The following is a 113,662-nucleotide window of genomic DNA, read 5'->3' as shown; positions in this document are numbered from 1 at the left end:
TTATTCAAAAGTTAGCCATAAACGGTGCGCGAAAAGGGCGCAAGAGGCTGATTCTATCAGAAAACGATGCTAATGATGGCGCTGAGTGAAATAGAAACACTCGTAACAACTATCCACATTATGATAACGGCATGAATCAGATAATCAGAAAAACGTGATGTTAACAACTCATTGAAAATAATGGTTAATTATTAAGATGAGAAGGCTATCGCGCTGATTTTAAAGTAATGGTAAGAATTTACACACAAAGTTATCCACAGGTTGTTTTGCGAGCGATCCTGAAGATCGACAAAACTTTTCCGCAAATGCGGCGAAAAACTCAAGTTTTCCTCCTGTATGTGGCATCCTTTAACCATAATCTGTTAAATAGGCACGGACATTATGGTTCAGATCCCAGAAAACCCACTTATTCTCGTAGATGGCTCATCCTATCTCTATCGCGCCTATCATGCGTTTCCGCCGTTAACCAACAGCGCGGGAGAACCTACGGGCGCAATGTATGGTGTCCTCAACATGTTGCGCAGCCTGATCATGCAGTATCAGCCGACGCATGCTGCGGTGGTGTTTGACGCCAAAGGAAAAACCTTCCGTGACGAGCTCTTTGAACACTACAAATCGCATCGTCCTCCGATGCCGGATGATCTGCGTGCGCAAATAGAGCCGTTACATGCCATGGTTAAAGCCATGGGGTTACCTCTGCTGGCGGTCTCTGGCGTAGAAGCGGATGACGTTATCGGTACACTGGCGCGAGAAGCGGAGAAGGTGGGGCGTCCGGTATTAATCAGCACCGGCGATAAAGATATGGCACAGTTGGTGACGCCGAATATTACGCTGATCAACACCATGACTAACACCATCCTCGGCCCGGATGAAGTCGTTAATAAGTACGGCGTGCCGCCTGAGCTGATTATCGACTTTCTGGCGCTGATGGGGGACTCCTCGGATAATATTCCAGGCGTACCAGGCGTGGGTGAGAAGACGGCGCAAGCTTTGCTTCAGGGATTGGGCGGCCTGGATACGCTGTACGCCGAGCCGGAAAAAATTGCCGGTCTCACTTTCCGCGGCGCCAAAACGATGGCCGGTAAATTAGCGCAGAATAAAGACGTAGCGTACCTGTCTTATAAACTCGCCACCATTAAAACGGATGTTGAACTGGAGCTGACCTGCGAACAGCTTGAAGTGCAGCAGCCGATTGCGGATGAACTGCTGGGCCTGTTTAAAAAATATGAGTTTAAGCGCTGGACGGCGGACGTTGAGTCAGGCAAGTGGCTACAGGCAAAGGGCGCGAAACCGGCGGCCAAACCGCAGGAAACGGTCGTTATTGATGAATCGCCCAGCGAACCGGCAGCGGCGCTCTCTTATGAAAATTATGTCACGATTCTGGACGACGTTACGCTGGAAAGCTGGATTGAAAAGCTGAAAAAAGCGCCAGTTTTTGCTTTCGACACGGAGACCGACAGTCTGGATAATATCGCCGCCAACCTGGTGGGCCTCTCGTTTGCTATCGAACCTGGCGTTGCCGCGTATGTACCTGTCGCGCATGATTATCTGGACGCTCCGGATCAAATCTCCCGCCAGCGTGCTCTGGAACTGCTGAAGCCGCTGCTGGAAGATGAAAAAGTGCGCAAAGTGGGGCAAAACCTCAAGTACGATCGCGGCGTCTTGCAAAATTACGGTATTGAGCTGCGCGGTATCGCCTTCGATACCATGCTTGAGTCTTACATTCTGAACAGCGTCGCCGGACGCCATGATATGGACAGTTTGTCCGATCGTTGGCTGAAGCACAAAACTATCACCTTTGAAGACATTGCCGGTAAAGGTAAAAACCAGCTCACCTTTAACCAGATCGCACTGGAGGAAGCGGGGCGCTATGCGGCAGAAGATGCGGATGTCACATTACAGTTGCATCTCAAAATGTGGCCAGAGCTCCAGCAGCACAAAGGCCCGCTGAATGTTTTCGAAAACATCGAAATGCCGCTGGTGCCGGTACTGTCACGCGTTGAGCGCAATGGCGTAAAAATCGATCCTGCCGTCCTGCACAAACATTCGGAAGAAATCACACTACGTCTGGCGGAACTGGAAAAGAAAGCGCATGACATTGCGGGCGAGGCGTTCAACCTGTCCTCGACGAAGCAGTTGCAGACCATCCTGTTTGAAAAGCAGGGTATTAAGCCGCTGAAGAAAACGCCTGGCGGCGCGCCGTCAACGTCGGAAGAGGTGCTGGAAGAGCTGGCGCTGGACTATCCGCTGCCGAAAGTGATTCTGGAGTATCGTGGTCTGGCGAAGCTAAAATCCACCTATACCGATAAGCTGCCGCTGATGATTAACCCGAAAACCGGGCGCGTCCATACGTCCTATCATCAGGCGGTAACGGCGACGGGACGTTTATCGTCCACCGATCCGAACCTGCAAAATATTCCGGTGCGCAATGAAGAGGGCCGCCGCATTCGTCAGGCATTTATTGCGCCTGAGGATTATCTCATCGTGTCTGCGGACTATTCACAGATTGAGCTGCGTATTATGGCGCATCTTTCCCGTGATAAAGGGCTGCTCACGGCGTTCGCCGAAGGGAAAGATATTCACCGCGCAACGGCGGCGGAAGTCTTTGGCTTGCCGCTGGATAGCGTGACCGGGGAACAGCGCCGAAGTGCGAAAGCCATTAACTTTGGCCTGATTTACGGGATGAGCGCCTTCGGTCTTTCTCGCCAGCTTAATATTCCGCGTAAAGAGGCGCAGAAGTATATGGATCTCTACTTCGAACGCTACCCTGGCGTGCTGGAATATATGGAGCGCACCCGCGCTCAGGCAAAAGAACAAGGCTATGTGGAAACTCTGGAGGGGCGCCGCCTTTACCTGCCGGATATTAAATCCAGCAACGCGGCGCGGCGCGCGGGGGCGGAACGCGCGGCGATCAATGCTCCCATGCAAGGAACGGCTGCCGATATCATCAAGCGCGCCATGATTGCCGTCGATGCCTGGCTACAGGCCGAGCAGCCGCGCGTGCGGATGATTATGCAGGTACACGATGAATTAGTGTTCGAGGTGCATAAAGACGACTTAGATGCGGTAGCAAAACGTATCCATCAGTTGATGGAAAACTGCACGCGTATTGATGTGCCGTTGCTGGTGGAAGTCGGTAGCGGAGAAAATTGGGATCAAGCGCACTAAGCATTTAAGGAATAACGCGCTTTTTTCGTAATTAAGCAACATAAGCACGGGGGTTTTGTGATGGGTATTAGAATTCCCTATGTAAAGAATGAAAAAAATTACGAAAAGGTCTTTCTGTGTTGCTCAAAAAAGAGTAAAGTTATTCACGTAGGGTACAGAGGTAAGATGTTCTATCTTTCAGACCTTTTACTTCACGTAATCGGATTTGGCTGAATATTTTAGCCGCCCCAGTCAGTTTATGACTGGGGCGTTTTTTATTGTGCGCAAGAAAAGTTTCGCTCACACCGTAGGCCGGATAAGACGCGCAGCGGCGCCATCCGGCATAGCGGGTGATTATTCCCCGTCCTGAATCTCTTCGACCGGTGCCAGTTCACTAAACCAGCTATCCAGTTTCTGACGTAACTTATCCACTCCCTGCTTTTTCAGCGAGGAAAACGCTTCTACCTGCACATCGCCATTAAAAGCCAGCACGGCTTCACGTACCATATTCAACTGCGCCTTGCGCGCGCCGCTGGCCAGTTTGTCCGCTTTGGTCAGCAGAACCAGAACCTGGATATTGCTCTCTACAGCCCACTGGATCATCTGTTGGTCGAGGTCTTTCAACGGATGGCGGATATCCATTAAAACGACTAAGCCCTGTAGGCTTTGACGTTTCTCCAGATATTCCCCTAGCGCGCGTTGCCACTTGCGTTTCATCTCTTCCGGGACTTCCGCGTAGCCATAGCCCGGCAGGTCGACCAACCGTTTGCCATCTACGACTTCAAACAGGTTAATCAATTGGGTACGGCCCGGCGTTTTAGAGGTGCGCGCCAGGCTTTTTTGGTTGGTCAATGTGTTCAGGGCGCTGGATTTGCCTGCATTGGAACGGCCAGCAAAAGCCACTTCAATTCCGCAATCGGAAGGTAAATGGCGAATATCAGGCGCACTCATCACAAAATGCGTCTGTTGATAATTCAGGTTAGTCAAAGCGGTCGTCTCCGTCAGTCAAAGCATTGTGGCGATTATACCTGAACGCCAGCAAAAGACGGATTTTTCGGCGCGTCGGTGCTGTAAGCAAAAGCCATACGCTTTGTGAGACATTGTCCATTGCACTTATGCGATATGACAGAGTCGTTGTCACGCTAAAAGCCAGTTAATATAGTTAAATCATGAATTTATAGAAAGGTAATTGTCTGAAAAAAAGGGATTTGCCGTGTCGGTATCTTGTGAGTTTACCCCAAAAGAGTAAAGTAATGCACATAGCGAGGACGCTAACAGGATCAACGACTCAGGATGAGGGTCAGGAGCGCCAGGAGGCGAAGACACAGGATTGTCAGGAAGACAAACGTCCGGAGACGTTAGTAAAAGGAAATGGAAACAACATGGAATGTTCCAGGCTAAGGGAAAAACAGGGCGTGTTGATAGCCAACAGGGATGGTGGAACCCGTTAAGGGTCGTGAGTCAAGAAAAAAGGCGGCAGATTACTCTGTCGCCTTTTTTCTTTGCTTGCTTTCTGCTAGATTCCGCCTCAATTCTATACTGAATAAAACGGCTTAAAGATCTGACATCATGAAAAAACCAACCTCTGCACCGCGCAGTAAAGCCTTTGGCAAACAGCGTCGTAAAACGCGTGAAGAGTTAAACCAGGAGGCGCGCGACCGTAAACGCCTGAAAAAACATCGCGGTCATGCGCCGGGAAGTCGCGCGGCGGGCGGCAATTCCGCTTCGGGCGGCGGCAATCAGAATCAACAAAAAGATCCACGTATTGGCAGTAAAACACCTGTTCCATTGGGCGTGACTGAAAAAGTGACCCAACAGCATAAACCGAAAAGTGAGAAACCTATGCTTTCACCGCAGGCGGAGTTGGATTTACTGGAAACGGATGAGCGCCTGGATGCGCTGTTAGAACGTCTGGAAGCGGGCGAAACCCTGAGTGCGGAAGATCAAGCCTGGGTAGATGCCAAACTGGATCGTATTGATGAACTGATGCAGAAGCTTGGTCTGTCTTACGATGACGACGAAGAGGACGAGAAGCAGGAAGATATGATGCGCCTGCTAAGAGGCGGCAACTAACGGGTTTACACCGTGGGCTTGCCCGTCCTGCTTATAACCCTTCCGGTTATATGTTATCTGGTGTGGTTATTCGTTAAACTACAGCGATTGTCGCGGCGACAGAAATGGCTGCGCAGCCGGCTTGCCGCCCGTTATGGCGTGAAGCCGGTACGCCGTACCCGCCAGAGACGCCATCGGAAGGAGTGAGCATGTCTGAACAGCAAATAGACTGGGATCTGGCCCTGATCCAGAAATATAACTATTCCGGGCCACGATATACCTCGTACCCAACCGCGCTGGAGTTTTCTGAAGACTTCGAGGACGCCGCATTCTTGCAGGCTGTGGCGCGTTATCCTGAACGTCCGCTCTCGCTGTATGTGCATATCCCGTTTTGTCACAAGTTGTGTTATTTCTGCGGCTGCAACAAGATTGTCACCCGCCAACAGCATAAAGCTGACCAGTATCTTGACGCGCTTGAGCAGGAAATCCGTCATCGCGCGCCGCTGTTTGCAGACCGTCATGTCAGCCAGCTTCACTGGGGCGGCGGTACGCCTACTTACCTGAATAAAGCGCAAATCAGCCGCTTAATGACGCTGTTGCGCGAAAATTTCCACTTTAATACCGACGCGGAAATCTCGATCGAAGTCGATCCCCGTGAAATTGAGCTGGATGTGCTCGATCATTTACGTGCGGAAGGTTTTAACCGCCTGAGTATGGGTGTGCAGGACTTTAATAAAGAGGTGCAGCGCCTGGTTAACCGCGAGCAGGATGAAGAATTCATCTTTGCGTTGCTTAATCACGCCCGCGATATCGGCTTTACCTCGACCAATATCGATTTGATCTACGGTCTACCGAAACAGACGCCGGAAAGCTTCGCTTTCACGCTGAAGCGTGTGACGGAACTGAACCCCGATCGTTTGAGCGTCTTTAACTATGCGCATCTGCCAACGCTTTTTGCCGCCCAGCGTAAAATTAAAGATGCCGATTTACCCAGCGCGCAGCAGAAACTGGATATTTTGCAGGAGACGATCGTATCGCTTACTCAGGCCGGTTATCAGTTTATCGGGATGGACCATTTTGCCCGTCCGGACGACGAACTGGCCGTCGCGCAGTGCGAAGGCGTGCTGCACCGTAATTTTCAGGGCTATACGACCCAGGGCGATACCGATTTGCTGGGGATGGGGGTTTCTGCTATCAGCATGATTGGCGATGGCTACATGCAGAACCAGAAAGAGCTGAAGCGTTATTACCAGCAAGTGGATGAGCGGGGCAATGCGCTATGGCGTGGTATTACGCTGACCCGTGATGATTGCATTCGTCGCGATGTTATCAAGGCGCTGATTTGTAACTTCCGCCTGGATTTTAACGCTGTCGAACAGCAGTGGGGTTTGCATTTCGCTGAATATTTTGCCGAAGATTTGCTATTACTGTCGCCGCTGGCGAAAGATGGGCTGGTGGATATTAGCGAGAAGGGAATTCAGGTGACGGCGAAAGGTCGTTTGCTGATTCGCAATATCTGCATGTGCTTTGACGCGTATCTGCGCCAGAAAGCGCGGATGCAGCAGTTCTCACGCGTCATTTAGCCGGGTTGCCCGGTGGCGCTGCGCTTACCGGGCCTACACGTTGCGACAACCTGTAGGCCGGATAAGCATTAGCGCCATCCGGCACATTGTCAGCTGAACAGTCCCACCAGCGCGGCACACAACACGGCGGCTAGCGCAGTTTGTGGCGTGTGGCTGTCGACCGCTCCACTCGATACCAGATTAATAATAGATTCTAACATAATGAATCCCCCCGTTTGCCGGGCATGATCATACTGAACTCATCGGAACAGTAAAGCGCAAAATAGCAGCGTTTTGCGCTCAATTATTAATCTTTACACTCGCGGGTAATGTTTACTCCATTCCCAGCTCTTTCAACTTCCGCGTTAGGGTGTTTCGCCCCCAACCGAGCAGCCTGGCGGCTTCCTGTTTATGACCCTGCGTATGGCGTAACGCCGTGGTCAGTAGCGTTCTTTCCAGTTCTGGCTGCGCTTCAGAAAGCAGGTTTTGATGACCGGATCTCAAGGCACGGTCCGCCCATTGCGCCAGTAATGTGGCCCAGCTATCCGGCGGCAGGTGGGACGGGCTATCCGGCGTCGAGGCTTCAAACAGTTCGCCCGGTAAATCCTGGGTCAATACCTCCTGTCCGGCGGCCATGACGGTGAGCCAGCGGCAGGTATTTTCTAACTGACGCACGTTACCAGGCCATGCCAGGCGCGTTAACGCCGTTTCGGTTTCCGGATGTAATAATTTGGCTTCCACGCCTAATTCACGGGCGGCGACCTGCAAAAAATGGCGCGCCAGGCGCGGAATATCCTCACGGCGCTCGCGCAACGGCGGGAGATGGATACGAATCACGTTCAGGCGGTGGAACAGGTCTTCACGGAATTTCCCTTCCTGAACGCGTCGTTCGAGGTTCTGGTGGGTGGCGGCAATAATGCGCACATCCACTTTTACCGGCGCGTACCCGCCCACACGGTAGAACTGTCCGTCAGCCAGCACGCGTAACAGACGAGTCTGGACATCCAGCGGCATATCGCCAATTTCGTCCAGAAACAGCGTGCCGCCGTCAGCCTGCTCGAAACGGCCCTGCCGGATGGTATTCGCCCCGGTAAAAGCGCCTTTCTCATGGCCAAACAGTTCGGATTCAATCAAATCTTTCGGGATGGCCGCCATATTGAGCGCGATAAACGGCGCTTTGGCGCGTGGGCTATGGCGGTGAAGCGCATGGGCGACCAGTTCTTTACCGGTCCCTGATTCGCCGTTAATCAGCACGCTAATCGAAGAACGCGACAGCCGACCAATAATGCGAAACACATCCTGCATGGCGGGCGCTTCGCCTATCATGTCTGTTGTCGGGCCGTTAACCTCGATATTACGCGGCTGCTGCTGCTCCTGATAGTGGCTAATCGCGCGCTCGACCAGAGCGACGGCTTCATCAATATCAAACGGTTTAGGTAGATAATCAAACGCCCCCTGCTGATAGGCGCTCACGGCGGCATCTAAATCGGAATGCGCGGTCATAATGATGACCGGAAGCATCGGGTGACGCTGTTTAATCTGCTTTAATAGCGCCAGCCCGTCCATTCCCGGCATTCGGATATCCGACAGCAAGACGTCCGGCGTTTTACTGGCCAGCGCAGCCAGTACTTCATTACCATTCTCAAAGGTGGTACAGGTCAACCCTGCCCCGGCGAGAGCACGCTCAAGCACCCAACGGATGGAACTATCATCATCGACGACCCAGACTATTCCTCGTTGCATAAACACCTCTATTTCCGAATCGGCAGGTAAACCGAAAACTCGGTATGCCCCGGCCAACTGGTAAATTCAATTTTGCCGGCGTGTTGATCGATAAGATTGCGGGCGATAGATAACCCAAGCCCGGTGCCGCCTTCGCGACCGCTGACCATCGGGTAGAACAGCGTATCCTGTAAATGGGGAGGAATGCCCGGCCCATTGTCTTCAACGTCTATACGCGCCGCCAGGCGATAGCGTTCGCCATGCAGCGTTAACTGGAAGGCGGTACGGGTACGCAGCGTAATTTCGCCGCCTTCCGGCCCCAGCGCCTGCAAGGCATTGCGGACAATATTCAGCAGTACTTGCTCAATTTGTTCCGGGTCGTGCGGCAGTTCTGGCAGACTGGGGTCGTAATCGCGGATAAGCCGGACATTATCCGGCAGTTCCATCGACACCAGCGCCACCACGCGCTCCGCGACTTTATGTATGCTCTCGGTAATGTGCATTCCCGGGTGCTGCGGCCCCAGCAAACGATCGACAAGGTTGCGTAGCCTGTCGGCCTGTTCAATGATGACTTTGGTATATTCCGTTAGCGCCGGGTCGGGCAGCGCCTTGCTGAGTAGCTGCGCCGCGCCGCGCAGGCCGCCGAGCGGATTTTTGATTTCGTGCGCCAGACCGCGCACCAGATCGCGGGCGGCGATTTGCTGCGCGTGCTGCAACTGCTCCTGACTCAGACGACGCTGGTTATCCATCGGCGCCATTTCGAGCAGTATAAAATCGTCGGGCAGACGTTGGGCGGTCAAAGAGAGAATATGCGAGCGACTATCAATCACCAGCGTCACTTCGTTATCGGTAAAGCCTTGTCCTGCCGCTAAACTTTCGCGCATCAGGTCAATGTTTAACGAAAAATAGCTCAACAGTTCAGGTAACGGCGTCCCGAACAGTTTGCGTGAGCTTTGCGCGAGCAACTGCTGCGCGGCAGGGTTGGCGTAATGGATTGCCAGCGCGTCGTCGACCACCAGCACGCTGTTGATTAACGAATTGAGGATCTGCCCAGCATCGGGCTGTATGCCGCTTGCCATTCAGCAGTCTCCTGGAAAAGGTTGCACCATTTTAGTGCATTATAGCTTTTTACCACTAAAAAGCGCGTGAGATCAGATTGTTGGTGGAGAAAAAAGCCCATCCTGGGATGGGCTGAAAGTTTCCACGGCAACTCAAAAACTCCTGACGCCTTTCACGCTGCTGCTGCGTTGGCTGCCTTCGCTTACCCCGGTCACATCGCTATCTATGCTCCCGGGGATGTGCTCAGTTGCCGCCTTGCAGCAACGCGAAATTCGTCGGGTTTTTAATATACGATTAAACGCTGTAGTACAGCTCAAACTCTACCGGGTGCGGAGTCATACGCACGCGGTCATCTTCTTCGCGACGCAGCGCAATATACGCATCGATCGCTTCATCCGTGAACACGCCGCCTGCTTTCAGGAACTCGCGATCCAGGTCCAGCGCGTTCAGCGCTTCTTCCAGAGAACCCGCTACCTGTGGGATCTCTTTCGCTTCTTCCGGCGGCAGGTCATACAGGTTTTTGTCCATGGCTTCGCCCGGGTGAATCTTATTCTTAATCCCGTCCAGACCGGCCATCAGCAGGGCGGCAAAGCACAGATACGGGTTAGCCGCCGGGTCCGGGAAGCGAACTTCGATACGGCGCGCTTTCGGAGACGCCACCACCGGAATACGGATGGAGGCGGAACGGTTACGGGCGGAGTAGGCCAGCATCACCGGCGCTTCGTAACCCGGGACCAGACGCTTGTAGGAGTTGGTGGTCGGGTTCGCCAGGGCGTTGATGGCTTTGGCGTGTTTGATGACGCCGCCGATGTAGTACAGCGCCTGCTCAGACAGACCGGCATATTTGTCGCCAGAGAACAGGTTGGTGCCGTTCTTCGCCAGCGACATGTGGCAGTGCATACCGGAACCGTTATCGCCGAACATCGGTTTTGGCATAAAGGTCGCGGTCTTACCGAAGCGGTGAGCCACGTTATGCACGACATATTTGTAAATCTGAATTTCGTCGGCTTTTTTGGTCATGGTATTAAAGCGGGTCGCCACTTCGTTCTGACCTGCGGTCGCTACTTCGTGGTGGTGCGCTTCAACGACCAGGCCCATCTGCTCCATGACCAGACACATTTCAGAACGGATATCCTGCGCGGAGTCGACTGGCGGAACCGGGAAATAACCGCCTTTCACGCCCGGACGATGGCCTTTGTTGCCGCCTTCGTACTTGGTAGAGGAGTTCCAGGCGCCTTCAATATCGTCAATCGCCACATGTGAGCCGGAGATAGATGCGCCGAAGCGGATGTCGTCGAACAGGAAGAATTCAGGTTCCGGCCCAAACAGGACGGTATCGGCGATACCGGTCGCGCGCAGGTAGTCTTCCGCACGTTTTGCGATGGAACGTGGGTCACGGTCATAACCTTGCAGAGTGCCAGGCTCCAGGATGTCGCAACGGATAATCAGGGTAGAGTCCGCGAAGAACGGGTCGATAACCGCAGTGGATGCGTCTGGCATCAGCACCATGTCGGATTCGTTAATGCCTTTCCAGCCGCCGATAGAGGAGCCGTCAAACATTTTGCCTTCTTCAAAGAATTCGGCATTTACCTGATGAGCAGGAATCGTGACGTGCTGTTCTTTGCCTTTGGTATCGGTGAAGCGCAGATCGACAAACTTCACTTCGTGCTCGTTCAGCATCGTCAAAACGTGTTCAGCGGACATACTTGTACTCTCCCGGATTGGTCATGGTCGGTCGTCGTGGTAACGAGATCTTCAATTCTGCTGGCCGTGTCGCCGTAAAAATATAAAGCGAAATCTGTGCCAACTTTCACATTGCCCCCAAAAGGCGTTATCATGCGCACCATCGTGCAAAAGGGCTGCACCACGGTGACTATGTTGCACCAAAATAGTGCTTCAATGTGAACATTAAGCACCACATTGGTGCAATAGAACGCAAGCCACCCTTTTAACGCTCCGTGAAAGCGATCACAAAGAGACTCTGCAATACTTGTTTGCGGAGGATGTTTGTGATCCTGTTTTGTAGTGCGATTAATCCGTGTACAATAACGCGCTATTTCTAATGCCTGAGGCAAAGTTGTGATCGAAAATTTGCGTAACATCGCCATCATCGCGCACGTTGACCATGGTAAAACTACCCTGGTTGATAAGCTGCTCCAGCAATCCGGTACGTTCGACGCGCGTGCCGAAACTCAAGAGCGAGTGATGGACTCCAACGATTTGGAGAAAGAGCGTGGTATTACTATCCTCGCTAAAAACACCGCTATTAAATGGAATGATTATCGTATCAACATCGTTGATACTCCCGGGCACGCTGACTTCGGTGGTGAAGTAGAGCGCGTCATGTCCATGGTTGACTCTGTGCTGCTGGTGGTTGACGCATTTGACGGCCCGATGCCGCAAACGCGCTTCGTGACCAAAAAAGCCTTTGCTCATGGCCTGAAACCCATTGTGGTTATCAACAAGGTTGACCGTCCTGGCGCGCGCCCTGACTGGGTTGTCGACCAGGTATTCGACCTGTTTGTTAACCTCGACGCGACCGACGAACAGCTGGACTTCCCGATCATCTACGCTTCGGCGCTGAACGGTATCGCGGGTCTGGACCACGAAGATATGGCGGAAGACATGACCCCGCTGTATCAGGCGATCGTTGATCATGTTCCGGCGCCGGACGTTGACCTCGATGGTCCGTTGCAGATGCAGATCTCCCAGCTGGACTACAACAACTACGTTGGCGTTATCGGCATTGGCCGTATCAAACGCGGCAAAGTGAAGCCGAACCAGCAGGTCACTATCATCGATAGTGAAGGGAAAACCCGTAACGCGAAAGTAGGTAAGGTGCTGACGCATCTGGGTCTGGAGCGTATCGACAGCGATATCGCCGAAGCGGGCGATATCATTGCGATCACCGGTCTGGGCGAGCTGAACATTTCCGACACCATCTGCGACCCGCAGAACGTTGAAGCGCTGCCGGCGCTGTCCGTTGATGAGCCGACCGTGTCTATGTTCTTCTGCGTTAACACCTCGCCGTTCTGCGGTAAAGAAGGTAAGTTTGTGACTTCTCGTCAGATTCTTGACCGTCTGAACAAAGAGCTGGTGCATAACGTGGCGCTGCGCGTTGAAGAAACCGAAGATGCGGATGCGTTCCGTGTATCCGGTCGTGGCGAACTGCACCTGTCCGTGCTGATTGAAAACATGCGTCGTGAAGGTTTCGAACTGGCGGTTTCCCGTCCGAAAGTTATCTTCCGTGAAATCGACGGTCGTAAACAAGAGCCGTACGAAAACGTGACGCTGGACGTCGAAGAGCAGCACCAGGGGTCTGTCATGCAGGCGCTGGGCGAGCGTAAAGGCGATCTGAAAAACATGAATCCGGACGGTAAAGGCCGCGTACGTCTCGACTACGTGATCCCAAGCCGCGGGCTGATTGGTTTCCGTTCAGAATTCATGACCATGACTTCCGGTACGGGTCTGCTGTACTCCACCTTCAGCCATTACGACGATATTCGTCCGGGTGAAGTGGGCCAGCGTCAGAACGGCGTACTGATCTCCAACGGTCAGGGTAAAGCGGTGGCGTTTGCGCTGTTCGGTTTGCAGGATCGCGGTAAGCTGTTCCTGGGTCACGGCGCGGAAGTTTACGAAGGCCAGATTATTGGTATTCACAGTCGCTCCAACGACCTGACGGTAAACTGCCTGACCGGTAAGAAACTGACCAACATGCGTGCGTCCGGTACGGATGAAGCGGTGATTCTGGTTCCGCCAATTAAAATGAGTCTTGAGCAAGCGCTGGAGTTCATTGATGACGACGAACTGGTAGAAGTCACTCCAACCTCTATCCGTATCCGTAAACGTCACCTGACGGAAAACGATCGCCGCCGTGCGAACCGTGGTCAGAAAGAAGAGTAATTAACGTTCTTACGGATAAAAACCCTGCCGAAATGAAAACTCGGCGGGGTTTTTTTATTCACGTTGAGAAAGGGATAAAGTTGTCAAAAAATCAGCAATCGTTGGCGTATTATGCCGACCAATGACGCTATCCGCATACACCTTTGCCCGAGCGCTGGCATTCCCCATCGCGACACCCAATCCGGCTAAACGTAGCATTTCCGCATCGTTATCATTATCGCCAAACGCCATCACTTCGCGCATTGCGATATGCTGTTGCTGTGCATATCTGGCGAGACTTTGTCCTTTGCTACACCCCTTCTGGAGAATATCCAGTTGATGATGCCAGGACCAGGTACAGCTTAGCTGTAATTCATGCTGTATAAACTCAGCAATATGTTGTAGTTGTTTTATGTGCCGATGAACGACGCTGATTTGCCAAATATTCTCCCTACTGCTTAGCTCATCAGCCTGAAAGATTATTTTATCATCAGCACGAATTGTCGGTTTAAGCGGATATACCCGCGCCAGTATTTTTTCCGTTTGTAAGTGCGTCAGCGGCAGCGGATCAAGGATCTGCTGTTGAGCCGGTTGATAAATATAACTTCAGTTACAACAGATCATCGGTTCGGTGAGCGCCAGCGTTTGATAATACGCATAGGCTTCACGATGAGAGCGACCGGTGACAAGCATTATTCGGCAGCCCATGTCCTGCATCTGACGGATAGCGGTTAGCGACTCTGGCAGAATTTGTTTATTACGGTTTAGCAGCGTTCCATCAAGATCAAAAGCGATTAAACGATATCGCATGAGCGCCCGATCCTAAAACAGCGTGAGGCATCCAGGTGATTCAGCAATGGAATATCGAGACGGTGCTGATAAGCGAGAAAACAGTGGCATTGTTTTGCCTGGCAGGCAGGAGAATTGAGCCGTTGCTGATATAAATTACCCATTTTAATTTTGCTGATATGACAAGCAAAAAGATCGCCTTCTGCGTTCATAAAAATACTTTTTCTTCCTGCGGTACAGATATCCAGCTGCGCTGGCCACTGCTGCGTTTCAACCACATACAGCGGATCGAGTTCGCTGAAGGCGATGGTTTCCTCAACGGTATGCCGGGTATTGGCACACTCGTTGGCGTTAAACCAAAAATAATTCTGGTCAGGCAACCGCTGGCGTAGCCAACGAAACTGGTCGATATCTTTCATACTGGCGACAGCCCCCGCGCACCAGGTTATTCCGGCGGCAGAGAGCGCTAAACACTGCTGGAGAAAGCGTTCAGCGGTAATTTGTGAGGGATGAAAAGAACACCATAACCGAAGCTTTGAGATATCTCCGCCGCCAGCACGAAATGACTCCAGCAATGACATTAACGAAAAAGAGGCGTTAGTTTGTATGCCGACCGCCTGAACATGAGGATAGCGGCTAATGTCTGCCAGCGCCGCCATGTAATAACGCAAGCGTAGCGCCTCGCCATAAGGCGTAATCATCACATTCAACGGCGTACCTAAAAGAGGCAAATGGTCAACCATGCGCCATAGCGCGGCTTCGTCGCGTTTTTTATCGTTGCGGGCGTGTTTATGGAACGGGCAATAGCCGCAATGATAATTACACGACTTAAGATAGCCGCGATAAAACAGCGTATGAATATCGCGCAGGGCGGGGATGCTCATCTCTGCCGATTCTCCCGTAGCATCACCTCAGGCGAAACGAACACAGGAGCAAGGCAATCGGATAATGCCATACCGGTCTCCGTTAGCCGGAGGCGACTGCCATTCTGATAACAGTAGCCCTGCCGTATAAAGCGTTCCAGGTCGGGGAAATCCCTTAGCGCATCGCTGGTAAAATATTGCTGATAATCGCTAAGAGAAAGTCCTTGCCAGAAAAATAGATTTTTAATGATAAAGCGGCGTTTCATTTCATCAGGGGGGAGCAGATAACCGTGATTAATGACGGTTTTGTCCGGGCTGTCGATAAACGCCTGAATGATTTTTCGTGATGTTTGCAGGTTCGACGACCACGGTGAACAGTAATGCAGATTGCCAAGATAACTTCTGCCGCCCGCGCCGAGCGCCAGTGAGTTTTCAAATCCGCAGCTTTCCGCCGCGGCGGATGGCGCTGGATTAAGGACGAAACGGCGCATGGACGTTTGGGTGTAGCCCGCGTTGCGTAAAAGATCGCGGGCTAAAACGTAGTAGCTATGCATATTTTCCTGGCGAGGCATATTATAAAGCGGATAAAGAAACAGCTCTTCCGGTTGATAAACGAGCGCCTGATGTAACGATTCCGTCAGGCTTGCGTGAGTCTGGCCGGGAATGCCGTAAATAATATCAATATTGAGTGATGGAAAATGACCTGCCTTTAGCCATTCCAACGCCTGGTGCGCGCTGGCGGTATTGTGGCGGCGATGCAGCGTATGTAACTCGCTATCATGAAAACTTTGTACGCCAATACTGGCGCGATTAACGGAAAAGGCGTTTAATAGCGCTACTTTTTCTGCCGTGGTATCCGTAGGGGAAGTTTCAATTGTTTTATAAATATTCCAGTCAACATTGAGCACATCAAAGACGGAAAAAAATAACTTTTCTAATTGCGCAATGTTTAATAGCAGAGGTGTGCCGCCGCCTACGGTGAAGCTTGCCCAGTGGACGGGCGCCAGCGCCATTTGTCGGCCCTGGGTAATAATCGCGTCGATATAGCTATCAATGAACGTATTATCTGCGCCAGTGCAGGTAAATAAATTACAGAACCCGCAGCGACTTTGACAAAACGGCATATGAACATACAGATGTGTGTCGTGCTCGTAAATGCGCGGTTTTACTTTGCTAAAGCTGACGTTCTCCAGCTCCCGATAAGCCGTCTTATGCGGATAACTGTACATATACTGACGATAAATATCATTGTTATTCATATTAATGATTACCGCTCAATAAGAAATGCATATAAGGAACGGTATTAACGATCGGATGATTAAAACTATGGAAATATTTCCCGTCTTCGCCATAGCAGGTACCGTGATCGGAACAGACAATAACGAACGTTGCGCCGCCGGTTTGGCGGAAAATGTTCAGTAATCCGTCGATGCGGGCGTCGATATAGCGTAGCGCGGCGGCATGGGTCTCAACGGTATCGCCAGGGGCCGCGCCCTCAACGTAAAAATGGTTAGGGTAATGAATCGTGTCGATATTGATATACATCATGACCGGTTGGCTGCCAGCACGCTCGGCCATGATTTTCTGGATATAATGGATCTGGTTATCCATACTTTCTTTAACCGTACAGGCAAAGCGTGGATGCCAGTAACTCTCTTTAAACATCGACGGGAACACTTTTCCCATGCCGGAGCGGTTATTAAAGAAAGAGACGCCGCCAATACAGATGGTCTGGTAGCCTTTATTTTCCAGACTTTTTATCCATGTTGCGTCATCAAAGGCAAATGCATTTTTCGGCCCTTTACGACCAAGTCCGATATCTTTTGGGAAAAACAGCATGGTCTGATTAACGGTATCATCAATAGGTTTTGGCATAAAACCTGAAAACATGGCGTGATGCGAAGGCCAGGTAAAATTACCAGCCGCTTCGCATTTCGTCCATTGTCCATAATGATTAAGGTTGGGCGTATTTCCGGCGGTTTGTTCCTGAAGCGCAATGTCGTAGCGTAACGAGTCCAGCACAATAAAAAGAATATGAGCGTTATTACTAATTAGCGCATTCATATCGAATTCGCCATCGCCTGTGTCAATCGACGCGTGCAGCGAGACGGGGACTTCATCCATTGAATTATACATTTTGCTTCCTCATGGCCCGGATTTGCGCCTGATAAATTAGATTATTCTGCTGCGCATCCTGATAAATCAAATCACCCTGGCCATTAATTTCAATAATATACGGCGTCAGGCTGGTGGTAAGTAAAACATCAATACCCGCTAAGCGAATGCCAGGGAAAAGTCGCATGGCATTTTGACAGAGCGTATCGATCTCAGTCACTTTTGCGGCAGATAACTCCAGACTTTCGAAGCAGTAAGCCTGGTTTTGCAGATGTAAGTTAGTAATGGGCTGCGAGGAGGTTCTGACCACTCGCCAGATAATTTCGCCATCCAGGCAGACGATACGTAAATCATAGGTTTTATGCTTTACGCTGGCTTTGGGCAGCCACTGTTCGACGAGGTTTTCCTGCTGAAGAACGCCATCAATAATGAGCTGGATATCTTCTTTCTGACGATACTGTTGGATTTTTTTGCTGTTAAATAGCTGTTGTCCTGATATGGCAATCGCGCTGTAAAGCACCTGCTTTATGCCATCAGGCTGGCGGCGCAAAGCGATAACGCCCGCCGCGCCAGAACCCAGCGAGGGCTTAATGAACACGCTGGCGACCCTTTTTTCCTCCATGATGGCGGTGAGCTGTGCAAAACTTTTTACGTCTTCCGCTACCAACGGCGGCGTGGGGATGCCGTGTTCCAGTAAGCGCCGCTTGCAGCGTTTTTTATCCAACAGGTGAATGAGGCCCGCCGGATGGTTAAGCCAGGTGACGCCAGGACGCGCCGCCATGTTCTGCAAAAAATGGATATAGTCCAGACCGATCGCGTTTATTTTGCGGATGTCTGTTTCACTGTGTACTGGCGGGTCGATTTTAACGATGCCAGAGGTCAGCGAAGCGTCCAGCGCTTGCGGATGAGTCAGCGCCGTGACGGGTTCCCCAAGTACGGCGGCAGCCTGCATAAAATAATGCGTGCGCTTGCTCTGATGGGGGCCAATGAGCGTAATCACAATAAATCCCTTTATCGTTGAGTAGGGGAATGTGCACATTCCCCTACTCAATCACTCGGTGTACATCGCATTCATATAAATATCGCCATCGTAATCATCAGGCTCCAGAGCTTCTGAAAGATTCAGGTTTATCGGCAGTGCGGCTTTTAGCTTTTCCTGCATCTCCGGCGTCAAATAGTGGTGGTGGAGATCGAGTGTTTCCAGATGCGCAATTCGGTCTTTATGCTCCAGCAGCGCCTCTGCGCCGTTGTCCGTTAAGGTACCGCATGAGAGTTCCAGCACGTTAAGCTGCGGCAGGATATTACTTTCCAGCACCCGGCGGGCGATATCATCCTGCTCTTCGCTGTTCATCAACCCCAGATGGGTGAGCTGAGGGAAAAGATCTTTCGATGCCAGCGCCATCACGTCATCCAGCGAACCGTCAAAACCGTATCCCTCTACGCCCAGGAAGAGCTTCAGCGTTTTTAATGCAGGGAGCTGCGCATTTTGTAGTTCGGCAAGTACGTTAGAAGGGATGCCGCCGGAAATGATTTCCAGGTGCTCCAGTTTCTCATGATGTATAGCGCCCAGTCGCAGATCCGACGCGCCTTTAATAATCAGTTCTTTCAGATTGGGTAACGCCGCATAGAGCCTGGAATAGTCACCTTGTTTAATCCAGGAGATCTCGCAGTCTTCGCTCTCCATATCACCGATAAACAGTGATTCCAGGTGAGTAAAGCGGGGGGCGTTCTCCACAATCATATCAATAATAGGCTGGCAGGTTTCGTCTTCCCAACAATCACCCCAGTTACCAATGGTCAGTGAGCGAAGCTTTGGCAGATCTTCATCGGTTAAAATTAAATTAATGAGCTGTTCCTGGGTTAATTCATTGTCCCAATCAATATTAAATCGCTTATTCATTTGTTTCCCTTCTCTATAAGCATGAATATGGTAAAACGCTTTGCGAATATTATCATGGCGCTTAGAGGCGGGATATCGGGAGTCTGATTCAGGATGAATGAGCGGGCAGAACAACTACCCGCTGTGATGCAGATTCGGAAAATAGAGGCGATAATATCAGAAGAAATACTTCGCACCGATACGAATCTGGTTTTGCTCTCTATGGTAGGGGCCCACGTTACGATCTAACCAGCGTAATTCAAAATAGGGCAACCAGTGTTCATTGATACGATAACGGAAGGTATTGGTGATTTCCCAATGATGCTTCGTACCATTACTACTATTAAAATCATTAATATTATAAAAATAGTGTGGTTCAAAGGTATAAGAAAATTTATCGGTAATGATGAAATTCCAATAGTTACCGATTTCATAGCTGTCATTATTATCCAGTTCGCCATTCAAATCGGTTGAACTATAATTATTGTGATTATATCGGTTACGTACCGTAAGATTAAACCACGGGGTAAATTTATAGTTAACATCCAGATAGACGGCGCCGCCGGAACCAATGCTTTTGTCGTTTATTAACCCGCCAGGCTGGATGGTTAATTTATCTGTAGGTTTAAATAACGGATACCAGCCCTCAATCTCATTATAACCATGCTTTAATTCATCATCACGCTGTAGCGTATAGGTATTGGTCAACATAATTCCGGCCCCCATATCGGAGTTATAGCCGACGCGCAGCATAAACTCCATTTGGTCAGACGCCAGGTTATAGGCCTCACGGTTTTCTACATAAGCGCCAGCAAAAACAGAGGTGGATATTACTGAAGTTAATATCACTAGAGTATTCAGAGATTTCATAATAAATCCATTTTTCAAATATAGGGAAGCCGCCATCCATCGGGATGGATAAAGCGGCAAGCGTCGTTTAATTATTTACAGTAGAAATACTTTGTTTATTATTAGTCGCGACAATTTGATTACCTGTTTTCTTTCGTTGGGCAATTTCCTCGATAATAAAAGCGAAACGTTGTTCATTGAGCTTATAAAAAAAGCCCATCGTTAGTGCTGCGATAATGGCAAGACCGCAAGGCCATAAAAAAATGAGCTGACGCAAACCAAGCAACGTGGTGTCACTTTGAGCTATGTTGGGGATATAACCGATTTGCGTCAGCATAATACCTGGCAAAAAGCCAGCAAGCGCAGCGGAAATTTTTCGGGAAAAGGTATAACCCGTATACACCGAGCCTTCAGCGCGAATACCCGTTTTCCATTCACCATAGTCAACCGTATCCGGAACCAGCGCCCAGTTCAGGCTGTTGACGAAAGCGGTACCGAAGAAGGCGATACAAGAGAAAATAACAAACAGGAATGACGTTCCACCCCAGATAAAATTCAGGATATCGCCAACGGCCCACAATATCAGACCACCAAGATAAACCTGTTTTTTCCCGAAGCGTTTTACCGCAGCAGGTACTAATAAAACACCAATCAGGATACAGCCCATGCTGAAAAAACCCATCCATGACAACAAATGAATATCGTTCAGCACGTACTGAGTGTAATAAACCTGAATGGCCAGCTTGATATTAAAGGCGGCCAGCGTGCACAAATTGGCAACGCAGAGCACCAGCAGCGGCGGATTACGAAAAATCGCGCAGAAGGACTTCAATATGCTGGGTTTATGCGTGTCAGGTACGGTTTCGATATACCGTTCTTTCACCCCGCTAAAGCACCACCACATGCTGAACAGCCCGCAGACCGAAAAGATGACTGCTGCAATCAGATAACCCAGCGAAGGGGAACGGGTAAACAGCGCCTGAATGGGCATAAAACCTACGGTACAAAGAAGAAGGCCAATGGTAGCGCCGCCTTGTCGCCATGCGGCGAGCTGGGCGCGCTCATGCGGATTTTTGGTAATAGCGGGTACCATCGCGCCGTATGAGCAGTTCATCAGGCTGTAGAACAGACCGAACAACATAAACAGCACCGTCGCGAAGGCTGTTTTAACGGGTAAAGTAAAGTGAGTGGCAAAGAATTGCGCAGTAGCAACCAGAGCCACCGGAAATGACGCATACAGAATAAAAGGCCGAAACTTTCCTTTTGCGCCAATATTACGGCGTGAGTCCAGCAATACGCCGGTGAGCATATCGGTAAAAGCGGTGAAGAATTTCGCCACCAGAAAGATAATTCCACCGTAATATGCAGGCATCCCGAGTTCATCGGTATAAAACTTCAGTAGATACAGCGTACCGATACACAGCATCAGATTTGAGCCGAAATCGCCCACGCCATAGGCGCATTTTTCCCGCAGGCTCAACTTTAGCGTTAGCGGATCATGATTAGACATAATCGCCTCTCAAAACGCCCCGCAGGGCGTTATATTTTATTGTTGTTAAACCGTATGTTTCCGGGCCTCAATCTCTTCCACAATTCGTACGTACATCTTCTCGTTGAGGTTGTAGAAACAGCCCATCGCAATAATGGTGATGACCGCCAGCACGCAAGGATAAATAAAGATCAACTGGCGTAGGCCTTCGACGGTGCCTGCCGATTGCACCACATTCGGGATATAACCGATTTGCGTCAGCATCCAGCCGGGGAAGAACCCTGCCAGCGCCTGGGAGACCTTACGGAAGAACGTGAAGCCGGTGTAAACCGTCCCTTCCGAGCGGACGCCGGTGCGCCATTCACCGTACTCCACCGTGTCGGAAACCAGCGCCCAGTTCAGGCTGTTGACGAAGGCGGAACCGAAGAACGCCAGGCAGGAGAAGGCGACAAAACTGACCGAGCCGCCGCCAAAGAAGTAGTTGAGCAGATCGCCCGCCACCCATATTAACAGCCCGCCGATATAGACTTTCTTCTTGCCAAAACGCCTTACTGCGCCGGGCATCAAAAAGACGCCGATAAAAATACAGCCCATGCTAAAGAAGCCCATCCAGGAGAGGAGGATCGGGTCGTTAAGAACGTACTGGGTGTAATAAACCTGAATCGCCAGTTTGACGTTGAAGGCGCCGAGCGTACAAAGGTTGGCGATACACAAAATAAACAGCGGACGGTTACCGGCGATGGCGCGGAACGACTGCAATAATCCGGGCTTTTGCGCGTTATCGACAGGTTTCACTTCGACGTAGCGCTCTTTAACGCCGGCGTAGCACAGCCACATAAATAGCAGGCCAAACAATGAAAATAGCGTGGCGGCGAAAATATAGCTGAGTTGGGCATTGCCTTCGATCAGGTTCATGACCGGCACAAAGCCAACGGTACACAGCAGTAGGCCGAGAGTGGCACCGCCCTGGCGCCAGGCGGCAAGCGAGGCGCGTTCATCCGGGTTCTTGGTAATCGCCGGCACCATCGCGCCATACGAGCAGTTCATCATGCTGAAAACCAGCCCGTACAGCATAAACAGCATCGTTGCGACGACGGTTTTTCCCGTCACCTCAAACGGTGTGCCGACAAAGTTAGCAATCGCCAGTAGCGTTACCGGAAATGCCGCGTAAAGCACGAACGGGCGGAATTTGCCCTTCGGACCAATTTTACGCCGCGAGTCGAGCATAATGCCGGTACCCATATCGGTAAATGCAGTAAAAAATTTGGCGATCAGGAAAATGATCCCGCCGTAAGTCCCTGGTAAACCCAGCACATCGGTATAAAATTTGAGTAAATAGAGGGTCCCGATATCTAACAGGATATTGGAACCTAAATCCCCCAGTCCATAGGCAAGTTTTTCTTTAAACGGCAAGCGTAGGGTTGCCGGATTCGATGATGTTTGACTCATTATTCTTCTCCATCTGCCCGCAGGTTTCCCTGCGGGCGAGCCGTATTAGATATTCCGTAAAGAAGCAAAAAGTGAAGCCCACTCGCTCTTCGCGCGATAGAAGACCGGCGGTTTGCCAATGGGCGCATCCACGGTAATGTCACCGCCGTGGTGAACTTCGCCGGTCCAGATATTCACCCAGTGATCTTCCGGCAGGTACAGCGTCCAGTCGCAACGCCCCTGCTCGTGAACCGGCGCGACCAGCAGATCCTGACCGAGCAGATATTGATATTTCAGGGTGTAGGTTGCGGCATCGTTCTCGTAATGCAGGAATAGCGGACGCATGACCGGCAGACCGGTAGCCGCGTTTTGCGCCACCGCCTGCTTGAGATACGGTTTCAGCGTGGTAAAGACGGTGGTCATGCGGGCAAAGTGGGCAATAGTTTCCGCGTCGCCGTCGAACTGCCAGTTATCGCCGGGGCGGTTGCCTTCATGGGTGCGCATCATCGGCGTAAAGGCGCTGAAATCGCACCAGCGCAGCAGCAACTCTTTGCTGCGTTTCATGTCAAACAGGGTGGTGTAGCCGCCGATATCGCTGTGATGCAGACCATGGCCGGTCATTGCCAGCGACAATGCCGCAGGCACGACAGAGGCCAGACCATCATCAAGGCTCCAGTCAACGTTCTGGTCACCTGCCCACATCATGGTGGAATATTTCTGACTGCCGGTGTAACCCGCACGCATAAAGAACAGGATCTCGCCGAGCTTGCCGGTCTCCTGTAGCGCTTCGTAGTTACATTTCGCCCAGAGCGCAGGCCAGGCGTTATGCATGATCTCGGCGCTGACGCCGTTGTGCAGATACGTGTCGGTCGGCAGATATTCGCCGAAATCCGCCATCCAGCCGCTGCAGCCGAGCGCGATCATGTTCTTTTTGATGACGTCTTTGAACCAGTCGTAAGCTTCAGGATTGGTCAGATCGACCACGCCGCCATAGAATTCGCCAAACTCGACCAGATAGTCGCCGCCCGTGGCGTCTTTCGCCAGATAGCCGTGTTTCGCCGCCTCAGCGCAGAGGTCTTTATCACTGGCGACATATGGGTTGATATAAGAGAGGAACTGTACGCCTTCTTCTTTCCACTGTTTGATACGGCTATCCAGCTGTGGATAGTTGTCGCTATTCCACTTCCAGTTCCACATCACGCGCTTGCCAAAGGAGGTCATGCGGATACCGGACCAGTCCTGCGCCCAAATACCGTTCACTTTTACGCCTGCGTTACGCATGGTATCCAGTTTTTGCTGACAAACTTCCGTACCGCCCTGAATGCCTAGCGTGACGCCGTCATAAACCCAGTCCGGCAGCTCCGGCTGGCGACCTAACAGCGCAGTCAGTTTTTCCAGCAGGGCGATGTAGGTGTCGGCACACTCAAAACGCAGCGTAGTTTTATCTTCCCACAGCGCCAGTTCGTGATACTCCGGCGCGCTGAAGTCGAAATTCATATAGCAGCTATTATCGATGTGGCAGTAATACTTCTGCGTGCTGACAAAGGTTGGCTGGGGGAAGAAGGTCCAGTAATAGTCGCCGCCGGCGTTTTCTTTACAGTCTGCCTGCCAGGTGACATAGCTGGTTTTATTACGGCCAACGCCCTGTTCGCTGGTCCACAGCGGGAACGGCTTGCCGCGCAAATCGAAATAAGAGAACTGTTCGCCGCAGCCGTAGATATGGTCGTCTGGATTAGCCGCGAGGCGTAACCAGATACGGTTATGGTGCAGGCCGTCGTTTTGCAGATCCAGCTTCAGGCGTCCCGCCTCATCGGCGGAGATGCGAAGGGTGGCGCTAATTGTTGCGCCACGGCTGAATTGTACCAGCCAGCCGTCGGGTAGCTCGCTGACCGTGGCCTCTGTTAATGCAATCTTCTCATTGAGTTTGTCTTTGATGCTGAAGTTGCCGCGGAACATATCAATGTCGGCAACGCCCGCACCAATCCACAGACAGGGGTTTTCGGCGCTGTGGCGTAAAATCAGGCGCTGTTGCCAGCTAAGCGCAAAACCATCCTGTGATGTTGTCAGTTCAAAATCGGTTGACCGTTGTGGTAGAGAATTCATTGTAATCTCCGTGAATGTAGGGTAATTCGGTAATCCATTTGGGCTAGTCACAGCCGATGGAAAAATGCAGTTGATGGATCGCTTTTGGGGCAAGATGAATCAGCGCGATCCCGGAATTAAATGCATCGGGCGGGCAGCTCATAGGCTCTACCGCGAGACCTTTTCGGCTGAGTTTTTCGCCGGTATAGATCTGTAGCCAGGGTTGGTTGCTGCGTAAAAATGTAGACATGTTCTGCGTTGGGCTGGTAAGTCTGACCTCCCACTCAGCCGGGGTAGTCGCGGTCTTAACCGCATGATCAAGGCGCGTTTCGCCGAGCAGGCATGATGCGGAAAAATCTCTGTCTGCGGGCAACTCTTCGCTTGCAGGCAGTGTTAATACACAGCTATCGATGCTTTGCAGATTACAAGTCAAATAAGGATGTGCGCCCGCGCCATAAGGGGCTGATTCATCGCCAATGTTTTGCGTACGAATTGATACGTGCAGCCCATTGGCGGCATCTAACCGATAAATCACTTCCGATATCAACGCAAAGGGATAGCCGTAAGAGGGCGGCAGAAAAATCGTTAGCGACGCTTCCGCCGCCGACTGATAATTAATCTGCCAGTCTCGCCAGGCTAACAGACCGTGAATGGCGGTCTGCGAAACCGGGTCGTTAACGGCAAGCTGGAAAACCTTGCCGTTATAGGAGTAGCAGCCATTTGTCACGCGATTGGGCCAGGGAATCAATACTTTCCCCAGATGCGCCATGGGTATTTCTTCCGGTTTATGCGGGATGACCACATGGCGTCCATGATGGATCAGTTCCGCCAGACCTGCGCCAACCGTGACGATTTTCGCCTGGTAATGGCCCGCATTAAGCTGAATAGTTTTTCCACCGCTGTGCATGGCTGCCATCCTCATGACCTATTTCGCGTTGATATCCAGAAGACCCGCCGCGACCGCTGGAGCCAGGCCCGGCGCCAGTGGCAGACGAGGAATGACCAGACAGTGCAGCAGATGGTAAATATCTTGCTTGCCGTCCCACACTTTGGTGGTGACTTTGTTATCGGCGTCCAGCTCTTGCCACCAGGAACCATTTTCATAGTCCATCAGGTACTTAATGCAGTAGTCCCACCATTTCTGATACCACTCTTCATACTGGCTATCGCCCGTCAGGGTGTAGAGGGCGTAGGCCGTACCCATCGCTTCCACAATCGGCCAGCGCACGCGTTCACGTACGATAGGTTTACCGTCCCAGTCGACTGAGTAGACAAAACCGTCTGCGCCATCTGGCGCCCAAGCGTCGCGGATAGTGGCATGGAACAGACCTTTCGCGTCTTCCAGCAGCCAGGCGGGCGGCGTTTCGAAGCGGGCCTCCAGCGCAGCATGGAGATGGAGCATCAGACGGCCCCACTCAATCCAGTGACCTGGCGTACCGCCGTAGGCGCGAAAACGGTGGGCAGGATTATCTTTGTTGTAGTCGCGGATAGGGTTCCACTGTGAATCGAAGTGTTCATTGACGCGGTAATCACCGTTGCGCGCCACATCATGAATAATTACCGACGCGATACGCAGCGCGCGATCCAGCCATTTTTTGTCATGGGTAACGTCATAAACAATCAGGAACGCTTCGACGGCGTGCATATTGGCGTTACCGCCACGGTAATCTTCCGTCTGGCTAAAGGCTTCGTCCCAGGACTCAAGGCACATCTGCTCTTCTTCACTCCAGAAGTATTTCTCAATCACTTCTATGGTGTAATCCAGCAATTTTCTGGCTTCAGGATGCCCGGTCGTGACGGCGCTGGCCGCGCCCAGCAAGGCGAAGAAGTGTTGATAACCCTGTTTAGAGGCATCTACCACGCCCTGATCGTTAACGCAGGCATACCAGCCGCCGTATTTTTTATCGCGCAGCGCGCCGTTCATGGCTTTGATGCCATGATCGACCAGATCATAAGCGCCCGGTCGGCCCATCGACGCCGCCACGGAATAAACGTGCAACATACGCGCCGTGATCCAAAGATGGGTGCCCATCTCTTCTTTAATTTGCCCTTTATTTCCCAGCCAGCCGAAGCCTGTCGGCACCACGGCGTTTTTACCGAAATTAAAGATGCGGTCGGTTTCCTGCTCCAGCCAGCGGTTGTGGCTCAACGTGTTAAACCATTTCATTCTTTCATCCTCGTATTAACGACGTTTCACCATCATTTCATCGACGATCTCGCCCAGACGTTGCAATTTAGGCGCGGAAACATCACGTAGCATCAGCTCGGTATCCGGTAGACCAATCACTGATGACCAGACCGCGCGTCCCGCCAGGAACCCGGATGCGCCAGCTTCCATGGCGACCCTGACCGCGCGAGGGAACAGTTTTTCGTCCACACCGGAAGAGAGGATGACCCACGGCATATTGATATGCCCATTCAGGCGTTGTGAGGCGGTAAGAAGATCGGAACGCGCGCCTTTGCCGTAGAGCGGCATTTCAACTTTGTAAAGATCGGCGCCGCTGTCGCCCAGCTCTTTGGCCGCATCGATAATCGCCTGCTCGCGATCGAACTTGTCGCCGCAGCGCGGCGGACGTACAACCGGTTCGATAATGCTCAGCAAACCATTGGAGTGGCATAATTCATTGAATTCTTTGACCATATCCAGACGCTGCTGCGCGTCTTCATCGCTGCGCCACAGCACCAACAGTTTTAAGGCTTTCGCGCCATCCCGTTTTACCGCCTGCGCATTAATTTTTTTATCAATGACCACGTTATCAACGGGAATACCGTTGCCCGGGATGAAATCATCCGCCGCGACGATCATGGCGCAGCTTTTAGCGACCGCGTTTTGTTCTACGGCCTGGCGATAACAGAACTGCTGATCCAGCAGAACGGCAGAGGCATACGGGGAAAGAATTTTCGCCGCATTCACTTTGAAATCCGTCAGCACGCTATCGGCAACGGGTGTTTTCGCACCAGCAGCAGCAAACATTAAACGCATCGCCTCGCGCTGATCGACAGCCAGCATGGCAAACCCGCCGGACGCTCGCGTAATGTCTTTGATGGTGTAGTTGTTCATTCAATTTTCCTTTATACAGTCGTTACTTTTTTACGTTGGCGGTCAGCCCGGCGCTGATGCGCACCTGTTCCAGGATGGCGCTCCAGTCTTCCCGACCGCGGCCTGCGGCCCGCGCTAGGTTATAAACTTCACGGGAGGCGGCGCCGAGCGGCATCGGTACGTGCAGTTGATTGGCGACATCCAACGCGATGCCAAGATCTTTGTGCGCCAGATCGATCATGAAGGCGGGAGACAGATCCCCTTTCATCACTTTATTCGGCCAGGTGGTGGTGAAATGCCCTTTGCCTGCGGCAGTGCCGCTCATCACTTTTAAAGCCACGTCGAAGGAAAGCCCCAGCGCTTCACACAGCACGGCGGCTTCGGCGGAGAGCGCATTTAGCGCAATACTCATGTAGTTGTTGATCAGTTTTACGCGAATACCCATTCCCGGGCCGCCGGTGTTGACCAGCTCATTACCCATCGCCATCAGAACAGGGGTAGCGCGCTCTACTTGCTCCGTCGTACCGCCTGCCAGCAGCAACAATGTGCCGGTAATCGCGTTGTCGGATGTCCGGCCTACCGGCACATCCATCATGCTGAACCCTTTGCTCTGCATGTCGGCAATCAGCTTATCGGTTTGCAACGGATGAATAGTGGACATATCAATGACCAGCGCTTCACGGGAAAGGGTTTCACAAACGCCTTGCTCGCCAAACAAAACGGAACGAACCAGATCGCCGTTCGGGAGCATGGTGATAACAAATTCAGCGCCGATGGTTGCCTGAGCCGGGCTGCTTGCAGGTTGCGCGCCTTTGTCTACCAGACGCTGTACGGCGTCGGGATTAACATCGAAGACGCTGAGTTGATGGCCCTGCTTTAGCAGATTGCTCGCCATAGGGGAGCCCATCTGTCCCAACCCGATAAATGCTATAACTGCCATATCGTTCTCCTGAACACGGCGGTGTCATTTTTTGTCATTAATGAGCCTTTTTCTGATCGTATTTGTAATTTATAGTCAAAAAATTGACAGCCGTCACTTTTTAAACATTTCGTGAAATTAAAATGAGCACATCGAAAATGCTTGAGGAATGACCATGGTTCGTATTGCTTGTGTAGGTATTACCGTGATGGATCGCATCTATTACGTGGAAGGATTACCGACAGAAGGGGGTAAATATGTGGCGAAGCGCTATACGGAAGTGGGCGGCGGGCCTGCGGCGACCGCTGCCGTGGCTGCGGCGAAATTGGGCGCGCAGGTGGACTTTATTGGCCGTGTGGGCGATGACGACACCGGAAACAGCCTGCTGGCGGAACTGGAATCCCTGGGGGTAAATACCCGCTATACCCGCCGCTACACGCAGGCCATGTCGTCGCAGTCAGCGATTATGGTGGATGCCAAAGGAGAGCGGATTATCGTTAATTATCCCAGCCCGGATTTATTACCTGACGCCGACTGGCTTAACGACATCGATTTTTCGCAGTGGGATGTGGTGTTGGCGGATGTGCGCTGGCATGACGGCGCAAAACAGGCGTTTACGCTGGCGCGTCAGGCTGGCGTCATGACTGTTCTTGATGGCGATATTACGCCGCAGGATATTAGCGAGCTGGTGGCGTTAAGCGACCACGCCGCCTTCTCCGAGCCGGGGCTGGCACGCCTGACGGGGATGAGCGAAGCCATTGATGCGCTAAAAAAAGCACAAATGCTCACAAATGGACATGTCTATGTCACGCGAGGCAGCGAAGGCTGCAACTGGTTGGAAAAAGCGGTGGTACGCCACCAACCGGGTTTTACCGTGGAGGTGGTGGATACTACCGGCGCGGGCGATGTTTTTCATGGCGCACTGGCATTTGGCCTGGCAAGCGGATACGCCATCGAAGAGGCTGTCAGATTCGCCAGCGGCGTTGCCGCGCTGAAGTGTACGCGCCCGGGTGGCCGGGCGGGTATCCCTGATTGTGAGCAAACCCGATCTTTCTTGTCACTTTTTGTATAATATGAGCAGTAGGAAGCTTTTAGAGGAATGCTCATGAGTCTTACCGAACTGACCGGTAATCCGCGACACGATCGGCTGTTAATGCTTATTGATGAGCGCGGCTATATGAATATCGATGAGTTAGCCAGTTTGTTGGAGGTCTCTACCCAGACGGTTCGCCGCGATATTCGTAAATTAAGCGAGCAGGGGCTGATTACGCGTCATCACGGCGGCGCTGGCAGAGCGTCCAGTGTGGTCAATACCGCCTTTGAGCAGCGAGAGGTCTCCTGGACGCAAGAGAAAAAAGCCATTGCGGAAGCCGTGGCTGACTATATTCCGGATGGCTCCACGATATTTATCACGATTGGAACGACGGTTGAGCAGGTGGCGCGCGCGCTGCTCAACCATAATCATCTGCGCATTATCACCAATAGCCTGCGCGTCGCGCACATTCTTTATAATAACCCTCGCTTTGAAGTGATGGTGCCTGGCGGCACGCTGCGCCCGCATAATAGCGGCATTATCGGGCCATCCGCGGCGGCGTTTGTCGCGGGGTTCCGGGCGGACTATCTCGTCACCAGCGTAGGCGCGATAGAGAGCGATGGCGCGTTACTGGAGTTTGATGTCAACGAAGCCAGCGTAGTGAAAACCATGATGGCCCACTCGCGACATATTCTGCTGGCCGCCGATCATACGAAATACCATGCTTCTGCGGCGGTTGAGATCGGCAATGTGTCACAGATTACCGCTCTGTTTACGGACGAGTATCCCGGTCCGGCATTACAGAATTTACTTCAATCCCAGCAAATCGAAGTGGTTCAGGTGAGTCCTTCGCTGGACGACGCCGTTTCAGCGTGACAAGCGCCCTTGCGCCGGATGGTCGCGTCAGCGCTTTATCCGGCCAATAAAACGGCGCTGTGATGCAGGCGATATTGAACATCGTCTGCGTTTCTATTGTCTTTTTGTTAATTGATTTATAAAGGGATACATAGTCAAACTTCTCCTTTCCCGCTACAGTTATTCATCCCCGGTTAGCAAGGAGAATGACATGCTCTACATCTTTGATTTAGGTAATGTGATTGTCGACATCGACTTTAACCGCGTATTAGGTGTGTGGAGCGATCTGAGTCGAGTACCGCTGGCTTCGCTGAAGCAAAAATTTACGATGGGCGAGACTTTTCACCAACATGAACGCGGTGAGATAACGGACGAAGCGTTTGCTGAAGCTTTCTGTCATGAAATGGCGTTATCGCTCAGTTATGAACAATTTGCGCACGGCTGGCAGGCGGTATTTGTCGGATTACGGCCCGAAGTGATTGCTATCATGCATAAACTGCGCGAGCAGGGGCATCGCGTGGTGGTGCTATCCAATACTAACCGACTGCATACCCACTTCTGGCCGGAGGAATACCCGGAGGTGCGCGCTGCCGCCGACCATATCTATTTATCGCAGGATTTGGGAATGCGTAAACCGGAAGCGCGTATTTATCAGCACGTCCTGCAGAAAGAAGGTTTTTCCGCTGCCGATGCGGTCTTTTTCGACGACAATGCCGATAATATAGAAGGGGCCAACCAGTTGGGGATCACCAGCATTCTGGTGAAGGATAAAGCCACCATCCCTGACTACTTCGCGAAGCTGTTATGCTAAAAACCGTTCACCAAAAAGCTGGACGCCATACGCGCCCTGTTCGGGCCTGGCTCAAGCTATTATGGCAGCGTATCGATGAGGATAATATGACGACTCTGGCGGGAAATCTCGCCTATGTCTCATTACTCTCCTTAGTACCGCTTATTGCCGTCGTTTTTGCCCTTTTCGCTGCTTTTCCGATGTTTTCTGATGTCAGCATTTACGCCATTTTATTTTTGCTAACTTTATGCCAGCCACCGGAGACGTGATTCAGCGCTATATTGAGCAGTTTGTCGCTAACTCCAACAAAATGACGGCGGTGGGCGCCTGTGGACTGATTGTGACGGCATTGCTGTTGATGTACGCCATTGATAGCGCCTTAAACACTATCTGGCGCAGCAAACGCACACGGCCAAAAGTGTACTCTTTTGCGGTGTACTGGATGATCCTCACGCTCGGCCCGCTTCTCGCTGGCGCCAGCCTGGCGATCAGCTCCTACCTGCTTTCTTTACGCTGGGCCAGCGATCTGAATACGGTCATCGACAATGTATTGCGCATCCTTCCGCTGCTGCTCTCGTGGATCTCATTCTGGTTACTTTACAGTATTGTCCCAACAACTCGCGTACCGAACCGTGACGCCCTTGTCGGCGCGTTTGTCGCAGCGTTGCTGTTCGAGGCTGGAAAGAAAGGTTTCGCGCTTTATATCACCATGTTCCCGTCATATCAGCTCATTTATGGCGTACTGGCAGTGATCCCTATCCTGTTTGTCTGGGTATACTGGACCTGGTGTATAGTCTTGCTTGGCGCAGAAATAACTGTCACTCTCGGGGAATACCGAAAACTCAAACAAGCCGCAGAACAAGAAGAAGCTGACCAACCATGATTGCATTAATTCAACGCGCAACCCGTGCCAGCGTCACCGTGGAGGACGAGGTGACGGGTGAAATCGGCCCAGGACTTTTGGTGTTATTGGGTGTCGAAAAAGAAGATGACGAACAAAAAGCGAATCGTCTGTGCGAGCGCGTGCTGGGATACCGTATCTTCAGCGATGCTGACGGCAAGATGAATCTGAATGTGCAACAGGCTGGCGGCAGCGTGCTAGTGGTGTCGCAGTTTACGCTGGCGGCAGATACCGAGCGCGGTATGCGGCCAAGCTTTTCCGGCGGGGCTGCGCCGGATCGCGCGCAGGCGCTTTATGAATATTTTGTCGAACGCTGCCGCCAGCAGGCGATAAACACGCAAACCGGACGCTTCGCTGCCGATATGCAGGTTGAGCTGGTTAATGACGGTCCCGTGACATTCTGGCTCCAGGTATGAGTCAGCTTCCGGCGTGGCCGCGGATAACAAGAGAGAGTACGGCTATGTATCACCTTCGAGTTCCGCAAACAGAGGAAGAATTAGAACGTTACTACCAGTTTCGCTGGGAGATGCTGCGTAAACCGCTACACCAGCCGAAAGAGTCGGAACGGGATGGCTGGGATGCGTTGGCGCACCATCAAATAGTGGTGGACGAAGAAGGAAATTTAGTTGCAGTGGGCCGCCTGTATATCAATGCAGATAACGAGGCGTCTATCCGTTTTATGGCTGTACATCCCTCGGTACAGGATAAAGGGCTGGGGACATTAATGGCGATGACTCTGGAGTCTGTCGCCCGCCAGGAAGGCGTTAAGCGCGTCACCTGCAGCGCGCGCGAAGATGCGGTTGAGTTCTTTGCCAAACTCGGGTTTGTCAATCAGGGGGAGATTACTACGCCCACAACCACGCCAATCCGCCATTTTCTGATGATTAAACCGGTAGCATCGCTGGATGATATCCTGCATCGCGGCGATTGGTGCGGGCAGCTTCAGCAGGCCTGGTATGAGCACATTCCATTGAGTGAAAAGATGGGGGTGCGCATTCAGCAGTACACCGGGCAAAAATTTATCACCACGATGCCGGAAACCGGTAATCAAAATCCGCATCACACGGTGTTTGCCGGCAGCCTGTTCTCCCTGGCGACGCTGACCGGATGGGGACTTATCTGGCTGATGCTCCGTGAACGCCATCTTGGCGGGACGATTATTCTTGCTGACGCCCATATTCGCTACAGTAAACCCATTAGCGGAAAGCCAAACGCCGTGGCTGATTTGGGGTCGCTAAGCGGTGATTTGGACAGGCTGGCGCGGGGTAAAAAAGCGCGTGTCCAGTTGCAGGTTGAACTGTTGGGCGGCGAGACCGCAGGGGCAATTTTCGAAGGCATTTATATCGTACTACCTGCGAAACCGTTCGGCCCGTATGAAGAAGGCGGGAATGAGGAGGAGTAGCTGGACATATCCAACTACTCGATGAAGGCATCTGCTGGTAGTTTGAAGCGTTGTGTAAGCGCTTTAATATGATTAACCGTTAGTGCTCTGCGGCCATTTAAGATGTTGCTGACGTTCGATTTAGAACCAAGTTCGTTGGCAAGATCTGCTGCTTTGAGACCGTATTGATCCATGAGCGTTCGCAATACTGAAACGCCAGGGGGCGTTTTCTCCAGGTGTTGGTTGAGTGCTTTGAATTCCGGCGCATGTTTTTCGTATTCACTGATTCGGGCACAGAGCAATTCAAATAGTGGGTTTTCAAGATCGTCGTGGTCGACCAGAAACTCCACTAGCGCTAGTGCCCTGCGATACTCATTGTCATTTCGGTCTTCCCCCATCAGTGGGATGGTTTTTACCGCATCGCTGAAGGTATCAACGATCTTTTTTGCGCTGGTTACATCCATCTGACGATGAGTTCTCATTCTTTATTACCCGATAATATGCGGTCAGTTTGTCATATTCGGCATGGGAAACGATATGTTTCACAAATATCTTATGTAACCTGAAATCTATGTAGGAAATGAGTCTCAGGCTGTTACCAGAAACATCAATCACCCACCATTTATCTCTGTACTTAAAATTATCCAGTGAAGGAATATACCGCTTCATCTCTTCAGGCTGAGTGAATGTTTTTTTCTCCAGAACATTCAGCAACTCAGTGAGAGCAAGCTCATGGTTTGGATACATGAGCATCGCTTCATTGAACGGTTTTCGGCTGATAACATGCACAATGTAGTTCCATTACAAAGTTTTCAACCTGAAAACAATTTAGCGCAACGTTATCCAGTTTTCAAGTTGAAAACAAAATTGAATTTTAGGTCATTTTGCCTGTTGATGGACTTACAACACGCCAGGCCACATCTCGCATGGCGCTTCGTGCCGCCTGGCTCACGCCTCCGAGCTGGAAAAACCCGTGGATCACGCCGAGATAGCGCAGGCAAGTGCATTCCACACCCTGTTCCTGGAACCGTTGATACAGGGCCTCGCCCTCATCGCGCAGTGGGTCGAATTCGGCAGTAATGATGTGCGTGGATGGCAGACCGGCGAAGTCCTCACGCCAGAGCGGACTGGCTTCAGGATGCAGTGGATCGGTTCGCGGCATATACATCTCGTAGCCTGAAAGCAGCGTGTCACGCGTGATAATGTAATCCAGCCCATTACAGGTGTAGCTCGCAAACCTGGCGGTTGCGTCCAGCATGGGGTAGATCAGAATCAGCTGTGCAGGTTGCCATTGACGGGCGGCTTTCAGGCGTAGCGCGGTGACCAGCGCCAGATGCCCACCCGCGCTGTCACCGGCAAGCGTAATGTTCTCGCGATCTATCCCCAGTTTCTGGGCATATTTCCAGATAGTATTAGCTCCGGTTTCGGCATCGTTATGTGCGGCCGGGAAGGTGTGCTCTGGTGCAAGTCGGTACTGCGCCGCAATCACGCGACAACGGCTGTAAAAAGCTAACTGTCTTAACTGGTTATCGTGAGTGGCAAAACCGCCGCTGACAAAGCAGCCACCATGATAATAAATGATGCAGGGTAATTTCCCTGTGGCATTGAGCGGCGAAACCACGCGAAACGTCATGGCATTGAGTTCAATATCTTCAACCTGGACGCGGGTTTCAGTTTCTCCTGCCAGTGTCGTGCTGGCGATGTAGCCCGCCCTCCGGTCATCAATATTCTGTTCGCGAGAAGAGGGGCGTCCCGCCGCGATAAATTCCTCCACTAACTGCGCAATCCCGCTTTCCAGTGCCATTTTTCATTGCCTTTATCTGTATGGATATACAGTTTTATAACTCGATTTGGTTCGAATGAAAATGGGAAAATTGGGCTGCGTACGATTCTGGAAAGCGGCTCGCAAAAATAAAAATCGTTCGCGTAATAACTATTTTCTCGTCAGTCTCAGGTGTATGTTGTTTGAAAAATAAGCGCGAATGATATACTGGAGGTATATGTGAGTATGATGGCTGGGATGGATATGGGCAGAATTTTACTCGATTTATCAGACGATGTGATTAAACGGCTTGACGATCTCAAGGTGCAACGCAACCTACCTCGTGCAGAACTCTTGCGGGAGGCCGTTGAGCAGTATCTGGAAAGACAGGATCGGGCTGAGACCACAATTTCGAAAGCATTGGGGCTCTGGCAAGGCTGTGAGGAAGATGGCGTTGAATACCAACGTAAACTTCGTGAGGAATGGTAATGGTCAAAGGGTCTGCGCTTTTTGATACCAATATCCTCATCGACCTGTTTAGCGGTCGAATTGAAGCGAAACATGCGCTGGAAGCGTATCCGCCACAAAATGCGATTAGCCTTATCACATGGATGGAAGTGATGGTGGGTGCTAAGAAATATCATCAGGAAAACCGCACGCGCATTGCATTAAGTGCGTTCAATATTATTGGCGTAACACAGGAAATCGCGGAACGAAGCGTCATTGTCAGGCAGGAGTATGGCATGAAACTCCCGGATGCGATCATTCTGGCCACTACACAAGTCCATCGTTGTGAGCTTGTGACGCGCAATACAAAAGACTTTGCCGATATTCCGGGAGTGATCACGCCGTATCACTTGTAGACCGGACGGCAAACTTCGCCCGGTCTGAGTAAAAAACTTATTCCCCTTCCCCCGGGAACAGGAACGGGTTGATAGAGCTTCGGGCGAAGCCCTCCTGTTCCATGCGCGCGTCCAGCACCAGCGAGGCGAGGTCGTCGGCCACTGCTTCCACTTTCGGGTCTTTTTCCTGATAGAGAATCTTCAGGTAAGTCCCGCAATCGCCGCAGCTTTCGGCTTTCACCGCAGCCTGCTCATTTTCCAGCGACCAGTAGTGTAAGTCGCGGCTCTGTTCGCAGTTACTGCATTTTACGCGCACGACGTGCCATTCGGTTTCGCACAGGTTACAGTGCAGATAACGCAGCCCCTGCGTGGTGTCGATTTGCACCATGCTGGAGACCGGCATCGAACCGCACACCGGGCAATACTGGCGCGCTTCACCGTATTCCGCGCGGGCTTTGCCTGGAATCAAGCTGGCCATTTGCGCCCAGTAAAGGGAGAGCGCGGCCCAGATAAACGGGGCTTTATCGCTGCTGACGGAGGCAAAATCCGAGGCAAACAGCGCGCTGGCCATCTGCTCTAGCTCCTGCTCTGAGGCTTTCTCCAGGTTCTCAATCACCGCCAGCGCGGGGCCGTTCATCTCGGGTTTTAGCTCGGCAATTAACGAATGCAGCAGTTTTTGCCAGTGCTTATCACGCGGCAGCACGTGGATATCCAGCGGCGGCTTGCCCTGGTCGTTCGCTTCTTTAATGCGTGCGGTCAGATCCATCTCCAGCGGATGGTCGTACAGCACTACTTCCTGCGCGTGCGCGATAAGCGCGGCAAAGCGCAGGTAATCGCCCAGCGGGTTATTTTCAGCCAGCTCGCGCAGACGTTCGGCGCGGCGGTTGTAGACGTTTTTGAGTCGGGGGAACAATAACGGCGGAATCATATCCGCCGTACGTTTCTCGCTCGACCCCAGCTCATCTTGCGGGATTATGCGAATACTCATTCAGTTTCTTTTTCCGTTGTCTTGCGGACTTCTCGGTACCAGCGTGGGTGATGTTTCTTCGCCCACGACCGGGTTACCCAGCCTTCCACCATCGCGGTAATGGTGCCTTTCACCCAAAGGGCGGCGTAGATATGCACCATGATAACCACAATTAACGCTACTGCGGCAAAAGAATGCAACATTAACGCGAATCGGATCACCGGGATTGAGAAAGCAGGCGCAAAGTACGGACGCCAGATAATTACCCCGCTCACCAGCAGCAGCACCAGGAAGATAATCGCCGCCCAGAATACGCATTTCTGACCGAAGTTATAACGCCCGGTGTCACCCACTTCCTCGTTGACGACGATCTTACGAATATTCTTCGCCCAAAAGATATCATCCCGATTGATTAGATTGTGGTGCCAATAACGGAAAAACATGATGATGAACGAGGCAAACATAACCACGCCCACAAACGGGTGCAGAATTCGCGCCAGTTGTGGGGTGCCCAGAATATGCATCAACCAGTTGAAGGATGGGAATAAAAAGCCCAGCCCACTCACCGCCGCCAGCACGAAGCAGAAGGCGACGATCCAGTGGTTGATGCGTTCCGGCGCCGTATAGCGCACGATGGTGTCACGTCGTTTCATTTGCGCACCTCGTCTTTCTCTTCATGCAGGTTGTCATCTTCCTCTTCCGCGCGGTTCGGGCCGACGCCGACATAGTGGAAGACGCTGGCGGCAAAGGTCGCGGCAAAACCGAACGCGGCGAGCGGTTTCCAGACGCCTTTCCAGAACTTGACGGTTTCGCTGATTTCCGGGTTCTCCGGCAGACCGTGATACAGATTCGGCTTGTCGGCATGATGCAGCACGTACATGACATGCGTACCGCCTACGCCGGCCGGATCGTACAGTCCCGCGTTGTCATAACCACGGGTTTTGAGTTCCGCCACCCGCTCGCCCGCCAGCGTTTTCATATCCTCTTTCGAGCCAAAATGAATGGCGCCGGTTGGACAGGTCTTCACGCAGGCCGGTTCTTGCCCCACGGTCACTCGGTCGACGCACAGCGTACATTTATAGACGCGGTTGTCTTCCGGGTTAAAGCGCGGCACGTTGAACGGGCAGCCAGCGATACAGTAGCCGCAGCCGATACACTGCTCGGACTGGAAGTCGACAATACCGTTAGCATACTGAATGATCGCCCCTTCCGCCGGACAGGCCTTCAGGCAGCCGGGATCGGCGCAGTGCATACAGCCATCCTTACGGATCAGCCACTCCAGTTTGTCGTTCTGTTCCACTTCCGAGAAGCGCATCACCGTCCAGGATTTCGCAGTTAAGTCCGCCGGGTTGTCATACACCCCGACGTTATTGCCCACTTCATCACGGATGTCGTTCCACTCGGAGCACGCCACCTGACACGCTTTACAGCCGATACAGGTGGTGACGTCGATGAGTTTCGCCACCTCTTCCTGGTGGTCCCGCGCCTGGGGCGCGGGGGTGAAACCGTTAGTGGCGGAACGACGAATGATGTCTTGCGATTGATAAGCCATAGGTCGTCTCCGTTACACCTTTTCCACGTTCACAAGGAAGGATTTAAACTCCGGCGTTTGCGTGTTCGCATCGCCGACGAAAGGCGTTAACGTATTGGCGATAAAACCTTTTTTCGCCACGCCTTCATAGCCCCAGTGAATAGGAATACCGATGGTATCGATATCCTTGCCGTCCGCTTTCAGCGTGCGAATACGCTTGGTCACCACTGCTTTGGCTTTGATATAGCCGCGGTTCGAGGAGACCTTCACGGTATCGCCATGCGCGATGCCGAGCTTATTCGCCAGCTTCTCGCCAATTTCCACAAACTGTTCCGGCTGGGCGATAGCGTTAAGCAACGCGTGCTTGGTCCAGTAGTGGAAGTGCTCGGTCAGACGGTAAGTAGTTCCGACATACGGGAACTTATCCGCTTTACCCAGCGCGTCGGCATCGTCTTTAAAGATACGGGCGGCAGGGTTAGAGATAACGTTCGGGTGCAGCGGGTTAGTGCCCAGCGGCGTTTCAAACGGCTCGTAGTGTTCCGGGAACGGCCCTTCCGCCATCTTATCGATGGCAAACAGGCGACCCATCCCTTCCGGCTGCATGATAAACGGTCCGACGTCGCTGCCGGGCGCGGCGGCGCTGTAGTCCGGAATATCCCATCCGGCCCATTTTCCGCCTTCCCATTTCAGTAGCTGACGTTTCGGGTCCCAGGGGTTACCCTGCGGATCGGCGGAGGCGCGGTTATAGAGAATGCGGCGGTTAAGCGGCCATGCCCATGCCCAGCGTGTTGCCGAGACCAGACGGGTCGGCGTTATCACGACGCGCCATCATGTTGCCTTCCGGCGTCCAGCTACCGGCGAAAATCCAGCAGCCGCTGGACGTCGTACCGTCATCGCGCAGTTGCGCGAACGAACTGAGCTGTTGGCCTTTCTTCACCACCACCGCGCCGGTTGCCGGGTCGATAAGATCGGCCAGCGCTTTACCGTTACTTTCCATCGCCACTTCTTCAGAGGCGGGTTCGTACGGTTTGGTGTAGTTCCAGGTCATATTCAACACCTGTTCCGGGTTGGCGCCGCCCTGTTCAGAGTACATCTTACGCAGGCGTAAGAAGATACCGGCGAGGATTTCGCCGTCGGTCATGGCAATTCCCGGGGCGTCCGCGCCCTTCCAGTGCCACTGTAACCAACGACCGGAGTTAACGATGGAACCATTTTCCTCGGCAAAACAGGTGGAAGGCAGACGGAACACTTCGGTCTGGATTTTTGCGGGATCAACGTCGTTCGACTCACCGTGGTTTTGCCAGAAGGTGGACGTTTCGGTGTTGAGCGGATCGATAGTCACCAGGTACTTCAGTTTGGAAAGCGATGCGACCACTTTGTTTTTGTTCGGGAATGAGGCCACCGGGTTAAAGCCCTGGCAGATATAGCCGTTGACCTTGCCCTGTTTCATCATCTCGAAGTACTGCAGTACATCGTACCCTTTGTCCCACTTCGGTAGCCAGTCGAAGCCCCAGCTATTTTCCGCTGTCGCTTTATCACCAAAGAAGGCCTTCATCATCGAGACGAAGAATTTCGGATAGTTGCCCCAGTAGTTGACCTGATCCTTCAACAATGGCTTCGGCGTATTGGCAGCCAGATAGGTTTGCAAATCGGTCTGTTTTTCGCTCGGCAGCGTCAGGTAGCCCGGCAGACTTTGCGACAGCAGTCCTAAGTCGGTCAGTCCCTGAATATTGGAGTGACCGCGCAGGGCGTTAACGCCGCCGCCCGCCATCCCCATGTTGCCGAGCAGAAGCTGGATCATCGCCATGGTACGGATGTTCTGCGCGCCGATGGAATGCTGCGTCCAGCCCAGCGCGTACAGGAACGACGCGGTTTTATCTTTTGCGCTGGTTTCTGCAATGTACTCGCACACTTTCAGGAAGTCCGCTTTCGGCGTACCGCAGATATTTTCTACCACGTCCGGCGTATAGCGTGAGACATGCTGTTTCAACAGATTCCAGACACAGCGCGGGTGTTGCAGTGTCGTATCGCGTTTGGCAAAACCGTTTTCGTCCAGCTCATAGTGCCAACTGGTTTTATCGTACTGCCGCTTGTCTGCGTCATAGCCGGTGAACAGACCATCATCGAAGCCAAAATCTTCACGCACGATCAGGCTGGCATTGGTATAGGCCTCGGTGTATTCACGGTTGTATTTTTCGTTGGTCAGCAGATACAGCATCACGCCTGACAAGAAGGCAATGTCAGTACCAGAGCGTATTGGCGCATAGAAATCGGCCACCGACGCGGTACGCGTGAAGCGCGGATCGATCACAATCAGCTTCGCGCCATTGTGAATTTTGGCTTCCATCGCCCAGCGGAACCCGACCGGGTGAGCTTCTGCGGCGTTACCGCCCATCACCACGACGAGGTTGGCGTTCTTGATGTCGACCCAGTGGTTGGTCATCGCACCGCGACCAAATGTTGGAGCAAGACTTGCTACCGTTGGTCCGTGTCAGACACGCGCCTGGTTGTCGACCGCGAGCATACCCAGCGCGCGGGAGAATTTTTGCGTTAAATAACCCGTCTCGTTACTGGATGCGGAAGCGCACAGCATCCCGGTGGTGAGCCAGCGGTTAACGGTAACGCCTTCGGCGTTCTGCGCCTGATAGTTGGCGTCGCGATCTTCCTTCATCAGTTTAGCGATGCGGTCAAACGCTTCTTCCCAACTGATCTGTTGCCACTTATCTGAACCCGGCGCGCGGTATTGCGGGAATTTCAGGCGGCTTTCAGAGTGGATAAAGTCCACCAGACCGGCCCCTTTCGGGCACAGCGCGCCACGGCTTACCGGATGATCCGGGTCCCCTTCGATATGGAAAATAGATGCTTTGGCGTTTTTCGCACCGTCGCCGAGGCTGTACATCAACAGCCCGCAGCCAACGGAACAGTAGGTGCAGGTGTTACGGGTTTCGCGGGTGCGCAGCAGTTTATATTGCCGTGTTTCCGCTAGCGCTACGCCGGGCGCGAAGCCCAGTGCCGCCGCCGTGGTGCCTGCCATACCGCCAGCGCAGATCTTAAAGAACTGCCTTCTGCTGACCTGCATGGTTTGCTCCTTGTTTCGACATTGTCACTTCTCTTTCACATTTCTCTATCCGAAACGCTCAGGGAGTGGTTGTTATTTTTCTTTGCGGACGGGCCCGCAAAGGTTCAGAATTGGATAAATTTTCCTCCATCCGGGAGGAGTTGTAACAGAATACCATAATGTTGGTGTGTGTGTTCTTATATGGTTAAAAGAAAGTGAACAATATACTGTCTGAAGAAGTCCTAAATGTGACTGATTTCACAACCTCACGCCAGTTGACTCTCTGGAAACGCGAGGATTTGCAGTCCTCCCAACTTGATGATGTTGCCGAGGAAGTGCCAGTGGCACTGGTGTATAACGGCATTTCGCATGTCGTTATGATGGCCTCTCCGAAAGATCTGACGCATTTCGCAATGGGGTTTTCTCTGTCGGAAGGGATCATTGACAGCCCGCGTGAAATCTATGGCATGGACGTTGTGCCGTCCTGTAACGGACTTGAAGTGCAGATTGATCTTTCCAGCCGTCGATTTATGGGGCTGAAAGCGCGTCGTCGCGCGCTGGCCGGACGCACCGGTTGCGGCGTGTGTGGCGTGGAACAGCTCAATGACATTGGTAAGCCGGTGCAACCGCTGCCGTTTAGCCAAACGTTTAATCTCGGTAACCTTGATCGCGCGTTAAAACATCTGAATGATTTTCAACCGACGAGTAAGCTGACGGGTTGTACGCACGCTGCGGCGTGGGTCATGCCGTCGGGTGAACTGGCGGGGGGCCATGAAGATGTCGGACGCCACGTTGCGCTGGATAAACTGCTCGGCCGCCGCGCTATGGAAGGTGAGGAATGGCGGCAAGGCGCGGCGCTGGTTTCCAGTCGCGCGAGTTACGAAATGGTGCAGAAGTCCGCGATGTGCGGCGTTGAAATTCTGTTTGCCGTCTCTGCCGCAACGACGCTGGCGGTCGAGGTGGCTGAACGCTGCAATCTGACGCTGGTGGGGTTCTGTAAGCCGGGTCGGGCGACGATTTATACCCATCCGCAGCGGTTAATCGCAGACTAAAATAGTACCCTCTACATTTGCGTAAAATATATATTTTCTCAATTTTACAGCCTCTCTTGATAACGGAATCACGTATAGTGGCGAGGCCATACAGGTTTTAATCGTTTTTATGCTGGGCCGTAGCTTATTCCAGCCATTCACGAGGCGCTTGCTACCCGGTAATACTTCGAACGAAAAAAGCGCCTCTGGGGCGCTCTTTCGACAGTCGCTAACGACTTATTTGCTCAGTTTAGCGGTTATATGCACGCGATTTGCAGCGTGAAAAGCTTAGAACTCACGCTCAAGATGATAGCCATTATAGGTATCGATGAGTTCGTTATAAGCTTTAACCACAGCCTCATAAGAACCATCTACCATATCGCCGCTGCCGCTATTGAGGTAGTCCTGCTCATGCGAGGTATACGCCACGTTATCGCGCACGCGCCGAATGCGTTTTTTCACCTTGCCCTGGAATTTTTCCAGCTCAGAAATAAAACCAGGGAAGCTACGATGTTTATCTATATCAACGTTGATCTTCTCGTTTAACTTCTGAGTATGCTCTTCAAAATCAGCGAGCTGTTTGCTTACTGCCGCCACATCAAAAGAATCATCAGCTACAGCATCATTAAGCGTCTCGGCTTCCTGCATCGTCAAAAGCGTATAGTACTTAATGGATTTACCTTCTTTCTTCTCGGTCGCCTTAATTTCATTAGCCGCATGCTGCTTACTCATAATGGTAATCTCGGCGATATATTTCTTCGCTATGGGATCAAACTCATCGAACTGTTTTATAAACGTTTTATGGAACGCTTTAGCGCCAGCAAAGGCATCATCCTTGAAGTTATCTTGATCATAGTATTTATTCATACTATTGATTGTTTCAGCTAGTGGCCCAGCCGCATTAATAAATGCCAGAGCAGCACTATCCAGAGAGGCAAACGCCGGCTTTAATTCAGCCGCCGCCTTGATGTCTTTCCGGCAGTCCTGGATAAATGCAGGATACACAGGAACCAGCGGAGAGGGATCGTCTTCCTTACCGGTAGGACCGGTACGGAAATCGTCGAATGTGTTAGCATAACGATTTACAGCACGGTAAATATCTGCCTGGAGATTATTATAACAATCAATGTAAACATTCAGCTTTTGGTTAAGAACATCGTTCGCATCTGCGATTTCCGCTGATGTGGGTTGTGTATTGCTCGCTGATGAATCCGCACTCTGAGCTACAGGTTGTTCGTCCGCTTTTTTTTCATCACAAGCGCTTAGCCCGGCAGTCATCAGCATAGCGATAATAATTGATGATAACAAATCCTTTTTCATTAGAATAACCTATAAATAATATCATTGAAATTTACAGATTCATTTTAATGAAAAAAAACAGGTATGTGATTTATTCAACACAAAAAATACTTAATCCATATTTCATTATAATTAACATTATCAATATCAATGTGTTCGTTAAAATAAGAGAACCCAACGTAAATATACAAAAGGCAATTAAATGAAAAGGAATTTATTATCCTCAGCGATAATCATTGCGTTAATGACCCTGGGCGCAACAGGATGTGATGACAATAATGTTAAAACCGAGGCGACGCCGGCCGCCAGCAGTCAGCCTGCGACGCCAGCGCCTTCTCAGACGCCGGAAACGCAATCTGGCGAAAGTCCAGCGCAGCCCCCAGCAGCGAAGCCAGAAACGGCAACTCAGCCCCCGGCGGCGAAACCAGAAACGCCAGCTCAGCCGGAGGTTGACGCTGAAGAAGTTTATAGTGAAAAAATGGATGTCTATATCGATTGTTTTAATAAACTTCAATTGCCCGTTCAGCACAGTTTGGCGCGTTACGCGGATTGGGTGAAAGACTTTAAAAAAGGTCCGACAGGGAAAGAGAGCCTGGTTTATGGCATTTATGGTATTACGGAGTCTTACATAACGAATTGCCAGAAAGAGATGAAACAGGTGGCCGCCTTAACGCCATTACTTGAGCCTATTGATGGCGTTGCCGTTAGCTATATTGATAGCGCCGCCGCGCTGGGTAATACCATTAACGAAATGGAAAAATATTATACCCAGGAAAACTATAAAGATGATGCCTTTGCTAAAGGTAAGGCGCTGCATCAGACATTACTGAAGAATATCGAGGATTTTAAACCCGTCTCGGAAAAATATCATGAGGCTATTCAGGAGATAAATGACAGGCGGCAATTGACACAGTTGAAGAGAATAGAAGAAGCGGAAGGTAAAACATTTAACTATTATTCTCTGGCTGTCATGAGCTCGGCAAAGCAGATCAACAAGGTTATTTCTGCCGATACCTTTGATGCCGAAGCGATGATGAAAAAAGTCGCGGAACTGGAAACAATGATTGCGCAATTGAAAGAAGTGAATACTGATGGCCGTAATTCTTCTTTCATCAGCTCTGCGGCTGATTATCAGCTACAAGCTAAAAAATATATTCGTCGCATCAGAGACAATGTTGAGTATTCTGATTTTGAAAAGAAACGGGTGCAGGACCCTGCAACAGGATGGATGGTTGCGGATTCTTATCCGGCGTCGTTGAGAAGTTATAACGAGATGGTGGATGATTATAACCGCCTGCGTTGAGTGACGGCACATTAACTGCGCACAGGCTGGCGCAAGTGCCTATAAAATTACGCTATAACGCCAATAAAAAGCGCCGATCAGGCGCTTTTTTCGTTCATGTATTCCTCATCAGGCAATATCCGTAAAAATAGCTGACGTAAACATTAACTAAAGAGAGCTATTAGAAAAACCAGTAATCTGAAGCTATCACAAGATGTTGACGTCACGCTGGAAGGTACTGGTAGTGTCATTGAGGATCGGCATTTATATGGAAAGCATTTATCCCGCCTGATGCGAAAATTCTGAGCCACTTCAGCATAGGGCGGCCCAGCCTTCATCGTTTATAGGGGGGCACGCCCAGCTGTTCTGTAAGACGTTAATTAATACCTGCCAGCCGCAGCAGTGCGGTTACTACCGCAGCGGCGATAATCACCACAATAAGCGGCATTTTACGCCAGGCTAAAAATACGGCGAAGCCAACCCCAAGAACGCGCGCCATTCCGGCAAAATGTTCGCCTTCGTAAAAGGTGGTCGCCAGCGCGACGGAGAATAGCAGCACCGTTGCCGCATCCGAGAGCAGCGCCTGTGAACGCTCAGACAGCGCCAGACGGCTGCCAAGTTTCGCGCCGCCGAGGCGCATCAAATAGGTTCCCGCAGATAAAAGAGCAATACCGATAATAAATAGCGTCATATTGCCCATTATTTTTTCCTCGCCAGTAGGCCAAGCAGCGAAAGCAACACCGGCAATCCGGCAGCCACAAAGGGAACGGCGGCAAGCGACAGCGCGGCGCCGCTGCAACCACGAATCAATGTGGTGCGGTTTTTAAACGCCGGGATCACCAGCGCCAGTAAGATTGCCGGGAATACGGCATCCAGACCGATGGTTTCTGGGGCCGGAAGCAGTTTGCCGACACCAGCGCCAATCAGTGTGCCAATCGGCCAGAATAGGGCGACGCCCAGACCGCATAGCCAGTAGGCGGCTTTACGTTGTTCGGGTGTTTTTTGCGACAGGCCGAACACCACGCTCTCATCATTCATAATATGGCAGCCGAAAAAGCTGGCGGCGCGGGTGCCAACCAAATCGCGCACCGTTACGCCAAACGGCACGTGGCGCGCATTCACCAGCAGTCCTGCCGCCGCCGCCGCTAACGGATTGCCGCCGCTGGCAACAATGCCGATAAACATAAATTCGGACGCGCCCGCCAGCACAAAAATAGAGAGGACAAACGGCACCCACAGTGGGAAACCGTAGGCCATCGCCAGTGAGCCATAGGACATGCCGACGACGCCCACGGCCAGGCACACTAAAAATATCGCTTTTATCGTGTCTCCCTTGAGACAGGAAAAATAGTGTTTCATCTTCTTTAGTCATATCGAACGAATTTTCATTATAATGAACGGAACAGATTTGCTTTACAAGACGAACATTTCGTTCGTTATAGTGAACGTTGGATGCTTTATGACACAACCTATTAGCGTCATTGCCAGAAGTCTGGTACGCGAACGCCAGCGAACCGGACTGTCGCTGGCGGAGATTGCGCGGCGCGCAGGCATCGCTAAATCTACGCTTTCACAACTGGAAGCAGGGAACGGCAACCCCAGCCTGGAGACGTTATGGTCGCTATGCGTCGCGCTCGACATTCCCTTTGCTAGGCTGCTGGAGCCGCAGGTACAAAAAACGCAGGTGATTCGCCGCGGAGAAGGCACCAAAGTGGTGGCGGAGCAGGCGCATTATCAGGCGATATTACTGGCGGCGTGTCCGCCCGGCGCGCGGCGTGATATCTATCTGCTGTTGACGCAGCCGGGGGCCGACCGGATCTCTCACCCGCATCCGCCGGGGTCGGTGGAACATATTATTGTTACGCAGGGAAAAGCCCTCGTCGGCTTAACCGAGGCGCCGGAAGAGCTGGCGGAGGGCGATTACATTTGTTATCCCGGCGACCAGGCGCATATCTTTAAAGCGCTGGAACCGGATACTCAGGCTATCCTGGTAGCGGAGCAGAATTGAAATTGCCGGATGGCGGCGTAACCGCCTTATCCGGCCGACAAAAAATAAAACCGTAGGCCCGGTAAGCTTGCGCCACCGGGCACACGACTTACTGCAGATAGAACACCTCTTTTAGCTCTGCGCTGACCGGGCTGTTATCCGGATTCGCGGGCATAACGTCACGCATATGTTTCCACCAACGCTGGCAAACGTCGGTGCTGGCAACGGCGTTCCAGCGCTCCTCGGATTCAATCTCAACGGTGGCGAACAGCAGATTGCGCTCCTGATCGAGATAAATCGCGTAGTGATGCGCGCCGTGAGATTTTAATACGGCTTCCAGCTCCGGCCAGATTGGGTTATGACGACGCTGATACTCCTCGTGCGCGTCGGCATTTACCTGCATCACAAAGGCTTTGCGGATCATAACGCCTCCAGGTACAGCCCGCGAACTTCATCGCGGCTGGCGGTGCGCGGGTTACACGGCGCGCACGGGTCGGCGAGGGCTTTATCCAGCCAGCCTTCGATATCTTCTTTTGTGACGCCCAGCTTGCTGAAACCTTCTGGAATGCCGACGCGTTTGCTCAGCGTACGGATAGCGTTAATCGCTTCCTGACTTGCGGCTTCGTCAGACATACCGCGCGTCTCTACGCCCATCGCCTGTGCGATACGGGCAAAACGCGCGACGGCGTTCGGACGGTTAAAGTTCTCGACAATTGGCAGCAGGATAGCGTTGCAGACTCCGTGCGGCAGGTTGTGAGTTGCGCCCGGCTGGTGCGCCAGCGCGTGAACCAGCCCCAAACCGGCGCTGTTGAACGCCATACCCGCCAGGTACTGGCCGAATGCCATTTGCTCACGGGCTTCGAGGTTATGGCCATCGTCAACCGCTTTCGGTAGCCACAAATTGATTAAGCGAATCGCTTCCAGCGCGTTAGCGTCGGTAAGCGGATGCGCGCCAACGGAGACATAGGCTTCCACCGCATGGGTCAGGGCATCCATGCCGGTTGCGGCGGTCACAGAAGCGGGGATTTCCAGCATGACGCTGGCGTCATCCACGGCAATATCCGGGATGATATTCGGGTCGATGATCACCTCTTTGACCTTACGGGCAGAGTCGATAATCACCGCGTTGCTGGTCATCTCTGCCGCGGTACCTGCCGTAGTATTAATCGCTACCAGCGGTACGCCGGCGTTTTTCACTTTGCCGACGCCGGAGTAGGCGGTAGAAGGACCTGGGTTGGCGGTCAGAATTTTCACCGCTTTTGCGGTATCGATCGGGCTGCCGCCGCCGAAGGCGATAATGTAGTCACATTCTGCGCTCTGATACGCCGCAAAACCTTTCTGCACCAGCTCTTCTGTCGGGTTTGGGAACACCTCATCAAACAGGTGGTAAGACATTTGATGTTCATCCAGTGCGCTAAACAGGCTATCCAGCAGGCCCAGCTTTACCAGTTGACCATCGGTAACGATCAGCGCTTTGCCCCATTGCTTATTCGCCACGAGGTTCACCATATCGGCAATCGCTCCAGCGCCATGCAGGCTAATTTTTGGCAGTGCCAACATAAAGCTCATCACTATTCTCCTTAAAAAAATTCCCTGTTGCCCGATGGCGCTACGCTTATCGGGCCTACGGTAAAATGCGCACCGACCTGTAGGCCGGATAAGGCAAAGCCGCATCCGGCGTTGAGTTGGGAGGTATCAGTACAGCGCTACGGCGCTGGCCAGCGGTGTCACGCCAAAACGTTTGCCGAGTGCGACCAGTTCTTCGCGCGTGATGGTCTGCTTCATACCGCCCATCGAATAGATTTTGACTAATACCTCAGCGGATTTCTCTGCGGTATCTATCAAACCGAAGGTTTCATCCAGCGTAGGTCCGCTTCCGAACACGCCGTGGAACGGCCACAGTACCAGCGAATGTTTCTGCATTTCTTGCGCGGTAGCCTGGCCGATTTCATCGGTGCCTGGCACCATCCACGGCAGAATGCCGACACCGTCCGGGAATACCACCAGGCATTCGGTGCTGCCTTCCCACAGTTTGCGGGTGATCAGCGCAGTGTTGTTTTCCAGTACGTAGGTGAGGGCGATCAGGTTAGTCGCATGGCAATGCATAATGACGCGGTCTTTGCCGTGGGTGGCTTTGATGCGTTCGCAGTGGGAAAGGAAATGCGCCGGGAGTTCAGAGGTGGGTACCGCGTCGTGGGTTAAGCCCCACAGAATGTGGTAGCCTGCGCCGTCGCTGTCGATTTTGACCACGCCTAAATTGGCTGCCGGATCGAGCTGGACGTTGCGGAAGAATTTGCCGGAACCGGTAACGATAAACGGCGTGTTCGCCAGCAGCGGCATGGGTTGACTTAGCGCGATGTAGCGCGGTTTTTCGTGGAAATTAGCTGCAAACGGTGCGATATCGGCTTCATCCAGACGCAGCGTCAGGTTACCGCCATTACGTTCGTCCCACCCTTTCAGCCACGCATCAGACGTGGCTTTAATCATGCCCTGGACAAACCAGGAATCGGTAATATTTTGCATGTTCGTGTTCCCATTCATTGCCCGAAGGTTATTCGGGTCTTACGTAGGCCGGATAAGCGCAGCGCCATCCGGCAATCGTGTTTCATTTATTGCCGGATGGCGACGCGGGCGTCTTATCCGGCCTACAGATCAGGTGTCGCTGTCAGCTACGTTTGCTCAGGATCTCTTTTTCGTAGGCGCGAACGCTGTCCAGCCACTGGCTGCCAGCCGGCGTGTCGTGACGCTGGCAATACATTTCCCAGACGGCCTGCCACGGCAGAGATTTCTGCTCTTCCAGTAGCGCCAGACGCGCGGTGTAATCGCCGCTGGCCTCAAGCTGACGCAGTTGATCTGTGGGTTCCAGCAGAGCGCGCAGCAGCGCTTTTTTCATGTTGCGGGTACCGATAACCCACGCGGCGACACGGTTGATAGAGGCGTCGAAGAAATCCAGGCCGATATGCACACGGTCGAACAGGTTATGACGGACGATCTCGCTGGCAATTGCCTGGGTTTCATCGTCCAGGAGCACCACGTGGTCGCTATCCCAGCGTACCGGGCGGCTGACGTGCAGCAGCAGCCGTGGCACATAGAGCATGGCGGCGGAAATTTTGTCGGAAATCACTTCAGTGGGATGGAAGTGGCCCGCATCCAGGCACAGCGCGGTCTGACGGCTGGTGGCGTAGCCCATGTAGAACTCATTGGAGCCGACGGTGTAGCTTTCCGCGCCGATGCCAAACAGTTTGCTCTCAACGGCGTCGATGTGGTGCGCCGGGTCGAATTTCTCGCTAATGACCTCATCCAGCGCTTCCAGCAGGCGCTGGCGCGGGGCTAAACGGTCGACGGTAATGTCTTTCATGCCGTCCGGAATCCAGATGTTCATCACCGACGGCGTACCGAGCTGCTCACCAAAGTATGCCGAGACGCGGCGGCTGGCCTTGCAGTGATCGATCCAGAACTGGCGAATTTTCGCGTCTGGATGAGAGAGGGTAAAACCGTCAGCGCTCAGTGGATGAGAAAAACAGGTGGGGTTGAAATCCAGCCCCAGCCGGTTCGCTTTCGCCCACTCCACCCAGTTTTTAAAATGCTCCGGTTTGATCTGGTCGCGAGCAACCGGCGTATCCGACTCAAGGTAAATGGCGTGCAGGTTCAGCCGTTTTGGTCCTGGGATCAGACGCAGCGCCTGTTCCAGATCGGCGCGCAGTTCGGTGGCGTTACGCGCTTTGCCCGGATAGTTGCCGGTCGACTGAATTCCGCCCGTCAACGAACCTTCCGGGTTCTCGAATCCGGCAACATCGTCGCCCTGCCAGCAGTGCATGGAAACCGGCAGGCGATCGAGCTGGCGCAGCGCCTCCTCGACATCAATACCTACTGCGGCGAAACGTTGTTTTGCCAGTTCCCAGGCTTGTTCCAGTTGAGTGGTCATGCGCAAAGCTCCTTTGTCTGTCGTTTGGGTTGAAACTGCGCAACGTGGCGGGCAATTTCACTATCAGGATTAGGGATATAGGTTGTCAGGTCGTAGTTAGCGCTGACGACCTGACGGAAGTCATCGATGTTGTTTAATTCGTCGAGGGTCATAAGCTGAATACCAATATTGCCAAGGGTGGAGGCTTCAACCGGCCCGGCCATCACGCGAATACCACATGCATCGGCGCACAACTGGTTGAGTAGCGCGTTTTGGCATCCGCCGCCGACAATATGCAGTTGGGTAAATTTTTCGCCGCGCAGATTTGCCAGTTCGTGCAGAATGTCGGCATACAACAGCGCCAGACTGTCGAAAATGCAGCGCGCCAGTTCGGCATCGCTGACGGGAACGGGCTGGTCGGTCTCGCGACAGGCGGCCTGGATTTCGGCGTGCATATCGTCAGGATTGATAAAGCGATCGTCATTCGGGTTAATCAGGAAACGGCAGGCCGGCAGCGCTTCTGTTTGGGCGATAAGCGCAGGCAGATCGGTAATGCGCCGTTCTTTCAGCACGCGCTGGAGCAGCCACAAACCCATAATGTTTTTCAGTACCCGATAACGCCCTTCCGCGCCGCCTTCGTTGGTGATATTGGCGGCCAGCGCCTCGTCAGTGGTGTAGGGTTTTTTGCTTTCAAAACCCATCAACGACCAGGTGCCTGAAGACAGGTAAGCGCTATGTTTATTTGCCAGCGGAGAGGCAATAACGGCGCTGGCGGTATCGTGGCTGGCGACGGCTACCACCGGAATACGGTTGCCCTGCGGGCAAATCCAGTCGCCGATAACATTGCCAGGGTGCGAGGGGCGACCGAACCAGCTCTTTTTCGCGCCAGTCCACGCCAGCAGGGTATCGTCCCAGTCATCGGTATTGATATTGACCAACTGGGTGGTCGTGGCGTTGGTGTATTCCCAGTTCATTTCACCGGTCAGGCGGTAACTGAAATAATCGGGCATCAGCAGCGCATGAGCGACCTGCGCTGTTAACTCAGGCTGTTGTTTCGTCAGCGCGCGTAGCTGATAGATGGTGTTAAACGGCAGAAACTGAATCCCGCTGCGGCGATAGATTTCGCTTTTGCCGATCTGGACCAGCGCTTGCGGCATGATGCCCGTGGTACGGTTATCGCGGTAGGAGACCGGCAGGCCGACACGCTGACCTTGTTTATCCAGCAGGACATAATCGACGCCCCAGGTGTCGATGCCGATGCTGTCGATAAGAATGCCTTCATTGCAGACTTTCTTCAGACCAAGACGGATATCCTTTTCCAGACTGTCGATGTCCCAGGTGTCAAACCCGTCTGTTTTTTGTAGGCAGTTCACAAAACGGTGAATTTCACGTAGCGTCAGGGTACGGTGTTTGCTGTCGTAACGCGCCAGCATCACGCGCCCGCTGGATGCGCCGAGATCAACCGCGACACAATGGCGAAAAGTCATAATCAGGTCCTTCTTAGAGTCATTGCGCACAGTCTAAAAAAGCCCTCAAAGACCTACCTTCTCGTTACTGACAGGAAAATGAGCCGCTGGCAACAAGGCAAAGATGAACGTGATAGCGTTCACAGTTTCTACTAATAGGCCGGTGTGATGTCGTCCGCATTTCCCGCTTTTTCCCGCCTTTTCTTGAAAAAAAGACCATGTTTGCGCGCTTTAGCGTCAAAAATTTAAGGTGAGGCCGATAACCCTTAATTACTATTCGGACATGTTGAATTCAGGAGGAAGCAACCATGACCGTACTGCATAGCGTGGATTTTTTTCCATCAGGTAAAGCGCCCGTGGCGATTGAACCTCGTCTGCCGCAAGCCGCTTTCCCTGAACATCATCATGATTTTCATGAAATCGTGATTGTGGAACACGGTACGGGCATTCATGTATTCAACGGGCAGCCGTATACCATCAGCGGCGGTACCGTGTGTTTTGTTCGCGATCACGACCGGCATTTATATGAACATACCGACAACCTATGCCTGACGAATGTACTGTGGCGTTCACCGGACGCCTTCCAGTTCCTGGCGGGGTTGGATCAATTGCTGCCGCAGGAGCAGGATGGTTACTATCCTTCTCACTGGCGGGTGAATCAGAGTGTGTTGCAGCAGGTGCGCCAGTTGGTCGGTCTGATGGAGCACGCCGGAGACGGCATGGATGCGCCTGCCGTGGCGAATCGCGAAATTTTGTTCATGCAACTACTGGTGTTGTTACGCCGCAGTAGCCTGATGGAAGGCGCGACCAATAACGACGCCAAACTCAACCAACTGATGGCATGGCTGGAAGACCATTTTGCGGAGGAGGTCTGCTGGGAGGCGGTAGCTGAACAGTTTTCGCTGTCGCTACGCACGCTGCATCGTCAGCTTAAACAGCATACCGGGCTGACGCCGCAACGTTACCTTAATCGCCTGCGTTTGATCAAAGCCCGGCATTTATTGCGCCATAGCGATCATAGCGTGACAGAAATCGCGTACCGCTGCGGTTTTGGCGACAGTAACCACTTTTCGACTCTGTTTCGCCGAGAATTTAACTGGTCGCCGCGGGATATCCGCCAGGGACGCGATGCGATAATCCAGTAACGCGAACGCTATCAACGTTTTCGTCGCCAATATGCTGATAATTATACCCTTTAATACCGGATGGCGGCTGCGCCTTACCTGGCCTACGGCGGCGAGCGGTAGACAGAATAAGCGTAGCGCCATCCGGCAAGCATTCAACATGAGGTGCTGCGGTGGCAAATCAGTTAATCCTTTTGAAAAAAGATTTTTTTACTGATGAGCAGCAGGCCGTTACGGTTGCCGATCGCTATCCACAGGATGTTTTTGCGGAACATACGCATGAGTTTTGTGAACTGGTGATGGTCTGGCGGGGCAATGGTCTACACGTTCTTAATGAGCGCCCATACAGAATTACCCGCGGCGATCTGTTTTACATTCGTGCTGAAGACAAACACTCCTATACTTCCGTTAACGATCTGGTGCTGCAAAATATTATTTACTGCCCGGAGCGTTTGAAACTCAATGTAAACTGGCAGGCGATGATTCCCGGCTTTCAGGGAGCGCAGTGGCATCCTCACTGGCGGCTGGGCAGTATGGGAATGAATCAGGCGCGGCAGGTCATTAACCAGCTTGAACATGAGAGTAATGGACGCGATCCGCTGGCGAATGAGATGGCGGAATTGCTGTTTGGTCAACTGGTAATGACGTTAAAACGGCATCGCTACGCGACCGACGATCTTCCGGCAACCTCCCGAGAAACCCTGTTGGATAAATTAATTACCGCTTTGGCTAATAGCCTTGAGTGTCCCTTTGCGCTGGATGCGTTTTGCCAGCAGGAACAATGCAGCGAGCGGGTGCTGCGGCAGCAGTTTCGCGCCCAAACCGGGATGACGATTAATCAATATTTACGCCAGGTCCGTATTTGCCACGCGCAGTATCTGCTTCAGCATAGCCCGCTGATGATTAGCGAGATTTCGATGCAGTGTGGCTTTGAAGATAGTAATTATTTTTCAGTGGTGTTCACGCGGGAAACCGGGATGACGCCGAGCCAATGGCGCCATCTCAGTAATCAAAGCGATTAACTGGCCATGCCTAAACCGACAATATTCGCCGCGATAATAATTACCACGCAGCCGAGGCTTAATACGGCAACGGGACGGCGGCCAGCATTTTTCCACTCTTTTAGCACCAGACCGACAAGCCCCCCGCACAGCACATAGAAGCTCATGTGCAGCATCCAGCTCATGTAGTCATATTGCGCTGGAATGCGCGCGTGACCCCAGGCATAGAAAAAGAACTGTAAATACCACATCAGACCGCCAAGCGCGGACAGCAGAATATTGCTGATAATCAACGGTCTTGCCAGCGAGAAGTCGGCTTTTATCGACAGATTTTGCACTTTTGCCAGGCGGATAAAACAGAAACCGAGGTTCACCAGCGCGCCGCCGCCCATAATCACCACGTAACTCGGCAGCGCGACATAGAGCGGGTCAACGCCAAGCGCGGCAGCAGCTTCATGCATCGGTTTCGCGGCGTTCATGGCAAAAGACATCCCCGCCGAGAAAATACCGCATATCACTGCCAGCAGAAGCCCTTTCTTCAGATTGAACTCCTCCGCTTTAATGCCCATTTTGCGTTCTTTTAACTGTCCGGCGCGCGTCACAATCCCGACGCCGATCAGCGCGACAAAAACGCCAAGTAGCGTCATGCGTCCCCCTTCGGTATGGATTAACACATCGAAGTTACCGTTGATGATAGGCGTCATCAGCGTGCCGACGATAAGCGTAATGCCGATAGCGATGCCGATACCCATCGACATCCCGAGATAACGCATGGTCAGACCGTAATTAATATTGCCGATGCCCCACATGGCGCCGAACAGAAAAACCGGTAAAAGGGTGGAGAGGTTAAACTGCCCATAATAGGCCCAGAAATCAGGCAGTAACAGAGCGCTAATTGTCCACGGCAGAATAAGCCATGAGACGATGCCGCCCACTGACCACATGGTTTCCCATGACCACTGTTTCACTTGCTTGAACGGGGCATAGAAGCAGGCTGCACTGGCCGCCCCTATCAAATGCCAGAAAATACCCATCGTAATCGCGTTACTCATGACATGTTCCTCATTATTTTTTATGGACGGGATACCCCTTCCGTTTGCATGAGTTTAAAAATTACGCAGCCTGGTAACCTTATAACGATTGCCGCCGTTGGGTGTATTCTGGCAATCAGCACGTTAATGAAGTGATTAACTTCACGTTTTAAAAAAGTCGGAGCGCATCGTGACCGTCTGGATGTTATTTAAATCAGTGGGTAATATTTGTTTTCTAAAATACCTTCATCATAACGACACGAAACGACTTAGCTGGCAACAATACAAAGAAAACGCTGCGTGAGATCACATAATTGGAATAGTCTGACTTACCGTTTGATAAAAGGGTAGTTATACAGTAATTATTTAGTTGTTTTATTTGTATTTACAATTTAAATATATTGAAATTAACGTTAGGAATCAATGAAATATAAGTATAAGGAAATTCCTATATTAGTGTTGTTGATGGCGTTTTGATTTTTATTTTATATGACGAATATGAATTTCATTTATTTTATTTTGCTTTTTGAACATTATCCCAATTTTAAATTAAAGATCTTTGTCTATATTGTCGCCATTCACATTGCGTATTATGGTTGTAATGGTCTGACATGAAACAACGTTTTAATTTTAAATTAAATGGATTCTGTTATGAGAAAATCTCTTTTCTTACTATTACCTCTTGTTGTAACAAATGCGCATGCAGTATATGTCGATGTTCGTCATGAATATCTTGATGACAGTAAAGCTAACTATGACCGTGCGTATATTTCTCATCGGTTTGCGAATGGTGTTGGTTTTGCGATAGAAGCTATCTCAAAATCAGGCGGGGATGACACCAATAAAGCGTTTAATGACCTGGAAACACAGGGTAACGAATATACGATAAGTTACCAATTTAAAACCGGTGATGTCGCCTGGCAACCGGGTTTCGTGCTGGAAACAGGCAACGGTTACTCTACCTATAAGCCTTACTTCCGCGCGACGTGGACATTAAATGAAAGCTGGTGGGTTGGTGCGCGCTATCGTTTTGAATATGTACGCCGTTCTTCTGATATCCGTGATGATGATACCATCAATCGTATGGATGTCTGGGCGGGTTATAAATGGAACAACTTTGACTGGACAATCGAAGGAATTTATAAGAAAGCCGATAAATATGATCTTTACGATGGCGGCAAAGATAACTATGAATATAACTTCAGAACTGCCTATATTATTGACCAATGGTCGCCATTCGTTGAGGTAGGTAATGTTTCCGTCAATAGCAACAGCGATGAAAGACAAACCCGTTTCCGCGTGGGTATAGGCTACACATTCTAATCATTATCCCTGTTTATTATTTATTCCCTTTTCCGGCTACTTTATAGGTAGCCGGTTTTTTTTACCTGGTGATGACCTGCGGATAATTATTATCGTGCGTTGGCCGGATAAGACGCGAATCGCCATCCGGCAACGAGATATGCAGGAAACTATGCCTTACATGATGCCCAGTAGACGGGGTAAAAACAGTGTGATTTCCGGAATGTAGGTAATTAATAACAGAACGCCGATAATCGCGCCGTAAAAAGGCATCAACGGTTTGATAACGTCCTCAACTTTGACCTTACCGACGCTCGCCCCGACATATAAACCACTGCCAACTGGCGGCGTAATGGTGCCTATCGCCAGGTTATAGATCATGATAATGCCGAAATGCACCGGATCGACGCCCAGTTTAGTCATAATCGGCAGCAGAATCGGGGTAAAAATCAGAATGGCCGGACCGATATCCATAAATGCGCCGATAATCAACAAAAAGACGGTAATGACTAACAGGATAACCAGTTTATTGGCGGAAATACCGAGGATCATATCGCTCAGCGCCGCAGGAATATTGGTGATCGACATCGAGAAGGACATCGCCGAAGAGGTTGCCAGCAGGAACATGATGACCCCGGTCATTACCACTGTCTGGAGCAAAATCGAAGGCAAATCCTTAATTTTCAGCGTGCGGTAAAACACCATCGTCAGCAATAACGTATACACCACGGCAATCGCGGAGGCTTCAATGGCGGTGAAAATCCCCTGCACAATGCCGCCGACGATAATCACGATCAGTAACAGGCTGGGAATGGCCTCAACGGCAACTTTTAGCGCCATGCCTTTTTGGACGGTGAAGAAAACCCGATAATTTCGACGCTTAGCGACTACCAGCGTGACCAGCATACAGCCAACGCCCCACAGCACTCCCGCGACCAGACCGCCGGCGAACAGAGCGGCAATCGATGTTCCCCCGCTTGCCAGCGCATAAAGGATAAAAGCCGTGGTGGGCGGAATTAACATTCCCGTCGGCGCGGAGGCGATATTCACCGCGGCCGCAAAGCCGCGATCGTAACCTTCGCGCGCGCTCATCGGCACCATCACGCCGCCAATGGAGGTTGAGGCGGCAATTGCCGATCCGGAAATTGCACCGAACATCATATTGCCGACGATGTTGGTATAAGAGAGCGAGCCGGGCAGTTTGCCAGTAAACAGTTTGGCAAAATTGACCAGCCGGGCGGCAATTCCCCCGCTATTCATGATCACCCCGGACAAAACGAAGAACGGCACGGCCAGCAAGGCAAAACTGTCCAGGCTGGAGAACATTTTTTGCGCGGTGGCGAACATCGAAATATCGAAAGGCAGTACCAGCATCATGGTGCTGAAAGAGGCGATAACGATGCAGATCCCGATAGGCGCGCCCATGGCCAGTAAAACAACAAAGACGGCAATTAGCGTACAGGACGCAAAAATAGGGTCAATCATGTGATTTCTCCAGAGTGTGCTCAGTGGTATCCGTGGCGGAATGGATAGCTTTCAGGGCGTCAACGATATTCAGCAGCCCATAGAGGATGATCAGTACGCCCGCGCAGGGGAGCGCGTAATAAATTTTCCCCATCGGAATGCCCAGCGCAGGGGAGATTTGCAGCATAGAAATCGCAGAAATCTTCAAGCCGCCGATAATCAATACCCAAATGGAAAACGCGATAAAAATGACCTGCAGGATGATATCCCACCAGCCGCGAATCGTCGGCGACACCTTATCCAGTAAGATAGTCAGACTGATATGCTGTTTCTGACCGGCGACAAAAGCCATGCCCAGCATTGATACCCACACCAGGAGAAATCGCAGCATCTCTTCGGTAAGGGTACTGGGAACGCCCAGAATGTAGCGGCTCACCACCTGCCAGCAGGCGATGCCCACCATTATCGCCAGCACCAGGCAACAGATAGCGCCCAGCAATAAATCAAGTCCTTTTCTGAATGTGTTCATCTTGATTTCCTGATTAGATTAATTTTTTGCTGTCTGGATACGTTGATACAGGCCGTAAAGCCGCGGCTTGTTTTTCAGGCCGTCGTAAATAGGCTGTACCGCCTCCTGGAAGGGCTTTTTGTCGATCTCGTAGAATTCAACGTTGAAATCTTTTACCGCCGCCAGCCTGGTTTTCTCTATTTCCTTGTCCCATGCGGCTTTCTCAAATTCGATCGACGCCTTGATGGCGGCTTCGACGATGCGCTGCTGTTCTGGCGTCAGTTTTTCCAGCGTGAGGGTACTCATTAACAGGATATCGGGAATGCGGGTGTGCATATCGTAGGTGTAATAACGGGCGACTTCGCCGTGGCGGGCGATGGTGAGAGCGAACTCATTGTTTTCCGCGCCGTCGAGAATGCCTTGTTGTAATGAGGTATAGACCTCCGCCTGGCTCATGGCGATAGGCGAAGCGCCCAGCAGTTTGAGGGTTTGGATCGCCGTCTCACTCTGCATGACGCGGATCTTTTTCCCGCGTAAATCCTCAATGCGTTTAATCGGCGCTTTGCTCATATAAAAATTACGCGCGCCGGAATCATACCAGCCTACGCCGATAAACCCCTGCGCGGCGGTGGACTGATAAACAGGCTCCATCACCTGTGGGTTATCCATTACGCGGTAGTATTCATCGACGGTGGCAAACAGGTAGGGAAGTGAGAACACGCCGTACTCAGGCGAAAAACTCTCCATCAGCCCGGACGACACTTTAGTGATGTCGACGACGCCGACCTGCGTCAACTCCACCAGTTCGCGCTCGCCGCCAAGCTGTCCGTCCGGGAAGTACTGTACTTTGATATCGCCGCCCGTTTTCTCTTCCACTTGCTGCCCCAGGAAGTGCAACGCATCTTTTACCGGCTGGCTATTTTCAGCGTAGGCCAGGCGCAAAATGGTTTCGCCGTGGGAGAAGAAAGAGAGTGTGGAGAGTAAGGCCAACGTAGCCAGACGTATAAAACCAGGTTGCTTCATGATTCCCTCGCAATTGTAATAATTTACCGGGAATGTAATTGCAGTGTGAAATTATAACCTTCTTGATTTTGCCACCGCTGACAAAATTTGGCACCAAAAGAAAGATTTTGAAACCCTGTTTCACATTTCATGATTTCCAGGAATTCATCAACAGGCGGTTTCGGTTGGAGGCGTAAAAAACGGTTTTTTTCAGCGGATGCCGTAACGTTTATAACCCTGGAAAAAGTACGGCATTGATAATCATTTTCAATATCATTTAATTAACTATAATGAACCAACTGCTTACGCGGCGTTAACACTGTGCCGCTCGACAATAATGGAGATGATTATGAGTTATACACTGCCATCCCTGCCGTACGCTTATGATGCACTGGAACCGCACTTCGATAAGCAGACGATGGAGATTCACCACACCAAACACCATCAAACCTATGTCAACAACGCTAACGCGGCGCTGGAAAACCTGCCTGAGTTTGCTGACCTGCCGGTTGAAGAACTGATTACTAAACTGGACCAGGTGCCAGCGGACAAAAAAACTGTGCTGCGTAACAACGCGGGCGGCCATGCTAACCACAGCCTGTTCTGGAAAGGGCTGAAAAAAGGCACCACTCTGCAGGGCGATCTGAAAGCGGCTATCGAGCGTGACTTCGGTTCCGTTGACAACTTCAAAGCTGAATTCGAAAAAGCAGCAGCAACCCGTTTCGGCTCCGGCTGGGCGTGGCTGGTGCTGAAAGGTGACAAACTGGCTGTGGTTTCTACCGCAAACCAGGATTCCCCGCTGATGGGTGAAGCCATTTCCGGCGCTTCCGGCTTCCCGATCCTGGGTCTGGACGTATGGGAACACGCTTACTATCTGAAATTCCAGAACCGCCGCCCGGACTACATCAAAGAGTTCTGGAACGTGGTGAACTGGGACGAAGCAGCAGCGCGTTTCGCCGCTAAAAAATAATTTGCATTGCACGTCTGTAGAAGCGAGTCTGATGACTCGCTTTTTTTGTATCCGCGTAAGGAGCAGCAGATGCATTATCCGGTTGACGTGTTTATTGGCAAAATTCGTGACTATGACGGCAGCCGCCCGAGCGCTATCGCCAAGGTGCAAATCGACGGCGAACTTATGCTGACCGAGCTGGGTCTGGCAGGCGATCAGCAGGCCGAAAAGAAAATCCACGGCGGCCCCGACCGCGCGCTATGCCATTACCCCCGCGAACACTATGCTGATTGGATTCGCCAGTTCCCCGAGCAGGCGACGCTGTTTTGCGCCCCGGCGTTTGGCGAGAATCTGTCGACGAACGGAATGACCGAACACAACGTGTTTATTGGCGACATCTACCGCTGGGGCGAGGCGTTGATCCAGGTCACTCAGCCGCGCTCTCCATGCTTTAAACTTAATTTCCACTTTGCCATCAGCGACATGGCCCTCCTTATGCAGAACAGCGGAAAAACCGGCTGGTTGTATCGGGTCATTGCGCCAGGTAAAGTCTCCAGCGATGCGCCGCTGGAACTGGCGTCGCGTCTGAGCGATGTCTCGGTTCATGAAGCGGGTGTTATCGCCTGGTCTATGCCGTTTGATGACGAACAATATCACCGGCTGCTGAGCGCCGCCGGGCTGTCGGCGAGCTGGAGCCGCACCATGCAGAAGCGTCGTTTGAGCGGCAAAATTGAAGATAGCGCCAGACGACTGTGGGGGGATAAAACTCCGCCAAAATGAAAGGAAGGATTATGACTGAAGCTGAAAATGCGGTGGCGATCGTAAAAGAATTTTTGGTGGCCTCGATGATTCCCGATGCTGAACGCGCCGCAACGTATATGCACCCGGAGGTGAAAATTACCTTCACCGGAGGCCGGGCGATGGCGGGCGCGGCAGATATCGCGCAGTTTAACGGCGCTCGCTACAAGTGGGTGAAGAAGGCGCTGGGCGAGTTTGATGCGGTGCAGCATGATGATTACGTTGTGATTTATTCCAACGGTACGTTGTATGGCGAATGGCCCGACGGTCGCCCGTTTGCCGATAACCGCTTTATCGATCGTTTCGAAGTGCGCGATGGCAAAATTACCCGGATGGACGTGTGGAACGACAGCGCCGAGTGGATTTTAGCGCCAGACATTTCCCGGTAAATCTCGACGGCGAGATAAAAAATCGGCCTGCATTCGCAGGCCGATGGTTTTTAGGTTCGCTTGTACAGCGGTAGCCACAGCGTGAGCCGCAACCCACCCAGCGGGCTATCGTCAGCCTTCACCCAGCCGCGGTGCTGCTGCATGGCGCTTTCGACAATCGCCAGCCCCAGCCCGGTGCCGCCAGACTCGCGGTCGCGCGCCTCATCAGTGCGATAGAACGGACGGAAGATCTGCTCGCGGTCTTCAGGGCTTACGCCCGGTCCGTCGTCATCGACCGTGATCGTAATACCGTCTTTATCCACCGAGAAGCCGACTTCAATCTTCGTATGTGAATAGCGCAGCGCATTACGAACAATATTTTCCAGCGCGCTTTCCAGCGCGTTTGGGTTGCCATAGAGCGGCCACGGCCCCGGCGGATAATTTACCGTTAACGACTTGCCCATCTGTTCGGCTTCAAAGGCGGCGTTATCCAGCACTTCGCCCCATAGCTGATTGGCTTTCATCGTTTCGCTGACCAGCGCATTTTTCTGTTGGTTACGCGACATCACCAGCAGGTCATTGATCATGCTGTCCAGACGCTGCGCTTCGGTTTCAATACGCTCCAGCTCTTTGCTTTCGCCGCCACGACGACGCAGCAGCGCGGTACCCAGTTGCAGGCGCGTAAGGGGCGTTCGCAGCTCATGGGAGATGTCTGACAGCAAACGCTGCTGCGAGGTCATCATCCGTTCCAGCGCCGTCACCATCTGGTTAAAACTGGCGCCAGCGGCGAGGAACTCCTGCGGACCCGCCTCCAGCTCCGGATGCTGACGCAGGTTGCCTTGCGCCACTTCATCAGCCGCGTTTTTCAACTTACGCGCCGGTTTCGCCAGACTCCATGCCAGCCATAGCAAGAGCGGCGAACTGACCAGCATCGTGACAATGAGCAACAGAAGCGGGCGGTCAAACAGCAGATTAATAAAATCGGATTGCGAACTGCTGGCCGGTCGAATCAGGTAAAGCTGGTAATTATCCTCTCCGTCGCGAACGGAGAACGGCCCCACCATCTCTACGCGGCCATATTTTTTCTTCTGCGGATGATCGGCGTTATCCGCCTGACCAATGAAGTTACGAATGATCTGCATTTCGCTGCGTTCAGCACCGATCACGCGTCCTTCAGAGGTCACCAGTAATAACCGCTGTCCAGGCGGCGCCCACTTATCGATCGCGCGGAACAGGCGACGCCACCACATCAGGTCGTTGGGCGGATCGTTCGCAAGTTCAGCTTCTACATGTTGCTCTATCATCAATCCCTGGCGCTGTTCGCTGTCCAGCAGCTCGGTCATCTGGCGTGAATCGAGCTTGGGCAACATCAGTACCAGCATTAGCACCAGCGCCAGCGTCAACCAGAAGATGGCGAAGATGCGCGCGGTTAAACTTCCTATCATGAAGCGGAAACCATCAGATAGCCGCGACCACGCAAGGTTTTAAACCACGGGTGACCGTCTTTGCGTTCTGGCAGTTTGCGGCGCAGGTTAGAAATATGCATATCAATGGCGCGATCGAACGGCGTCAGGCGCTTGCCCAGCACTTCCTGACTTAAATGTTCACGGGAAACCACCTGGCCGAGGTGTTGCGCCAGCAAATAGAGCAGGGTGAATTCCGTACCGGTCAGCTCCAGAGTTTGGCCATCGAAACTGGCTTCTTGGCGACCCGGATTAAGGCTTAGCGCATCAACTTCCAGCGTCGGCGAGCCGTTGTCGCTGCTCTGCTGCTGCTCGCTCCAGTGGGAACGGCGCAAAATAGCCCTGATACGCGCTACCAGTTCGCGGTCGTTAAACGGTTTGGGTAAATAGTCGTCCGCGCCCAGCTCAAGGCCGAGAACGCGATCCAGCTCGCTGCCGCGCGCGGTCAGCATAATGACAGGCGTCTGGTGTGTCTGGCGAAGCGCTTTCAACGTATCGATACCGTTTTTCTTCGGCATCATGACGTCAAGCAAAAGTAAATCGATGCTGTCATCCAAAAGCTCAAGCGCCTGCTCGCCGTCGTGGGCCACCAGGACATTAAAACCTTCCATTTCGAGGAGCTCTTTTAACAGGGAAGTCAGCTCTCGGTCATCATCAACTAACAGGATTTTATTCATTGTTTACGTACCTCCGAGGCAGAAATTACGTCATCAGGCGTCGCTAATCCATGACTTTACGTTGTTTTACACCCCCTGACGCATGTTTGCAGCCCGAATCGTAAACTGTCTCTCGTTGAATCGCGACAGAAAAGATTTTGGGAGCAAGCGATGCGCAAAGTTACCGCTGCTGTTATGGCCTCAACGCTGGCATTCAGTTTTTTAAGCCACGCAGCTGAAGTTGTTACAAGCGATAACTGGCACCCCGGTGACGGGGCCACGCAGCGTAGCGCGCAAAATCATATGTTTGACGGCATAAGTTTAACCGAACATCAGCGTCAGCAGATGCGAGATCTTATGCAACAGGCAAGGCACGAACAGCCTCCTGTTAATGTTAGCGAAATGGAGACAATGCATCGGCTTGTCACCGCAGAAAAATTTGATGAAAGCGCTGTGCGCGCTCAGGCAGAAAAAATGGCGCAAGAGCAGGTTGCCCGCCAGGTCGAAATGGCCCGCGTGCGTAACCAGATGTATCGCCTGTTAACGCCGGAGCAGCAAGCGGTTTTGAATGAAAAGCATCAGCAACGAATGGAGCAACTGCGCGACGTGGCGCAATGGCAAAAAAGTTCATCGTTGAAATTATTGAGTAGTAGCAACTCACGTTCCCAGTAACAACCCTGTTTTCCTTGCCATAGACACCATCCCTGTCTTCCCCCACATGATGTGGGGGTTTTTTTTATCAATCACTTACATGCAATCAAAAGTAAAAACAGTCGCTTATCGAAAGCTGTAAGGGTTTGGAGTGGTTTCAAAACTTCTTAAGTGTGGACACTATGTGGACACTCAGAAGGGAAATTTATAACGTCACTCCGCCTTTTAGAGGATTCAGCGCGACGGCATTCTGCAGGTAGTCAGGGGCAAGGTGCGCATAGGCCATCGTCTGCTGAATGCTCGCATGTCCCAGAATCTGTTGCAGTGCAATTATATTGCCCCCATTCATCATGAAATGGCTTGCGAATGTATGCCGCAGGATGTGGGTTGCCTGATTGGGTGGTATATCAGGTTTCACTCTGCGTAAAATCCCGCAAAACTTCTCATAATCAACTTTGAACAATTTGGCGCTGGCCTCCTCTTTAACTTTTTTCTCCAGTTCCTCAGAAATCGGCACGGTTCGCTTTTTACCGTTTTTGGTTTTCAGGAACGTAACCCTGCAACTTGTAATCTGTGCTGGTTTTAGCGTGGCAACTTCCGTCCATCTTCCTCCAGTGCTCAGACATAAAAGCGCGACAAGTAAGTCATCACCAGCCAAAACATTTAACAGTTTTCCGATTTCTGCTTTTTCCAGGAACGTCATTTCAGGGTTGGCCTCCGCCAGTGGCGGCAGTCCGTGAATTGGGTGTTGCCCGGAAAATTCATCCAATTGAATTAATTTTGTGAACATGCCGGATAATCGGTACATGTCACGGTTTATCGTTGCGGCACTGATGCCATCACGTAGTCGTATGGAACGATAATCCATCAAAACCCTTTTGCTCATCCGGCTCACTGGTAGATCACCTATGCCGCTGATGGTTTTGAGCAGATGATTAAACTCTTTTGTTCCATGCTCGTGGTTTTGCCCGTGATATTTCCACCAGATGTCCAGCAACTCTGTCAAAGTTCGGCGGTCTGCTCGCTGGCCTCCCCATTCTTTCTGACTGGCATTGGCGATTGTGTATCGCTCAAATGCTACCGCTTCAGCTTTTCTTTCAAATTTCCTGCGGATGCGCTTTCCATCGCGACCGCGTGGTCTAATGTCCACTTCATAGCGACCATCATCGAGCTTCTTAATTGCCATAAGAAAGCCCTCCGGCGCTGTATTCACCATCTTGGTAGCAAATGGTGAAAATGTAATCTTTATATAGAGTTAGCCAATCCTTTTCGCGGAGTGGTTGGATTCTGTTGACTCTGGCCCAATGTGCGCGAGAGCCGGTGCGATTTGTCCTGCTTCCGGCGCTGTTTTATCTGTCATAAGCCATAGTGTGTATTTTTGAAACTGAGGTGCGTTGGTGACTTGCAGCACAACTTGGATGCCTGGGTCTTGATGGCCTCCTTCGTAATTCTTTAGCGTTCCTAACGCTACCCCACTGATTTCACTGAATTTTGCTTGTGTTAGCCCTTCCGATTTTCTTATTGCTCTTAATTTCTGTGCGATATTCATTTGACATAGTCCTGACTTAATGACTATATTTCCCGGAAAGGTCATTAATCCAGAACCTTTCGGGCGTAAGTCCAGCGCCGCTTAAACGGTCTCAAGCGGTTTTTAAGGGGCTGGATCCTATGAGGGTAACATAGATGGAAGCGAATGATTATGTGATTAAGTACCCGCTCGATGCGGTACATGCGGAAAAATTTGCAGATTTATTGGGTAAACCAAAAACCGCAGTTACAGAAATGATCAAGGCTAACAAGCTACCGGTTATCGAGCTTCGAGATCCAAATAAGCCGAAGGCTCGAGCCGGTGAGAAATGGGTTTTCATTCCAGAGTTTAATCGCGCTGTACGTGAGGCGTTTTATAACCGACCGGTTGAACAGCGTGATGCATGGCTTTTGTGGATGGGGTTGTGATTATGAGTGAGCCGCGTTGTATTACTCAGTTATTGCGTAACGAAAGCCCCAGGGCGATTGACTTCACCATCACCCACGGGAAGGGGCGCAAGGGAATCATTATCCGCACCAAAAAACAGAGTCCCTTAAAAAAGGCTCTGACCTTTCTGAAAAGCCGGAGGGTATGGAAATGACAGTGATGACACTTAATCTCGTCGAAAAACAGCCAGCAGCTATGCGCCGGATAATTGGTAAGTATCTTTCCGTCCCTCGCTGGCAGGATACATGTGATTATTATAATCAGATGATGGAGCGCGAACGGCTAACGGTTTGCTTTCATGCGCAGTTAAAACAACGTCACGCAACGATGCGTTTTGAAGAAATGAACGACGTCGAACGTGAACGGCTGGTTTGTGCAATTGATGAATTGCGTGGGGCATTCTCAAAACGCCGTCAGGTTGGCGCAAGTGAGTATGCATATATTAGTTTTTTAACAGTCAGTCAGCGTCGTACTTTATTTATGCATGCCGGATTGACTGAAAAAGAATTCAACCAGCCATACTGGCGAATTAATGAAGAGTCATGTTACTGGCGTGATGCTTTATTCCGTGCATTACGTGAATTATTCAGCCTGTTTGAGTATGCACCGACAATTCTGACGTCGGTAAAACCAGAGCAATATCTGCATTAAGTAATTAACCAGAGTTTTTAACGCACTTAATCGTGCGGGGCTTCTTTTTGCCTGGAGAAAGTTATGCATACAGTTTCTGAAAATCAGTGCGGTATATACGCATTACTGCTGCAACAGGCCAGAACCGAAGCACAGGCCGACGCTGCGACGCGCTTTTCTTCTCATCTTGATGCCATGATTCGCCACATCACAAAGGCGGAGTTATCCCGCGTGGAGATAGTCGAGCTGCTCAGTCAGGAGTCGGAAAAATTTCACAATATCGGATTGTCTCGCGGGGAGGTGCTTTGATGTCCTGTTCTCGTTCAGTTGTATTACTGAATAACGCCTTAAAAATCGCCGTTATGAAAAATGGCGATTTGTCTCTTATTCAACTTGGTCTTGATAAAGAAAAACGCGAAATAACTGAGTCTGTTATCGCGATTTATCAGAACGAATTAAACCTCCTGTCTGATGTGGTCAATTTACTTGTTAAACGCGCTGTGTTTCACAAGCAAATCTCCTCCGTGGATGAACTGACGAAATTAACGACAGAAATCGCCAGCTATTGCGCTGATGAATTTAAAAACCTTAACGACAAAAGGAACTGGTAATGCCGGACAACGTAGATTTTATTCAGGAACAACAGGCTGAATTACTGGAGCGCCAGATTAACGCGGCAAGGGTAAAACATTGCGGTGCTTCTGCGCTGGTTTGCGAAGAGTGTGACGCGCCAATACCTGCTGCCCGTCGTGCGGCTTATCCGTCAGCCACGCGTTGTGTTTCCTGTCAGTCAGTCTTTGAAGCAAAAAACAAACATTACCGGAGAACGGCATGAGTATTCGTATTGAAATTGGCGAACGTTATGTCGTTACCAGTGACAGCTTTCAGTTTATTCTCCACGAGAAAAAGAGAGCTGAAAGCGGTAAAAACGCCGGTCAGGAATGGCTGGCGGTGGTTGGTTATTACCCGAAATTAAGCCAGCTCGTTTCCGGCCTGATGCATCACGATATTCTGACCGGAAGCGCAAAGTCTTTTGCTGATTTAAACGCGCAGGTTGAGCAACTCAGCAAGCGTTGTTCAGAGGCTTTTGGCTCATATGGCCGTTAAAGCCTCCGGGCGTTTTGTCCCTCCGTCAGCATTTGCCGCAGGCACCGGTAAGACGTTTACCGGTGCTTATGCATGGAACGCGCCACGCGAGGCCGTCGGGCGCGAAAGACCCCTTACACGTGACGAGATGCGTCAGGTGCAAGATGTTTTATCCACGATTAACCGCCTGCCTTACTTTTTGCGCTCGCTGTTTACTTCACGCTATGACTACATCCGGCGCAATAAAAGCCCGGTGCACGGGTTTTATTTCCTCACATCCACTTTTCAGCGTCGTTTATGGCCGCGCATTGAGCGTGTGAATCAGCGCCATGAAATGAACACCGACGCGTCGTTGCTGTTTCTGGCAGAGCGTGACCACTATGCGCGCCTGCCGGGAATGAATGACAAGGAGCTGAAAAAGTTTGCCGCCCGTATCTCATCGCAGCTTTTCATGATGTATGAGGAACTCAGCGATGCCTGGGTGGATGCGCATGGCGAAAAAGAATCACTGTTTACGGATGAGGCTCAGGCTCACCTGTATGGTCATGTTGCTGGCGCTACACGAGCTTTCAATATTTCCCCTCTCTACTGGAAAAAATACCGTAAAGGACAGATGACCACGAGGCAGGCATATTCTGCCATTGCCCGTCTGTTTAACGATGAGTGGTGGACTCATCAGCTTAAAGGCCAGCGTATGCGCTGGCATGAAGCGTTACTGATAGCTGTCGGGGAGGTCAATAAAGACCGTTCTCCTTATGCCAGTAAACACGCCATTCGTGATGTGCGTGCGCGCCGCCAGGCAAATCTGGAATTTCTTAAATCGTGTGACCTTGAAAACAGGGAAACCGGCGAGCGCATCGACCTTATCAGTAAGGTGATGGGCAGTATTTCTAATCCTGAAATTCGCCGGATGGAGCTGATGAACACCATTGCCGGTATTGAGCGTTACGCCGCCGCAGAGGGTGATGTGGGGATGTTTATCACGCTGACCGCGCCGTCAAAGTATCACCCGACACGTCAGGTCAGAAAAGGCGAAAGTAAAACCGTTCAGCTTAATCACGGCTGGAACGATGAGGCATTTAATCCAAAGGATGCGCAGCGTTATCTCTGCCGCATCTGGAGCCTGATGCGCACGGCATTCAAGGATAATGATTTACAGGTCTACGGTTTGCGTGTCGTCGAGCCACACCACGACGGAACGCCGCACTGGCATATGATGCTTTTTTGTAATCCACGCCAGCGTAACCAGATTATCGAAATCATGCGTCGCTATGCGCTCAAAGAGGATGGTGACGAAAGAGGAGCCGCGCGAAACCGTTTTCAGGCAAAGCACCTTAACCGGGGCGGTGCTGCGGGATATATCGCGAAATACATTTCAAAAAATATCGACGGCTATGCACTGGATGGTCAGCTCGATAACGATACCGGTAAGCCGCTTAAAGATACTGCCGCGGCTGTTACCGCATGGGCGTCAACGTGGCGCATCCCGCAATTTAAAACGGTTGGACTGCCGACAATGGGGGCTTACCGTGAACTACGCAAATTGCCTCGCGGCGTCAGTATTGCTGATGAGTTTGACGAACGCGTCGAGGCTGCTCGCGCTGCCGCAGACAGTGGTGATTTTGCGTTGTATATCAGCGCGCAGGGTGGGGCAAATGTCCCGCGCGATTGTCAGACTGTCAGGGTTGCCCGTAGCCCGTCGGATGACGTTAACGAGTACGAGGAAGAAGTCGAGAGAGTGGTCGGCATTTACGCGCCGCATCTCGGCGCGCGTCATATTCATATCACCAGAACGACGGACTGGCTCATTGTGCCGAAAGTTCCGGTCGTTGAGCCTTTGACTTTAAAAAGCGGCATCGCCGCGCCTCGGAGTCCTGTCAATAACTGTGGAAAGCCTGCCAGCAGTGATACTTCGTTACCGGCTCCCACGCCTTCTGAACACGCCGCAGCAGTGCTTAATCTGGCTGATGGCGGTGTTATCGAATGGAATGACCCGGAGGTCGTGAGGGCGCTCAGGGGCGCATTAAAACACGGCAGGAGAACGCCAAATCGTCAGCAAAGAAACGGAAGCCCGTTAAAACCGCATGAAATTGCGCCATCGGCCAGATTGACCCGGTCGGAACGAATGCAAATCACCCGTATCCGCGTTGACCTTGGTCAGAACGGTATCAGGCCTCAGCGATGGGAGCTTGAGGCGCTGGCGCGTGGGGCAACAGTAAATTATGAGGGGGTAAACTTCAGGTATCCGGTAAATGATGAGTGGCCGGGATTTAATTAATGCTTTGATTTTTTAGTTAGGCTGCTCTAGAATCCACGCCAGTTACCGCTTGGGGTATCCTTGCATTGCTCTTGGTATTAGCTTTATACAAAGGGTGTAAAGGCTGCTATTGGCAACAATAGTGCTGGCATGGAGATAATCTCATGTTAAAGTTAGTGAAAGTACGTCAGTACAATCGCTATCGTTTCGGTAAGTGGGAGACGGTGTGTGAACACCGTCGTTCTTACCCAACCCGATGATATGCGGCCTAAGCGGTAACGGTTTCCTCTTCCTCTTCGTCTATCATTTTCAAATAATGTTTTTCGTCACCAGTCATACGGAAAATGGTTTTTAGTTGCTCCATATATTTCTCTGGAGATATATCTCCCATGTCTGTGATGTTAACTGCATCTGAATGGGAACCTCTATTAATGTATCTATAAAATGCTCTAAAATCATTATTCTTATCATCGCTAGCAAGTTTATTTAACTCTGTCTGTAATGCATCCGTTCTATGAACAAATGCGAAGTAGTATTCCAGTATATTTCTCATGATGTTAGGTATTATAACTTTATTTACCCTTCCATCCTTCGCATCTTTTAATACTTGCCATAGGGACTGGTATTCATTCTGAATGCTCTTTTTCTCTATTTCTGTAATTATGCTGTATTCATTTTTGGTTATTCGTCCAAGATAATAATCACGCTTGAATGTTCTATCTTCTTTGCTTCTAGGAGCTAATTTGATAAGTTCATGAAAGAAATAAAGATTGTGTGTGAGTATTAATGTTTTCTTTACTGCTTTGTTATTGTTTATTATTTCATGGTGAATTATTGAGGCAATATCGTACACATAATTTTGAGAGAGGCTGGATATTGGATCATCAATAACGATAAATACATCTCGCATATCCGTATCATTCTTATCTGTCTTACCTTTACAGCATTCTAGAAAGTAGAGAAAGGTAATTAAGGTTTTTTCACCCTCGCTAAGAGATCTGTATACATCTTTATCTGTTGTGTTCTCAGAACGTGATATAATATATTTATCATTGCTCTCAGTGTGTTTTTTTATGCTAAAACCATAAATTCCTAATAATTTTAGACGTTGATTTATAGAATCTATGGTTGCATCAATATTAGATATTTGATCGCGTAGCTCTTTGATCTTTTTGTTATTGTTATCTCCTTGTTCTTTTATGGTATTTAATTCAAGTTGATATTGTTCATAAATGATTTTATCGTCATTCTCATATTTTGAGAAAGCTTCAAACTCAGCGTTGCATAATTCTCTTATTGCTCCCCATATTTTGTAACGTATAGACTTTTCACTATCCTTAAATTGTTTGACTTTAATATTTATTTCTTTAATTCTATTGTTGTACTCTGTTATATTATCAACTACCTTTGCTTCAAGGTCGCTATTGGATCCCAAAATAATAGATATAGATGGGTTATTGATTTTATCTAACATCAATTTTAAGTTTTTGTTTGCTATTTCCTCTAATAACGCTATATGAGATGATGTTATATCTTTTTCTTTTGAGGTGATTAATTCACAAGATGAAATCTCTTGTTTTATTTTTTTTAAATTATCTATGGTAGCGGATTCATAAGACGATCTGATAATGCGTATTTGGTCAACTTTTTTGGAGTAGCTATCATCAAAGATAGATTCTATTGCTTCTAAAAATTTGTCTTTAATAGTGTCTTCTTGGCAGAATGGGCAACATGTGCCATTTAAATATAATTCCTTCCCTTTTTTCACCCAGTCAAGGTTTTGAAGTTGTTTAATTATTTCTGACAAATAGCTATTACTTGAGTCTATAATCGGAGTGGATAAAAATTCTTTATCTTTTTCTGAAATGATATATTTTTCTAAAGGTGTAATTGATGCAGTGAATTTATCTTTGTTCTTTAAAAGAATACTATATTCTTGAGCAAGTGACTCGATATTAACGTCAGTGGTTTGAGGGGCTTTTTTAACTTGCTCATAAAATGATCTCTTGCTTCCTAACTGACCTTTCATCAAGATCTTTAAGTCAGATGATCTAAAAGGTTCTGCTTTATTCCATATTAAATCAATATATTCATTTTCTTTATCGTTTTTATCTTTAATTAAACGCTCAATAACGTTTTTTTTATCTTTGTATTTTGTAAGTAGGTCTTGTCTTATAGCTTCTTTCTCCATCAATTCTTTTTCAATGTCAGCATTTTCCTTACTTAAAGTGAATACTCCTTTTTGCTCTTTTGCATTATAAAAATTATCCTCAACAAACTTGGTATTATAAACCAATAGGCGAAAAGTATCTATGAAAGGACATTCACACTCTTTGTAATCCGTGTTATTTGGATTATAGAAATAGTTAGATATAGTTGATTTTCCACAACCGTTGTGTCCATAAAGTATATTAATTTTTTTTGAGAGATTAAGAGTCGTGAAGCTATCTTTCTTATAGCTGGTTATATTCTTTAATTTAAGTTCCATTTTAAAATCTCATCATTGTCAATGATATTGTATAAATATTTAAGCTGTTTAACATGAATTATTTTGCTAAACGATAAAGATCTACCTCAGAAGTTTACTTTGTTCAAGCAAAATCTTTTGTTCTAAGAGATATAAAAATTTTTATTAATAGTTTGATTTTTGTTCATGGGATTTCTTTTTTTATGTTTTTACAAAGTAATAACTATGCATGTATCAGGTGCATGGTTTTGCATGTGTCAAAGTTATGCGTTCTCGTTGCTTGACGTCACAGCTAGCGAGGATTCAACGTACTCATGCAACTGCATTAAAACCGACCCATAAAGCGGGCAGGCGTGGCGGGGAAAGCATTGCGCGCCAGCGGTGGTGCGTAATATTAAAAATTATCGTCTGAGCGCGTCGTGATGGCGCTTTCGTGGTCGCTGTCGGTTCGTTGGTGGTCGGGGGTGGTTGTGCGCGTGTGGCGCGTCTGAGGCGTGATGGTGGCGGGGTATGAAAAAGCCGCCAATACTGGCGGCTTGAGGGGGGATTATTCCGGGTTGTCGAGGGTGTACTCTTTGAACCTGATGACCTCCATGCCGAGCCAGTCGTTTACCTCCCTGAATCTGTCCTGTAAGGGCGATAACTCGTTACGCACAAAGACCTTTGCCACCTTCTCAACATCACCCATTGAGCCGATATTCTCAGGCTTGCCGCCCATGAGCTGGAACGGTACGCGGTGCGCATCCATGAGGTCAGCGGCGCTGGCTTTCTTGATGTTGAAAAAGTCATCCTTTGTGGCGACCTCGCTCAGTGGCACGATTTTTATGCCGTCCGGTTTCCCGTTCGGTGAGTAGAAAAACAGGTTTTTAAAGTTGCCGAGCCCTTTAGAGTTACGCATTGCATCGCGCAGCGATTCGACGTCAGTCGCGCTTTGCGCCGGGTCAGTCACATACATGATGTAACCTGCGTGCGCGCCGTTCTGGTAATACTTGCGGCGGAACAGCGTTGCGGATTCATTCAGCCAGGCGGAATTAAGTGCGCTGAGATATTCAGGCAGGCCGTAAATCTCCTGATTAATATCAGGCTCCAGCAGGTGGAACACGGTATCGGGTGCGAATTCATGCGGCTGAGTGAAGTTTTCCACAAACCAGAAAACCGAGTCATCGACCCCGCGTCGGGTGTATTTTGCCGGTGAAGTCAGCAGTTTGATTAACTGTCCGGTGACGCTGTGGCGCTGCTCAAGAAAGGCGTTACCGAATACCAGATAGTCGAGTGCAAAGCGGCTGAAATCCTGACGGGACAGCAGCGGGTGCGGAATGTAGGTGCTCGCGAGCACGTTGCGTTTAACGTAAATCGGTGAGCTGTGATGCACTGCAGAGCGCAGGCTTTTTGCCAGCCCGGAGAAGCTGACCGGCGGCTCGTACCATTTGCCGTTACTGATGCACTCGACGTAATCCAGAATGTCGCGCTTATCGAGTACCGGCACCGGCTCACCGAAGGTGAACGCTTCCATTTTTTGCGGTGCGCTGGCTTTTAGTTGCTGTGGTGCGCGGGCTTTCTGCGCGGCGGCTTTACGGGATTTTTGCTTACCCATTAGTTGAACTCCAGAATAGATTTAGGCTGCATGCCGCTACCGGCAGAAAGCGGTTCGTTTAACAGGGCGTGCATGGTGGCCCATGCGATATCAGCGTGACTGGCTTCCTCGGTGCGGCTGGCCTCATAGGTGGCGCTGCGCCCGCTGCTGGTCATGGTTTTGCGGATGGACATAAACGACTGTGTGACATCAGTTGCTCCGGCGTCGTACTCCAGACAGCCACGGCGAATCGTGTCTTTCGCCTTGAGCACCATTGCGGTTTTCATTTCTGGCGTGTAACGGATACCGCGTGCCGCCGGGTAGAATGAGCGCACCAACTGGAATACACCGAGACCGAGGCCTGTTGCGTCAATGCCGATGTATTCGACGTTGTATTTCTCAGTGAGCCTGCGGATGCCTTCTGCCTGTGCGGCAAAGTCCATGCCTTTCCACTGGTGACGCTCCAGCATGCGAAACTTGCCACCCGAAACCACCGGCGGCGCGAGTACGACACATCCGGCACTGTCGCCGGTGTGGGACGGGTCGTAGCCAATCCAGACCGGGCGTGAGCCGAATGGATGGTCGGCGAACGGGGCGAAGTCCTCCCATGTTTCCATCACGTCGACCATGCAGCGCTGCAGCTCCTCGAACGGGAATACCGATGCCTTATCGTCGACAAACTCGCACATAAACAGGTTCTTAAAGTCCTCATCACTGTTTTCGCGTCTGAGCTGGTCGAGGTCGAACAGGGTGCAGCCACCGGCAAGGGCGTCCTCAATAGTGACAATCTGCCGCCACTGGCCATCATCGCAGAGCTGACCACCGGCGAGTGCGCGGTGACTGATGTCGATTTCGATGCGGTCAGCGGCACTGGCGCGCCCCTTGTTGAACAGCTCACCCGACCAGAAGGGGTAAGCCCCGTGCGCCAGCGTTGAGGGCGTCGAAAAGTAGGTTGAGCGCAGGTGCTTCTGCGATGCCATGCCCGAGGCGACTTTGCGCAGTTTCTGAAAGTTCGGGATCCAGAATATTTCATCGACATACAGGTCGCCGTTATGGCTCTGCGCGGTGTTGGAATTGGTGCCGAGAAAAATCAGCTTTGCGCCGTTGCTGCCGATGACAATCGGGTCGCCGGTCAGGTCGACGTCAACCAGTCGCGCAAACTGGATGATGTATTCCCGGAACACGTAAGCCTGCGTTTTACTGGCCGACAGAAAAATCTGGTTATGGCCGGTCTTGAGCGCGCGCAGCAGTGCCTCGCGGGAAAAGTAGAACGTCGCGCCAATCTGGCGGGATTTGAGAATATCGCGAATACGGTGCGCCAGTCCTGCCCGGTACCACTGCAACTGGTATTCGAAAGACTGGTCGAAGAAAATTTCTTCCAGCTTTGCGACAGCCTCATCGCTGAAAAAGTTCTTTTTCGGCCTCTTACGCTCCCCCTTGTTACGGTTGGCAACGTTGGGGTTAAGGTCGGCCTCGTTGCCGGTCTGGCTGTAGCGGTTGACGCGCGCCAGCCGTTCAATCTGCCGCCCGAGCAGGTCAATCTCTTTGAAGTCGCCGCCTGACTTTTGCGGCTTGGCGATGAGCTGAATCAGGCGCGCCTCAAGGCTGCTTTCGACACGGGAAATCGGTGCGATGCCGTCCCAGCCGTCGCGCTGTTTCCAGCTCTGCACGGTCGGGCGCTTGACCTGCAGCATTTCGGCAATCTGTGGCACGGAAAAGCCCTGCCAGTAAAGCAGCGATGCCTGTCGTCGCGGGTCATGCAACAAGGTTGTATCGGTGGAAATGGTCATTGATGCCTCGCCGTAGTGGATTCAGGGCAAGGCTACTTAATGGCCGTCAGCGATTCGCTAAGGTGCTGTTGTGTGGGCGGTTATCCAGTCGTCATTGGTGGTCTGGCACGTCCTGAGACTGGAAACTGGCGTTGACCCGTAACCCCAACATCAGGACTCCTGACAATGGCAAAAAAAGTATCAAAATTCTTTCGTATCGGCGTCGAGGGTGATACCTGCGACGGGCGTATTATCAGCGCCAGCGATATTCAGGAAATGGCCGAGTCGTTTGACCCGCGCGTATATGGTTGCCGCATCAACCTTGAGCATATTCGCGGTCTCTTCCCCGACGGCGACTTTAAGCGCCTGGGTGATGTGGTGGAGCTGAAAGCCGAGAAGATTGACGACGACTCTGCGCTTAACGGCAAATGGGCGTTGTTCGCTAAAATCACCCCGACCGATGACCTGATTGCAATGAATAAAAAATTGCAGAAGGTCTACACCTCAATGGAAATTCAGCCGAATTTTGCCAATACCGGCAAATGCTACCTCGTCGGCCTTGCGGTCACTGATGACCCGGCGAGCCTCGGAACCGAATATCTCGAATTCTGCCGCAATGCGACACACAACCCACTGCAGCGCTTTAAGGCCAGCCCTGAAAATGTCTTTTCCGCCGCCACGCTGGCCGAGCTGGAATTTGAAGATGTTCCCGACACGGTGCTTAACAGCCTGGCCGACAAGGTGAAAGCCATTTTCAGCCGTAAGCAGGTCAGCGACGATGCGCGCATGAGTGATGTACATGAGGCGGTGACCGCCGTCAGCGAACATGTGCAGACCAGCCTCACTGCGCAGGATAAGCGTCTTTCCGATATGGAAACCGCGCTTGCCACCTTTAAACAGGAACTGACCGGCAAGGTTGAAGAAACCAGCCAGGCATTTTCCGCCCTGAAAACCACCCTCGACAAAACCGAAAGTTTCAGCCAGCCGCGACGCACGAAAGCCAGCGGCGGCGGTGGCGATGAGCTGCTGACCGACTGCTGATAAGTTGCAGAACAGAAACCGGGCGGAAACCCCGTCCGATGCAGTGACTAACCGATAAATTCAAACAGGAAATACTATGCGCCCGGAAACCCGTTTTAAGTTCAATGCCTATCTGACCCGCGTCGCTGAGCTGAACGGCATCAACACTGATGACGTCAGTAAAAAATTCACCGTCGAGCCGTCCGTCACGCAAACGCTGATGAACAAAGTGCAGGAGTCATCCGCGTTTCTGCAGACGATTAATATTCTGCCGGTCGCAGAAATGAAGGGTGAGAAAATCGGCGTCGGTGTGACCGGTACTATCGCCAGCACGACTGATACCTCGGGCGATGATGAGCGTAAGACCGCAGACTTCACCGCGCTTGAATCCAACAAGTACGAGTGCGACCAGATTAACTTTGACTTCCACCTGAAATATAAAACCCTCGACCTGTGGGCGCGTTTTCAGGACTTCCAGCGCCGCATCCGCGACGCCATTGTCAAGCGTCAGGCGCTCGATTTCATCATGGCCGGTTTTAACGGTACCACCCGCGCTGCCACCTCTGACCGCACCAAAAATCCGATGCTGCAGGATGTAGCCGTCGGCTGGCTGCAGAAATACCGCAATGAAGCCCCGACGCGTGTGATGAGCAATATCACCGATGCTGACGGTAAGGTCGTTTCGGCAGTGATTCGCGTCGGTCGAAACGGCGACTATGAGAACCTCGACGCGCTGGTGATGGATGCGACCAATAACCTGATTGACGAGGTTTATCAGGATGACCCGAAACTCGTTGCCATCGTTGGCCGTAAGCTGCTGGCCGACAAATATTTCCCGCTGGTGAACAAGCCGCAGGAAAACAGCGAGGCGCTCGCGGCAGATATCATCATCAGCCAGAAGCGAATCGGCAACCTGCCTGCTGTGCGCGTGCCGTACTTCCCGGCGAATGCCGTACTGGTAACTACTCTGGAAAACCTCTCTATCTATTTCATGGATGAGAGCCACCGCCGCAGCATTGATGAAAACCCGAAAAAAGACCGCGTTGAAAACTACGAGTCGATGAATATCGACTATGTGGTCGAGGCGTATGCCGCCGGGTGCCTGCTGGAAAACATCACCCTGGGCGATTTCACCGCACCTGCAGCACCGGAAAGCGGAGCCTAAACCATGACGAGCCCCGCACAGCGTCACATGATGCGGGTCTCGGCCTCTCAAGCCGCGCAGAGGGAACAAGCCCCGCTGCGCCATGCAACCGCCTATGAGCAGATGCTGGTTAAGCTGGCCGATGACCGCCGCACGTTAAAAAACATCCGTTCAAACGAACGTAAAGCCGAGAAAAAGCGCGAGCTGCTGCCGTTCTATGCGCCGTGGGTCGCCGGTGTGCTGACTGATGGTCGTGGTGCGCAGGATGACATTGTTATGACCGTCATGCTGTGGCGTCTCGATGCCGGTGATATCGCTGGCGCTCTGGAAATTGCCCCCTACGCACTGAAATACGGCCTCACCTCTGACCATCGCCGCACAACACCTTACATGCTGGTTGAGGAAGTGGCGCTTGCCGCGCAGCGTCTGCGCGATGCCGGTGAGTCTGTCGACCTTTCCTGGCTGCAGACCACTATCGACCTGACCGACGGTGCTGACGTTCCCGATATGGTGCGCGCCCGTCTGCATAAGGTGACAGGCCTGACCCTGCGTGATGCCGGTATGAATGCAGAGGCGCTGGCGCAGTTTCAGCGCGCGATGCAGCTCGACCGCAATGCCGGTGTGCGCAAGGAGATTGAGCGGCTGGAACGCGCACTGAAGCCAAAAGCGGAGGCACCACCCCGTAAAACGACTAAACCGCGTACGCGCAAACCTGTCGCCAGACCGGCAGCAAAGCGCGGGCGTCCACCAAAGGCGGTAAAAACCGCCGGTTAACTGAACGCTCCCCGAGCCGGGCGGCACGCCGGTCAAAGCGGGTTTTGACCCTGACGGCGACCGGCGTCCACCGCCCAACCTGATGAGGTTGTCATGACGACAGTAATTCTGAACCAGCCCGACGAACCACAGGACGTACCGGGCGTGGTGATTCCCGTACCGGAGACGGGCGATGCAGTAATTAAAAACACGTTCTTTTTCCCTGATGTGGATCCGAAGCGTGTGCGCGAGCTGATGCGGCTTGAGCAGACGGTTTCCGATGCGCGCCTGCGCCATGCCATCAGAACTGGCATGGCGGAAACCAATGCGGAGCTTTACGACTACCGGCTGCGCCAGACTGCCGCCGGGTTTAAGCATCTGGCCGACGTGCCTGCTGAGGAAATCGATGGCGAGAATGTGCGTATTTTCCACTATCTGAGCGCCGTAACGGCGATGGCAACCGCCACCCTGTATGAGCGCTATCGCGGTGTTGAAGCCACCGGTAAGGGTGACAAAAAAGCCGACAGCGTCGAAACCACCATTGATGACCTGTGGCGGGATATGCGCTGGTCGGTCGCGCGTCTGCAGGACAAACCGCGCTGCATCGTGGGCCAGCTCTGATGAAGGTCAGGTCGATGCAGGGCGACACCCTCGACGTGATTTGCGCCAGGTATTACGGGCGCACTGAGGGCGTGGTTGAAACGGTGCTGCAGGCTAATCCCGGCCTGTCTGAGCTGGGCGTCATTCTGCCGCATGGCACGGCAATTGACCTGCCCGATGTGCCGTCTTCACCCGTAACTGAAACTATCAATCTTTGGGAGTAAACCATGACAGAAGGGGAAAAAGGCGTCCTGTCACTGTTTGTGATTGGGGCACTGATTGTGGTCGGAAAAGTGCTGGCAGGTGGTGAGCCCATCACCCCGCGCCTGTTTGTCGGACGCATGTTGCTCGGCGGTTTTGTCTCAATGGTCGCCGGTGTTGTTCTGGTGCAGTTTCCTGATATGTCACTGCCCGCCGTGTGCGGTATTGGATCCATGCTCGGTATTGCCGGTTATCAGGTGGTGGAAATCGCCATTCAGCGCCGCTTTAAGTCACAGAAGGGGGAAGGCGATGCCGGTCATTAATACTCACCAGAATATCGCCGCCTTTCTGGACATGCTGGCGTATTCCGAAGGAACGGCGAACCATCCGCTGACGAAAAACCGTGGCTACGACGTCATTGTTACCGGCCTTGATGGCAGGCCAGAGATTTTCACCGATTACAGCGACCACCCTTTCGCACATGGCCGACCCGCGAAAGTGTTTAATCGCCGTGGCGAGAAATCCACGGCATCGGGGCGTTACCAGCAGCTTTATATGTTCTGGCCGCACTATAAAAAACAGCTCGCATTGCCTGATTTCAGCCCACTGTCGCAGGACAAGCTCGCGATCCAGTTAATCCGGGAGCGCGGTGCTATTGACGATATCCGGGCGGGGCGTATTGAGCGTGCTGTTTCCCGTTGCCGGAATATCTGGGCGTCATTGCCGGGTGCCGGTTACGGCCAGCGCGAGCACAGTCTCGAAAAGCTGGTTACCGTCTGGCGCACGGCTGGCGGGGTGGTGGCATGAAAGTCCTGATAACGCTGTTTGTGCTGGCCGTGCTCGGTCTGATGTGGTTGCGCCATGAGAATGGCAATTTATCCCGCTCCTTTGAGACGGCAAACCGCGTTGCGAGCGAGCAAAAGGCGACGATTGGCATGCTGAAAAATCAGCTCAGTGTCGCCGGCCAGCTCGCCCGACGTAATGAATCCGCGCAGGTGGCACTGCGCGAACAGCTCGCAAAGGCAGGCGCAGAAGCAAACCGCCGCGAGCAGACGATAACGAGGTTACTTGATGAAAATGAAGCCTTTCGCCGCTGGTATAACGCTCCTCTGCCTGATGCTGTGCGTCGGCTGCACACCCGCGCCGCCTGCGCCAGCGCCGGTGATTGTGGTCAGCGGATGCCCGAGGGTGAGCCTTTGCCTGATGCCGGGAAGTGACCCGAAAACCAATGGTGACCTGAGCGCCGATATCCGCCGTCTTGAGGGCGCGCTGACCGCCTGCGCGCTACAGGTCAAAACCGTCAAACACTGTCAGGATGAACTCGATGCAGAAGCACAAAAGCCTGCGCAAGGCGCTGATTAACGCTGTGCCGCAGCTCCGAAACAACCCCGATATGCTGCGCCTGTTCGCTGATAACGGCCATACGGATTCCCGACTGGAGAGCTCGCTGTCGTTTGAAAAGGTGTACGTGCTTAACGTGGTGGTGACTGACTTTACCGGCGACCTCGATTTGATATTTGTGCCGGTACAGGCATGGCTGCGTGAGCATCAGCCGGACATTATGACCACCGACGACGGGCGGGAGAAAGGATTCACATGGATGATTGATATCAATAACGACGACTCGCTCGATATCAGTATCAGCCTGAGACTCACCGAGCGCACGCTCGTCAAAGAGGTCGACGGCGCACTGCATGTCAGCTATGCCCCTGAGCCACCGCTGCCTGAGCCAGTGACGCGCCCGGTCGAGCTGTACGTTAACGGCGAGCTGGTGAGTAAGTGGGATGAGTGAGTTAACCGCGCTGCAGGAGCGCCTTACCGGTCTGATTGCCAGCCTGTCACCGGCGGCGCGTCGGCAAATGGCGGCTGACATTGCAAAAAAACTGCGCGCCAGTCAGCAGCAGCGCATCAGGCGACAGCAGACACCCGACGGCACCCCGTATGCCGCCCGAAAGCGCCAGCCGGTGCGAAGTAAGAAAGGCCGTATCAGGCGCGAAATGTTCGCCAGACTGCGCACTAACCGCTTTATGAAAGCCAAAGGCAGCGACAGTGCGGCGGTGGTGGAATTTACCGGCAGGGTACAGCGCATGGCGCGGGTGCATCAGTATGGCCTCAAAGACCGGCCAAATCGTCACAGCCGGGATGTGCAGTACGCGGCGCGCCCGTTGCTCGGTTTCACCCGCGACGATGAGCAGATGATTGAAGACATCATTATCAGGCATCTCGGTAAATAAATATTGTGTGAACCACCACCGGAGCCGCGCGAATTGGCGCGACTCCAGACCAGAGGCATCCTTGCACTATGAATACGTTATCCACAATACAGGAGCTCGCGCGCGCGATTCGCAACCTCATCCGCTCAGGTGTGGTGACTGAGGTCGATACCGCGCAGGGGCTGTGCCGCGTACAAAGCGGCGGGATCCAGACTGCATGGCTGAACTGGCTGACCACCCGCGCCGGTCGTTCGCGGACATGGTGGGCTCCCTCGGTCGGTGAGCAGGTGCTGCTGCTGGCAATTGGTGGCGAGCTTGATACTGCTTTCGTGCTGCCGGGGATTTTCTCCGACGATAACCCTGCCCCGTCAGCCTCGGCGGATGCGTGGCATGTGGTGTTCCCCGACGGCGCTGTTATGGAGTATGAGCCGGAAACCGGTGCGCTGACGGTCAGCGGCATCAAGACTGCCGATGTGACGGCATCGGAGTCCATTACCGCCACCGTGCCGGTGGTACTGGTAAAAGCGGCAGAACGTATCACCCTCGACACCCCGGAGGTGGTATGCACCAACAAACTGACGACGGCGACGCTTGAGGTGCAGAAAGGCGGCACCATGCGGGGAAACATCGAACATACCGGTGGCACGTTGAAATCAAACGGCGTGCAGGTCGATAACCACGGTCACGGCGGCGTACAACGGGGCGGGAACTGGACGGAGGGCACAAAATGACAGCGCGTTATCTGGGGATGAACCGCAATACCGGCATAGGTATCAGTGACAGTGAGCATATCAGCCAGAGCATGCGCGACATTCTGCTGACGCCGGTCGGCTCGCGGGTAATGCGTCGTGAATATGGCTCGCTCCTGTCTGCGCTGATTGACATGCCGCAAAAGCCGGCGCTCAGGCTGCAAATCATGGTGGCGTGCTATTCCGCGATCCAGAAATGGGAACCACGCATCAGGCTTATCTCCATCAGCTTTGAGCGCGGCGACACTGGCGAAATGTATGTCGATATTACCGGGATGCGTACCGATACCGGTGCGTCAGTTTCAACCACTGTTTCACTGAGTTAAATCACTATGGCAACCGTTGACCTGAGTCAGTTACCCGTTCCCGACGTGGTTGAGGAACTGGACTATGAAACCATCCTTGCGGAACGCATTGCGACGCTGATTTCGCTCTATCCTGAAGACCAACAGGAAGCCGTCGCCCGGACGCTCGCACTTGAGTCTGAGCCAATTGTTAAATTGCTGCAGGAAAACGCCTACCGCGAGGTTATCTGGCGTCAGCGTGTCAATGAAGCTGCACGTGCAGTGATGCTGGCTTATGCCATAGATAGTGACCTCGATAATATCGGGGGAAATTTCAGTGTTGAGCGTCTTGTCGTCACGCCTGCTGATGACACCACCATTCCACCCACCCCGGCAGAAATGGAACTCGACGCCGATTATCGTCTGCGTATACAGCAGGCTTTTGAGGGGCTGAGCGTGGCGGGGCCTGTCGGGGCGTACCAGTATCATGGCCGTAGTGCTGACGGGCGCGTCGGCGATATTTCAGTTATCAGCCCGTCGCCAGCCTGTGTGACGATTTCCGTGTTGTCACGTGAAAACAACGGCGTCGCATCTGAGGAACTGCTTGCAATTGTGCGCAATGCCCTGAACGCAGAAGATGTCAGGCCGGTCGCTGACCGGGTGACGGTACAGTCAGCCGAAATTGTTAACTACCAGATTAACGCCACGCTTTATCTTTACCCCGGCCCGGAAAGTGAACCCATCAGGGCGGCGGCTGAGGCAAAGCTGAAAGCCTATATCAGCGCGCAGCACCGCCTCGGGCGCGATATCCGTAAATCAGCGATTTATGCCGCCCTGCATGTTGAGGGGGTTCAGCGGGTGGAGCTGGCGGCACCGGTCGCGGATATTGTTCTCGATAACACTCAGGCGTCCTTTTGCACTGACTACAGCCTAGTAATCGGGGGATCTGATGAATGACTCACGATTATTGCCGGTGGGCTCATCGCCACTGGAAGTCGCCGCCGCAAGGGCATGTGCTGAGATTGAAAGGACGCCGGTCAACATCCGCGCGTTGTGGAATATTGACACCTGCCCGGAAAATTTGTTGCCGTGGCTGGCGTGGGCGTTTTCTGTCGACCGGTGGAATGAGAACTGGCCGGAGGGAACAAAACGTGCCGTTATCCGTGATGCATATTTCATTCACTGCCACAAGGGGACTATCGGCGCAATCCGTCGGGTAGTGGAGCCACTCGGCTATGTCATCAATGTAACGGAATGGTGGGAAAGCGGCGACACGCCAGGCACATTCCGGCTTGATATCGGGGTGCTTGAAAGTGGCATTACCGAAGAAATGTATTTCGAAATGGAACGACTGATTGCGGATGCAAAACCAGCCAGTCGTCATCTGACTGGCCTGAATATTGTCCAGGACATTCCCGGTTATTTGTATACCGGCGGCGTGTCCTGCGATGGCGATATTATTACGGTTTACCCGGGATAAGTGAGGAATAATGAGCACGAAATTTAAAACCGTTATCACCACTGCCGGAGCCGCTAAGCTTGCTGCGGCCACCATGCCGGGCGGTAAGAAAATAAATCTTAACGTTATGGCTGTTGGTGACGGCGGCGGAAAGCTGCCGGATCCTGATGTCGGTCAGACACAGCTTGTTAATGAGGTCTGGCGTCACACTCTGAATAAAATCAGCCAGGACAATCGGTACAGTAATTACATTGTGGCCGAGCTGGTTATTCCGCCGGAGGTGGGCGGCTTCTGGATGCGTGAGCTTGGCCTTTACGACGATGAAGGGACGCTGATTGCTGTTGCCAATATGGCCGAAAGCTACAAGCCAGAACTGGCTGAGGGCTCAGGGCGTGCGCAGACATGCCGCATGGTCATTATTGTCAGCAGTGTCGAGTCTGTGGCGCTGTCCATTGACTCAACGATGGTGATGGCGACGCAGGATTATGTCGACGACAGGCTCGCCGAACATGAAAAATCCCGTCGTCATCCTGATGCCACTCTTAAAGAAAAAGGGTTTACTCAGCTCAGTAACGCGACAGACAGCGAGTCTGAAACGCTCGCAGCGACGCCGAAAGCTGTCAAGACAGTGTATGACCTTGCTAATGCGAAATATACAGCTCAGGACGCCACTACAACGCGTAAAGGCATTGTGCAACTCAGCAATGCCACTGACAGTGTGTCTGAGACGCTTGCCGCGACACCGAAAGCGGTCAAGGTGGCATATGACCTTGCTAACGCGAAATATACAGCTCAGGACGCCACTACAGCGCGTAAAGGGATTATCCAGCTCAGCAATGCCACTGACAGCACGTCTGAGACGCTGGCCGCAACGCCGAAAGCGGTTAAAACGGCTATGGATAATGCGAACGGGCGGCTGGCGAAAAACAGTAATGGCGGCGATATTCCTGACAAAAAACAATTTGCGAGAACTATCGGTGCCGTGACCTCTACCAACATCACATTTAATGATGCTTCTGGATGGTACAAAATCGCCACGGTTGTAATGCCGCAGGCTACATCAACAGCGGTGATTAAACTGTACGGTGGGGCGGGGTTTAACGCTGGTTCACCTGAACAGGCGGCAATCAGCGAACTGGTATTGCGTGCCGGTAATGGTTCACCTGTTGGAATAACTGCCACGTTGTGGAGACGCTCGCCTGCTGCGGCTAACGAGGTCGCATGGGTTAATACATCAGGCGACACCTACGATATTTATATTAATATCGGCCAGTATGCGTACTGGTTAATTGCGCAATATGACTACACCGGTAATGCAAATGTCACGTTGCACAGTACGCCTGAATATTCATCAGTACAGCCGGGAAACTCAACCAGCGGTCAGACATATACAATTTACAGTAGTCTGATGAAACCAACAGCCGGTGATGTGGGTGCATTGCCGATTACAGGGGGACAGCTAAACGGTCCGTTAAGCATTGGTACTGACAATGCACTGGGCGGTAATTCAATTGTACTCGGTGATAACGATACCGGTTTTAAACAGAACGGTGACGGGATACTGGATACATACGCGAACAGCCAGCACACCGTTCGTGTCGCTCCCGGTGAAATGATGGTTCTGGGAGCTATTCGCGCAGGCAAAGAAAAAAAACTGTCACTAACGAGTAATAATAATTCGACAATGACAGCCACGTTTAACTTATGGGGCGACGCAAACAGGCCCACTGTAATTGAACTGGATGATGATCAGGGATGGCAGTTATACAGCCAGCGAAACCTTGATGGTTCAGTCCTGTTTGCGGTCAATGGCGATATCACCGCTAACGTACTGCGTGCAGGCGGGGCCATCTATCAGAATAACGGTGATATCTTTGGTTCGCTATGGGGAAATGGCTGGTTAAGTACCTGGATTAATAATAATATCGTCTTAGATGTTCAGTTAGGGGCTGGCTCATCAGTGACTACCTGGAACAATGCAGGGTCATGGCCTAACACTCCCGGATATGTAGTTACCTCCGTCTGGAAAGATTATCAGGGCGAAAATATTGATGGTATTAATTATGCGCCTTTGCAAAAACGAGTCGGTAATCAGTGGTATACCGTACAAGGGGGAACGGTATAATGAAAAAATATCAGGATATTAAAAATTTCAGACTGATTGACGCGCCTGTAAACAGGGATAAAACTCAGGCCGAAATAAATATAGGTGCATATTTTCTGGAGTCGGACGACGGACAGGACTGGTATGAGTGTCAGTCATTATTTTCTGATGATACTGCAAAAATAATGTACGACCATGAAGGGGTTATCTGGGGTGTTGTTAATAAGCCAGTCCCGCAACGTGGCAACACATATTCTGTATCAATGTTGTGGCCGGTTAATATGTCTGTTGCGGAAATAGACGCTGCTGACTGTCCTGATGATTGTCGTGGTGATGGCTCATGGTTGTACAGGGATGGTAAGGTTTTACCAGTTCCGGTGGATTATCAGGCTAAGGCCGAAACCACCCGGCAGAAATTACTTAACGATGCAGACAATGCCATTAAGGACTGGCGCACAGAATTAACTCTGGGGATTATCAGTGATGAAAATAAAGCGACCTTAATTATGTGGATGAATTATATCAATGTTCTTAAATCGCTGGACTTAACAGGCGTTTCAGATGAGGCCACCTTCACAGCAATCAGGTGGCCTTCATTACCACAGGAGTGATGTACTGGCTGACTGGCCGGATATACCACGCTAAATATTCAGGCGGGTTTATTACCCGCCTTTTCTTTTTCCTGTCGTTGTGCCATCAACCTGACAGCCGGTACAAATAGCCCCCTCTTGTGTACTGACCTGAAAATATACTCACCCCTTAACCACGGAGTTAACCGGATGAGTGATTTTCACCACGGCACGCAGGTCATCGAAATTAATGACGGTACGCGTGTTATTTCCACAGTAGCGACTGCGGTCGTCGGCATGGTTTGTACAGCCAGCGATGCAGATGCCACGCTATTTCCCCTCAATGAACCGGTACTGATTACCAATGTGCAAAGCGCCATTGCGAAAGCCGGTAAAAAAGGCACGCTGGCTGCATCACTGCAGGCCATCGCAGACCAGTCAAAACCCGTCACTGTTGTTGTACGTGTTGAGGATGGAGCCGGCGATGACGAGGAAGCTGCGCTCGCACAGACTGTTTCCAACATTATCGGAGGTACGGATGAGAACGGTAAATACACCGGTATCAAGGCTCTCCTGACTGCTCAGGCCGTCACCGGCGTCAAGCCGCGTATTCTTGGGGTGCCGGGGCTGGATACTAAAGAGGTCGCGGTCGCGCTTGCGTCGGCTGCCATTAAATTACGTGCATTTGCTTACGTCAGCGCGTGGGGATGTAAGACTATTTCCGAAGCGATGGAATATCGTAAAAATTTCAGCCAGCGCGAGCTGATGGTTATCTGGCCTGATTTCCTCGCGTGGGACACCGTCAAAAATACCACCGCAGCGGCTTACGCCACTGCGCGTGCACTAGGCCTGCGTGCTTACATCGACCAGACTGTCGGCTGGCACAAAACCCTGTCTAACGTTGGTGTACAGGGCGTTACCGGCATCAGCGCCTCAGTGTTCTGGGATTTGCAGGCATCCGGCACCGATGCTGACCTGCTCAACGAGGCCGGGGTTACAACGCTGGTACGCAAGGACGGTTTCCGCTTCTGGGGTAACCGCACCTGCTCGGATGACCCGCTTTTTCTGTTTGAGAACTACACTCGCACCGCGCAGGTACTGGCCGACACGATGGCCGAGGCGCACATGTGGGCGGTCGACAAGCCCATTACCGCCACGCTCATTCGTGACATTGTTGACGGCATTAACGCCAAATTCCGCGAGCTGAAATCAAACGGCTACATCGTGGAGGGTAAATGCTGGTTCGATGAGGAATCGAACGACAAGGAAACCCTCAAGGCCGGGAAACTGTATATCGACTACGACTATACACCAGTTCCGCCACTGGAAAGCCTGACCCTGCGCCAGCGTATCACCGATAAATATCTGGTGAATCTGGCCGAATCGGTCAACAGCTAAGGAGCCTGAAACAACATGGCACTACCCCGTAAACTCAAATACCTGAATATGTTCAATGACGGCCTCAGCTACATGGGTGTTGTTGAATCCGTGACGCTGCCGAAACTGACCCGCAAGCTCGAAAACTATCGCGGCGGCGGTATGAATGGCGCGGCAGCGATTGACCTCGGCCTCGACGATGATGCGCTCACCGTCGAATGGTCTGTCGGTGGCCTGCCTGATGTGGCTCTGTGGGCGCAGTACGCCGCCCCGGGCGCTGATGCTGTGCCGCTGCGTTTTGCTGGTTCTTACCAGCGCGACGATACCGGCGAAATCGTGGCGGTCGAGGTGGTCATGCGTGGCCGTCATAAAGAAATCGACGGCGGCGAGAATAAGCAGGGTGAAAACACCTCGACCAAACTGTCGACTGTCTGCACCTACTACCGCCTCACGATTGATGGCAGCGACGTCATCGAAATCGACACCGTCAACATGGTCGAGAAGGTGAACGGCGTCGACCGTCTGGAACAGCACCGCCGCGCAATCGGGCTGTAATTCCCTGACCGGTCAGCACTGCTGGCCGGTTATTAACCCCATTCAGAACAGAGAAAAACATCATGGCAAAAGCACCACGTAAAACCGCTGAATTTATTGATACGGCTGGCAATGAAATTGACACCGTAAACCCGAACGTCGTGACCCTGGACAAACCGATTAAGCGCGCCGGTCAGACGATTGATAAAGTCACCCTGATTGAGCCGAACGCCGGTACCCTGCGCGGCGTCAGTCTGGCGGCGGTGGCGCAGTCCGAAGTCGACGCCCTGATTAAGGTACTGCCCCGCATGACCTACCCCGCGCTCACCGCGCAGGAGCTTACCGCGATGAACCTGCCCGATATGTTGTCGCTGGCCGCTAAGGTGATTGGTTTTTTGTCACCGGCTTCGGCGGAATAGACTTCCCGCCAGACCTGTCGACTGATGACCTGATGGCGGATATCGCAGTGATATTCCACTGGCCGCCATCAGAACTCTGTTCCCTGAGCCTGACCGAGCTCATCACATGGCGCGAAAAGGCGCTGCAGCGTAGCGGAAACCACAATGAGTAATAACCTGAGGCTTGAGGTATTGCTGAAAGCGGTCGACCAGGCGACCCGACCGCTTAAATCCATCCAGACCGCGAGTAAAACCCTGTCGGGTGATATTCGCAACACACAAAAGGGTCTGCGCGACCTGAACGGTCAGGCGTCGAAAATCGACGGCTTTCGTAAGGCAAGCGCGCAACTGGCCGTTACTGGTCAGGCGCTTGACAAGGCAAAGCGCGAAGCCGGTGAGCTGGCTGTGCAGTTTAAAAACACCACCAGTCCGACCCGCGCGCAGGCGCAGGCGCTCGACGCGGCAAAACGTGCCGCCTCTGAGCTGCAGATGAAATATAACAGCCTGAGAACATCGGTACAGCGCCAGCGTTCCGAGCTGATGCAGGCCGGTATCAATACCCGCACCCTGTCTGCCGATGAACGTCGACTCAAAACCTCCATCAGCGAAACGACGGCGCAGCTTAACCGACAGCGTAATGCACTGGCGCGCGTCAGTGCGCAGCAGGCGAAATTAAGCCGGGTGAAAGAACGATATAAATCAGGTAAAGAGCTTGCCGGTAACATGGCCGCAGCAGGCGCTGCCGGGGTCGGTATTGCGACGGCGGGAACGATGGCCGGGGTTAAATTACTGACGCCCGGTTATGACTTTGCACAGAAAAATTCCGAGCTGCAGGCTGTGCTCGGGGTTGATAAACAGTCGCCAGAAATGCAGGCGCTACGCAAACAGGCTCGCCAGCTCGGCGACAATACTGCAGCCTCTGCAGATGACGCAGCGAGCGCGCAAATCATCATTGCGAAAAGCGGCGGTGACGCTGCTGCCATTCAGGCGGCGACGCCAGTCACGCTGAATATGGCGCTGTCAAACCGGCGCTCAATGGAGGAAAACGCTGCGCTGCTGACCGGGATGAAATCAGCGTTTCAACTTTCAAACGACAAGATTGCTCACATTGGCGACGTTCTCTCGATGACGATGAACAAAACCGCCGCCGATTTTGACGGACTGAGCGACGCGCTGACCTATGCCGCGCCAGTGGCGAAAAATGCCGGGGTGAGCATCGAGCAAACCGCCGCAATGGTCGGTGCACTGCACGACGCCAAAATCACCGGGTCAATGGCGGGTACGGGTAGCCGCGCCATTCTCAGCCGCCTGCAGGCTCCCACCGGAAAAGCGTTTGAGGCCATTAAGGAACTCGGCGTCAAAACGTCAGACAGCAAGGGGAACACGCGCCCGATATTCTCCATACTGAAAGAAATGCAGCGCAGCTTTGAGAAAAACAACCTCGGGACAAGCCAGCGCGGCGAGTACATGAAAACCATTTTCGGCGAGGAGGCCAGCTCGGCGGCGGCGGTACTGATGGAAGCAGCGGCCAGCGGCAAGCTCGACCAGCTAACCGCCGCGCTGAAAGCGTCAGACGGCAAAACCGAGGAACTGGTTAAGGTTATGCAGGATAACCTCGGCGGCGACTTTAAAGAGTTCCAGTCGGCTTATGAGGCCGTCGGTACCGACCTTTTTGACCAGCAAGAGGACTCGCTGCGTAAACTCACCCAAGCCGCCACACAATACGTGTTAAAGCTCGACGACTGGATCAAGAAAAACAAAGGTCTGGCGACAACTATCGGCATTATTGCCGGGGGCGCACTTGCTCTGATTGGTATCATCGGCGGCATTGGTCTCGTTGCGTGGCCGGTTGTCATGGGGATTAACGCCATCATTGCCGCCGCTGGCGTGATGGGTACCGCCTTGACTGTTGCCGGTAGTGCCATCGTAGCCGCGCTCGGTGCAATCACCTGGCCGATTGTGGCCGTCGGGGCGGCGATTGTGGCCGGGGCGCTACTTATCCGTAAATATTGGGAGCCCATCAGCGCATTTTTCTCGGGGGTGATTGAGGGCATCATGAGTGCCTTTGCTCCGGTCGGGGAAATGTTTGCACCACTGGCACCCATTTTTGACGGACTCGGTGAGAAGCTGCGCGGAGTCTGGCAATGGTTTAAAGACCTGATTGCACCGGTCAAAGCTACGCAGGAGACGCTCGATAGCTGTAAAAATGCTGGCGTTATTTTCGGTCAGGCGTTGGCCTCAGCGCTGATGGCACCGCTGAACGTTTTCAACAAGCTACGCAGTGGTGTCGACTGGCTTCTCGAAAAGCTCGGCATCATCAACAAAGAATCGGACAGCCTCGACCAGACCGCCGCCAAAACCAACGCCGCCACGCAGGGGGATTCCTACATTCCGGCGACCAGCACCTATGGCGGGTATCAGGCTTATCAGCCCGTTACCGCACCGGCGGGACGCTCTTACATCGACCAGAGCAAAAGCGAATACAACATTACGCTACCGGGCGGTGTTGCTCCGGGGCATCAACTCGACCGCCAGCTACGCGACACACTCGAACAAATTGAGCGCGAAAAGCGTGCGCGTCAGCGCGCCAGCATGAGCCACGACTAAGGGAGAATTAAACGATGATGCTTGCTCTCGGCATGTTTGTATTTGAACTCCGTACTCTGCCTTATCAGTCAATGCAGCATTCGAAAGATTACCGCTGGGCGTCTAATGACCGGGTCGGTAAACCGCCTGCATATCAGTTTCTCGGCGAGGGGGAAACCTCAATACAGCTTGCCGGTACGCTTTACCCTGCCATTACCGGCGGTCATATATCCCTGCTGGCTGTGGAACTGATGGCCGATGAGGGCAGGGCGTGGCCGCTGATTGAGGGTACCGGCAAAATCCTCGGGATGTATATCATCGATAAGGTGTCGGCCACGCACGCCGAGTTTTTCAGCGATGGAGCGGCAAGAAAGATTGATTTCACGCTTTCGCTAAAACGGGTCGATGAATCACTGACGGCAATGTTTGGCGACCTGAATAAACAGGCGAGCGAGCTTCTCGGCTCTGCCGGTAATCTGACCGATAAGCTGCAGGGTGCGCTCGGAGGGCTGACCATATGATTACGGGCATGACCATTGACGCCGGTGCCAGTCTTGCACCGGCATTTATGCTAACGCTGAACAGCCAGGACATTACCAGCAATTTTAGTGACCGGCTGATTTCTCTCACCATGACCGACAACCGGGGTTTTGAGGCTGACCAGCTCGACATTGAGCTCGACGATACCGACGGAAAAGTCGAATTACCTCTGCGCGGGGCGGTGCTGACGCTGTGGCTTGGCTGGCAAGGTTCGGCGCTTCTGAATAAAGGCGATTTTACGGTCGATGAGATTGAGCACCGGGGCGCGCCTGATACCCTGACCATCCGGGCGCGTAGTGCAGACTTTCGCGGCACGCTCAATTCACGACGTGAAGAATCATGGCACGATACCACCCTCGGTGAGCTGGTCAGCACCATTGCAAAGCGTAACAAACTGACGGCCAGCGTCGCGGATTCGCTGAAACAAATCCCGGTACCGCATATCGACCAGTCGCAGGAATCCGACGCGGTATTTCTTACCCGGCTGGCTGACCGAAACGGAGCGACTGTATCGGTTAAAGCGGGAAAACTACTGTTTCTGAAAGCCGGTAGTGCGCTGACGGCCAGCGGTAAGCCCATTCCACAAATGACGCTGACCCGCAGTGACGGCGACCGTCATCAGTTTGCCATTGCCGACCGCGGAGCTTATACCGGTGTAACAGCTAAATGGTTGTACACCAAAGACCCGAAGCCGCAAAAACAGAAAGTGACGCTGAAACGCCAGCCAAAAGAGAAGCACCTTCGCGCACTGGAACACCCGAAAGCAAAGCCGGTTAGCAAAAAGACGAAGTCCAGAAAAGAGCCGGAGGCTCGCGAAGGTGAGTATATGGTCGGTGAGGCCGATAACGTGCTGGCACTGACGACGGTCTACGCTTCCAGAGCGCAGGCGATGCGCGCCGCTCAGGCTAAGTGGGATAAGCTGCAGCGAGGCGTTGCGGAGTTTTCAATTACGCTGGCGCTTGGTAGGGCTGATTTATTCCCTGAGACACCAGTGCGCGTGTCAGGCTTTAAGCGCGTCATAGACGAGCAATCTTGGTTAATCAGTAAAGTGACTCACAGCCTGAATAATAGTGGCTTCACGACGGGCTTAGAGCTTGAGGTTAAGCTCTCTGACGTAGAGTATAAAGCGGAAGATGATGATGGGTGATTTTAATTTATCTATTTGTTATATAATGGTTTTTTGAGTAAAATTAACGCATCAGCCAAACCGTTGAGGTGCTTAATATGTTTCATTGCCCGTTATGCCAGCATGCCGCCCACGCACGCACAAGCCGTTACATGACCGATACGACAAAGGAGCGTTATCACCAGTGTCAGAACGTGAATTGTAGTGCCACGTTTATCACATTTGAGTCGGTGCAGCGTTACATTGTTAAGCCGGGTGAGGTTAATGCCGTCAGGCCGCATCCTTTGCCATCAGGTCAACAAACTATGTGGATGTAACCACAAAAAAAGCCCCGCGATTGCGGGGTTTTGTTTATTTTGACTTTGGCATTCCAAACATATGAGTTTTTGAGAGCATCATCACTTTAGCTCTGTCATCTGGTTCTTTACCCATCTCGTTACAAGTTGCGAGAGGCTGTTCGAGCACATAACCAAACGCCTTATGTTTATTCAGTACGTGCAATTCTTTAGTTGTTTTCATGTAGGAGTCCGGTACATCTTTTGTCCAAACATCCATACAAATTCCTGAGCTTACGACTGCATCATAAATTTCAGGTGTAACTTAGTTTGCGTCAAGAACGACAGTCACGACATTATTACTTTCTTTTATTTCAATCGGTTGCCATAACTTTAGCTGTTTTTGCAAAGTTTTTACGTTATTCGTTTGGGCGTGGGCGCAGATAGACAGAAGAATGGCGACGGTTGCAATTGCCGATTTGAGGTTGAGCATAGAACATCCTTATTAAACATTGAGTTAAAAGTTGTTTATAACCCCTGCCGGATGAAAAAACAAAGCCCCTGACGGGCAGGGGCGTTTTAGTCAATGTGGACGCTATGTGGACAGCGGATGATATAAATCCATTTATATCATTATGTTAGGTGGTGTTTTCTGACACCATCCCTGTCTTCCCCCACATGATGTGGGGGTTTTTTTTTATCTCCAGTTTGTCATTCTGTTATTAGCTTACTGTTTTAAACCATCCGTTATACTACCGGCAGAAGATAGCGGGAGTATTTATGAATCAAACCTATGGACGGCTGGTTAGCCGGGCGGCTATCGCGGCAACGGCGATGGCATCAGCGTTACTTTTGATCAAAATTTTGGCGTGGTGGTATACGGGATCGGTGAGTATTCTGGCGGCGTTGGTGGACTCGCTGGTGGATATTGCCGCGTCATTGACGAATTTGTTGGTCGTGCGTTATTCGCTGCAACCCGCAGATGATGAACACACGTTTGGGCACGGTAAAGCGGAGTCGCTGGCGGCGCTGGCGCAAAGTATGTTTATTTCCGGTTCGGCGTTGTTTCTGTTTTTGACCAGTATCCAGAATCTGATTAAGCCGACGCCAATGAACGACCCCGGCGTGGGGATTGGCGTTACCGTCATCGCTCTGATATGCACTATTATACTGGTCACGTTTCAGCGCTGGGTGGTACGCAAGACCCAAAGTCAGGCGGTACGGGCGGATATGCTTCATTATCAGTCTGATGTTATGATGAACGGAGCGATTCTTATCGCGCTGGGGTTATCCTGGTACGGTTGGCATCGTGCGGATGCCCTGTTTGCGTTAGGTATCGGCATCTATATTTTGTATAGCGCGTTACGTATGGGGTATGAGGCGGTGCAGTCATTATTGGATCGCGCGCTGCCCGATGCGGAACGACAGGAAATTATTGATATCGTGACGTCATGGCCGGGAGTCAGCGGCGCGCACGATCTCCGCACGCGGCAGTCAGGGCCGACTCGCTTTATTCAGATTCATTTGGAAATGGAAGATAATCTGCCGCTCGTTCAGGCGCATTTTGTGGCTGACCAGGTAGAGCAGGCGATTTTACGGCGTTTTCCGGGTTCAGATGTCATTATTCATCAGGATCCCTGTTCAGTCGTTCCCAGGGAAGGCAGGAAGTTCGAGCTTGTATAATTGATTGTTAAAAAGTGAGCCAGGCCAGCATTTTGTGTATAAATTACCGCCATTTGGCCTGACCTGAATCAATTCAGCAGGAAGGGATTGTTATACTATCTGTATATTCGTTGGATCGTTTCGAAGTGCGAAATCGGCTTCCGGCAATAGATTTCATTTTGCATTCCAAAGTTCAGAGGTAGTCATGATTAAGAAAATCGGTGTGTTGACAAGCGGCGGTGATGCGCCGGGCATGAACGCGGCAATCCGCGGTGTTGTGCGCGCAGCGTTGACGGAAGGGCTGGAAGTCATGGGCATTTATGACGGCTATCTGGGCCTGTATGAAGATCGTATGGTGCAGCTTGACCGTTACAGCGTATCTGACATGATCAACCGTGGCGGTACTTTCCTCGGTTCCGCCCGTTTCCCGGAATTCCGTGACGAAAATATTCGCGCTGTCGCGATCGAAAACCTGAAAAAACGCGGCATCGATGCGCTGGTAGTTATTGGCGGCGACGGTTCTTATATGGGTGCAAAACGTCTGACTGAAATGGGCTTCCCGTGCATCGGTCTGCCAGGCACTATCGATAACGACATCAAAGGCACTGACTACACTATCGGCTACTTCACTGCTCTCGGCACTGTAGTGGAAGCGATTGACCGTCTGCGTGACACCTCCTCTTCTCACCAGCGTATCTCTATCGTTGAGGTGATGGGCCGTTATTGCGGCGACCTGACGTTGGCGGCGGCTATTGCTGGCGGCTGTGAGTTTATCGTGGTGCCGGAAGTTGAATTTAATCGCGAGGATCTGGTGGCGGAAATCAAAGCCGGGATCGCGAAAGGGAAAAAACACGCTATCGTCGCTATCACCGAACATATGTGTGATGTTGACGAACTGGCGCACTTTATTGAAAAAGAAACGGGCCGTGAAACGCGTGCGACGGTGCTCGGCCACATTCAGCGCGGTGGTTCCCCGGTACCTTACGATCGCATTCTGGCTTCTCGTATGGGCGCGTATGCTATTGACCTGCTGCTGGAAGGCCATGGCGGTCGTTGTGTCGGTATCCAGAACGAGCAGCTTGTTCATCATGACATCATCGATGCGATTGAAAACATGAAGCGTCCGTTCAAAAGCGACTGGATGGAGTGCGCGAAAAAACTGTACTGATTGTTTTTGCGCGCCTGATGGCGCTACGCTTATCAGGCCTACAGGTTGCAGAAACGTGTAGGCCGGATTAGGCGCTAGCCGCCATCCGGCAATCCCTCAGATTTATTCCTCGAAGTTATAGCCAATCTTTTTTTATTCTTTAATGTTTGGATCGCTTTCTGGCACGCTTTGCTCATCACAACACAACATAAGCGAGTCGGGCGATGAAAAAGTGGGGCGTGGGATTCACATTATTGCTGGCGTCAACCAGCATTCTGGCAAAGGATATTCAGTTACTTAACGTATCATACGATCCAACGCGTGAGCTGTACGAGCAGTACAACAAAGCGTTTAGCGCGCACTGGAAGCAGGAAACCGGCGACAACGTCGTGATCCGTCAATCGCACGGCGGTTCGGGTAAACAGGCGACTTCCGTTATTAACGGCATTGAAGCCGATGTCGTGACGCTGGCGCTGGCTTACGATGTGGACGCTATTGCGGAACGTGGTCGTATCGATAAAAACTGGATCAAGCGTCTGCCGGATAACTCAGCACCTTACACCTCCACCATCGTTTTCCTGGTCCGCAAAGGCAATCCAAAACAAATTCATGACTGGAACGATCTGATTAAACCCGGTGTGTCGGTGATTACGCCAAACCCGAAAAGCTCTGGCGGCGCACGCTGGAACTATCTGGCGGCATGGGGCTACGCCCTGCACCACAACAATAACGATCAGGCCAAAGCGCAGGACTTTGTCAAAGCCCTGTTTAAAAACGTTGAAGTGCTGGACTCCGGCGCGCGCGGCTCAACCAATACTTTCGTTGAACGCGGTATCGGTGATGTGCTGATTGCCTGGGAAAACGAAGCGCTACTGGCGACGAATGAACTGGGTAAAGATAAATTCGAGATAGTGACCCCGAGTGAATCTATTCTCGCAGAGCCGACCGTGTCCGTGGTGGATAAAGTCGTTGAGAAGAAAGGGACGAATGCGGTGGCGGAAGCGTATCTGAAGTATCTCTACTCGCCGGAAGGGCAGGAGATAGCAGCGAAAAACTTCTACCGTCCGCGCGATGCTGACGTGGCGAAAAAATACGACGATGCGTTTCCGAAGCTGAAGCTGTTCACCATTGACGAGGTGTTTGGCGGCTGGGCGAAGGCGCAAAAAGATCACTTCGCTAATGGCGGTACGTTCGACCAAATCAGCAAACGCTAAACCGTTTATAAACCCGGTAACGTATTATGTTACCGGGTTTTTTCTTTGCCACAATTTTGCGTTACTCTTCCCCGTCTATGGGTCACAGGGAACGCATAACATGAAAAAAACAGGTTACTTTTTACTGGCGGTGATAGTGATTGTCGCCGCGGCGGGCGTCGGTTACTGGAAATTTTCCGGCAATCCTGATGCATTACGGGAAATCGTGCTTGAACAATGCCTGCCCGATCAGTTACAGCATCAAAACCCAGCGCCTTGCGCGGAAGTCAAACCTCGCGCCGGCTATGTCGTCTTTAAAGATCGTCACGGTCCGTTGCAATATTTATTGATGCCCACCTACCGTATCAACGGTACAGAAAGCCCGCTATTGCTGGAACCCGCTACGCCCAACTTTTTCTGGCTGGCCTGGCAGGCTCGCGGCTATATGAGTAAAAAATACGGGCATGATATTCCGGATAGCGCGGTCTCGCTGGCGATTAATTCGCGGCTTGGTCGTTCACAGGACCATTTGCATATCCATATTTCTTGCATCCGTCCTGACGTTCGGGAACAACTGGATAACGATCTCACGCGTATCAGCACTCGCTGGCTTCCGCTACCGGGCGACCTGATGGGGCATGAATACCTGGCGCGCCGGGTAACCGAGAGCGAACTGGCGCAGCGTAGTCCGTTTATGATGCTGGCGGAAGAGGTACCGGAAGCGCGCGATCATATGGGACGCTATGCGCTGGCGGTGGTACGCCAAAGCGATGGCTCTTTTGTCCTGCTGGCGACCGAGCGTAATTTACTGACCTTCAATCGCGCATCGGCGGAAGAGATTCAGGATCATAGTTGCGCCATTTTGTCTTCCCGCTGATTTTCGTTACACCCCCTGCTCATTATCTTATTGATTCTTATCCCGGTTTAAAACTGGGGTAAGATCGTGTCTATAAAAATATGTGAAACCGATCAAAAGATATAAAGGTATACCTTTATATCTTTTGATGGTTCGTTACACTCTCTTCATAGCCTCCATAGATTGTCTGGTGGATGGCTTATATATAAAAACGTTTTTATTTCATGTAGTGACATCATTAATTGTTCACCAGATTTGCGCTGCTAAGCGTAAAGGAATATCAACATGAAACTTTCTATCGTGGAAAAAATCGGCTTCGGCGCGGGAGATATGGCGATAAACGTTGTGATTATCGCCATGCAGCTGCTCCTCGCCTATTTCTATACCGATATCTACGGCCTGAGCGCCGCTGATGTTGGCGTACTGTTTGTGGTTGTGCGGATGATTGATGCCATTATCGATCCGGCCATGGGGGTTCTGACCGATAAACTGAATACGCGCTGGGGACGTTATCGCCCGTGGCTGCTGTGGTTTGCCATTCCTTTTGGTTTCGCCGTGTATTTGATGTTTATTACGCCTGACATGGCTTATATGGCCAAGCTGGCGTGGGCCTATGGCACCTATATTCTTATGACCCTGGTCTATACTGCGATCACCATTCCCTATATTTCGATGATTGGCGTCATTACCAGCGACCCCGTCGAACGGTTAAGCGCCAACGGTTATCGTTTTGTGATGACCAAGATTGCCGCTTTCCTGGTGACTATCGTCGTACCGATGCTTGCCGTCTGGCTGGGGCAGGGCAACAAGGCGCTGGGTTACCAGTTTTCGATGGGGCTGATGGGGGCGATGGGCGCCTTACTGTTTATCTTCTGTTTTCTTACCACGCGTGAACGCAGCGAGCCGGAAATTACCTCGCTATCGGTGGGGAAACAGTTTAAATATCTGTTACGTAACGATCAGTGGATTATTCTCGGCGTTGTTATTCTGCTGCTGATGTGCGGTTATGTTATTCGCGGTTCCGTTGCCGCTTATTACGCCAAGTATTATCTGAACGGCGGAGATAGCCTGATTTCACCCTTCCTGACTACCGGCGTCGTTGCCTCTATTTTAGCGATGATCGCCACCACCTAGATAACCAAGTTCTGGGACAAAATTAAGATGTTCCGCTACACCCAGATTATTACCTTTATCCTGAGCGCGCTGATGTATTTCTCCGTCGGGCGTGAAAATCTTATCCTGGCGTTTGCGTTCTATTTTCTTATTAATTTCTTCTGCGATATGCAAATGCCGGTGTTCTGGTCCTCTATCGCCGAAGCGGTGGATTACGGAGAAAAGAAAACCGGTCTGCGCGTTTCCGGGTTGGCGTTTGGCGGCATCCTCTTCTTCCAGAAGTTTGGGATGGGGATCGCGGGCGGGATACTCGGATTCCTGCTGAGCCACTTTGGCTATCAGGCCGATGTTGAACAGACCGCGCGTTCGCTCACCGGCATTGCGCTGATGATGACGCTCATTCCTGCTCTGTTCCACCTTGCGGTTGGGCTGCTTATGAAAAAGTATCTGATTAACAATGAATATTATCGTGATATTCAGCTCGCCCTGGCGCAGAAACAGGCATAAGGAGGCGCAAATGAAGGCCATGAATAAGGTTTGGGTTATCGGTGATGCCTCCGTTGACCTGGTACCGGAAAAGCAGAACAGCTATCTGAAATGCCCCGGCGGAGCGTCGGCGAACGTGGGGGTATGCGTTGCCAGGCTGGGCGGAGAGTGCGGTTTTATTGGCTGTCTTGGCGACGATGACGCCGGTCGCTTCCTGCGCCAGGTTTTCCAGGATAACGGCGTGGATGTCTCTTCGCTGCGGCTGGATGCGGACCTGACTAGCGCGGTGCTGATCGTCAACCTGACGGCTGATGGGGAGCGCAGCTTTACCTATCTGGTGCATCCGGGGGCTGATACCTACGTTTCGCCGCAGGATTTGCCGCCGTTCAGGCAGTACGAATGGTTTTACTTCAGCTCAATTGGCCTCACTGACAGTCCCGCTCGCGAGGCGTGCCTTGAGGGAGCGAGAAGAATGCGTGAAGCGGGTGGCTACGTGCTGTTTGATGTCAACTTACGCAGCAAGATGTGGCGCAATACCGATGAAATCCCTGAACTGATCGCCCGGTCCGCCGCGCTGGCTTCTATCTGCAAAGTCTCGGCAGATGAGCTGTGCCAGCTCAGCGGGGCCAGCCACTGGCAGGATGCGCGTTATTACCTGCGCGATCTGGGCTGCGACACCACCATTATTTCGTTGGGGGCCGATGGCGCTCTGTTGATTACCGCCGAGGGGGAGTTCCATTTCCCCGCACCGCGCGTCGATGTTGTTGATACCACGGGAGCCGGTGATGCTTTTGTCGGCGGCCTGCTGTTCACCCTTTCCCGCGCAAATTGCTGGAACCATGCCCTGCTGGCGGAGGCCATCAGCAATGCCAACGCCTGCGGCGCCATGGCGGTAACGGCAAAGGGCGCAATGACCGCTTTACCGTTTCCTGAGCAGCTAAACACTTTTCTTTCCAGCCATTCGCTGGCACAAGCCATGACCGTGAAATAAGGAGTCATCATGCACGTTGATCAAAACAAAATACTGGGATGCCTGGTGGGCGCCGCCGCCGCGGACGCGATGGGAGCCGCGACGGAAGTACGCACCCAGCAGCAAATAAAAGACTATTTTGGCGGCTGGGTGACGACCTTTCAAAAACCGCCAGCAGACACGTTTGGCCGCTGCAACGAAGCGGGGATGTGCACGGATGATTTTATTCAGGCGAAGTACATCATGGATGCGCTGCTGCGCCATCAACGCCAGGTCAGCGACGAGGCGATGCGCGAGGCTTTTCAGCAGTGGCTGGATTACCCGTACTACGCCAACTTTACCGGCCCGACGACGCGTGCGGCAATGAAGGCAATATTCAATGATAACCGCGCCTCTTTACAGGGTGAGCTGGAAGGCGAAAAACAGTCGGTACAGATTATTAATAAGGGTAACGCGGAGGCAACGAACGGCGCTGCCATGAAGATTTGGCCAGCGGCGGTGCTGCATCCTGGCGATATTGACGCGGCGATTGACTGCGCGCTACAGATTTGCCGTTTTACGCATAATAACGTGCTGGCGATGTCCGGCGCAGCGGCGATGGCGGCGGCAACCAGCGAGGCGTTAAGAGCGCAGACCAACGCAGACAGCATTATTGCCGCCGGTATTTACGGTGCGCAAAGGGGCTATCTGCTGGCGCAGGAGCAAGGGGCGATGATGGTGGCAGGGCCTTCCGTTGCCCGACGCATTGAGCTGGCCGTAGATATCGGTAAACGTCATCGCCATTGGGAAACGGCGGTGGTGGAACTTGCTGATATTATTGGCTCCGGGCTGCACGTGAGTGAAGCGGTGCCGGCGGCCTTTGGCCTGTTCGCGTGTTGTCCGAATTCTGCCGTAGATGCTATTATCTCCGGCGTTAATATCGGCAATGATACTGATACTGTCGCCACCATGGTCGGGGCGATTTCCGGCGCATTCCATGGCGTGGAGGCTTTTCCCGCCGATTATTTAACGACTTTGGATCGTATGAATCATTTCGATTTGGCAGAACTGGCCAGGCAAATCGCAGGGTAGCGACTTCACCCTGCCGGGGACGGTAAAACGTCCCCTGCTGGCGAAGACGTGAGGTGCGCAGCTTGCAGGTTGATAAAACGAGCTTTACTCCGCTTTATAAGCAACTATTTTTTATCATCTGTCAGCAGATCCAAAATGGATCCCTGCCTTTAGGCAGCCAGCTGCCGACGCAAAAAGAGATTGCCAGAGCCTACAACGTCTCGCTGATAGTGGTTAAACAGGCCTGGAGCGAATTAATCAATGCGGGCATTATTTCGTCGCAGCGCGGGAGTGGTTCGGTGGTGTGCTCGGTACCGGAAGGCGTGAGCTACGGGCACACGTTTCGCGGTATTACCCGCGATCTCCAGGACGCCAGCGTGGCGATTGAGAACCGTATTCTGGAAATCGCGCCGCGCCGCGCGCGCGACGCTCAGGCAGACGGCTTGAGCCTGCCCGCACAGCATCACTATCTCTATATTTCGCGTATTCGTTGCCTGAATAACCGTCCGTTTAACCATGAAAAGATCTATCTCGATCTTAGCTTCTTTCCCGATCTGCAACTCACACCGCAGGCGCTGGAGCATACGTCGCTCTATTCGTTATTAAACGTCACAAGCGACTCGGCGATAGAAAAAGTTGAGGCGATTTTACCTTCCGCTGACCTGTGCGAAAAATTGCAAATCGCCGCCAATAAACCGCTGTTATCCGTCGCCAGACAGACGTTTCAGGCCGGGAAGGACAGCCCTTTTGAGTATTGCCGCTATTACGTGCTGTCTGAATACTTTGGTGAAATTCATTATCACTGATCTGTCCGCTTAATCCTGCGATAACCCCACTATATCTGGCGTTTACCTGCCTGACTGTCCGTCGTATTCTTGCTGAAAAAATCGTCAGGAGACAGGTATGTCGCTCTGGTTGCCCCATCCTCTGTTCCTTCCTTTCATCATGGTTGGCATTACTATCCTTCTGTTGGCGACTTCGCCACTGCCGGAGTTTATGACCGCACTGCTATTTTTTGCTGCTGTGGTGGCGATGGGACCAGGGAAAGTTCCTGCGCGGGCGGGGATGCTGTGATGTATCGCGCTGGCGGTGATACGCCAAAGCGATGGCTCTTTTGTCTTGCTGGCGACCGAGCGTAATTTACTGATCTTCAATCGCGCTTCTGCCGAGGAAATTCAGGATCATCAGTGTGATATCTTGAACCAACAGGTCATCAAATGACAGCTTGATATTGCATTAACGAATACCGTTTGGAGGCCGGACAAGGCTCTCGTGGCGCTATCCGGCAAAATCTGGCGATGGCGCGGGCGTTACCAGGCCGGTGGATCTGCGGGGTGGCTGTCATTTTCCAGATGCGGCGATTTAATAAACACGCCTTTCCAGGGTTTATCGCCGTTATTAATGAGGTAATGCGCCTCCCCAGGTTCGCACTGTAAAACATCTCCAGTTTGCAGGATATGAGGTGTTCCTTCCAGATACAGGCACACTTCACCGCTTAGGGTATAAAAAATCTCACAAGCGGTATTATGGCGATGGTTAGGGAATGACTGCCCTGGTTGTAGTATGACGACGCCCATATCGCAGCCCGGCCCACGGATTAAGTATTTAGGGCCATTATCGCCAAAGCGGTATTCATGATTCTTCTCATTCGTTTTTTGCATGCTTATTCTCCTGTTACAGGCCTGGCGCTTTCCAGAGGGATGTCGTTAAGCCACCATCGACCAGCGCGCGTTGATCCTGATAAACGGCCTGCCATTTTTCTCTGGCCTGCTGATAGACAGCGAAATTTTCAGGATTAGGTTTATGCTCCCGATCCCAGCGCACTAGCTTTTCTCCCGTTTCCGCCAGCGATGGCCAGACACCCACGCCAACGCCTGCGGCAATAGCGCACCCTAGCGCGGTAGCTTCTTTGACGACAGGTACGTGAACGGTGAGTCCCGTAACGTCGGCAAGTATTTGGCTCCATAATTTGCCTTTAGATCCTCCGCCGGCAAAAACCAGCGAGTCGGCCTGTACGCCGGAAAACGCGGCAATTTGCTGTAAATTGCAGGCGGAAACAATGGCGGCATTCTCTTCCAGCGCGCGAAATAGGGTCGCTTTATTACACTTTTCAGGATCGATAGACAGATTGATAAACGACGGCGCGGCATGGTACCAGCGTTTAAAACGCATAACGTCAGAGAAGATGGGCATCACACCGTGCGCGCCGGGAGGCACCCGGCTGGCCATATCTTCCAGCAGGGAATACGCATCAATACCTAACCTTTCAGCGATTAGTTTTTCCTCGGCGCAAAAGGCGTCGCGGAACCAACGCATCGTTAACCCAGTAAAAAAGCTAATAGACTCGGTTTGTACCATACCGGGGATCACATGAGGATTGATGCGAACGTTCATGTTTGGGTCGGTGACTGGCGCGGGAAGATTGACGACCTGTTGCCAGAAGGTTCCGCCCAGCACGGCCGTTTGCGCCGGGCGTACGACGCCCAGCCCCAGACAGCCTAACTGCACATCGCCGCCGCCAACGATGACCGGCGTACCCGCTTGCAGGTCGCACTGTTCAGCCGCTTTCTGTGAAATGTGACCGAGCAGCGTCCCGGTTTCTTTTACCGGCGAGAGAATGTCAGAACGCAGGCCCGCCATCTGTAACAGGCTACGTTTCCAGTTGCGGGTCACCAGATCCAATAACCCCGTCGTGCCTGCGTTGGAGGGATCGACCGCCAGTTCGCCGCTGAGCATAAAGGCCATCCAGTCGCTGATCATAGTGACGGTTGACGCGCGATGATAAATATCCGGACGATGGTGGGCAAGCCAGAGCAGACGCGGAATAGCGCTGAGCGCCAGCGTTTGCCCGGAGCAACGATAAACTTCCTCCTCAAAGGTGTTATCGTGCAGCTCTTTTAATTCACTGACTTCGTGCGCCGCGCGGGCGTCAACATTAGCGCAGGCCCAAATTGGTTCGCCGTTACTGTCATAAATAACAATGCCTTCACGCATCGAACAGGCCGATACGGCAGCGATAGCCGTTGCAGGGATGGCGGCTTTCTGTAGTGCCTGACGGATACACTGGCAAGCCAGTTGCCAGTTTTTGGCAAGATCAAACTCCATCGAACCAGGCACATCCGGCACGGCCAGATGCTGCCATTCCGCTTGATCGACAGCTATTTGCTTTCCTTGTAGATCAAAAATTACTGCTCTGACGCTACCGGTACCGGCGTCAAGAGCCATCAGGTAATGTCCTGATTCAGTATGGGTACAGAGTCGAGCCATTTTTTTATCCTCGGCTATTTTTACATCGTTACATAAAATCCTGTCAGTTATTGTTTATTGAATTGAGGTAAGTGTTATTTTATTTTTTTTATTTTTCAATAAGTTGAATTATTTTCCCTGCGGTTTTCTGATCGGTAACCAGCGCATTGATATAGTTACCGCGCATAGCGGCAATAATAGCTTCTGCTTTTTGTTCGCCGCCGGCGACGCCAATCACGGTTGGGATCGTGGAAAGTGAATTTAACTTCAGGCCAATTAATTCGTTATGGATTTTGATGTCTGGAATAATTTCGCCATGAGCATCAAAAAAATAGCCCAGAATATCGCCTACTGCGCCTTTGCGGCCAATCATGAGTTGTTCACCCTGAGTGATATAACCGGATTTTAAGATACTGGCTTGATCTTTCTGGTTAATTGCCCCAATCCCCACGATGGCGGCATCGGCAGCTTGCGCTGTGAGCATCACATCCCGCACGCTATTTTCATTGCGCAGCGTGCAGGCAATTTCCTGCGATGATGCGCGCAGCGGCGCGGGCATAATACTTACGCTACAAGCGGCATCAAGCTGGCCTATTCCGGTCATATACGGCCCCACGCCGCCGGATAACGTGACCAGTCGGATTTGTTGCGCCGAGATAAATCCGCTGAGGCGTTTTAATGTGGTCATCGTGGCTTCGCCAAAGCCGACGGCCAGCAATTGCTGTGGCCGCAGTGACTCCATCAACATATGGGCGGCGCCGATTCCTAAGCGCAGACCAATATCGGCATCGGGTAATGCCGGCAGCACGCGGATATTCTGCAATGCGAAGTGGTTGCGCAAGGCATTTTCATACTCAAGACACCCTTCAAAGCGGGAGTTGATTTGTACGCGAATAATACCGGACTGATGCCCTTTCTCCAGCAGACGAGAAACCTTTAGCCGGGTTAGCCCCAGACGCTCGCTGATTTCACTCTGCGTCAATCCATCGTGATAGTAGAACCAGGCAATACGCGCCACCTGCTCTTCTTCGCACATTCCATAATCAGATACCAACGTATTATCGCTCATTGTCATAACCTGGCTTTACTTTGAACATTTCTAAATCATTAACACAATTGTTCAGTTATCACTCCGAAATAACCGTGATTAACGCCACAAAAACGCGCCAAATCTGAACATTTATCATATAAAAATTCATTTATTCATAAAACGTGATCTGGATGAGAGTTTTTTGACCAAATAACTACTACCGTTTTGAACAATTTCTTTTTCAAAAAATATTTGTTCAGTCCCGTCAGTCAACATTGAGGGAGCGGAGGCAACATGCAAATCAGTCACAATACTGCATCCCCTCTGATTTGTGTGCAGAACATTTATAAAAGTTATTCCGGCGTCGAAGTACTAAAGGGAATTGACTTTACTCTGCATGCGGGAGAGGTGCACGCATTGCTTGGCGGCAATGGTGCGGGTAAATCAACATTAATGAAGATTATTGCCGGTATAGTCCCGCCAGATGGAGGGACTATCGATATTGCTGGTGTGCGTTGCAGTCATTTAACGCCTCTGAAGGCGCACCAGTATGGCATTTACCTGGTTCCCCAGGAGCCTCTGTTATTTCCGAGTTTATCTGTGCGGGAAAATATCTTGTTTGGCTTACAGGGACGTCAGGCCTCCACGGAAAAAATGCAGCAGCTATTAAAGGCGATGGGATGCCAACTCGATCCGGCGAGCGCTGCGGGTACGCTTGATGTTGCAGACCGCCAGATCGTTGAAATTATGCGCGGCTTGATGCGCGACTCGCGAATCTTAATTCTTGATGAGCCTACGGCGTCGTTAACGCCAGCCGAAACTGACCGGTTATTTACGCGTCTGCAAGAGTTGCTGAAAAAGGGTGTCGGAATTGTATTTATTTCTCATAAGCTACCAGAAATTAGACAGTTAGCTCACTGCGTTAGCGTGATGCGTGACGGTAAAATCGCATTATTCGGAAAAACGCATGACCTTTCTACCGACGAGATTATTCAAGCTATCACCCCGGCAACGCAGGGCGTCAGTCTTTCCGCGAATCAAAAGTTGTGGCTGGAATTGCCTGGCAGCCGCCCGCAGAACGAACGCGGCGCGACGGTATTAGCGCTGGAGTCACTGACGGGCGAAGGTTTTATGAATATCAACCTTGAGGTGCGGGCAGGCGAAATCCTTGGTCTGGCCGGGTTAGTCGGCGCGGGACGCACAGAACTGGCTGAAACGCTGTACGGTATTAGACCGGTCAATGCGGGGAGGATGCTGTTCAATGGCGAAGAAATTAACGCCCTGACAACCCAACAGCGGTTGCAGCTCGGCCTGGTCTATTTGCCGGAAGATCGGCAGTCATCCGGGCTGTATCTTGACGCTTCCCTGGCATGGAATGTCTGTTCGCTGACCCACAACCAAAAAGGATTTTGGATAAAGCCCCAGCGGGATAACGCCACCCTTGAACGTTACCACCGCGCGTTAAATATCAAACTCAATAATGCCGAACAGGCGGCGCGTACTTTATCCGGCGGTAACCAGCAAAAAGTATTGATTGCCAAATGCCTGGAAGCCTCTCCGCAATTACTGATTGTCGATGAACCGACCCGCGGTGTCGATGTCTCCGCCCGCAGCGACATTTATCAGCTGTTGCGCAGTATCGCGCAACAAAATGTCGCAGTGCTGTTTATTTCCTCCGATCTGGAAGAGATAGAGCAAATGGCCGATCGCGTATATGTCATGCACCAGGGGGAACTGGGGGGGCCTGCATTATGCGGCGAGGAAATTAACGTTGATACCATCATGCACGTTGCGTTTGGCGAACATGGTGCGTCGGAGGCAACATGTTGAAATTCATCCAAAATAACCGGGAAGCGACGGCACTGCTGGCAATAGTCTGTTTATTCGTGTTTCCTGGCGCGCTGGATAGCCAGTATTTGAGCGTGCAAACGCTGACAATGGTTTTCAGTAGCGCGCAAATTTTGATGCTGTTGGCGATTGGCGCGACGATGGTAATGCTCACCCGCAATATTGATGTATCGGTGGGCTCGACGACAGGAATGTGCGCGGTATTGCTGGGAGTGATGTTAAACGCCGGCTATAGCCTGCCGGTCGCCTGCCTGGCCACACTAATATTAGGAATTGTCGCCGGATTTTTTAATGGCGTACTGGTTGCCTGGTTGAAGATACCCGCCATTGTCGCCACGCTGGGAACGCTGGGCTTGTATCGTGGGATCATGCTGCTATGGACAGGGGGAAAATGGATTGAAGGATTACCCGCAGGCTTAAAGCAACTCTCTGCTCCGGTGTTTCTGGGAATTTCCGCAATCGGCTGGTTTACCCTGGTGTTAGCGCTGCTTATGGCCTGGCTCCTGGCGAAAACCGCCTTTGGCCGCAATTTTTACGCCACCGGCGATAACCTGCAGGGCGCCCGGCAATTGGGTGTCCGTACCGAGATGGTACGCATCATGGCATTTTCACTTAATGGCGGTATGGCGGCATTGGCTGGAATCGTGTTTGCCTCGCAGATTGGCTTCATTCCCAATCAAACCGGCACGGGGCTGGAAATGAAAGCCATCGCGGCCTGCGTATTGGGGGGAATTAGCCTGTTAGGCGGGTCAGGCACGGTCATCGGCGCTATTCTCGGCGCTTATTTTCTTACGCAAATCGATAGTGTGTTAGTGCTGCTGCGTATCCCCGCCTGGTGGAACGATTTTATTGCTGGCCTGGTATTGTTGGGCGTACTGGTATTCGATGGGCGGCTGCGTTGCGCATTACAACGCAATCTGCGCCGCCAGAAATATGCCCGTTTTATATCACCACCCACTCCACTACAGACGGAAGCAAAAACGCACGCACAACAGAATAAAAACAAAGAGGTGGCATGATGAATCCATGGCGACGCTATAGCTGGGAAATTGCGCTGGCAGCCTTATTGATCTTTGAAATTCTGGCTTTCGGTGTGATTAATCCACGTTTATTAGATATTAATGTCTTACTTTTTAGCACTAGCGATTTTATTTGTATCGGTATTGTCGCTTTGCCGCTAACAATGGTTATTGTCAGCGGTGGTATGGATATTTCATTTGGTTCTACAATCGGGCTATGCGCGATTACCCTGGGTGTGCTGTTTCAGCTCGGTATGCCGCTACCTTTAGCGATTATTATTACCCTACTACTCGGCGCAATATGTGGGCTGATAAATGCCGGACTTATTATTTATACCGGCGTAAACCCGTTGGTGATTACCCTGGGAACCATGTATTTATTTGGTGGTAGCGCATTATTGTTATCTGGTATGGCTGGCGCTACGGGTTATGAAGGTATTGGTGGATTTCCCACAGCGTTCACTGACTTTGCCAATATTTCATTTCTTGGTATTCCTATGCCGCTTATTTTTTTTCTTGTGTGCTGTTTGTTTTTCTGGCTGCTCATGCATCGCACGCATATGGGACGCAACGTTTTCCTGATTGGCCAGAGCGCCCGTGTCGCGCAGTACAGCGCGATCCCGGTGAATCGCACGTTGTATACCGTGTATGCCATGACCGGATGCGCCTCCGCTATCGCCGCCGTATTACTGGTTTCTTACTTTGGCTCCGCACGTTCGGATCTGGGCGCCTCTTTCCTGATGCCGGCCATTACGGCGGTTGTGCTGGGAGGCGCCAATATTTATGGCGGCTCCGGGTCGATTATGGGGTCCGCGTTGGCGGCGCTGCTGGTGGGATTTTTACAGCAGGGGCTACAGATGGCCGGAGTGCCGAATCAAATTTCCAGCGCATTGTCCGGTGCGCTTCTCATTGTTGTTGTCGTTGGTCGTTCCGTCAGTTTGCATCGTCACCAAATCCTTGAATGGTACTCACGCCGTCGCAATGCGCATCAGGCATGATTTCCTTTTGAAATTTATGGAGAAAAAAATGGCAAGACACAGCATTAAAATGATCGCCTTACTCACTGCGTTTGGTCTGGCATCTGCGGCAATGACCGTGCAGGCGGCAGAGCGGATTGCTTTTATTCCCAAGCTGGTTGGCGTGGGCTTTTTTACCAGCGGCGGCAATGGCGCGCAGGAAGCGGGAAAAGCGCTGGGCATTGACGTAACTTACGATGGCCCTACAGAGCCCAGCGTCTCAGGCCAGGTTCAACTGGTGAATAACTTTGTCAATCAGGAGTATGACGCCATTATCGTTTCTGCCGTTTCGCCTGATGGCCTGTGCCCGGCGTTGAAGCGGGCAATGCAAAGAGGCGTGAAAATATTAACCTGGGATTCCGATACCAAGCCGGAGTGCCGTTCTTACTATATCAATCAAGGGACGCCAAAACAGCTCGGCAGCATGCTGGTAGAGATGGCCGCTCATCAGGTGGACAAAGAGAAAGCGAAAGTCGCTTTCTTCTATTCCAGCCCAACGGTGACCGACCAGAACCAGTGGGTGAAAGAAGCTAAAGCCAAAATTAGCCAGGAACATCCGGGGTGGGAGATAGTCACTACCCAGTTTGGCTATAACGATGCCACGAAATCGCTCCAGACGGCGGAAGGTATCATCAAAGCGTATCCCGATCTGGATGCCATCATCGCGCCTGACGCTAACGCTTTACCTGCTGCGGCACAGGCGGCGGAGAACCTTAAACGCAATAATCTCGCGATTGTTGGTTTTAGTACGCCGAATGTAATGCGCCCTTATGTTCAGCGCGGCACTGTTAAAGAATTTGGCCTGTGGGATGTCGTCCAACAGGGAAAAATTTCCGTATATGTCGCCAACGCGTTGCTGAAAAATATGCCAATGAATGTCGGTGATTCACTGGATATTCCCGGCATCGGCAAAGTCACCGTTTCACCTAATAGTGAGCAGGGATATCACTATGAGGCAAAAGGTAACGGCATTGTGTTATTGCCGGAGCGTGTCATTTTCAACAAAGACAATATCGACAAATATGATTTCTGATAACTGTTATGTATCGACGGAGTAAAGAATGGCTGATTTAGATGATATTAAAGATGGCAAAGATTTTCACACCGATAAACCACAAACTAACACTTTGTTCGCATTAAAAGGCTGTGGCGCGCTGGATTGGGGAATGCAGTCCAGACTGGCGAGGATTTTTAATCCCAAAACCAGAAAAACGGTCATGCTGGCCTTTGACCATGGATATTTCCAGGGGCCGACAACCGGACTTGAGCGTATTGATATCAATATTGCGCCGCTCTTTGAATATGCTGATGTCTTAATGTGTACTCGCGGCATATTACGCAGTGTGGTACCTCCGGCAATCAATAAACCAGTCGTTTTACGCGCGTCCGGGGCGAATTCTATTCTCACTGAATTAAGCAATGAGGCGGTTGCGGTGGCGATGGATGACGCTGTGCGGTTGAATAGCTGTGCTGCTGCCGCACAGGTTTATATTGGTAGTGAACATGAACATCAGTCGATTAAAAATATTATTCAACTGATTGATGCCGGGTTACGCGTCGGGATGCCAATAATGGCAGTGACCGGGGTGGGTAAAGATATGGCTCGCGACCAGCGTTATTTTTCACTGGCAACGCGTATCGCTGCGGAAATGGGGGCGCAAATTATCAAAACGTATTATGTCGATAAAGGTTTTGAGCGTATTGCGGCAGGTTGTCCGGTGCCGATTGTCATCGCCGGCGGTAAAAAACTGCCTGAACGTGAAGCATTGGAAATGTGCTATCAGGCGATTGACCAGGGGGCTTCTGGCGTAGATATGGGGCGTAATATATTCCAGTCAGAAGATCCGGTAGCCATGATTAAAGCGGTACATGCTGTCGTTCATCATAACGAAACAGCAGAGCGTGCTTATGAGCTGTTTTTGAGTGAGAAAGGTTAAATGAGATCGCTTCCCCATCTTTTACCGATGCGAGGAGATGGGGATGACTGTTATTTTATTTGGAATAATCAGGGGGTTAATGATGCACGTTACGCTGGTTGAAATTAACGTTCATGA

The 113,662-nt window shown here is 51.8% G+C and carries 116 protein-coding genes and 6 pseudogenes (1 of these 122 running past the window's edge); 72 read left to right on the top strand and 50 right to left on the bottom strand.

Annotated elements, in window-relative coordinates:
- The first annotated feature begins 381 nt into the window (after window positions 1–381).
- On the top strand, window positions 382–3,168 hold the full coding sequence (gene polA, locus J4685_RS17895; RefSeq protein WP_000249972.1) for a DNA polymerase I: 2,787 nt from the start codon (window positions 382–384) through the stop codon (window positions 3,166–3,168).
- A 333-nt stretch (window positions 3,169–3,501) separates the two neighbouring features.
- On the opposite strand, the gene yihA is transcribed toward polA, so the two are convergent.
- Entirely contained in the window at window positions 3,502–4,134 is a 633-nt protein-coding gene (gene yihA, locus J4685_RS17890; RefSeq protein ID WP_000183327.1) for a ribosome biogenesis GTP-binding protein YihA/YsxC, read from the bottom strand.
- A gap of 239 nt (window positions 4,135–4,373) precedes the next feature.
- Here yihA and J4685_RS17885 point away from each other — a divergent pair, with 239 nt between their 5' ends.
- From J4685_RS17885 to hemN, 3 genes are all read left to right on the top strand, one after another.
- Window positions 4,374–4,598, top strand: coding sequence for a hypothetical protein (locus J4685_RS17885; protein WP_001541209.1), 225 nt, complete (start codon window positions 4,374–4,376; stop codon window positions 4,596–4,598).
- A 118-nt stretch (window positions 4,599–4,716) separates the two neighbouring features.
- Window positions 4,717–5,220 (top strand): Der GTPase-activating protein YihI, encoded by a 504-nt coding sequence (gene yihI, locus J4685_RS17880; protein ID WP_000743293.1) that lies wholly within the window; start codon window positions 4,717–4,719, stop codon window positions 5,218–5,220.
- 188 nt (window positions 5,221–5,408) lie between these two features.
- Window positions 5,409–6,782 carry an oxygen-independent coproporphyrinogen III oxidase gene (gene hemN / locus J4685_RS17875; protein ID WP_000003517.1) on the top strand — a complete coding sequence of 458 codons (1,374 nt, stop codon included), beginning with the start codon at window positions 5,409–5,411 and terminating at the stop codon, window positions 6,780–6,782.
- Window positions 6,783–6,871: 89 nt separating this feature from the next.
- Here the strand turns inward: hemN and J4685_RS17870 are convergent, their stop codons facing one another.
- The 4 genes from J4685_RS17870 to glnA form a co-directional block, all read right to left on the bottom strand.
- A complete protein-coding gene (locus J4685_RS17870; RefSeq protein WP_001578131.1) occupies window positions 6,872–6,982 on the bottom strand; it encodes a YshB family small membrane protein in 111 nt (36 codons plus the stop codon).
- Between the two features lie 112 nt (window positions 6,983–7,094).
- Window positions 7,095–8,504: a nitrogen regulation protein NR(I) gene (glnG, locus tag J4685_RS17865; protein ID WP_001188785.1), complete on the bottom strand. Its 1,410-nt coding sequence runs from the start codon at window positions 8,502–8,504 to the stop codon at window positions 7,095–7,097.
- 8 nt (window positions 8,505–8,512) lie between these two features.
- Window positions 8,513–9,562 carry a nitrogen regulation protein NR(II) gene (gene glnL, locus J4685_RS17860; RefSeq protein ID WP_000146194.1) on the bottom strand — a complete coding sequence of 350 codons (1,050 nt, stop codon included), beginning with the start codon at window positions 9,560–9,562 and terminating at the stop codon, window positions 8,513–8,515.
- 274 nt (window positions 9,563–9,836) lie between these two features.
- Window positions 9,837–11,246: a glutamate--ammonia ligase gene (gene glnA / locus J4685_RS17855; RefSeq protein WP_001271699.1), complete on the bottom strand. Its 1,410-nt coding sequence runs from the start codon at window positions 11,244–11,246 to the stop codon at window positions 9,837–9,839.
- A gap of 375 nt (window positions 11,247–11,621) precedes the next feature.
- Here glnA and typA point away from each other — a divergent pair, with 375 nt between their 5' ends.
- A complete protein-coding gene (gene typA, locus J4685_RS17850; protein ID WP_000572064.1) occupies window positions 11,622–13,445 on the top strand; it encodes a ribosome-dependent GTPase TypA in 1,824 nt (607 codons plus the stop codon).
- Window positions 13,446–13,499: 54 nt separating this feature from the next.
- Here typA and J4685_RS17845 read toward each other — a convergent pair.
- From J4685_RS17845 to yihU, 14 genes and pseudogenes are all read right to left on the bottom strand, one after another.
- Window positions 13,500–14,234, bottom strand: a pseudogene (locus J4685_RS17845) (Cof-type HAD-IIB family hydrolase).
- A complete protein-coding gene (locus tag J4685_RS17840) occupies window positions 14,219–15,097 on the bottom strand; it encodes an STM4011 family radical SAM protein (protein ID WP_001681897.1) in 879 nt (292 codons plus the stop codon). Before J4685_RS17840 ends, J4685_RS17845 begins: the two are co-directional and overlap by 16 nt.
- Window positions 15,094–16,335, bottom strand: a complete 1,242-nt coding sequence (locus J4685_RS17835; protein ID WP_001062068.1) for an STM4012 family radical SAM protein — start codon at window positions 16,333–16,335, stop codon at window positions 15,094–15,096. The genes J4685_RS17840 and J4685_RS17835 overlap by 4 nt, the downstream gene beginning before the upstream one ends.
- 1 nt (window position 16,336) lies before the next feature.
- Window positions 16,337–17,212, bottom strand: coding sequence for an STM4013/SEN3800 family hydrolase (locus J4685_RS17830; protein ID WP_000282792.1), 876 nt, complete (start codon window positions 17,210–17,212; stop codon window positions 16,337–16,339).
- Complete coding sequence (locus tag J4685_RS17825; protein ID WP_077905019.1) at window positions 17,205–18,230, bottom strand: STM4014 family protein; 1,026 nt, start codon at window positions 18,228–18,230, stop codon at window positions 17,205–17,207. The genes J4685_RS17830 and J4685_RS17825 overlap by 8 nt, the downstream gene beginning before the upstream one ends.
- 12 nt (window positions 18,231–18,242) lie before the next feature.
- Window positions 18,243–19,091: an STM4015 family protein gene (locus J4685_RS17820; RefSeq protein WP_001042085.1), complete on the bottom strand. Its 849-nt coding sequence runs from the start codon at window positions 19,089–19,091 to the stop codon at window positions 18,243–18,245.
- Window positions 19,092–19,247: 156 nt separating this feature from the next.
- Window positions 19,248–19,940: a porin OmpL gene (gene ompL / locus J4685_RS17815; protein ID WP_000838827.1), complete on the bottom strand. Its 693-nt coding sequence runs from the start codon at window positions 19,938–19,940 to the stop codon at window positions 19,248–19,250.
- A gap of 67 nt (window positions 19,941–20,007) precedes the next feature.
- Window positions 20,008–21,429: an MFS transporter gene (locus J4685_RS17810; RefSeq protein WP_000064888.1), complete on the bottom strand. Its 1,422-nt coding sequence runs from the start codon at window positions 21,427–21,429 to the stop codon at window positions 20,008–20,010.
- A gap of 45 nt (window positions 21,430–21,474) precedes the next feature.
- A complete protein-coding gene (locus tag J4685_RS17805; RefSeq protein ID WP_000084250.1) occupies window positions 21,475–22,857 on the bottom strand; it encodes an MFS transporter in 1,383 nt (460 codons plus the stop codon).
- Window positions 22,858–22,902: 45 nt separating this feature from the next.
- Window positions 22,903–24,939 (bottom strand): alpha-glucosidase, encoded by a 2,037-nt coding sequence (locus tag J4685_RS17800; protein WP_001087022.1) that lies wholly within the window; start codon window positions 24,937–24,939, stop codon window positions 22,903–22,905.
- A gap of 43 nt (window positions 24,940–24,982) precedes the next feature.
- A complete protein-coding gene (locus J4685_RS17795) occupies window positions 24,983–25,840 on the bottom strand; it encodes an aldose-1-epimerase (protein ID WP_011233222.1) in 858 nt (285 codons plus the stop codon).
- A 3-nt stretch (window positions 25,841–25,843) separates the two neighbouring features.
- Complete coding sequence (gene yihS / locus J4685_RS17790) at window positions 25,844–27,085, bottom strand: sulfoquinovose isomerase (RefSeq protein ID WP_000870947.1); 1,242 nt, start codon at window positions 27,083–27,085, stop codon at window positions 25,844–25,846.
- A 15-nt stretch (window positions 27,086–27,100) separates the two neighbouring features.
- Window positions 27,101–27,979: a sulfofructosephosphate aldolase gene (gene yihT, locus J4685_RS17785; protein ID WP_001067414.1), complete on the bottom strand. Its 879-nt coding sequence runs from the start codon at window positions 27,977–27,979 to the stop codon at window positions 27,101–27,103.
- 22 nt (window positions 27,980–28,001) lie between these two features.
- Complete coding sequence (gene yihU, locus J4685_RS17780) at window positions 28,002–28,898, bottom strand: sulfolactaldehyde 3-reductase (RefSeq protein ID WP_000268251.1); 897 nt, start codon at window positions 28,896–28,898, stop codon at window positions 28,002–28,004.
- Window positions 28,899–29,052: 154 nt separating this feature from the next.
- Here yihU and J4685_RS17775 point away from each other — a divergent pair, with 154 nt between their 5' ends.
- From J4685_RS17775 to fabY, 6 genes and pseudogenes are all read left to right on the top strand, one after another.
- Window positions 29,053–29,949: a sugar kinase gene (locus J4685_RS17775; protein ID WP_011233223.1), complete on the top strand. Its 897-nt coding sequence runs from the start codon at window positions 29,053–29,055 to the stop codon at window positions 29,947–29,949.
- A 33-nt stretch (window positions 29,950–29,982) separates the two neighbouring features.
- Window positions 29,983–30,786 carry a DeoR/GlpR family DNA-binding transcription regulator gene (locus tag J4685_RS17770; protein WP_000059693.1) on the top strand — a complete coding sequence of 268 codons (804 nt, stop codon included), beginning with the start codon at window positions 29,983–29,985 and terminating at the stop codon, window positions 30,784–30,786.
- 190 nt (window positions 30,787–30,976) lie between these two features.
- Complete coding sequence (gene yihX / locus J4685_RS17765; RefSeq protein ID WP_000965695.1) at window positions 30,977–31,576, top strand: glucose-1-phosphatase; 600 nt, start codon at window positions 30,977–30,979, stop codon at window positions 31,574–31,576.
- Window positions 31,570–32,438 (top strand): annotated as a pseudogene (locus J4685_RS17760) (virulence factor BrkB family protein). The gene yihX and the pseudogene J4685_RS17760 overlap by 7 nt, the downstream one beginning before the upstream one ends.
- The gene (gene dtd / locus J4685_RS17755; protein ID WP_000560954.1) at window positions 32,435–32,872 is read left to right on the top strand and encodes a D-aminoacyl-tRNA deacylase; all 438 of its coding nucleotides are present in this window, start codon (window positions 32,435–32,437) and stop codon (window positions 32,870–32,872) included. Before J4685_RS17760 ends, dtd begins: the two are co-directional and overlap by 4 nt.
- Before the next feature lie 44 nt (window positions 32,873–32,916).
- A complete protein-coding gene (fabY, locus tag J4685_RS17750; protein ID WP_016505023.1) occupies window positions 32,917–33,858 on the top strand; it encodes a fatty acid biosynthesis protein FabY in 942 nt (313 codons plus the stop codon).
- A gap of 14 nt (window positions 33,859–33,872) precedes the next feature.
- Here the strand turns inward: fabY and J4685_RS17745 are convergent, their stop codons facing one another.
- The 3 genes from J4685_RS17745 to J4685_RS17735 all read right to left on the bottom strand — a co-directional run bounded on the left by J4685_RS17745 (window position 33,873) and on the right by J4685_RS17735 (window position 35,641).
- The gene (locus J4685_RS17745) at window positions 33,873–34,319 is read right to left on the bottom strand and encodes a type II toxin-antitoxin system HigA family antitoxin (RefSeq protein WP_011233224.1); all 447 of its coding nucleotides are present in this window, start codon (window positions 34,317–34,319) and stop codon (window positions 33,873–33,875) included.
- The gene (locus J4685_RS17740; protein WP_000558167.1) at window positions 34,270–34,626 is read right to left on the bottom strand and encodes a type II toxin-antitoxin system HigB family toxin; all 357 of its coding nucleotides are present in this window, start codon (window positions 34,624–34,626) and stop codon (window positions 34,270–34,272) included. Before J4685_RS17740 ends, J4685_RS17745 begins: the two co-directional genes overlap by 50 nt.
- A gap of 85 nt (window positions 34,627–34,711) precedes the next feature.
- Window positions 34,712–35,641, bottom strand: a complete 930-nt coding sequence (locus tag J4685_RS17735) for an alpha/beta hydrolase (protein ID WP_001162861.1) — start codon at window positions 35,639–35,641, stop codon at window positions 34,712–34,714.
- 204 nt (window positions 35,642–35,845) lie between these two features.
- Here J4685_RS17735 and J4685_RS17730 point away from each other — a divergent pair, with 204 nt between their 5' ends.
- Together J4685_RS17730 and J4685_RS17725 are read left to right on the top strand one after the other, a co-directional pair.
- Window positions 35,846–36,088, top strand: a complete 243-nt coding sequence (locus J4685_RS17730; RefSeq protein WP_001523745.1) for a CopG family transcriptional regulator — start codon at window positions 35,846–35,848, stop codon at window positions 36,086–36,088.
- Window positions 36,088–36,462: a type II toxin-antitoxin system VapC family toxin gene (locus J4685_RS17725; protein WP_000238495.1), complete on the top strand. Its 375-nt coding sequence runs from the start codon at window positions 36,088–36,090 to the stop codon at window positions 36,460–36,462. Before J4685_RS17730 ends, J4685_RS17725 begins: the two co-directional genes overlap by 1 nt.
- A 37-nt stretch (window positions 36,463–36,499) precedes the next feature.
- On the opposite strand, the gene fdhE is transcribed toward J4685_RS17725, so the two are convergent.
- From fdhE to fdnG, 4 genes and pseudogenes are all read right to left on the bottom strand, one after another.
- On the bottom strand, window positions 36,500–37,429 hold the full coding sequence (gene fdhE, locus J4685_RS17720) for a formate dehydrogenase accessory protein FdhE (protein WP_000027726.1): 930 nt from the start codon (window positions 37,427–37,429) through the stop codon (window positions 36,500–36,502).
- Window positions 37,426–38,061: a formate dehydrogenase cytochrome b556 subunit gene (fdoI, locus tag J4685_RS17715; protein ID WP_000829025.1), complete on the bottom strand. Its 636-nt coding sequence runs from the start codon at window positions 38,059–38,061 to the stop codon at window positions 37,426–37,428. The genes fdhE and fdoI overlap by 4 nt, the downstream gene beginning before the upstream one ends.
- The gene (gene fdxH, locus J4685_RS17710) at window positions 38,058–38,960 is read right to left on the bottom strand and encodes a formate dehydrogenase subunit beta (RefSeq protein WP_000331358.1); all 903 of its coding nucleotides are present in this window, start codon (window positions 38,958–38,960) and stop codon (window positions 38,058–38,060) included. The genes fdoI and fdxH overlap by 4 nt, the downstream gene beginning before the upstream one ends.
- Before the next feature lie 12 nt (window positions 38,961–38,972).
- A pseudogene (gene fdnG, locus J4685_RS17705) lies at window positions 38,973–42,018 on the bottom strand (formate dehydrogenase-N subunit alpha).
- Window positions 42,019–42,212: 194 nt separating this feature from the next.
- Between fdnG and fdhD the strand changes: the two are divergent.
- Window positions 42,213–43,049, top strand: a complete 837-nt coding sequence (gene fdhD / locus J4685_RS17700; protein ID WP_001059748.1) for a formate dehydrogenase accessory sulfurtransferase FdhD — start codon at window positions 42,213–42,215, stop codon at window positions 43,047–43,049.
- A 267-nt stretch (window positions 43,050–43,316) separates the two neighbouring features.
- On the opposite strand, the gene J4685_RS17695 is transcribed toward fdhD, so the two are convergent.
- On the bottom strand, window positions 43,317–44,348 hold the full coding sequence (locus J4685_RS17695) for a YiiG family protein (protein ID WP_011233225.1): 1,032 nt from the start codon (window positions 44,346–44,348) through the stop codon (window positions 43,317–43,319).
- A gap of 181 nt (window positions 44,349–44,529) precedes the next feature.
- On the opposite strand from J4685_RS17695, the gene J4685_RS17690 reads away from it, so the two are divergent.
- Window positions 44,530–45,630 (top strand): YiiG family protein, encoded by a 1,101-nt coding sequence (locus J4685_RS17690; protein ID WP_000828044.1) that lies wholly within the window; start codon window positions 44,530–44,532, stop codon window positions 45,628–45,630.
- Between the two features lie 355 nt (window positions 45,631–45,985).
- Here the strand turns inward: J4685_RS17690 and J4685_RS17685 are convergent, their stop codons facing one another.
- Window positions 45,986–46,309, bottom strand: coding sequence for an AzlD domain-containing protein (locus J4685_RS17685; protein ID WP_000527676.1), 324 nt, complete (start codon window positions 46,307–46,309; stop codon window positions 45,986–45,988).
- Window positions 46,309–46,968, bottom strand: a complete 660-nt coding sequence (locus J4685_RS17680) for an AzlC family ABC transporter permease (protein ID WP_000683586.1) — start codon at window positions 46,966–46,968, stop codon at window positions 46,309–46,311. The genes J4685_RS17685 and J4685_RS17680 overlap by 1 nt, the downstream gene beginning before the upstream one ends.
- A 100-nt stretch (window positions 46,969–47,068) precedes the next feature.
- On the opposite strand from J4685_RS17680, the gene J4685_RS17675 reads away from it, so the two are divergent.
- Complete coding sequence (locus J4685_RS17675; RefSeq protein ID WP_001517951.1) at window positions 47,069–47,617, top strand: helix-turn-helix domain-containing protein; 549 nt, start codon at window positions 47,069–47,071, stop codon at window positions 47,615–47,617.
- Window positions 47,618–47,705: 88 nt separating this feature from the next.
- On the opposite strand, the gene rhaM is transcribed toward J4685_RS17675, so the two are convergent.
- From rhaM to rhaB, 5 genes are all read right to left on the bottom strand, one after another.
- Entirely contained in the window at window positions 47,706–48,020 is a 315-nt protein-coding gene (gene rhaM, locus J4685_RS17670; protein WP_000619478.1) for an L-rhamnose mutarotase, read from the bottom strand.
- Window positions 48,017–49,165, bottom strand: coding sequence for a lactaldehyde reductase (gene fucO, locus J4685_RS17665; protein WP_000009249.1), 1,149 nt, complete (start codon window positions 49,163–49,165; stop codon window positions 48,017–48,019). Before fucO ends, rhaM begins: the two co-directional genes overlap by 4 nt.
- 126 nt (window positions 49,166–49,291) lie before the next feature.
- Entirely contained in the window at window positions 49,292–50,119 is an 828-nt protein-coding gene (rhaD, locus tag J4685_RS17660) for a rhamnulose-1-phosphate aldolase (protein ID WP_001179685.1), read from the bottom strand.
- 142 nt (window positions 50,120–50,261) lie between these two features.
- Window positions 50,262–51,521: an L-rhamnose isomerase gene (gene rhaA, locus J4685_RS17655; RefSeq protein WP_000211468.1), complete on the bottom strand. Its 1,260-nt coding sequence runs from the start codon at window positions 51,519–51,521 to the stop codon at window positions 50,262–50,264.
- Window positions 51,518–52,987: a rhamnulokinase gene (gene rhaB / locus J4685_RS17650; RefSeq protein ID WP_000143956.1), complete on the bottom strand. Its 1,470-nt coding sequence runs from the start codon at window positions 52,985–52,987 to the stop codon at window positions 51,518–51,520. The genes rhaA and rhaB overlap by 4 nt, the downstream gene beginning before the upstream one ends.
- 287 nt (window positions 52,988–53,274) lie before the next feature.
- On the opposite strand from rhaB, the gene rhaS reads away from it, so the two are divergent.
- Together rhaS and rhaR are read left to right on the top strand one after the other, a co-directional pair.
- Window positions 53,275–54,111, top strand: a complete 837-nt coding sequence (rhaS, locus tag J4685_RS17645; protein WP_000217109.1) for an HTH-type transcriptional activator RhaS — start codon at window positions 53,275–53,277, stop codon at window positions 54,109–54,111.
- 152 nt (window positions 54,112–54,263) lie between these two features.
- A complete protein-coding gene (gene rhaR / locus J4685_RS17640; RefSeq protein WP_000013290.1) occupies window positions 54,264–55,112 on the top strand; it encodes an HTH-type transcriptional activator RhaR in 849 nt (282 codons plus the stop codon).
- Here rhaR and rhaT read toward each other — a convergent pair.
- Entirely contained in the window at window positions 55,109–56,143 is a 1,035-nt protein-coding gene (rhaT, locus tag J4685_RS17635) for an L-rhamnose/proton symporter RhaT (protein ID WP_000063539.1), read from the bottom strand. The two genes, rhaR and rhaT, sit on opposite strands and share 4 nt — an antisense overlap.
- Before the next feature lie 618 nt (window positions 56,144–56,761).
- Between rhaT and J4685_RS17630 the strand changes: the two genes are divergently transcribed.
- Window positions 56,762–57,445, top strand: a complete 684-nt coding sequence (locus J4685_RS17630) for an oligogalacturonate-specific porin KdgM family protein (protein WP_000378721.1) — start codon at window positions 56,762–56,764, stop codon at window positions 57,443–57,445.
- Between the two features lie 156 nt (window positions 57,446–57,601).
- Here J4685_RS17630 and J4685_RS17625 read toward each other — a convergent pair whose 3' ends face one another.
- From J4685_RS17625 to J4685_RS17615, 3 genes are read right to left on the bottom strand one after another with little or no spacing between them, the layout of a single operon-like run.
- On the bottom strand, window positions 57,602–58,909 hold the full coding sequence (locus J4685_RS17625) for a TRAP transporter large permease (protein ID WP_000566802.1): 1,308 nt from the start codon (window positions 58,907–58,909) through the stop codon (window positions 57,602–57,604).
- The gene (locus tag J4685_RS17620; RefSeq protein WP_001091410.1) at window positions 58,902–59,417 is read right to left on the bottom strand and encodes a TRAP transporter small permease; all 516 of its coding nucleotides are present in this window, start codon (window positions 59,415–59,417) and stop codon (window positions 58,902–58,904) included. Before J4685_RS17620 ends, J4685_RS17625 begins: the two co-directional genes overlap by 8 nt.
- Before the next feature lie 18 nt (window positions 59,418–59,435).
- Complete coding sequence (locus J4685_RS17615) at window positions 59,436–60,419, bottom strand: TRAP transporter substrate-binding protein (protein WP_000812812.1); 984 nt, start codon at window positions 60,417–60,419, stop codon at window positions 59,436–59,438.
- 328 nt (window positions 60,420–60,747) lie between these two features.
- Here J4685_RS17615 and sodA point away from each other — a divergent pair, with 328 nt between their 5' ends.
- From sodA to J4685_RS17600, 3 genes are all read left to right on the top strand, one after another.
- Entirely contained in the window at window positions 60,748–61,368 is a 621-nt protein-coding gene (gene sodA / locus J4685_RS17610) for a superoxide dismutase [Mn] (RefSeq protein ID WP_000122632.1), read from the top strand.
- Between the two features lie 69 nt (window positions 61,369–61,437).
- Entirely contained in the window at window positions 61,438–62,127 is a 690-nt protein-coding gene (gene yiiM, locus J4685_RS17605; protein ID WP_000559229.1) for a 6-hydroxyaminopurine reductase, read from the top strand.
- An 11-nt stretch (window positions 62,128–62,138) separates the two neighbouring features.
- Window positions 62,139–62,534 carry a nuclear transport factor 2 family protein gene (locus tag J4685_RS17600; protein WP_000133441.1) on the top strand — a complete coding sequence of 132 codons (396 nt, stop codon included), beginning with the start codon at window positions 62,139–62,141 and terminating at the stop codon, window positions 62,532–62,534.
- Window positions 62,535–62,584: 50 nt separating this feature from the next.
- Here J4685_RS17600 and cpxA read toward each other — a convergent pair whose 3' ends face one another.
- Together cpxA and cpxR are read right to left on the bottom strand one after the other, a co-directional pair.
- The gene (cpxA, locus tag J4685_RS17595) at window positions 62,585–63,958 is read right to left on the bottom strand and encodes an envelope stress sensor histidine kinase CpxA (protein WP_000580402.1); all 1,374 of its coding nucleotides are present in this window, start codon (window positions 63,956–63,958) and stop codon (window positions 62,585–62,587) included.
- A complete protein-coding gene (cpxR, locus tag J4685_RS17590) occupies window positions 63,955–64,653 on the bottom strand; it encodes an envelope stress response regulator transcription factor CpxR (RefSeq protein WP_001033731.1) in 699 nt (232 codons plus the stop codon). The genes cpxA and cpxR overlap by 4 nt, the downstream gene beginning before the upstream one ends.
- A gap of 150 nt (window positions 64,654–64,803) precedes the next feature.
- Between cpxR and cpxP the strand changes: the two genes are divergently transcribed.
- On the top strand, window positions 64,804–65,304 hold the full coding sequence (cpxP, locus tag J4685_RS17585) for a cell-envelope stress modulator CpxP (protein WP_001233463.1): 501 nt from the start codon (window positions 64,804–64,806) through the stop codon (window positions 65,302–65,304).
- 184 nt (window positions 65,305–65,488) lie between these two features.
- On the opposite strand, the gene J4685_RS17580 is transcribed toward cpxP, so the two are convergent.
- Together J4685_RS17580 and J4685_RS17575 are read right to left on the bottom strand one after the other, a co-directional pair.
- Window positions 65,489–66,469, bottom strand: coding sequence for a tyrosine-type recombinase/integrase (locus tag J4685_RS17580; protein WP_017441885.1), 981 nt, complete (start codon window positions 66,467–66,469; stop codon window positions 65,489–65,491).
- Window positions 66,470–66,538: 69 nt separating this feature from the next.
- Window positions 66,539–66,832, bottom strand: coding sequence for a helix-turn-helix domain-containing protein (locus J4685_RS17575; RefSeq protein ID WP_017441884.1), 294 nt, complete (start codon window positions 66,830–66,832; stop codon window positions 66,539–66,541).
- 134 nt (window positions 66,833–66,966) lie between these two features.
- On the opposite strand from J4685_RS17575, the gene J4685_RS17570 reads away from it, so the two are divergent.
- The 8 genes from J4685_RS17570 to J4685_RS17540 all read left to right on the top strand — a co-directional run bounded on the left by J4685_RS17570 (window position 66,967) and on the right by J4685_RS17540 (window position 71,252).
- Window positions 66,967–67,239, top strand: a complete 273-nt coding sequence (locus J4685_RS17570; RefSeq protein ID WP_016249393.1) for a Cox family DNA-binding protein — start codon at window positions 66,967–66,969, stop codon at window positions 67,237–67,239.
- Window positions 67,215–67,412, top strand: coding sequence for a hypothetical protein (locus tag J4685_RS22605; protein ID WP_046595640.1), 198 nt, complete (start codon window positions 67,215–67,217; stop codon window positions 67,410–67,412). The genes J4685_RS17570 and J4685_RS22605 overlap by 25 nt, the downstream gene beginning before the upstream one ends.
- A complete protein-coding gene (locus J4685_RS17565) occupies window positions 67,409–67,909 on the top strand; it encodes a hypothetical protein (protein ID WP_017441883.1) in 501 nt (166 codons plus the stop codon). Before J4685_RS22605 ends, J4685_RS17565 begins: the two co-directional genes overlap by 4 nt.
- 63 nt (window positions 67,910–67,972) lie before the next feature.
- A complete protein-coding gene (locus J4685_RS17560) occupies window positions 67,973–68,197 on the top strand; it encodes a DUF2732 family protein (RefSeq protein WP_000557701.1) in 225 nt (74 codons plus the stop codon).
- Window positions 68,197–68,499: a DUF5405 family protein gene (locus J4685_RS17555; RefSeq protein ID WP_001277958.1), complete on the top strand. Its 303-nt coding sequence runs from the start codon at window positions 68,197–68,199 to the stop codon at window positions 68,497–68,499. Before J4685_RS17560 ends, J4685_RS17555 begins: the two co-directional genes overlap by 1 nt.
- Window positions 68,499–68,723 (top strand): TraR/DksA C4-type zinc finger protein, encoded by a 225-nt coding sequence (locus J4685_RS17550; protein ID WP_001113264.1) that lies wholly within the window; start codon window positions 68,499–68,501, stop codon window positions 68,721–68,723. Before J4685_RS17555 ends, J4685_RS17550 begins: the two co-directional genes overlap by 1 nt.
- Window positions 68,720–68,995 carry a DUF5405 family protein gene (locus tag J4685_RS17545; RefSeq protein WP_000027664.1) on the top strand — a complete coding sequence of 92 codons (276 nt, stop codon included), beginning with the start codon at window positions 68,720–68,722 and terminating at the stop codon, window positions 68,993–68,995. The genes J4685_RS17550 and J4685_RS17545 overlap by 4 nt, the downstream gene beginning before the upstream one ends.
- Complete coding sequence (locus tag J4685_RS17540; RefSeq protein WP_046595641.1) at window positions 68,985–71,252, top strand: replication endonuclease; 2,268 nt, start codon at window positions 68,985–68,987, stop codon at window positions 71,250–71,252. Before J4685_RS17545 ends, J4685_RS17540 begins: the two co-directional genes overlap by 11 nt.
- Window positions 71,253–71,499: 247 nt before the next feature.
- On the opposite strand, the gene J4685_RS17535 is transcribed toward J4685_RS17540, so the two are convergent.
- The 3 genes from J4685_RS17535 to J4685_RS17525 all read right to left on the bottom strand — a co-directional run bounded on the left by J4685_RS17535 (window position 71,500) and on the right by J4685_RS17525 (window position 77,061).
- Window positions 71,500–73,719 (bottom strand): AAA family ATPase, encoded by a 2,220-nt coding sequence (locus J4685_RS17535; protein ID WP_046595642.1) that lies wholly within the window; start codon window positions 73,717–73,719, stop codon window positions 71,500–71,502.
- 526 nt (window positions 73,720–74,245) lie between these two features.
- Window positions 74,246–75,292: a phage portal protein gene (locus J4685_RS17530; RefSeq protein ID WP_000517958.1), complete on the bottom strand. Its 1,047-nt coding sequence runs from the start codon at window positions 75,290–75,292 to the stop codon at window positions 74,246–74,248.
- Window positions 75,292–77,061 (bottom strand): terminase ATPase subunit family protein, encoded by a 1,770-nt coding sequence (locus J4685_RS17525; RefSeq protein WP_046595643.1) that lies wholly within the window; start codon window positions 77,059–77,061, stop codon window positions 75,292–75,294. Before J4685_RS17525 ends, J4685_RS17530 begins: the two co-directional genes overlap by 1 nt.
- 165 nt (window positions 77,062–77,226) lie before the next feature.
- Between J4685_RS17525 and J4685_RS17520 the strand changes: the two genes are divergently transcribed.
- The 25 genes from J4685_RS17520 (at window position 77,227) to J4685_RS17400 (ending at window position 95,014) form a co-directional block, all read left to right on the top strand.
- Window positions 77,227–78,081 carry a GPO family capsid scaffolding protein gene (locus tag J4685_RS17520; protein ID WP_001609322.1) on the top strand — a complete coding sequence of 285 codons (855 nt, stop codon included), beginning with the start codon at window positions 77,227–77,229 and terminating at the stop codon, window positions 78,079–78,081.
- 76 nt (window positions 78,082–78,157) lie between these two features.
- On the top strand, window positions 78,158–79,225 hold the full coding sequence (locus J4685_RS17515) for a phage major capsid protein, P2 family (protein WP_001609323.1): 1,068 nt from the start codon (window positions 78,158–78,160) through the stop codon (window positions 79,223–79,225).
- Between the two features lie 3 nt (window positions 79,226–79,228).
- Window positions 79,229–79,978, top strand: coding sequence for a terminase endonuclease subunit (locus J4685_RS17510; protein WP_000203475.1), 750 nt, complete (start codon window positions 79,229–79,231; stop codon window positions 79,976–79,978).
- 93 nt (window positions 79,979–80,071) lie between these two features.
- Window positions 80,072–80,578: a head completion/stabilization protein gene (locus J4685_RS17505; RefSeq protein ID WP_000214255.1), complete on the top strand. Its 507-nt coding sequence runs from the start codon at window positions 80,072–80,074 to the stop codon at window positions 80,576–80,578.
- On the top strand, window positions 80,578–80,781 hold the full coding sequence (locus tag J4685_RS17500) for a tail protein X (RefSeq protein WP_000868400.1): 204 nt from the start codon (window positions 80,578–80,580) through the stop codon (window positions 80,779–80,781). Before J4685_RS17505 ends, J4685_RS17500 begins: the two co-directional genes overlap by 1 nt.
- Window positions 80,782–80,784: 3 nt before the next feature.
- Window positions 80,785–81,081 (top strand): phage holin family protein, encoded by a 297-nt coding sequence (locus J4685_RS17495; protein ID WP_000134660.1) that lies wholly within the window; start codon window positions 80,785–80,787, stop codon window positions 81,079–81,081.
- Window positions 81,068–81,565 carry a glycoside hydrolase family 104 protein gene (locus J4685_RS17490; protein ID WP_001144116.1) on the top strand — a complete coding sequence of 166 codons (498 nt, stop codon included), beginning with the start codon at window positions 81,068–81,070 and terminating at the stop codon, window positions 81,563–81,565. Before J4685_RS17495 ends, J4685_RS17490 begins: the two co-directional genes overlap by 14 nt.
- Window positions 81,562–81,975, top strand: a complete 414-nt coding sequence (gene lysB / locus J4685_RS17485) for an Rz-like lysis system protein LysB (RefSeq protein WP_000866102.1) — start codon at window positions 81,562–81,564, stop codon at window positions 81,973–81,975. The genes J4685_RS17490 and lysB overlap by 4 nt, the downstream gene beginning before the upstream one ends.
- The gene (gene lysC / locus J4685_RS17480) at window positions 81,875–82,120 is read left to right on the top strand and encodes an Rz1-like lysis system protein LysC (RefSeq protein ID WP_229031232.1); all 246 of its coding nucleotides are present in this window, start codon (window positions 81,875–81,877) and stop codon (window positions 82,118–82,120) included. Before lysB ends, lysC begins: the two co-directional genes overlap by 101 nt.
- Window positions 82,083–82,550: a phage tail protein gene (locus J4685_RS17475; RefSeq protein ID WP_001169074.1), complete on the top strand. Its 468-nt coding sequence runs from the start codon at window positions 82,083–82,085 to the stop codon at window positions 82,548–82,550. Before lysC ends, J4685_RS17475 begins: the two co-directional genes overlap by 38 nt.
- Window positions 82,543–82,992 (top strand): phage virion morphogenesis protein, encoded by a 450-nt coding sequence (locus tag J4685_RS17470; protein ID WP_001293104.1) that lies wholly within the window; start codon window positions 82,543–82,545, stop codon window positions 82,990–82,992. Before J4685_RS17475 ends, J4685_RS17470 begins: the two co-directional genes overlap by 8 nt.
- 68 nt (window positions 82,993–83,060) lie before the next feature.
- The gene (locus J4685_RS17465; RefSeq protein ID WP_001094750.1) at window positions 83,061–83,702 is read left to right on the top strand and encodes a phage baseplate assembly protein V; all 642 of its coding nucleotides are present in this window, start codon (window positions 83,061–83,063) and stop codon (window positions 83,700–83,702) included.
- A complete protein-coding gene (locus J4685_RS17460) occupies window positions 83,699–84,046 on the top strand; it encodes a GPW/gp25 family protein (RefSeq protein ID WP_000127147.1) in 348 nt (115 codons plus the stop codon). Before J4685_RS17465 ends, J4685_RS17460 begins: the two co-directional genes overlap by 4 nt.
- Window positions 84,047–84,052: 6 nt before the next feature.
- On the top strand, window positions 84,053–84,961 hold the full coding sequence (locus J4685_RS17455; RefSeq protein ID WP_000246677.1) for a baseplate assembly protein: 909 nt from the start codon (window positions 84,053–84,055) through the stop codon (window positions 84,959–84,961).
- Entirely contained in the window at window positions 84,954–85,484 is a 531-nt protein-coding gene (locus tag J4685_RS17450) for a phage tail protein I (RefSeq protein WP_001000068.1), read from the top strand. Before J4685_RS17455 ends, J4685_RS17450 begins: the two co-directional genes overlap by 8 nt.
- A gap of 10 nt (window positions 85,485–85,494) precedes the next feature.
- Window positions 85,495–87,588 (top strand): tail fiber protein, encoded by a 2,094-nt coding sequence (locus J4685_RS17445; RefSeq protein WP_000104698.1) that lies wholly within the window; start codon window positions 85,495–85,497, stop codon window positions 87,586–87,588.
- Window positions 87,558–88,178: a tail fiber assembly protein gene (locus J4685_RS17440; protein ID WP_077909749.1), complete on the top strand. Its 621-nt coding sequence runs from the start codon at window positions 87,558–87,560 to the stop codon at window positions 88,176–88,178. Before J4685_RS17445 ends, J4685_RS17440 begins: the two co-directional genes overlap by 31 nt.
- A gap of 168 nt (window positions 88,179–88,346) precedes the next feature.
- Entirely contained in the window at window positions 88,347–89,534 is a 1,188-nt protein-coding gene (locus tag J4685_RS17435; RefSeq protein WP_001279029.1) for a phage tail sheath protein, read from the top strand.
- Between the two features lie 15 nt (window positions 89,535–89,549).
- Window positions 89,550–90,068, top strand: coding sequence for a phage major tail tube protein (locus J4685_RS17430; protein ID WP_001207675.1), 519 nt, complete (start codon window positions 89,550–89,552; stop codon window positions 90,066–90,068).
- A gap of 62 nt (window positions 90,069–90,130) precedes the next feature.
- Window positions 90,131–90,466 carry a phage tail assembly protein gene (locus J4685_RS17425; RefSeq protein ID WP_001029726.1) on the top strand — a complete coding sequence of 112 codons (336 nt, stop codon included), beginning with the start codon at window positions 90,131–90,133 and terminating at the stop codon, window positions 90,464–90,466.
- 14 nt (window positions 90,467–90,480) lie between these two features.
- Window positions 90,481–90,618, top strand: coding sequence for a GpE family phage tail protein (locus tag J4685_RS17420; protein ID WP_010835837.1), 138 nt, complete (start codon window positions 90,481–90,483; stop codon window positions 90,616–90,618).
- On the top strand, window positions 90,611–93,052 hold the full coding sequence (locus J4685_RS17415) for a phage tail tape measure protein (protein ID WP_046595650.1): 2,442 nt from the start codon (window positions 90,611–90,613) through the stop codon (window positions 93,050–93,052). Before J4685_RS17420 ends, J4685_RS17415 begins: the two co-directional genes overlap by 8 nt.
- A gap of 14 nt (window positions 93,053–93,066) precedes the next feature.
- Window positions 93,067–93,552, top strand: a complete 486-nt coding sequence (locus tag J4685_RS17410) for a phage tail protein (RefSeq protein ID WP_000978859.1) — start codon at window positions 93,067–93,069, stop codon at window positions 93,550–93,552.
- On the top strand, window positions 93,549–94,718 hold the full coding sequence (locus tag J4685_RS17405; protein ID WP_046595652.1) for a phage late control D family protein: 1,170 nt from the start codon (window positions 93,549–93,551) through the stop codon (window positions 94,716–94,718). Before J4685_RS17410 ends, J4685_RS17405 begins: the two co-directional genes overlap by 4 nt.
- A 77-nt stretch (window positions 94,719–94,795) precedes the next feature.
- Window positions 94,796–95,014, top strand: coding sequence for a DNA-binding transcriptional regulator (locus J4685_RS17400; RefSeq protein WP_000468311.1), 219 nt, complete (start codon window positions 94,796–94,798; stop codon window positions 95,012–95,014).
- Between the two features lie 34 nt (window positions 95,015–95,048).
- On the opposite strand, the gene J4685_RS22595 is transcribed toward J4685_RS17400, so the two are convergent.
- Both J4685_RS22595 and J4685_RS22590 read right to left on the bottom strand, forming a co-directional pair.
- Window positions 95,049–95,252 carry a hypothetical protein gene (locus J4685_RS22595; RefSeq protein ID WP_243764531.1) on the bottom strand — a complete coding sequence of 68 codons (204 nt, stop codon included), beginning with the start codon at window positions 95,250–95,252 and terminating at the stop codon, window positions 95,049–95,051.
- Window positions 95,253–95,297: 45 nt separating this feature from the next.
- The gene (locus tag J4685_RS22590; RefSeq protein WP_243764530.1) at window positions 95,298–95,465 is read right to left on the bottom strand and encodes a hypothetical protein; all 168 of its coding nucleotides are present in this window, start codon (window positions 95,463–95,465) and stop codon (window positions 95,298–95,300) included.
- Window positions 95,466–95,752: 287 nt separating this feature from the next.
- Between J4685_RS22590 and fieF the strand changes: the two genes are divergently transcribed.
- The 10 genes and pseudogenes from fieF to J4685_RS17345 form a co-directional block, all read left to right on the top strand.
- On the top strand, window positions 95,753–96,655 hold the full coding sequence (fieF, locus tag J4685_RS17390; protein WP_001077325.1) for a CDF family cation-efflux transporter FieF: 903 nt from the start codon (window positions 95,753–95,755) through the stop codon (window positions 96,653–96,655).
- Window positions 96,656–96,839: 184 nt separating this feature from the next.
- The gene (gene pfkA / locus J4685_RS17385; protein ID WP_000591793.1) at window positions 96,840–97,802 is read left to right on the top strand and encodes a 6-phosphofructokinase; all 963 of its coding nucleotides are present in this window, start codon (window positions 96,840–96,842) and stop codon (window positions 97,800–97,802) included.
- Between the two features lie 203 nt (window positions 97,803–98,005).
- Complete coding sequence (locus J4685_RS17380) at window positions 98,006–98,995, top strand: sulfate ABC transporter substrate-binding protein (protein ID WP_000758714.1); 990 nt, start codon at window positions 98,006–98,008, stop codon at window positions 98,993–98,995.
- A gap of 100 nt (window positions 98,996–99,095) precedes the next feature.
- Window positions 99,096–99,851: a CDP-diacylglycerol diphosphatase gene (locus J4685_RS17375; protein ID WP_000750756.1), complete on the top strand. Its 756-nt coding sequence runs from the start codon at window positions 99,096–99,098 to the stop codon at window positions 99,849–99,851.
- A gap of 264 nt (window positions 99,852–100,115) precedes the next feature.
- Window positions 100,116–101,450, top strand: a pseudogene (locus tag J4685_RS17370) (MFS transporter).
- Between the two features lie 10 nt (window positions 101,451–101,460).
- Complete coding sequence (locus tag J4685_RS17365) at window positions 101,461–102,420, top strand: aminoimidazole riboside kinase (protein WP_000646493.1); 960 nt, start codon at window positions 101,461–101,463, stop codon at window positions 102,418–102,420.
- Between the two features lie 9 nt (window positions 102,421–102,429).
- A complete protein-coding gene (locus tag J4685_RS17360; RefSeq protein ID WP_000557882.1) occupies window positions 102,430–103,470 on the top strand; it encodes an ADP-ribosylglycohydrolase family protein in 1,041 nt (346 codons plus the stop codon).
- Window positions 103,471–103,532: 62 nt separating this feature from the next.
- Window positions 103,533–104,255 carry a GntR family transcriptional regulator gene (locus J4685_RS17355; RefSeq protein ID WP_001535809.1) on the top strand — a complete coding sequence of 241 codons (723 nt, stop codon included), beginning with the start codon at window positions 103,533–103,535 and terminating at the stop codon, window positions 104,253–104,255.
- Window positions 104,256–104,352: 97 nt separating this feature from the next.
- Window positions 104,353–104,481: pseudogene (locus J4685_RS17350) on the top strand (hypothetical protein); the annotation flags it as partial.
- Between the two features lie 48 nt (window positions 104,482–104,529).
- Window positions 104,530–104,670: pseudogene (locus J4685_RS17345) on the top strand (CDP-diacylglycerol diphosphatase); the annotation flags it as partial.
- An 89-nt stretch (window positions 104,671–104,759) separates the two neighbouring features.
- Here J4685_RS17345 and J4685_RS17340 read toward each other — a convergent pair.
- From J4685_RS17340 to lsrR, 3 genes are all read right to left on the bottom strand, one after another.
- Window positions 104,760–105,110, bottom strand: a complete 351-nt coding sequence (locus tag J4685_RS17340) for a cupin domain-containing protein (protein ID WP_001173080.1) — start codon at window positions 105,108–105,110, stop codon at window positions 104,760–104,762.
- 13 nt (window positions 105,111–105,123) lie between these two features.
- Window positions 105,124–106,716 carry an autoinducer-2 kinase gene (lsrK, locus tag J4685_RS17335; protein ID WP_000113079.1) on the bottom strand — a complete coding sequence of 531 codons (1,593 nt, stop codon included), beginning with the start codon at window positions 106,714–106,716 and terminating at the stop codon, window positions 105,124–105,126.
- Window positions 106,717–106,804: 88 nt separating this feature from the next.
- Window positions 106,805–107,764: a transcriptional regulator LsrR gene (gene lsrR / locus J4685_RS17330; RefSeq protein WP_001283049.1), complete on the bottom strand. Its 960-nt coding sequence runs from the start codon at window positions 107,762–107,764 to the stop codon at window positions 106,805–106,807.
- 255 nt (window positions 107,765–108,019) lie between these two features.
- Between lsrR and lsrA the strand changes: the two genes are divergently transcribed.
- The 6 genes from lsrA to lsrG all read left to right on the top strand — a co-directional run.
- The gene (gene lsrA / locus J4685_RS17325) at window positions 108,020–109,555 is read left to right on the top strand and encodes an autoinducer 2 ABC transporter ATP-binding protein LsrA (protein ID WP_001167248.1); all 1,536 of its coding nucleotides are present in this window, start codon (window positions 108,020–108,022) and stop codon (window positions 109,553–109,555) included.
- Window positions 109,549–110,592: an autoinducer 2 ABC transporter permease LsrC gene (gene lsrC / locus J4685_RS17320; protein WP_000911134.1), complete on the top strand. Its 1,044-nt coding sequence runs from the start codon at window positions 109,549–109,551 to the stop codon at window positions 110,590–110,592. The genes lsrA and lsrC overlap by 7 nt, the downstream gene beginning before the upstream one ends.
- A complete protein-coding gene (gene lsrD, locus J4685_RS17315; protein ID WP_000981831.1) occupies window positions 110,589–111,590 on the top strand; it encodes an autoinducer 2 ABC transporter permease LsrD in 1,002 nt (333 codons plus the stop codon). Before lsrC ends, lsrD begins: the two co-directional genes overlap by 4 nt.
- 28 nt (window positions 111,591–111,618) lie before the next feature.
- The gene (gene lsrB / locus J4685_RS17310; RefSeq protein ID WP_000090734.1) at window positions 111,619–112,641 is read left to right on the top strand and encodes an autoinducer 2 ABC transporter substrate-binding protein LsrB; all 1,023 of its coding nucleotides are present in this window, start codon (window positions 111,619–111,621) and stop codon (window positions 112,639–112,641) included.
- 28 nt (window positions 112,642–112,669) lie between these two features.
- On the top strand, window positions 112,670–113,545 hold the full coding sequence (gene lsrF / locus J4685_RS17305; protein WP_000774146.1) for a 3-hydroxy-5-phosphonooxypentane-2,4-dione thiolase: 876 nt from the start codon (window positions 112,670–112,672) through the stop codon (window positions 113,543–113,545).
- 82 nt (window positions 113,546–113,627) lie between these two features.
- Window positions 113,628–113,662: the start of a (4S)-4-hydroxy-5-phosphonooxypentane-2,3-dione isomerase gene (gene lsrG, locus J4685_RS17300; protein ID WP_001543603.1), read on the top strand. 256 nt of this gene lie beyond the right edge of the window; the window shows 35 of its 291 coding nt (coding positions 1–35); the start codon lies at window positions 113,628–113,630; its stop codon lies beyond the right edge, outside the window.

It is taken from the genome of Salmonella sp. 32100201201700099SM, assembly GCF_017572645.1.
In the GTDB taxonomy this organism is placed as follows: domain Bacteria; phylum Pseudomonadota; class Gammaproteobacteria; order Enterobacterales; family Enterobacteriaceae; genus Salmonella; species Salmonella enterica.
This window is presented reverse-complemented; position numbering and strand designations above follow the sequence as displayed.

Excerpts from the sequence above, each read along its gene's own strand:
- J4685_RS17340 (WP_001173080.1), bottom strand. The coding sequence starts at position 105,110 with ATGCAAAAAACGAATGAGAAGAATCATGAATACCGCTTTGGCGATAAT.
- ompL (WP_000838827.1), bottom strand. The coding sequence starts at position 19,940 with ATGAAATCTCTGAATACTCTAGTGATATTAACTTCAGTAATATCCACC.
- J4685_RS17625 (WP_000566802.1), bottom strand. The coding sequence starts at position 58,909 with ATGATTGACCCTATTTTTGCGTCCTGTACGCTAATTGCCGTCTTTGTT.
- J4685_RS17805 (WP_000084250.1), bottom strand. The coding sequence starts at position 22,857 with ATGAGTCAAACATCATCGAATCCGGCAACCCTACGCTTGCCGTTTAAA.
- J4685_RS17835 (WP_001062068.1), bottom strand. The coding sequence starts at position 16,335 with ATGAATAACAATGATATTTATCGTCAGTATATGTACAGTTATCCGCAT.
- J4685_RS17735 (WP_001162861.1), bottom strand. The coding sequence starts at position 35,641 with ATGGCACTGGAAAGCGGGATTGCGCAGTTAGTGGAGGAATTTATCGCG.
- rhaA (WP_000211468.1), bottom strand. The coding sequence starts at position 51,521 with ATGACCACTCAACTGGAACAAGCCTGGGAACTGGCAAAACAACGTTTC.
- J4685_RS17620 (WP_001091410.1), bottom strand. The coding sequence starts at position 59,417 with ATGAACACATTCAGAAAAGGACTTGATTTATTGCTGGGCGCTATCTGT.
- J4685_RS17490 (WP_001144116.1), top strand. The coding sequence starts at position 81,068 with ATGCCGGTCATTAATACTCACCAGAATATCGCCGCCTTTCTGGACATG.
- yihX (WP_000965695.1), top strand. The coding sequence starts at position 30,977 with ATGCTCTACATCTTTGATTTAGGTAATGTGATTGTCGACATCGACTTT.
- J4685_RS17550 (WP_001113264.1), top strand. The coding sequence starts at position 68,499 with ATGCCGGACAACGTAGATTTTATTCAGGAACAACAGGCTGAATTACTG.
- cpxR (WP_001033731.1), bottom strand. The coding sequence starts at position 64,653 with ATGAATAAAATCCTGTTAGTTGATGATGACCGAGAGCTGACTTCCCTG.
- J4685_RS17630 (WP_000378721.1), top strand. The coding sequence starts at position 56,762 with ATGGATTCTGTTATGAGAAAATCTCTTTTCTTACTATTACCTCTTGTT.
- J4685_RS17460 (WP_000127147.1), top strand. The coding sequence starts at position 83,699 with ATGACAGCGCGTTATCTGGGGATGAACCGCAATACCGGCATAGGTATC.
- lsrK (WP_000113079.1), bottom strand. The coding sequence starts at position 106,716 with ATGGCTCGACTCTGTACCCATACTGAATCAGGACATTACCTGATGGCT.
- J4685_RS17580 (WP_017441885.1), bottom strand. The coding sequence starts at position 66,469 with ATGGCAATTAAGAAGCTCGATGATGGTCGCTATGAAGTGGACATTAGA.
- J4685_RS17570 (WP_016249393.1), top strand. The coding sequence starts at position 66,967 with ATGGAAGCGAATGATTATGTGATTAAGTACCCGCTCGATGCGGTACAT.
- fieF (WP_001077325.1), top strand. The coding sequence starts at position 95,753 with ATGAATCAAACCTATGGACGGCTGGTTAGCCGGGCGGCTATCGCGGCA.
- J4685_RS17470 (WP_001293104.1), top strand. The coding sequence starts at position 82,543 with ATGAGTGAGTTAACCGCGCTGCAGGAGCGCCTTACCGGTCTGATTGCC.
- J4685_RS17540 (WP_046595641.1), top strand. The coding sequence starts at position 68,985 with ATGGCCGTTAAAGCCTCCGGGCGTTTTGTCCCTCCGTCAGCATTTGCC.
- J4685_RS17555 (WP_001277958.1), top strand. The coding sequence starts at position 68,197 with ATGTCCTGTTCTCGTTCAGTTGTATTACTGAATAACGCCTTAAAAATC.
- J4685_RS17495 (WP_000134660.1), top strand. The coding sequence starts at position 80,785 with ATGACAGAAGGGGAAAAAGGCGTCCTGTCACTGTTTGTGATTGGGGCA.
- rhaB (WP_000143956.1), bottom strand. The coding sequence starts at position 52,987 with ATGACTTTTCGCCATTGTGTCGCGGTTGATCTCGGCGCATCCAGCGGG.
- J4685_RS17535 (WP_046595642.1), bottom strand. The coding sequence starts at position 73,719 with ATGGAACTTAAATTAAAGAATATAACCAGCTATAAGAAAGATAGCTTC.
- J4685_RS17830 (WP_000282792.1), bottom strand. The coding sequence starts at position 17,212 with ATGTATAATTCAATGGATGAAGTCCCCGTCTCGCTGCACGCGTCGATT.
- fabY (WP_016505023.1), top strand. The coding sequence starts at position 32,917 with ATGTATCACCTTCGAGTTCCGCAAACAGAGGAAGAATTAGAACGTTAC.
- hemN (WP_000003517.1), top strand. The coding sequence starts at position 5,409 with ATGTCTGAACAGCAAATAGACTGGGATCTGGCCCTGATCCAGAAATAT.
- J4685_RS17360 (WP_000557882.1), top strand. The coding sequence starts at position 102,430 with ATGCACGTTGATCAAAACAAAATACTGGGATGCCTGGTGGGCGCCGCC.
- J4685_RS17870 (WP_001578131.1), bottom strand. The coding sequence starts at position 6,982 with ATGTTAGAATCTATTATTAATCTGGTATCGAGTGGAGCGGTCGACAGC.
- J4685_RS17825 (WP_077905019.1), bottom strand. The coding sequence starts at position 18,230 with ATGTGCACATTCCCCTACTCAACGATAAAGGGATTTATTGTGATTACG.
- J4685_RS22595 (WP_243764531.1), bottom strand. The coding sequence starts at position 95,252 with ATGGATGTTTGGACAAAAGATGTACCGGACTCCTACATGAAAACAACT.
- J4685_RS17675 (WP_001517951.1), top strand. The coding sequence starts at position 47,069 with ATGACACAACCTATTAGCGTCATTGCCAGAAGTCTGGTACGCGAACGC.
- J4685_RS17810 (WP_000064888.1), bottom strand. The coding sequence starts at position 21,429 with ATGTCTAATCATGATCCGCTAACGCTAAAGTTGAGCCTGCGGGAAAAA.
- rhaT (WP_000063539.1), bottom strand. The coding sequence starts at position 56,143 with ATGAGTAACGCGATTACGATGGGTATTTTCTGGCATTTGATAGGGGCG.
- J4685_RS17695 (WP_011233225.1), bottom strand. The coding sequence starts at position 44,348 with ATGAAAAAGGATTTGTTATCATCAATTATTATCGCTATGCTGATGACT.
- J4685_RS17560 (WP_000557701.1), top strand. The coding sequence starts at position 67,973 with ATGCATACAGTTTCTGAAAATCAGTGCGGTATATACGCATTACTGCTG.
- yihU (WP_000268251.1), bottom strand. The coding sequence starts at position 28,898 with ATGGCAGTTATAGCATTTATCGGGTTGGGACAGATGGGCTCCCCTATG.
- J4685_RS17400 (WP_000468311.1), top strand. The coding sequence starts at position 94,796 with ATGTTTCATTGCCCGTTATGCCAGCATGCCGCCCACGCACGCACAAGC.
- J4685_RS17770 (WP_000059693.1), top strand. The coding sequence starts at position 29,983 with ATGAGTCTTACCGAACTGACCGGTAATCCGCGACACGATCGGCTGTTA.
- lsrD (WP_000981831.1), top strand. The coding sequence starts at position 110,589 with ATGATGAATCCATGGCGACGCTATAGCTGGGAAATTGCGCTGGCAGCC.
- sodA (WP_000122632.1), top strand. The coding sequence starts at position 60,748 with ATGAGTTATACACTGCCATCCCTGCCGTACGCTTATGATGCACTGGAA.
- rhaD (WP_001179685.1), bottom strand. The coding sequence starts at position 50,119 with ATGCAAAATATTACCGATTCCTGGTTTGTCCAGGGCATGATTAAAGCC.
- J4685_RS17685 (WP_000527676.1), bottom strand. The coding sequence starts at position 46,309 with ATGGGCAATATGACGCTATTTATTATCGGTATTGCTCTTTTATCTGCG.
- glnL (WP_000146194.1), bottom strand. The coding sequence starts at position 9,562 with ATGGCAAGCGGCATACAGCCCGATGCTGGGCAGATCCTCAATTCGTTA.
- J4685_RS17820 (WP_001042085.1), bottom strand. The coding sequence starts at position 19,091 with ATGAATAAGCGATTTAATATTGATTGGGACAATGAATTAACCCAGGAA.
- J4685_RS17365 (WP_000646493.1), top strand. The coding sequence starts at position 101,461 with ATGAAGGCCATGAATAAGGTTTGGGTTATCGGTGATGCCTCCGTTGAC.
- fdxH (WP_000331358.1), bottom strand. The coding sequence starts at position 38,960 with ATGGCTTATCAATCGCAAGACATCATTCGTCGTTCCGCCACTAACGGT.
- lysB (WP_000866102.1), top strand. The coding sequence starts at position 81,562 with ATGAAAGTCCTGATAACGCTGTTTGTGCTGGCCGTGCTCGGTCTGATG.
- J4685_RS17475 (WP_001169074.1), top strand. The coding sequence starts at position 82,083 with ATGCAGAAGCACAAAAGCCTGCGCAAGGCGCTGATTAACGCTGTGCCG.
- J4685_RS17415 (WP_046595650.1), top strand. The coding sequence starts at position 90,611 with ATGAGTAATAACCTGAGGCTTGAGGTATTGCTGAAAGCGGTCGACCAG.
- dtd (WP_000560954.1), top strand. The coding sequence starts at position 32,435 with ATGATTGCATTAATTCAACGCGCAACCCGTGCCAGCGTCACCGTGGAG.
- glnA (WP_001271699.1), bottom strand. The coding sequence starts at position 11,246 with ATGTCCGCTGAACACGTTTTGACGATGCTGAACGAGCACGAAGTGAAG.
- fdhE (WP_000027726.1), bottom strand. The coding sequence starts at position 37,429 with ATGAGTATTCGCATAATCCCGCAAGATGAGCTGGGGTCGAGCGAGAAA.
- lsrA (WP_001167248.1), top strand. The coding sequence starts at position 108,020 with ATGCAAATCAGTCACAATACTGCATCCCCTCTGATTTGTGTGCAGAAC.
- J4685_RS17380 (WP_000758714.1), top strand. The coding sequence starts at position 98,006 with ATGAAAAAGTGGGGCGTGGGATTCACATTATTGCTGGCGTCAACCAGC.
- J4685_RS17435 (WP_001279029.1), top strand. The coding sequence starts at position 88,347 with ATGAGTGATTTTCACCACGGCACGCAGGTCATCGAAATTAATGACGGT.
- J4685_RS17730 (WP_001523745.1), top strand. The coding sequence starts at position 35,846 with ATGATGGCTGGGATGGATATGGGCAGAATTTTACTCGATTTATCAGAC.
- yihI (WP_000743293.1), top strand. The coding sequence starts at position 4,717 with ATGAAAAAACCAACCTCTGCACCGCGCAGTAAAGCCTTTGGCAAACAG.
- rhaM (WP_000619478.1), bottom strand. The coding sequence starts at position 48,020 with ATGATCCGCAAAGCCTTTGTGATGCAGGTAAATGCCGACGCGCACGAG.
- J4685_RS17725 (WP_000238495.1), top strand. The coding sequence starts at position 36,088 with ATGGTCAAAGGGTCTGCGCTTTTTGATACCAATATCCTCATCGACCTG.
- J4685_RS17745 (WP_011233224.1), bottom strand. The coding sequence starts at position 34,319 with ATGAGAACTCATCGTCAGATGGATGTAACCAGCGCAAAAAAGATCGTT.
- J4685_RS17465 (WP_001094750.1), top strand. The coding sequence starts at position 83,061 with ATGAATACGTTATCCACAATACAGGAGCTCGCGCGCGCGATTCGCAAC.
- yiiM (WP_000559229.1), top strand. The coding sequence starts at position 61,438 with ATGCATTATCCGGTTGACGTGTTTATTGGCAAAATTCGTGACTATGAC.
- J4685_RS17455 (WP_000246677.1), top strand. The coding sequence starts at position 84,053 with ATGGCAACCGTTGACCTGAGTCAGTTACCCGTTCCCGACGTGGTTGAG.
- J4685_RS17410 (WP_000978859.1), top strand. The coding sequence starts at position 93,067 with ATGATGCTTGCTCTCGGCATGTTTGTATTTGAACTCCGTACTCTGCCT.
- pfkA (WP_000591793.1), top strand. The coding sequence starts at position 96,840 with ATGATTAAGAAAATCGGTGTGTTGACAAGCGGCGGTGATGCGCCGGGC.
- lsrR (WP_001283049.1), bottom strand. The coding sequence starts at position 107,764 with ATGAGCGATAATACGTTGGTATCTGATTATGGAATGTGCGAAGAAGAG.
- J4685_RS17425 (WP_001029726.1), top strand. The coding sequence starts at position 90,131 with ATGGCAAAAGCACCACGTAAAACCGCTGAATTTATTGATACGGCTGGC.
- J4685_RS22605 (WP_046595640.1), top strand. The coding sequence starts at position 67,215 with ATGGCTTTTGTGGATGGGGTTGTGATTATGAGTGAGCCGCGTTGTATT.
- J4685_RS17450 (WP_001000068.1), top strand. The coding sequence starts at position 84,954 with ATGAATGACTCACGATTATTGCCGGTGGGCTCATCGCCACTGGAAGTC.
- lsrC (WP_000911134.1), top strand. The coding sequence starts at position 109,549 with ATGTTGAAATTCATCCAAAATAACCGGGAAGCGACGGCACTGCTGGCA.
- fucO (WP_000009249.1), bottom strand. The coding sequence starts at position 49,165 with ATGAGCTTTATGTTGGCACTGCCAAAAATTAGCCTGCATGGCGCTGGA.
- J4685_RS17775 (WP_011233223.1), top strand. The coding sequence starts at position 29,053 with ATGGTTCGTATTGCTTGTGTAGGTATTACCGTGATGGATCGCATCTAT.
- J4685_RS17510 (WP_000203475.1), top strand. The coding sequence starts at position 79,229 with ATGACGAGCCCCGCACAGCGTCACATGATGCGGGTCTCGGCCTCTCAA.
- fdoI (WP_000829025.1), bottom strand. The coding sequence starts at position 38,061 with ATGAAACGACGTGACACCATCGTGCGCTATACGGCGCCGGAACGCATC.
- J4685_RS17575 (WP_017441884.1), bottom strand. The coding sequence starts at position 66,832 with ATGAATATCGCACAGAAATTAAGAGCAATAAGAAAATCGGAAGGGCTA.
- J4685_RS17565 (WP_017441883.1), top strand. The coding sequence starts at position 67,409 with ATGACAGTGATGACACTTAATCTCGTCGAAAAACAGCCAGCAGCTATG.
- rhaS (WP_000217109.1), top strand. The coding sequence starts at position 53,275 with ATGACCGTACTGCATAGCGTGGATTTTTTTCCATCAGGTAAAGCGCCC.
- J4685_RS17515 (WP_001609323.1), top strand. The coding sequence starts at position 78,158 with ATGCGCCCGGAAACCCGTTTTAAGTTCAATGCCTATCTGACCCGCGTC.
- J4685_RS17525 (WP_046595643.1), bottom strand. The coding sequence starts at position 77,061 with ATGACCATTTCCACCGATACAACCTTGTTGCATGACCCGCGACGACAG.
- J4685_RS17445 (WP_000104698.1), top strand. The coding sequence starts at position 85,495 with ATGAGCACGAAATTTAAAACCGTTATCACCACTGCCGGAGCCGCTAAG.
- lysC (WP_229031232.1), top strand. The coding sequence starts at position 81,875 with ATGCTGTGCGTCGGCTGCACACCCGCGCCGCCTGCGCCAGCGCCGGTG.
- cpxA (WP_000580402.1), bottom strand. The coding sequence starts at position 63,958 with ATGATAGGAAGTTTAACCGCGCGCATCTTCGCCATCTTCTGGTTGACG.
- J4685_RS17520 (WP_001609322.1), top strand. The coding sequence starts at position 77,227 with ATGGCAAAAAAAGTATCAAAATTCTTTCGTATCGGCGTCGAGGGTGAT.
- J4685_RS17405 (WP_046595652.1), top strand. The coding sequence starts at position 93,549 with ATGATTACGGGCATGACCATTGACGCCGGTGCCAGTCTTGCACCGGCA.
- J4685_RS17615 (WP_000812812.1), bottom strand. The coding sequence starts at position 60,419 with ATGAAGCAACCTGGTTTTATACGTCTGGCTACGTTGGCCTTACTCTCC.
- J4685_RS17840 (WP_001681897.1), bottom strand. The coding sequence starts at position 15,097 with ATGAGCATCCCCGCCCTGCGCGATATTCATACGCTGTTTTATCGCGGC.
- polA (WP_000249972.1), top strand. The coding sequence starts at position 382 with ATGGTTCAGATCCCAGAAAACCCACTTATTCTCGTAGATGGCTCATCC.
- lsrB (WP_000090734.1), top strand. The coding sequence starts at position 111,619 with ATGGCAAGACACAGCATTAAAATGATCGCCTTACTCACTGCGTTTGGT.
- J4685_RS17500 (WP_000868400.1), top strand. The coding sequence starts at position 80,578 with ATGAAGGTCAGGTCGATGCAGGGCGACACCCTCGACGTGATTTGCGCC.
- J4685_RS17795 (WP_011233222.1), bottom strand. The coding sequence starts at position 25,840 with ATGAGGATGGCAGCCATGCACAGCGGTGGAAAAACTATTCAGCTTAAT.
- J4685_RS22590 (WP_243764530.1), bottom strand. The coding sequence starts at position 95,465 with ATGCTCAACCTCAAATCGGCAATTGCAACCGTCGCCATTCTTCTGTCT.
- yihS (WP_000870947.1), bottom strand. The coding sequence starts at position 27,085 with ATGAAATGGTTTAACACGTTGAGCCACAACCGCTGGCTGGAGCAGGAA.
- J4685_RS17430 (WP_001207675.1), top strand. The coding sequence starts at position 89,550 with ATGGCACTACCCCGTAAACTCAAATACCTGAATATGTTCAATGACGGC.
- glnG (WP_001188785.1), bottom strand. The coding sequence starts at position 8,504 with ATGCAACGAGGAATAGTCTGGGTCGTCGATGATGATAGTTCCATCCGT.
- J4685_RS17505 (WP_000214255.1), top strand. The coding sequence starts at position 80,072 with ATGACGACAGTAATTCTGAACCAGCCCGACGAACCACAGGACGTACCG.
- lsrF (WP_000774146.1), top strand. The coding sequence starts at position 112,670 with ATGGCTGATTTAGATGATATTAAAGATGGCAAAGATTTTCACACCGAT.
- J4685_RS17680 (WP_000683586.1), bottom strand. The coding sequence starts at position 46,968 with ATGAAACACTATTTTTCCTGTCTCAAGGGAGACACGATAAAAGCGATA.
- cpxP (WP_001233463.1), top strand. The coding sequence starts at position 64,804 with ATGCGCAAAGTTACCGCTGCTGTTATGGCCTCAACGCTGGCATTCAGT.
- J4685_RS17600 (WP_000133441.1), top strand. The coding sequence starts at position 62,139 with ATGACTGAAGCTGAAAATGCGGTGGCGATCGTAAAAGAATTTTTGGTG.
- J4685_RS17375 (WP_000750756.1), top strand. The coding sequence starts at position 99,096 with ATGAAAAAAACAGGTTACTTTTTACTGGCGGTGATAGTGATTGTCGCC.
- J4685_RS17690 (WP_000828044.1), top strand. The coding sequence starts at position 44,530 with ATGAAAAGGAATTTATTATCCTCAGCGATAATCATTGCGTTAATGACC.
- yihT (WP_001067414.1), bottom strand. The coding sequence starts at position 27,979 with ATGAACAACTACACCATCAAAGACATTACGCGAGCGTCCGGCGGGTTT.
- J4685_RS17530 (WP_000517958.1), bottom strand. The coding sequence starts at position 75,292 with ATGGGTAAGCAAAAATCCCGTAAAGCCGCCGCGCAGAAAGCCCGCGCA.
- J4685_RS17545 (WP_000027664.1), top strand. The coding sequence starts at position 68,720 with ATGAGTATTCGTATTGAAATTGGCGAACGTTATGTCGTTACCAGTGAC.
- J4685_RS17800 (WP_001087022.1), bottom strand. The coding sequence starts at position 24,939 with ATGAATTCTCTACCACAACGGTCAACCGATTTTGAACTGACAACATCA.